Annotated in this window: 103 protein-coding genes, 1 tRNA gene and 1 pseudogene (1 of these 105 running past the window's edge); 72 read left to right on the top strand and 33 right to left on the bottom strand. The window is 59.3% G+C overall.

What is annotated here, in order from left to right; all coding sequences use genetic code 11:
• The first annotated feature begins 131 nt into the window (after window positions 1–131).
• Window positions 132–206: transfer RNA gene (locus ABLU73_RS06020), tRNA-Gln, on the top strand.
• 119 nt (window positions 207–325) lie between these two features.
• Here ABLU73_RS06020 and ubiF read toward each other — a convergent pair.
• The gene (gene ubiF / locus ABLU73_RS06025; protein ID WP_023319974.1) at window positions 326–1501 is read right to left on the bottom strand and encodes a 3-demethoxyubiquinol 3-hydroxylase; all 1176 of its coding nucleotides are present in this window, start codon (window positions 1499–1501) and stop codon (window positions 326–328) included.
• A gap of 179 nt (window positions 1502–1680) precedes the next feature.
• Here ubiF and miaB point away from each other — a divergent pair, with 179 nt between their 5' ends.
• From miaB to ABLU73_RS06080, 11 genes are all read left to right on the top strand, one after another.
• Entirely contained in the window at window positions 1681–3105 is a 1425-nt protein-coding gene (gene miaB, locus ABLU73_RS06030) for a tRNA (N6-isopentenyl adenosine(37)-C2)-methylthiotransferase MiaB (protein ID WP_004885906.1), read from the top strand.
• A gap of 153 nt (window positions 3106–3258) precedes the next feature.
• Complete coding sequence (locus tag ABLU73_RS06035) at window positions 3259–4305, top strand: PhoH family protein (RefSeq protein ID WP_004176871.1); 1047 nt, start codon at window positions 3259–3261, stop codon at window positions 4303–4305.
• Window positions 4302–4775 (top strand): rRNA maturation RNase YbeY, encoded by a 474-nt coding sequence (gene ybeY, locus ABLU73_RS06040; RefSeq protein ID WP_002894722.1) that lies wholly within the window; start codon window positions 4302–4304, stop codon window positions 4773–4775. Before ABLU73_RS06035 ends, ybeY begins: the two co-directional genes overlap by 4 nt.
• A gap of 146 nt (window positions 4776–4921) precedes the next feature.
• Window positions 4922–5800 carry a CNNM family magnesium/cobalt transport protein CorC gene (gene corC / locus ABLU73_RS06045; protein WP_004197606.1) on the top strand — a complete coding sequence of 293 codons (879 nt, stop codon included), beginning with the start codon at window positions 4922–4924 and terminating at the stop codon, window positions 5798–5800.
• Between the two features lie 126 nt (window positions 5801–5926).
• Window positions 5927–7465 (top strand): apolipoprotein N-acyltransferase, encoded by a 1539-nt coding sequence (gene lnt, locus ABLU73_RS06050; RefSeq protein ID WP_348850092.1) that lies wholly within the window; start codon window positions 5927–5929, stop codon window positions 7463–7465.
• A gap of 354 nt (window positions 7466–7819) precedes the next feature.
• The gene (locus tag ABLU73_RS06055) at window positions 7820–8731 is read left to right on the top strand and encodes an amino acid ABC transporter substrate-binding protein (RefSeq protein WP_023288842.1); all 912 of its coding nucleotides are present in this window, start codon (window positions 7820–7822) and stop codon (window positions 8729–8731) included.
• Window positions 8732–8895: 164 nt separating this feature from the next.
• Window positions 8896–9636 carry an amino acid ABC transporter permease gene (locus ABLU73_RS06060; protein WP_002894709.1) on the top strand — a complete coding sequence of 247 codons (741 nt, stop codon included), beginning with the start codon at window positions 8896–8898 and terminating at the stop codon, window positions 9634–9636.
• Window positions 9636–10310 (top strand): glutamate/aspartate ABC transporter permease GltK, encoded by a 675-nt coding sequence (gene gltK / locus ABLU73_RS06065; RefSeq protein ID WP_002894707.1) that lies wholly within the window; start codon window positions 9636–9638, stop codon window positions 10308–10310. The genes ABLU73_RS06060 and gltK overlap by 1 nt, the downstream gene beginning before the upstream one ends.
• On the top strand, window positions 10310–11035 hold the full coding sequence (locus ABLU73_RS06070) for an amino acid ABC transporter ATP-binding protein (protein ID WP_004885898.1): 726 nt from the start codon (window positions 10310–10312) through the stop codon (window positions 11033–11035). Before gltK ends, ABLU73_RS06070 begins: the two co-directional genes overlap by 1 nt.
• 300 nt (window positions 11036–11335) lie before the next feature.
• The gene (locus ABLU73_RS06075; protein WP_017901432.1) at window positions 11336–13006 is read left to right on the top strand and encodes a ShlB/FhaC/HecB family hemolysin secretion/activation protein; all 1671 of its coding nucleotides are present in this window, start codon (window positions 11336–11338) and stop codon (window positions 13004–13006) included.
• A gap of 63 nt (window positions 13007–13069) precedes the next feature.
• A complete protein-coding gene (locus tag ABLU73_RS06080; protein ID WP_064190107.1) occupies window positions 13070–14848 on the top strand; it encodes a filamentous hemagglutinin N-terminal domain-containing protein in 1779 nt (592 codons plus the stop codon).
• 307 nt (window positions 14849–15155) lie between these two features.
• Here ABLU73_RS06080 and ABLU73_RS06085 read toward each other — a convergent pair whose 3' ends face one another.
• Window positions 15156–15638 (bottom strand): zinc ribbon-containing protein, encoded by a 483-nt coding sequence (locus tag ABLU73_RS06085; protein ID WP_025999140.1) that lies wholly within the window; start codon window positions 15636–15638, stop codon window positions 15156–15158.
• Window positions 15639–15864: 226 nt separating this feature from the next.
• Here ABLU73_RS06085 and leuS point away from each other — a divergent pair, with 226 nt between their 5' ends.
• The 15 genes from leuS to lipA all read left to right on the top strand — a co-directional run bounded on the left by leuS (window position 15865) and on the right by lipA (window position 31335).
• Window positions 15865–18447 (top strand): leucine--tRNA ligase, encoded by a 2583-nt coding sequence (leuS, locus tag ABLU73_RS06090; protein ID WP_087771319.1) that lies wholly within the window; start codon window positions 15865–15867, stop codon window positions 18445–18447.
• A 14-nt stretch (window positions 18448–18461) separates the two neighbouring features.
• Complete coding sequence (gene lptE / locus ABLU73_RS06095; protein WP_043521626.1) at window positions 18462–19052, top strand: LPS assembly lipoprotein LptE; 591 nt, start codon at window positions 18462–18464, stop codon at window positions 19050–19052.
• Window positions 19052–20083, top strand: a complete 1032-nt coding sequence (holA, locus tag ABLU73_RS06100; RefSeq protein ID WP_004885888.1) for a DNA polymerase III subunit delta — start codon at window positions 19052–19054, stop codon at window positions 20081–20083. Before lptE ends, holA begins: the two co-directional genes overlap by 1 nt.
• Window positions 20076–20726, top strand: a complete 651-nt coding sequence (gene nadD / locus ABLU73_RS06105) for a nicotinate-nucleotide adenylyltransferase (RefSeq protein ID WP_023319968.1) — start codon at window positions 20076–20078, stop codon at window positions 20724–20726. Before holA ends, nadD begins: the two co-directional genes overlap by 8 nt.
• Before the next feature lie 72 nt (window positions 20727–20798).
• Window positions 20799–21428, top strand: coding sequence for an adenosylcobalamin/alpha-ribazole phosphatase (locus tag ABLU73_RS06110; protein WP_004885883.1), 630 nt, complete (start codon window positions 20799–20801; stop codon window positions 21426–21428).
• A 223-nt stretch (window positions 21429–21651) separates the two neighbouring features.
• Window positions 21652–21969 (top strand): ribosome silencing factor, encoded by a 318-nt coding sequence (gene rsfS, locus ABLU73_RS06115; RefSeq protein WP_002894623.1) that lies wholly within the window; start codon window positions 21652–21654, stop codon window positions 21967–21969.
• Between the two features lie 3 nt (window positions 21970–21972).
• The gene (gene rlmH, locus ABLU73_RS06120; RefSeq protein WP_002894620.1) at window positions 21973–22440 is read left to right on the top strand and encodes a 23S rRNA (pseudouridine(1915)-N(3))-methyltransferase RlmH; all 468 of its coding nucleotides are present in this window, start codon (window positions 21973–21975) and stop codon (window positions 22438–22440) included.
• A 27-nt stretch (window positions 22441–22467) separates the two neighbouring features.
• On the top strand, window positions 22468–24369 hold the full coding sequence (gene mrdA, locus ABLU73_RS06125) for a peptidoglycan DD-transpeptidase MrdA (RefSeq protein ID WP_004885880.1): 1902 nt from the start codon (window positions 22468–22470) through the stop codon (window positions 24367–24369).
• Window positions 24369–25481: a peptidoglycan glycosyltransferase MrdB gene (mrdB, locus tag ABLU73_RS06130; RefSeq protein ID WP_004885876.1), complete on the top strand. Its 1113-nt coding sequence runs from the start codon at window positions 24369–24371 to the stop codon at window positions 25479–25481. Before mrdA ends, mrdB begins: the two co-directional genes overlap by 1 nt.
• A gap of 11 nt (window positions 25482–25492) precedes the next feature.
• Window positions 25493–26635 (top strand): endolytic peptidoglycan transglycosylase RlpA, encoded by a 1143-nt coding sequence (gene rlpA / locus ABLU73_RS06135; RefSeq protein WP_243813523.1) that lies wholly within the window; start codon window positions 25493–25495, stop codon window positions 26633–26635.
• A 139-nt stretch (window positions 26636–26774) separates the two neighbouring features.
• On the top strand, window positions 26775–27974 hold the full coding sequence (gene dacA, locus ABLU73_RS06140) for a D-alanyl-D-alanine carboxypeptidase DacA (protein ID WP_002894539.1): 1200 nt from the start codon (window positions 26775–26777) through the stop codon (window positions 27972–27974).
• 112 nt (window positions 27975–28086) lie between these two features.
• Window positions 28087–28350 carry a DUF493 family protein YbeD gene (gene ybeD / locus ABLU73_RS06145; RefSeq protein ID WP_002894474.1) on the top strand — a complete coding sequence of 88 codons (264 nt, stop codon included), beginning with the start codon at window positions 28087–28089 and terminating at the stop codon, window positions 28348–28350.
• Window positions 28351–28454: 104 nt separating this feature from the next.
• A complete protein-coding gene (gene lipB / locus ABLU73_RS06150; protein WP_004885871.1) occupies window positions 28455–29099 on the top strand; it encodes a lipoyl(octanoyl) transferase LipB in 645 nt (214 codons plus the stop codon).
• 130 nt (window positions 29100–29229) lie between these two features.
• Complete coding sequence (locus ABLU73_RS06155) at window positions 29230–30189, top strand: YbeF family transcriptional regulator (RefSeq protein ID WP_017899088.1); 960 nt, start codon at window positions 29230–29232, stop codon at window positions 30187–30189.
• Window positions 30190–30369: 180 nt separating this feature from the next.
• Window positions 30370–31335: a lipoyl synthase gene (lipA, locus tag ABLU73_RS06160; protein WP_004885864.1), complete on the top strand. Its 966-nt coding sequence runs from the start codon at window positions 30370–30372 to the stop codon at window positions 31333–31335.
• 189 nt (window positions 31336–31524) lie between these two features.
• Here the strand turns inward: lipA and tatE are convergent, their stop codons facing one another.
• Both tatE and ABLU73_RS06170 read right to left on the bottom strand, forming a co-directional pair.
• Window positions 31525–31731, bottom strand: coding sequence for a twin-arginine translocase subunit TatE (tatE, locus tag ABLU73_RS06165; RefSeq protein ID WP_004885862.1), 207 nt, complete (start codon window positions 31729–31731; stop codon window positions 31525–31527).
• Window positions 31732–31973: 242 nt separating this feature from the next.
• Entirely contained in the window at window positions 31974–32762 is a 789-nt protein-coding gene (locus ABLU73_RS06170; RefSeq protein WP_264923474.1) for a deaminated glutathione amidase, read from the bottom strand.
• Window positions 32763–32851: 89 nt separating this feature from the next.
• On the opposite strand from ABLU73_RS06170, the gene crcB reads away from it, so the two are divergent.
• Window positions 32852–33235, top strand: a complete 384-nt coding sequence (gene crcB / locus ABLU73_RS06175; RefSeq protein WP_114264422.1) for a fluoride efflux transporter CrcB — start codon at window positions 32852–32854, stop codon at window positions 33233–33235.
• Window positions 33236–33302: 67 nt separating this feature from the next.
• Here crcB and cspE read toward each other — a convergent pair whose 3' ends face one another.
• The gene (cspE, locus tag ABLU73_RS06180) at window positions 33303–33512 is read right to left on the bottom strand and encodes a transcription antiterminator/RNA stability regulator CspE (RefSeq protein WP_002439184.1); all 210 of its coding nucleotides are present in this window, start codon (window positions 33510–33512) and stop codon (window positions 33303–33305) included.
• Window positions 33513–33706: 194 nt separating this feature from the next.
• Window positions 33707–34225 carry a lipid IV(A) palmitoyltransferase PagP gene (gene pagP / locus ABLU73_RS06185; RefSeq protein ID WP_004885852.1) on the bottom strand — a complete coding sequence of 173 codons (519 nt, stop codon included), beginning with the start codon at window positions 34223–34225 and terminating at the stop codon, window positions 33707–33709.
• Between the two features lie 337 nt (window positions 34226–34562).
• Between pagP and dcuC the strand changes: the two genes are divergently transcribed.
• From dcuC to uspG, 4 genes are all read left to right on the top strand, one after another.
• Window positions 34563–35936, top strand: a complete 1374-nt coding sequence (gene dcuC / locus ABLU73_RS06190) for an anaerobic C4-dicarboxylate transporter DcuC (RefSeq protein ID WP_023319964.1) — start codon at window positions 34563–34565, stop codon at window positions 35934–35936.
• Window positions 35937–36028: 92 nt separating this feature from the next.
• A complete protein-coding gene (gene rna, locus ABLU73_RS06195; RefSeq protein ID WP_004885850.1) occupies window positions 36029–36826 on the top strand; it encodes a ribonuclease I in 798 nt (265 codons plus the stop codon).
• A gap of 179 nt (window positions 36827–37005) precedes the next feature.
• Window positions 37006–37416, top strand: coding sequence for a nucleoside diphosphate kinase regulator (gene rnk / locus ABLU73_RS06200; protein ID WP_004885849.1), 411 nt, complete (start codon window positions 37006–37008; stop codon window positions 37414–37416).
• Window positions 37417–37604: 188 nt separating this feature from the next.
• Window positions 37605–38033, top strand: coding sequence for a universal stress protein UspG (uspG, locus tag ABLU73_RS06205; RefSeq protein ID WP_002894401.1), 429 nt, complete (start codon window positions 37605–37607; stop codon window positions 38031–38033).
• 77 nt (window positions 38034–38110) lie between these two features.
• Here uspG and ahpF read toward each other — a convergent pair whose 3' ends face one another.
• Together ahpF and ahpC are read right to left on the bottom strand one after the other, a co-directional pair.
• Complete coding sequence (gene ahpF / locus ABLU73_RS06210) at window positions 38111–39676, bottom strand: alkyl hydroperoxide reductase subunit F (protein ID WP_017899084.1); 1566 nt, start codon at window positions 39674–39676, stop codon at window positions 38111–38113.
• Between the two features lie 242 nt (window positions 39677–39918).
• Entirely contained in the window at window positions 39919–40482 is a 564-nt protein-coding gene (ahpC, locus tag ABLU73_RS06215; RefSeq protein WP_002894394.1) for an alkyl hydroperoxide reductase subunit C, read from the bottom strand.
• Window positions 40483–40892: 410 nt separating this feature from the next.
• On the opposite strand from ahpC, the gene dsbG reads away from it, so the two are divergent.
• The 4 genes from dsbG (at window position 40893) to ABLU73_RS06235 (ending at window position 44702) form a co-directional block, all read left to right on the top strand.
• Complete coding sequence (gene dsbG, locus ABLU73_RS06220) at window positions 40893–41642, top strand: thiol:disulfide interchange protein DsbG (protein ID WP_048294379.1); 750 nt, start codon at window positions 40893–40895, stop codon at window positions 41640–41642.
• Between the two features lie 179 nt (window positions 41643–41821).
• Window positions 41822–42754 (top strand): LysR family transcriptional regulator, encoded by a 933-nt coding sequence (locus ABLU73_RS06225; protein ID WP_130972159.1) that lies wholly within the window; start codon window positions 41822–41824, stop codon window positions 42752–42754.
• A gap of 113 nt (window positions 42755–42867) precedes the next feature.
• Window positions 42868–44091 carry a DUF3440 domain-containing protein gene (locus ABLU73_RS06230; RefSeq protein ID WP_004885837.1) on the top strand — a complete coding sequence of 408 codons (1224 nt, stop codon included), beginning with the start codon at window positions 42868–42870 and terminating at the stop codon, window positions 44089–44091.
• Window positions 44076–44702 carry a ParB/RepB/Spo0J family partition protein gene (locus ABLU73_RS06235; protein ID WP_004885834.1) on the top strand — a complete coding sequence of 209 codons (627 nt, stop codon included), beginning with the start codon at window positions 44076–44078 and terminating at the stop codon, window positions 44700–44702. Before ABLU73_RS06230 ends, ABLU73_RS06235 begins: the two co-directional genes overlap by 16 nt.
• On the opposite strand, the gene ABLU73_RS06240 is transcribed toward ABLU73_RS06235, so the two are convergent.
• Window positions 44703–45848 carry a pyridoxal phosphate-dependent aminotransferase gene (locus tag ABLU73_RS06240; protein WP_074384386.1) on the bottom strand — a complete coding sequence of 382 codons (1146 nt, stop codon included), beginning with the start codon at window positions 45846–45848 and terminating at the stop codon, window positions 44703–44705. It lies immediately after the preceding gene.
• A 141-nt stretch (window positions 45849–45989) separates the two neighbouring features.
• Between ABLU73_RS06240 and mtnC the strand changes: the two genes are divergently transcribed.
• Window positions 45990–46679, top strand: coding sequence for an acireductone synthase (gene mtnC, locus ABLU73_RS06245; RefSeq protein WP_004885828.1), 690 nt, complete (start codon window positions 45990–45992; stop codon window positions 46677–46679).
• Window positions 46676–47218: a 1,2-dihydroxy-3-keto-5-methylthiopentene dioxygenase gene (locus ABLU73_RS06250; RefSeq protein ID WP_004885825.1), complete on the top strand. Its 543-nt coding sequence runs from the start codon at window positions 46676–46678 to the stop codon at window positions 47216–47218. The genes mtnC and ABLU73_RS06250 overlap by 4 nt, the downstream gene beginning before the upstream one ends.
• A 126-nt stretch (window positions 47219–47344) precedes the next feature.
• Here the strand turns inward: ABLU73_RS06250 and ABLU73_RS06255 are convergent, their stop codons facing one another.
• On the bottom strand, window positions 47345–49654 hold the full coding sequence (locus ABLU73_RS06255) for a molybdopterin-dependent oxidoreductase (protein WP_264923475.1): 2310 nt from the start codon (window positions 49652–49654) through the stop codon (window positions 47345–47347).
• A 408-nt stretch (window positions 49655–50062) separates the two neighbouring features.
• Between ABLU73_RS06255 and ABLU73_RS06260 the strand changes: the two genes are divergently transcribed.
• The 5 genes from ABLU73_RS06260 to ABLU73_RS06280 are packed head-to-tail and all read left to right on the top strand — an operon-like array spanning window position 50063 to window position 55530.
• Window positions 50063–51043: a sugar ABC transporter substrate-binding protein gene (locus ABLU73_RS06260; RefSeq protein ID WP_008805613.1), complete on the top strand. Its 981-nt coding sequence runs from the start codon at window positions 50063–50065 to the stop codon at window positions 51041–51043.
• 44 nt (window positions 51044–51087) lie between these two features.
• Window positions 51088–52590, top strand: a complete 1503-nt coding sequence (locus ABLU73_RS06265) for a sugar ABC transporter ATP-binding protein (protein ID WP_170921477.1) — start codon at window positions 51088–51090, stop codon at window positions 52588–52590.
• Complete coding sequence (locus ABLU73_RS06270) at window positions 52587–53576, top strand: ABC transporter permease (protein WP_049115721.1); 990 nt, start codon at window positions 52587–52589, stop codon at window positions 53574–53576. Before ABLU73_RS06265 ends, ABLU73_RS06270 begins: the two co-directional genes overlap by 4 nt.
• Window positions 53573–54577: an ABC transporter permease gene (locus ABLU73_RS06275; protein WP_017899077.1), complete on the top strand. Its 1005-nt coding sequence runs from the start codon at window positions 53573–53575 to the stop codon at window positions 54575–54577. Before ABLU73_RS06270 ends, ABLU73_RS06275 begins: the two co-directional genes overlap by 4 nt.
• Before the next feature lie 11 nt (window positions 54578–54588).
• Window positions 54589–55530 (top strand): sugar kinase, encoded by a 942-nt coding sequence (locus ABLU73_RS06280; protein WP_017899076.1) that lies wholly within the window; start codon window positions 54589–54591, stop codon window positions 55528–55530.
• Between the two features lie 42 nt (window positions 55531–55572).
• Here the strand turns inward: ABLU73_RS06280 and ABLU73_RS06285 are convergent, their stop codons facing one another.
• The 3 genes from ABLU73_RS06285 to ABLU73_RS06295 are packed head-to-tail and all read right to left on the bottom strand — an operon-like array spanning window position 55573 to window position 58715.
• Window positions 55573–56601 carry a 2-hydroxyacid dehydrogenase gene (locus ABLU73_RS06285; RefSeq protein ID WP_017899075.1) on the bottom strand — a complete coding sequence of 343 codons (1029 nt, stop codon included), beginning with the start codon at window positions 56599–56601 and terminating at the stop codon, window positions 55573–55575.
• Window positions 56598–58094, bottom strand: a complete 1497-nt coding sequence (locus ABLU73_RS06290) for an FGGY-family carbohydrate kinase (protein ID WP_032455711.1) — start codon at window positions 58092–58094, stop codon at window positions 56598–56600. Before ABLU73_RS06290 ends, ABLU73_RS06285 begins: the two co-directional genes overlap by 4 nt.
• A gap of 12 nt (window positions 58095–58106) precedes the next feature.
• On the bottom strand, window positions 58107–58715 hold the full coding sequence (locus tag ABLU73_RS06295; protein ID WP_008805607.1) for a methylthioribulose 1-phosphate dehydratase: 609 nt from the start codon (window positions 58713–58715) through the stop codon (window positions 58107–58109).
• Between the two features lie 451 nt (window positions 58716–59166).
• Here ABLU73_RS06295 and codB point away from each other — a divergent pair, with 451 nt between their 5' ends.
• The 7 genes from codB (at window position 59167) to ABLU73_RS06330 (ending at window position 67687) form a co-directional block, all read left to right on the top strand.
• Entirely contained in the window at window positions 59167–60429 is a 1263-nt protein-coding gene (gene codB / locus ABLU73_RS06300) for a cytosine permease (protein WP_053810651.1), read from the top strand.
• On the top strand, window positions 60426–61661 hold the full coding sequence (locus tag ABLU73_RS06305) for a PucR family transcriptional regulator ligand-binding domain-containing protein (RefSeq protein WP_017899072.1): 1236 nt from the start codon (window positions 60426–60428) through the stop codon (window positions 61659–61661). The genes codB and ABLU73_RS06305 overlap by 4 nt, the downstream gene beginning before the upstream one ends.
• The gene (gene codA, locus ABLU73_RS06310; protein ID WP_049115729.1) at window positions 61658–62896 is read left to right on the top strand and encodes a cytosine deaminase; all 1239 of its coding nucleotides are present in this window, start codon (window positions 61658–61660) and stop codon (window positions 62894–62896) included. Before ABLU73_RS06305 ends, codA begins: the two co-directional genes overlap by 4 nt.
• A 145-nt stretch (window positions 62897–63041) precedes the next feature.
• Complete coding sequence (locus ABLU73_RS06315) at window positions 63042–63992, top strand: LacI family DNA-binding transcriptional regulator (protein WP_264923488.1); 951 nt, start codon at window positions 63042–63044, stop codon at window positions 63990–63992.
• A 121-nt stretch (window positions 63993–64113) separates the two neighbouring features.
• Complete coding sequence (locus ABLU73_RS06320; protein ID WP_023319950.1) at window positions 64114–64923, top strand: inositol monophosphatase; 810 nt, start codon at window positions 64114–64116, stop codon at window positions 64921–64923.
• Between the two features lie 110 nt (window positions 64924–65033).
• Window positions 65034–66392 (top strand): MFS transporter, encoded by a 1359-nt coding sequence (locus tag ABLU73_RS06325; RefSeq protein ID WP_023319949.1) that lies wholly within the window; start codon window positions 65034–65036, stop codon window positions 66390–66392.
• A 26-nt stretch (window positions 66393–66418) separates the two neighbouring features.
• The gene (locus ABLU73_RS06330; protein ID WP_004885793.1) at window positions 66419–67687 is read left to right on the top strand and encodes a histidine phosphatase family protein; all 1269 of its coding nucleotides are present in this window, start codon (window positions 66419–66421) and stop codon (window positions 67685–67687) included.
• 54 nt (window positions 67688–67741) lie between these two features.
• On the opposite strand, the gene mtnA is transcribed toward ABLU73_RS06330, so the two are convergent.
• Window positions 67742–68770, bottom strand: a complete 1029-nt coding sequence (mtnA, locus tag ABLU73_RS06335) for an S-methyl-5-thioribose-1-phosphate isomerase (protein WP_348850093.1) — start codon at window positions 68768–68770, stop codon at window positions 67742–67744.
• Window positions 68771–68871: 101 nt separating this feature from the next.
• Here mtnA and mtnK point away from each other — a divergent pair, with 101 nt between their 5' ends.
• Window positions 68872–70071 (top strand): S-methyl-5-thioribose kinase, encoded by a 1200-nt coding sequence (gene mtnK / locus ABLU73_RS06340; protein WP_264923477.1) that lies wholly within the window; start codon window positions 68872–68874, stop codon window positions 70069–70071.
• Window positions 70072–70287: 216 nt separating this feature from the next.
• Here mtnK and ABLU73_RS06345 read toward each other — a convergent pair whose 3' ends face one another.
• From ABLU73_RS06345 to ABLU73_RS06360, 4 genes are all read right to left on the bottom strand, one after another.
• Entirely contained in the window at window positions 70288–71529 is a 1242-nt protein-coding gene (locus ABLU73_RS06345; RefSeq protein ID WP_017899065.1) for an LVIVD repeat-containing protein, read from the bottom strand.
• 128 nt (window positions 71530–71657) lie between these two features.
• Window positions 71658–72722 (bottom strand): sugar ABC transporter substrate-binding protein, encoded by a 1065-nt coding sequence (locus ABLU73_RS06350; protein ID WP_004885784.1) that lies wholly within the window; start codon window positions 72720–72722, stop codon window positions 71658–71660.
• A gap of 20 nt (window positions 72723–72742) precedes the next feature.
• Complete coding sequence (locus ABLU73_RS06355) at window positions 72743–73741, bottom strand: ABC transporter permease (protein ID WP_062914492.1); 999 nt, start codon at window positions 73739–73741, stop codon at window positions 72743–72745.
• Window positions 73738–75240 (bottom strand): sugar ABC transporter ATP-binding protein, encoded by a 1503-nt coding sequence (locus ABLU73_RS06360; protein ID WP_135729766.1) that lies wholly within the window; start codon window positions 75238–75240, stop codon window positions 73738–73740. The genes ABLU73_RS06355 and ABLU73_RS06360 overlap by 4 nt, the downstream gene beginning before the upstream one ends.
• A 163-nt stretch (window positions 75241–75403) precedes the next feature.
• Here ABLU73_RS06360 and ABLU73_RS06365 point away from each other — a divergent pair, with 163 nt between their 5' ends.
• The 4 genes from ABLU73_RS06365 to ABLU73_RS06380 all read left to right on the top strand — a co-directional run bounded on the left by ABLU73_RS06365 (window position 75404) and on the right by ABLU73_RS06380 (window position 78158).
• Entirely contained in the window at window positions 75404–76492 is a 1089-nt protein-coding gene (locus ABLU73_RS06365) for an oxidoreductase (protein ID WP_264923478.1), read from the top strand.
• A 57-nt stretch (window positions 76493–76549) separates the two neighbouring features.
• On the top strand, window positions 76550–77293 hold the full coding sequence (locus ABLU73_RS06370) for a 3-oxoacyl-ACP reductase family protein (protein WP_004885764.1): 744 nt from the start codon (window positions 76550–76552) through the stop codon (window positions 77291–77293).
• A 183-nt stretch (window positions 77294–77476) separates the two neighbouring features.
• A complete protein-coding gene (locus ABLU73_RS06375) occupies window positions 77477–77779 on the top strand; it encodes a type II toxin-antitoxin system RelE/ParE family toxin (protein ID WP_017899060.1) in 303 nt (100 codons plus the stop codon).
• On the top strand, window positions 77754–78158 hold the full coding sequence (locus tag ABLU73_RS06380) for a helix-turn-helix transcriptional regulator (protein WP_004885761.1): 405 nt from the start codon (window positions 77754–77756) through the stop codon (window positions 78156–78158). The genes ABLU73_RS06375 and ABLU73_RS06380 overlap by 26 nt, the downstream gene beginning before the upstream one ends.
• On the opposite strand, the gene ABLU73_RS06385 is transcribed toward ABLU73_RS06380, so the two are convergent.
• The 7 genes from ABLU73_RS06385 to entC all read right to left on the bottom strand — a co-directional run bounded on the left by ABLU73_RS06385 (window position 78155) and on the right by entC (window position 85796).
• Window positions 78155–78352, bottom strand: coding sequence for a YbdD/YjiX family protein (locus ABLU73_RS06385; protein ID WP_004885759.1), 198 nt, complete (start codon window positions 78350–78352; stop codon window positions 78155–78157). The two genes, ABLU73_RS06380 and ABLU73_RS06385, sit on opposite strands and share 4 nt — an antisense overlap.
• Window positions 78353–78456: 104 nt before the next feature.
• On the bottom strand, window positions 78457–80562 hold the full coding sequence (cstA, locus tag ABLU73_RS06390; protein ID WP_004885757.1) for a pyruvate/proton symporter CstA: 2106 nt from the start codon (window positions 80560–80562) through the stop codon (window positions 78457–78459).
• Window positions 80563–80969: 407 nt separating this feature from the next.
• Complete coding sequence (entH, locus tag ABLU73_RS06395; protein ID WP_004885754.1) at window positions 80970–81383, bottom strand: proofreading thioesterase EntH; 414 nt, start codon at window positions 81381–81383, stop codon at window positions 80970–80972.
• The gene (gene entA, locus ABLU73_RS06400; RefSeq protein WP_087812694.1) at window positions 81384–82130 is read right to left on the bottom strand and encodes a 2,3-dihydro-2,3-dihydroxybenzoate dehydrogenase EntA; all 747 of its coding nucleotides are present in this window, start codon (window positions 82128–82130) and stop codon (window positions 81384–81386) included.
• Between the two features lie 8 nt (window positions 82131–82138).
• Window positions 82139–82990: an enterobactin biosynthesis bifunctional isochorismatase/aryl carrier protein EntB gene (gene entB, locus ABLU73_RS06405; RefSeq protein WP_017899057.1), complete on the bottom strand. Its 852-nt coding sequence runs from the start codon at window positions 82988–82990 to the stop codon at window positions 82139–82141.
• A gap of 13 nt (window positions 82991–83003) precedes the next feature.
• Window positions 83004–84611: a (2,3-dihydroxybenzoyl)adenylate synthase EntE gene (gene entE / locus ABLU73_RS06410; RefSeq protein ID WP_348850094.1), complete on the bottom strand. Its 1608-nt coding sequence runs from the start codon at window positions 84609–84611 to the stop codon at window positions 83004–83006.
• Between the two features lie 9 nt (window positions 84612–84620).
• A complete protein-coding gene (gene entC / locus ABLU73_RS06415) occupies window positions 84621–85796 on the bottom strand; it encodes an isochorismate synthase EntC (protein WP_160124582.1) in 1176 nt (391 codons plus the stop codon).
• Window positions 85797–86026: 230 nt separating this feature from the next.
• Here entC and fepB point away from each other — a divergent pair, with 230 nt between their 5' ends.
• Window positions 86027–86944, top strand: coding sequence for a Fe2+-enterobactin ABC transporter substrate-binding protein (gene fepB, locus ABLU73_RS06420; RefSeq protein ID WP_153650209.1), 918 nt, complete (start codon window positions 86027–86029; stop codon window positions 86942–86944).
• 131 nt (window positions 86945–87075) lie between these two features.
• Here the strand turns inward: fepB and entS are convergent, their stop codons facing one another.
• A complete protein-coding gene (gene entS, locus ABLU73_RS06425; RefSeq protein ID WP_023288782.1) occupies window positions 87076–88317 on the bottom strand; it encodes an enterobactin transporter EntS in 1242 nt (413 codons plus the stop codon).
• A 112-nt stretch (window positions 88318–88429) separates the two neighbouring features.
• Between entS and fepD the strand changes: the two genes are divergently transcribed.
• From fepD to fepC, 3 genes are read left to right on the top strand one after another with little or no spacing between them, the layout of a single operon-like run.
• Window positions 88430–89437 (top strand): Fe(3+)-siderophore ABC transporter permease, encoded by a 1008-nt coding sequence (fepD, locus tag ABLU73_RS06430; RefSeq protein ID WP_004885733.1) that lies wholly within the window; start codon window positions 88430–88432, stop codon window positions 89435–89437.
• A complete protein-coding gene (gene fepG, locus ABLU73_RS06435; RefSeq protein WP_348850095.1) occupies window positions 89434–90426 on the top strand; it encodes an iron-enterobactin ABC transporter permease in 993 nt (330 codons plus the stop codon). Before fepD ends, fepG begins: the two co-directional genes overlap by 4 nt.
• Entirely contained in the window at window positions 90423–91217 is a 795-nt protein-coding gene (gene fepC, locus ABLU73_RS06440; RefSeq protein ID WP_049093694.1) for an iron-enterobactin ABC transporter ATP-binding protein, read from the top strand. The genes fepG and fepC overlap by 4 nt, the downstream gene beginning before the upstream one ends.
• A gap of 64 nt (window positions 91218–91281) precedes the next feature.
• Here the strand turns inward: fepC and entF are convergent, their stop codons facing one another.
• From entF to fes, 3 genes are read right to left on the bottom strand one after another with little or no spacing between them, the layout of a single operon-like run.
• Window positions 91282–95163: an enterobactin non-ribosomal peptide synthetase EntF gene (gene entF / locus ABLU73_RS06445; RefSeq protein WP_192079183.1), complete on the bottom strand. Its 3882-nt coding sequence runs from the start codon at window positions 95161–95163 to the stop codon at window positions 91282–91284.
• Window positions 95164–95173: 10 nt separating this feature from the next.
• Entirely contained in the window at window positions 95174–95377 is a 204-nt protein-coding gene (locus ABLU73_RS06450) for an MbtH family NRPS accessory protein (RefSeq protein ID WP_065878910.1), read from the bottom strand.
• 27 nt (window positions 95378–95404) lie between these two features.
• Complete coding sequence (gene fes, locus ABLU73_RS06455; RefSeq protein ID WP_048294363.1) at window positions 95405–96613, bottom strand: enterochelin esterase; 1209 nt, start codon at window positions 96611–96613, stop codon at window positions 95405–95407.
• Between the two features lie 260 nt (window positions 96614–96873).
• On the opposite strand from fes, the gene fepA reads away from it, so the two are divergent.
• From fepA to ABLU73_RS06490, 7 genes are all read left to right on the top strand, one after another.
• On the top strand, window positions 96874–99102 hold the full coding sequence (gene fepA / locus ABLU73_RS06460) for a siderophore enterobactin receptor FepA (RefSeq protein ID WP_348850096.1): 2229 nt from the start codon (window positions 96874–96876) through the stop codon (window positions 99100–99102).
• Between the two features lie 66 nt (window positions 99103–99168).
• The gene (entD, locus tag ABLU73_RS06465) at window positions 99169–99828 is read left to right on the top strand and encodes an enterobactin synthase subunit EntD (RefSeq protein ID WP_062914498.1); all 660 of its coding nucleotides are present in this window, start codon (window positions 99169–99171) and stop codon (window positions 99826–99828) included.
• A gap of 117 nt (window positions 99829–99945) precedes the next feature.
• Complete coding sequence (locus tag ABLU73_RS06470) at window positions 99946–100887, top strand: D-ribose ABC transporter substrate-binding protein (protein ID WP_004178959.1); 942 nt, start codon at window positions 99946–99948, stop codon at window positions 100885–100887.
• 10 nt (window positions 100888–100897) lie between these two features.
• The gene (locus tag ABLU73_RS06475; protein ID WP_004885712.1) at window positions 100898–101506 is read left to right on the top strand and encodes a DUF2291 family protein; all 609 of its coding nucleotides are present in this window, start codon (window positions 100898–100900) and stop codon (window positions 101504–101506) included.
• Window positions 101506–103032 carry a sugar ABC transporter ATP-binding protein gene (locus ABLU73_RS06480; protein WP_044521535.1) on the top strand — a complete coding sequence of 509 codons (1527 nt, stop codon included), beginning with the start codon at window positions 101506–101508 and terminating at the stop codon, window positions 103030–103032. Before ABLU73_RS06475 ends, ABLU73_RS06480 begins: the two co-directional genes overlap by 1 nt.
• A gap of 1 nt (window position 103033) precedes the next feature.
• Window positions 103034–104122 (top strand): ABC transporter permease, encoded by a 1089-nt coding sequence (locus tag ABLU73_RS06485; RefSeq protein ID WP_264923479.1) that lies wholly within the window; start codon window positions 103034–103036, stop codon window positions 104120–104122.
• Window positions 104123–104275: 153 nt separating this feature from the next.
• Window positions 104276–105277, top strand: a complete 1002-nt coding sequence (locus ABLU73_RS06490; protein WP_080847262.1) for an Rpn family recombination-promoting nuclease/putative transposase — start codon at window positions 104276–104278, stop codon at window positions 105275–105277.
• On the opposite strand, the gene ABLU73_RS06495 is transcribed toward ABLU73_RS06490, so the two are convergent.
• Window positions 105267–106217 (bottom strand): sugar-binding transcriptional regulator, encoded by a 951-nt coding sequence (locus tag ABLU73_RS06495; protein WP_348850097.1) that lies wholly within the window; start codon window positions 106215–106217, stop codon window positions 105267–105269. The two genes, ABLU73_RS06490 and ABLU73_RS06495, sit on opposite strands and share 11 nt — an antisense overlap.
• A gap of 311 nt (window positions 106218–106528) precedes the next feature.
• On the opposite strand from ABLU73_RS06495, the gene ABLU73_RS06500 reads away from it, so the two are divergent.
• The 4 genes from ABLU73_RS06500 to ABLU73_RS06515 are packed head-to-tail and all read left to right on the top strand — an operon-like array spanning window position 106529 to window position 111269.
• A complete protein-coding gene (locus ABLU73_RS06500) occupies window positions 106529–107359 on the top strand; it encodes a transketolase (protein WP_004885699.1) in 831 nt (276 codons plus the stop codon).
• Window positions 107352–108302, top strand: coding sequence for a transketolase C-terminal domain-containing protein (locus ABLU73_RS06505; RefSeq protein ID WP_044521532.1), 951 nt, complete (start codon window positions 107352–107354; stop codon window positions 108300–108302). The genes ABLU73_RS06500 and ABLU73_RS06505 overlap by 8 nt, the downstream gene beginning before the upstream one ends.
• A gap of 34 nt (window positions 108303–108336) precedes the next feature.
• Window positions 108337–109755, top strand: a complete 1419-nt coding sequence (locus ABLU73_RS06510; protein ID WP_004885694.1) for an L-fucose/L-arabinose isomerase family protein — start codon at window positions 108337–108339, stop codon at window positions 109753–109755.
• Between the two features lie 14 nt (window positions 109756–109769).
• Window positions 109770–111269, top strand: a complete 1500-nt coding sequence (locus ABLU73_RS06515; RefSeq protein WP_004885691.1) for an FGGY-family carbohydrate kinase — start codon at window positions 109770–109772, stop codon at window positions 111267–111269.
• Window positions 111270–111331: 62 nt separating this feature from the next.
• Here the strand turns inward: ABLU73_RS06515 and ABLU73_RS06520 are convergent, their stop codons facing one another.
• On the bottom strand, window positions 111332–111937 hold the full coding sequence (locus tag ABLU73_RS06520; RefSeq protein WP_004885688.1) for a glutathione S-transferase: 606 nt from the start codon (window positions 111935–111937) through the stop codon (window positions 111332–111334).
• A gap of 254 nt (window positions 111938–112191) precedes the next feature.
• On the opposite strand from ABLU73_RS06520, the gene ABLU73_RS06525 reads away from it, so the two are divergent.
• The gene (locus ABLU73_RS06525) at window positions 112192–113085 is read left to right on the top strand and encodes a LysR substrate-binding domain-containing protein (protein ID WP_264923480.1); all 894 of its coding nucleotides are present in this window, start codon (window positions 112192–112194) and stop codon (window positions 113083–113085) included.
• On the opposite strand, the gene ABLU73_RS06530 is transcribed toward ABLU73_RS06525, so the two are convergent.
• Together ABLU73_RS06530 and ABLU73_RS06535 are read right to left on the bottom strand one after the other, a co-directional pair.
• Window positions 113082–114017, bottom strand: coding sequence for a mechanosensitive ion channel domain-containing protein (locus ABLU73_RS06530; RefSeq protein ID WP_276418254.1), 936 nt, complete (start codon window positions 114015–114017; stop codon window positions 113082–113084). The genes ABLU73_RS06525 and ABLU73_RS06530 overlap by 4 nt on opposite strands.
• Window positions 113918–114338, bottom strand: a pseudogene (locus ABLU73_RS06535) (hypothetical protein). Before ABLU73_RS06535 ends, ABLU73_RS06530 begins: the two are co-directional and overlap by 100 nt.
• 225 nt (window positions 114339–114563) lie before the next feature.
• Between ABLU73_RS06535 and ivy the strand changes: the two are divergent.
• On the top strand, window positions 114564–114569 hold the beginning of the coding sequence (ivy, locus tag ABLU73_RS06540) for an Ivy family C-type lysozyme inhibitor (protein ID WP_017899040.1). 441 nt of this gene lie beyond the right edge of the window; the window shows 6 of its 447 coding nt (coding positions 1–6); the start codon lies at window positions 114564–114566; its stop codon lies off the right edge, out of view.

Raw genomic sequence — 114569 nt, forward strand, 5'->3', positions numbered from 1 at the left:
AGGCACCGGATTCTGATTCCGGCATTCCGAGGTTCGAATCCTCGTACCCCAGCCAAATTAAAAAGTCGTTCAGCAATGAACGCACTGTTGCTCTTAAACCGTGATAATGACGGTCAGGCGCAACAGACAATTGGGGTATCGCCAAGCGGTAAGGCACCGGATTCTGATTCCGGCATTCCGAGGTTCGAATCCTCGTACCCCAGCCACTTAAATGCAAAAAAGCCCACCTCGGTGGGCTTTTTTGCTATTGGCGTATAGCCATCCTGGCGCGTCACTGACTGCCGGGCAGGCGCTTTCCACTACGCCCCTGCCCGGGAAGCCGGAGTTACAAGCCTAACGCATACTTCAGCGCCTGACGCTTCAGCACCCCGGCGCGTTCGGCCGCCATCAGGCCAATATTACGCAGCATCCGCACCGGCGCCAGGTCATTGCTGAATCCGGCGTAAAACAGATCCATCCCCGACTGCATAATAAAATTATCCGCCCGCCGCCGCGCCTGGTAGCGCTTGAGCACCGGCAGGCTGGCCCACTCTTCGCCTCGGCCGCGCGCTTGCGCCAGGATCTCCAGCAGGGCGTCGACATCGCGATAGCCAAGGTTAACCCCCTGCCCCGCCAGTGGATGAATGGTGTGCGCCGCATCGCCCACCAGCGCCAGACCGGGCTGAACATACTGCAGCGCATGACGCCGGGTGAGCGGGAAGGCGCCGGCCGCCTGCGGCGTCACCCGTCCGAGACGCGCCGGGAAATGGCGGGCGATCTCCTGCTGAAGCTGGGGCATGGACATGCCCTGTAGCTGACGGATCCGCGCCGGGGCGTCATACCACACCAGCGAGGCCCAGTTGTCGAACAGCGGCAGGAAGGCGCGCGGTCCGCTGGGGGTAAACTGCTGCCAGGTGCTGTCGCCGGGATCGTCGGCGCATTGGACGCTGATGAGCATACAGGACTGCTGATATTGCCAGGCATGCACGCCGATGCCGGCCATCTCCCGCACCTGAGAGCTGGCGCCGTCGGCGCCGATAACCAGCCGGGCGTGGATCGTCTCCCCCTCGCGTAAACGCAGCGCCGTCTGCGCCTCGCCGCGCTGCATCGCCTCCAGTTCGCCGCCAACGCGGAGGGTAACCCCTTCGTGCGCCGCCAGCGCTTGCCACAGGCCCCACTGCAGGACCTTGTTCTCAACCATATAGCCCAGCTCTGGCAGCTTGAGCTCTGCGGCGTCAAAGGCGACATGCGCGCTCTCCCACTCCCAGGTCTCCAGACGACGGTATGCGTGGACGCGCATCGCCCGCACGGCATCCCAGACGTCAAGGCTTTTCAGCAGGCCGACCGAGGCCGCGCTGATTGCCGAGATCCGCACATCCGGGGCGGATGCCGGATCGAAAGCCGGAGGCGCCGTTTTCTCAAGCACCGTCACGGTAAATCCCTGTTGCGCCAGCCCCAACGCCAGGGCGCCGCCGACCATGCCGCCGCCCACGATGGCGACATCTGTTGCGTGAATTGTCATGGCTATTATCCTTAAAGCAGAATCCGTTAAGTTTACCGGATTTTTCGCCCTCTTGCGGTGATAACGCTCGCACTGGTCAGGGGGCGACCAAAGCATTACAATACGCGCCCTGGAATGCGAAATTCACCCTGTATATATCCCCGCGTTTTGGATATCTATTACTGAGCATGAGCAAGTCAATGACAAAAAAACTCCATATTAAAACCTGGGGCTGTCAGATGAACGAGTATGATTCATCAAAGATGGCCGATCTGCTGGATGCGACACATGGGTATCAACTGACCGAAGTGGCGGAAGAAGCAGATGTGCTGTTGCTCAATACCTGCTCAATTCGTGAGAAGGCCCAGGAAAAAGTTTTCCATCAGCTTGGACGCTGGAAGCTGCTGAAAGAGAAGAACCCGGACCTGATTATTGGCGTTGGCGGCTGCGTGGCCTCCCAGGAAGGCGACCATATTCGTCAGCGCGCGCACTATGTCGATATTATTTTCGGGCCGCAAACCCTGCACCGCCTGCCGGAGATGATTAACTCTGTGCGCGGCAACCGCAGCCCGGTGGTTGATATCAGCTTCCCGGAAATTGAAAAATTCGATCGCCTGCCAGAACCGCGCGCCGAAGGCCCGACCGCCTTCGTCTCGATTATGGAAGGCTGCAACAAATACTGCACCTACTGCGTGGTGCCCTACACCCGCGGTGAAGAAGTCAGCCGCCCGTGCGACGATATCCTGTTTGAAATCGCCCAACTGGCGGCGCAGGGCGTGCGTGAAGTCAACCTGCTGGGCCAGAACGTGAACGCCTGGCGCGGTGAGAACTACGACGGCACCACCGGCAGCTTTGCCGATCTGCTGCGCCTGGTGGCCGCTATCGACGGCATCGACCGCATTCGCTTCACCACCAGCCATCCGATCGAATTTACCGACGACATCATCGACGTCTATCGCGATACGCCGGAGCTGGTGAGCTTCCTGCACTTGCCGGTGCAGAGCGGTTCCGACCGCGTGCTGAACCTGATGGGACGGACCCATACCGCGCTGGAGTATAAAGCGATTATTCGTAAGCTGCGTGAAGCGCGTCCGGATATTCAGATAAGCTCAGACTTTATCGTCGGCTTCCCCGGCGAAACCACGGAAGATTTCGAAAAGACGATGAAGCTTATCGCCGACGTCAATTTCGATATGAGCTACAGCTTTATCTTCTCCGCCCGTCCGGGCACCCCGGCGGCCGATATGGTCGACGACGTGCCGGATGCAGACAAGAAACAGCGTCTGTATATTCTGCAGGAGCGCATCAACCAGCAGGCGATGGCCTGGAGCCGTCGCATGCTCGGCACGGTACAGCGCATCCTGGTGGAAGGCACGTCGCGCAAGAACATCATGGAGCTCTCCGGGCGTACGGAGAACAACCGGGTGGTCAATTTCGAAGGCACCCCGGACCTCGTCGGCAAGTTTGTCGATGTCGAAATCGTCGATGTTTACACCAACTCGCTGCGCGGCAAAATCGTGCGCACCGAAGCGGAGATGGGTCTGCGTATCGCTGAATCACCCGAATCAGTGATTGCCCGCACCCGTAAAGAGAACGATCTTGGCGTGGGTATCTATCAGCCGTGATCCCTTCAGGCCTGTCGGTTCCGGCAGGCCTTGTAATTCCTCTCTCCGTCCCTATATCTACAGCAATGCTTGCGCCATTTTCCTGTGACGTAAATAATTTCCTGATTAGCCGGCCACGCGCCGCGTCCGGCCACCTGCGTAAAGAGGAACAGTTTGAACATAGACACTCGTGAAATTACCCTGGAGCCAGCGGATAACGCACGCCTGTTAGCCCTGTGCGGCCCGTTTGACGACAACATCAAACAGCTGGAGCGTCGGTTAGGCATTGAGATCAACCGCCGTGACAATCACTTTAAGCTGACCGGACGCGCCCTTTGCGTACACGCCGCCGCCGATATTCTGCGCAGCCTGTATGTCGACACGGCGCCGATGCGCGGTCAGATTCAGGATATTGAACCAGAGCAGATCCATCTGGCGATCAAAGAGGCGCGCGTGCTTGAGCAAAGCGCCGAGAGCGTGCCGGAGTACGGAAAAGCCGTCAATATCAAGACCAAGCGCGGGGTGATCAAACCGCGTACGCCGAACCAGGCGCAGTACATCGCCAATATCCTCGATCACGACATCACCTTCGGCGTGGGTCCGGCGGGTACCGGGAAAACCTATCTGGCGGTGGCGGCGGCGGTTGATGCGCTGGAGCGTCAGGAGATCCGCCGCATTCTGCTGACCCGTCCGGCCGTCGAAGCGGGTGAAAAGCTCGGCTTCCTGCCCGGCGATCTGAGCCAGAAGGTCGACCCGTATCTGCGCCCGCTGTACGACGCGCTGTTCGAGATGCTCGGCTTTGAGAAGGTGGAAAAGCTGATTGAGCGTAACGTCATCGAAGTGGCCCCGCTGGCCTATATGCGCGGACGGACGCTGAATGACGCCTTTATCATTCTTGATGAAAGCCAGAACACCACCATCGAGCAGATGAAAATGTTCCTGACCCGCATCGGCTTTAACTCCAAGGCGGTGATCACCGGCGATATCACGCAGATTGACCTGCCGCGCAGCACCAAATCCGGTCTGCGCCACGCCATCGAAGTGCTGGCGGAAGTCGATGAGATCAGCTTTAACTTCTTCCATAGCGAAGACGTGGTCCGCCATCCGGTGGTCGCCCGCATCGTGAACGCCTATGAGGCATGGGAAGCCGCAGACCAGAAACGTAAAGCAGAACTGGCCGCCGAGCGCAAACGCGAAGCCCAGGAACAGGAGCAAAAATGAGTCAGGTGATCCTCGATTTACAACTGGCCTGCGAAGAGACCAGCGGCCTGCCGGACGAAGCCCTTTTTCAACGCTGGGTCGACGCCGTCATTCCGCCGTTTCAGGAGGAGTCAGAGTTAACGATTCGTCTGGTCGACGTTGCAGAAAGCCATGAGCTGAACCTGACCTATCGCGGCAAGGATAAGCCGACCAACGTCCTCTCTTTCCCGTTTGAAGCGCCGCCGGGGATTGAAATGCCGCTGCTCGGCGATCTGATCATTTGCCGTCAGGTGGTGGAGCAGGAAGCCAGCGAGCAAGGTAAACCGCTGGAGGCGCACTGGGCGCATATGGTGGTGCACGGCAGCCTGCATCTGCTGGGCTACGATCACATCGAAGATGACGAAGCGGAAGAGATGGAAGGCCTCGAAACAGAGATAATGCTTGCTCTGGGCTATGAGGACCCGTACATTTCCGAGAAGATTGCTGAATAGCCCCCTGCCGGATCGTGGCGCTTGCGCCTCATCCGGCCGCTGTTCATGCATTTTACCCGCCTGAACGTCAGGCAACCCATGCCGTCCGGCGCTGAGTTTACGCGCGACGAGCGACATTAAATCAACATGAGAACCCAAACGACGCCATGAGCGACGACAATTCACACAGTAGTGACACAGTAAACAGCAAAAAGGGATTTTTCTCCCTGTTACTCAGCCAGCTCTTTCACGGGGAACCGAAAAACCGCGATGAACTGCTGGCGCTGATCCGTGATTCCGGGCAGAACGATCTTATCGATGAAGATACGCGTGACATGCTCGAAGGGGTAATGGATATCGCCGACCAGCGGGTCCGCGACATTATGATCCCCCGTTCACAAATGATTACCCTGAAACGCAATCAGACGCTGGACGAGTGCCTCGATGTCATCATCGAATCCGCTCACTCGCGCTTCCCGGTCATCAGTGAAGATAAAGATCACATCGAAGGGATTCTGATGGCCAAGGATCTGCTGCCGTTTATGCGCAGCGACGCCGAAGCCTTCAGCATGGAAAAAGTGTTACGGCCGGCGGTTGTCGTTCCGGAAAGCAAGCGGGTCGACCGCATGCTGAAAGAGTTTCGCTCACAGCGCTACCATATGGCGATCGTTATTGACGAATTCGGCGGCGTCTCCGGTCTGGTGACCATCGAGGATATCCTTGAGCTCATCGTCGGGGAAATTGAAGACGAGTACGACGAAGAAGAAGATATCGATTTCCGCCAGCTGAGCCGCCATACCTGGACGGTACGCGCCCTGGCCTCCATTGAAGACTTCAACGACGCCTTCGATACGCACTTCAGCGATGAAGAAGTGGATACCATTGGCGGGCTGGTAATGCAGGCCTTTGGCCACCTGCCGGCTCGCGGCGAATCTATCGACATTGATGGTTACCAATTCAAGGTAGCAATGGCAGATAGTCGTCGTATCATTCAGGTGCATGTTAAGCTGCCGGATGATGCTCCCCAGCCGAAGCTGGAAGAGTAAGCGGCGGCGCTGAAGGTCACGGCCAGCCGGGAGACAGACCGTGGCGATACTCGGTTGTCCCCTCCCCGGCTGGCAAACAGCATAGCCTGTGGCAACAGGCGTTAATTTACGGGACGATTAGCCTAAATGGTATTTGCCTCTCTTCTTGAACGCCAGCGCGTACGTCTGCTGCTGGCGCTGCTATTCGGAGCCAGCGGAACGCTGGCTTTTTCACCTTACGACTTCTGGCCCGCAGCGATTATTTCACTGGTCGGTCTGCAGGCGTTAACCCTCAACAGCCGCCCGCTGCAAAGCGCCGGCATCGGCTATTTCTGGGGACTCGGCCTGTTCGGCACGGGAATCAACTGGGTTTATGTCAGTATCGCGCAGTTTGGCGGTATGCCGGGTCCGGTTAACGTCTTCCTCGTCGTTTTGCTGGCGGCCTATCTGTCGCTCTACACCGGCCTGTTTGCCGGCCTGCTCGCCCGGCTGTGGCCCAAAACCAGCTGGCTACGGGTGGCGATCGCCGCCCCCGTCGTCTGGCAGATCACCGAGTTCCTGCGCGGCTGGGTGCTGACCGGCTTTCCGTGGCTGCAGTTCGGCTATAGCCAGATCGACGGCCCGCTGAAAGGCCTGGCGCCGGTGATGGGGGTTGAGTCGATCAACTTCCTGCTGATGATGGTTAGCGGCCTGCTGGCTCTGGCCCTCGTGCAGCGCAACGGGAAGGCGCTGGTGATCGCCGCGGTGCTGTTCGCCCTGCCGTTCCCGCTGCGCTATATCCAGTGGTATCAGCTGCTGCCGGAGCGCGCGACGCAGGTCTCGCTGGTGCAAGGCGATATCCCGCAGGCCATGAAGTGGGACGAGAAACAGCTGGTTAATACCCTGAAAACCTACCTGGCGCTGACCCAGCCGCATATCGGCCACTCGCAGCTGATTATCTGGCCTGAATCGGCGATCCCGGATCTGGAGATCAACCAGCAGCAGTTCCTCAGCATGATGGACGATCTGCTGCGCGCAAAAGACAGCTCGCTGATCACCGGCATCGTCGACGCGCGTCTTAATAAGCAGAATCGCTACGACACCTACAACACCATCATTACCCTCGGCAAAGATAACCCGTACCGCTACGACTCGACCAACCGCTACAACAAGAACCATCTGGTGCCGTTCGGCGAGTTTGTACCGCTGGAGTCGATTCTGCGTCCGCTGGCGCCATTCTTCGACCTGCCGATGTCCTCCTTCAGCCGCGGTCCCTACGTGCAGCCGCAGCTGATGGCGCATAACCTGAAGCTGACCGCGGCCATCTGCTACGAGATCATCCTCGGGGAACAGGTGCGGGATAACTTCCGTCCGGATACCGACTTCCTGCTGACCATCTCTAACGACGCCTGGTTCGGCAAGTCCATCGGCCCGTGGCAACACTTCCAGATGGCGCGGATGCGCGCCCTGGAGCTGGCCCGCCCCCTGCTGCGCAGTACCAACAACGGCATTACCGCCGTGATCGGCCCGCGCGGCGAGATCCAGAAGATGATCCCGCAGTTTACCCGTGAGGTGTTGACCACCACCGTGACGCCCACCAGCGGCATGACCCCTTACGCTCGCACTGGCAACTGGCCGCTGTGGGCGCTGACGGCGCTGCTCGGCTTCGGTGCGCTGCTGATGAGCCTGCGTCAGCGTCGCCGATAAGTTCTCTACCGGCGACGCCCGTCGCCGGCTTTTTTCTTCCCGTCATTTGCCACCCTGGCACAGTCATTGCTTTATTTAATCGGGTAGCGCCGTCCTCCGGCCCAGTGCAACCGGGTTGCACCATAAACGATCGGTGGTCGCGCTATTTTGGTGCAATGGAAGATATTTGCCTCCCATTGGTGCGGAGCGCTTCGCAAAAATAAACAATAAAGCAGCAAAATATTTACATTAAGCCAAACTAAATGCTAACAAACACATACAAATGCGGCACGTGGATGCGTGCCCCTAATAACAACACACACAATCACAATGGGTATCAATAGCGTCGGTGACGCTGCGGATAAGGAGTTGGATATGCAATTACGTAAACTGGCCACGGCAATGCTGGTAATGGGAATGACCGCTGGTCTGGCGCAGGCGGAAGATGCTGCCCCGGCGGCTGGCCAGAGCACTCTGGATAAGATCGCGAAAAATGGCGTTATCGTTGTCGGCCATCGCGAATCTTCCGTCCCTTTCTCTTACTACGATAACCAACAGAAGGTTGTGGGTTACTCTCAGGACTACTCCAACGCCATCGTCGATGCCATCAAGAAAAAACTGAACAAACCCGATCTGCAGGTCAAACTGATCCCGGTCACCTCGCAGAATCGTATTCCGCTGCTGCAGAATGGCACCTTTGATTTCGAGTGCGGCTCTACCACCAACAACCTCGAGCGCCAGAAACAGGCGGCCTTCTCCGATACTATCTTCGTCGTCGGCACCCGTCTGCTGGTGAAGAAAGGCGGCCCGATTAAAGATTTCCCGGACCTGAAGGATAAAGCGGTCGTCGTCACCTCCGGAACCACCTCAGAGATCCTGCTGCATAAGCTGAACGATGAGAAAAAAATGAATATGCGCATTATCAGCGCCAAAGATCATGGCGACTCTTTCCGCACCCTGGAGAGCGGACGCGCGGTGGCCTTTATGATGGATGATGCCCTGCTGGCTGGCGAACGTGCCAAGGCGAAGAAACCGGATAACTGGGAAATCGTCGGCACCGCGCAGTCGAAAGAAGCCTATGGCTGCATGCTGCGTAAGGACGATCCGGCCTTCAAGGCGCTGGTCGATGAAACCGTTGCCCAGGCCCAGACCTCTGGCGAAGCGGCGAAGTGGTTCGACAAATGGTTCAAAAACCCGATTCCGCCAAAAAATCTTAACCTGAACTTCGAGCTGTCGGACGACATGAAAGCGCTGTTCAAATCACCTAATGACAAAGCACTGAACTAATTATAACAACCAGGGGCGGGATATCCTGCCCTCCCGATGATTGTCACAGCACGGACAGACTATACGGCGGCTGGTCGTTCCCCAGCCGCCGCGAATACCGAAACAAGCTGGACAACCGTCTTCGAGGGTAGCAATGGCTACCCTTTTTTTTCCAGGAGTCATGTATGTCAATAGACTGGAACTGGGGGATATTCCTGCAACAGGCCCCCTTCGGCAACACTACCTACCTGGGCTGGCTGTGGAGCGGTTTTCAGATCACCGTCGCCCTCTCCATCTCGGCCTGGATCATCGCTTTTCTCGTCGGCTCGCTGTTCGGCATTTTACGCACGGTCCCCAATCGCTTCCTCTCGGGCATTGGCACCTGCTATGTCGAACTGTTTCGCAACGTGCCGCTGATCGTGCAGTTCTTTACCTGGTACCTGGTGGTGCCGGAATTCCTGCCGGAAAATATCGGCATGTGGTTTAAATCGGAGCTGGACCCAAACATTCAGTTCTTTGTCTCCTCCATGCTGTGCCTGGGGCTGTTTACCGCCGCTCGCGTCTGCGAGCAGGTACGCGCCGCTATCCAGTCGCTGCCGCGCGGGCAAAAGAACGCCGGTCTGGCGATGGGGTTGACCCTGCCGCAAACCTACCGCTACGTGCTGCTGCCGAACGCCTATCGCGTTATCGTGCCGCCGATGACCTCGGAGATGATGAACCTGGTGAAAAACTCGGCCATCGCCTCCACCATCGGTCTGGCCGATATGGCCGCGCAGGCGGGCAAACTGCTGGACTACTCCGCTCATGCCTGGGAGTCTTTTACCGCCATCACCCTGGCCTATGTTTTCATCAACGCGGTGATTATGCTGATTATGTATGTGGTCGAGCGTAAGGTTCGCCTGCCTGGCAATATGGGAGGCAAATAATGTACGATTTTGACTGGAGTTCGATCGTTCCCTCCATGCCCTACCTGCTGGCAGGGCTGGTGATCACCCTGAAGATTACGGTGATCGCCATCGTGGTCGGCATCGTCTGGGGCACCCTGCTGGCGGTCATGCGCCTGTCCAGCTTTCTGCCGCTGGCCTGGTTTGCTAAATCCTACGTTAACGTGTTCCGTTCTATCCCGCTGGTGATGGTTCTGCTGTGGTTCTACCTGATTGTCCCGGGCTTCCTGCAGAACGTGCTGGGACTGTCGCCGAAAACGGATATTCGCCTGATCTCGGCGATGGTGGCCTTTTCGATGTTCGAGGCCGCCTACTATTCAGAGATTATCCGCGCCGGTATCCAGAGCATCTCCCGCGGCCAGTCAAGCGCCGCGCTGGCGCTGGGAATGACCCACTGGCAGTCGATGCGGCTGGTGATCCTGCCGCAGGCCTTCCGCGCCATGGTGCCGCTGCTGTTAACCCAGGGGATCGTCCTGTTCCAGGATACCTCGCTGGTGTATGTATTGAGCCTCGCCGACTTCTTCCGTACCGCCTCCACGATTGGCGAGCGTGACGGGACCCAGGTCGAAATGATCCTGTTCGCGGGCGGCGTCTATTTTGTGATTAGCCTCAGCGCCTCGCTGTTGGTCAGCTGGTTGAAGAAAAGGACTGTGTAATGATTACCCTGAAAAACGTTTCAAAATGGTATGGTCACTTTCAGGTGCTGACCGATTGCTCCACGGAAGTGAAAAAAGGCGAAGTCGTGGTGGTCTGCGGGCCGTCAGGCTCCGGTAAATCCACGCTGATTAAAACCGTAAACGGCCTTGAGCCGGTGCAGCAGGGGCAGATTATCGTCGATGGCACCGTGGTTAACGATAAAAAGACCAATCTTGCCAAACTGCGCTCGCACGTCGGAATGGTGTTTCAGCATTTTGAACTGTTCCCGCACCTGTCGATTATCGACAACCTGACGCTGGCGCAGGTTAAGGTTCTCAATCGTGACAAAGCGTCGTCGCGCAAGAAGGGTCTCAAGCTGCTGGAGCGCGTTGGCCTGGCGGCGCACGCGGAAAAATATCCGGCGCAGCTCTCCGGTGGCCAGCAGCAGCGCGTGGCCATTGCCCGAGCCCTGTGTATGGACCCGATCGCTATGCTGTTTGATGAGCCCACCTCAGCGCTCGACCCGGAGATGATCAACGAGGTACTGGACGTCATGGTGGAACTGGCCAACGAAGGGATGACCATGATGGTAGTGACCCATGAAATGGGCTTCGCCCGTAAGGTGGCCAACCGGGTGATCTTTATGGATGAAGGAAAGATAGTCGAAGATGCCGATAAAGAGGCCTTCTTCGCCAATCCACAATCCGATCGCGCTAAAGATTTCCTCGCCAAAATTCTGCACTAACTTCTGCGGCGCGCACGATATCACCGTGCGCGCCTGTCAGCCCCTCCCCTTTTCAATTGCTTCATCTCAAAGCGACAGCTTCACAACGTGAAGTAAAAATTTCACAAAGAATTCAGGGGCCGTAGAATAGATTAACCGCCACGTCATCGTTAGCATACGGCATCTTGTAATAATCCCCGTGAGTTTAAATTTCTTGGAAATAATATTTCAATTGACTTGCTATACGCCGCGCAGGCTATTTCATGCCGTGCACAACCATTAATTATAATCTTACTCAATGAAACAAACGGATATTGCTTCATGCGGACTAACACTAACGGACTGGCCATTATTTTGTGTTTAAATTTGCTCACCTGCTTTACCGCGCGGGCGGGTATTGACTCCGCCACGGTAAACCAGGTAGAACAGGATAAAGCCCGTGAAAGCGCATTAATGCCCCATCAGCAGCAATACCAATCTTCTCGCACCTATGCGAAAACGCAAACCTTGATATTTCCCGAGGAAGCGACCTGTCGGTACATCACGAAAGTTGATATTGCCTCCGAGGACAACGCAAAAACCACCGCCCTCCTCGGGAAGATCGCTGCCCAGGCGCCCGGCCATTGCCTCGGAATAGAAGGGATTCGCCTGCTGACGAACGCCCTACAAAATGAACTGATAACACAAGGGTATATTACTTCCCTGATCGATATCCCTTCTCAGTCACTAGAAGGGGGCATTCTCAAAATAACGCTGACTTATGGCAAAACGGGGCATATTGATTTTGCGCCAAATAGTGCCGTGACGAACCTGTGGACCTCCATGCCCACCCATACCGGTAAAATCCTGCGCCTCAGCGATCTTGAACAAGGGATGGCTAACCTGCAGCGCCTGCCTGGCGCCAGCGCCCATATGAAGCTGCGGCCCGGGGAACACATTGGCGAAAGTGATATTGAAATCGCCCGGGTAATGGATAAACAGTGGCAGGTTGGCGCCTGGCTTGATGACGCAGGCAGCCGCGCCAGCGGTCGCTATCAGGGTGGCGGCGCGCTATACCTTTACGATTTATCTTCATTGAACGATATTCTTTCCATCTCGGCAGGCGGCGACGTTGAATTCAACCAGCACAACGACGGCAACCATAACGGCAACCTTTACTACTCCGTGCCTTTTGGTTACTGGTCATTGAGCCTGTACGGCTCCTACAGCCAGTACCGCCAGCTGTTTAAAGGAAGATGGTCAAGCATCGACTATAAAAGTAAAAACCGTTATTACAGCGCGACCCTTAGCCGCCTGCTTTCGCATACCCGACAACAAAAAACGACCGCCGATCTGCGCATAGCGAAGAGCAGTTCGCACTATTTCTTTGGCGGCGATGAGTTGTATGTGATGCGTAAACAAAATCCTGTCTGGGAATTTACCGTGCGCCATCAGCACTATTTCAACAGGAAAATTATCGACGCAAGCCTGGGCGTTCAGCGCAGCCTGCCGTGGCTGAGCTCCGTCCCCACCCCCGAGGAAAAAGGCGGTTTATATAGCCATCAATCGCGCATTGTTCACGCCGATATACAGGCCTTGATGCAGTTTGCCGCAACCGGCGATAAGTTTAGCTGGATGCCGCGTTTCCATGCCCAGTTCAGCCCGGATAGATTATCTTCGGACAACCAGTTTAATATCGGCAATCGCTGGACGGTTCGCGGCTTTGACGGTGAAAATACGCTTTCGGCCAATCAAGGCTGGTACTGGCGCAATGATTTTAGCTGGAATATTCCCACCCCCGACCAGCAGGTATATCTTGGCCTTGACTTCGGCAGGATCATTGGTACCGAGCGCGCCAGGCAGGGAAAAAGCCTTTCAGGCGCAGTCGGCGGCGTCCGCGGAGAAATAGCGTCTACGCAATATGATTTTTTTATCGGCACGCCCATCAGTAAACCTGATGACTTTCATAGCGATGCCATGAACCTGGGCTTTTCATTACAGTGGAGGTATTAGTTTTCATCGGCGCATTACTGCAATTTACTGATTCATTTTTTACTATTTAAAGGAATAAATTACATGTTTAAATTCAAGGTTTCATATGTTGCTCTGGCTGCAGCGCTAAGTTCATCCGTTGTTTATGCCGATCCGTCAAGCTATACGCATAGATCAGGGGCAAATGTTATTGATATCGAAGCTCCTAATGCCGCTGGCGTCTCGCATAACTTATATCGCGAATTCAACGTCGGCCCTAACGGCACTATTTTAAACAACAGCGCCAGCGACGTGAACCACAGCACTCACGGTAATATCGCTAAGAATAATAATCTGACCAACGGCAGCGCTTCCGTTATTTTAAATGAAGTCACCTCCAATAAAATGAGTAATCTGCAGGGCTTTATCGAAGTTAACGGACAAAAAGCCGATGTCGTTATCGCCAACCCTAACGGCATCACCTGCTCCGGGTGCAGTTTTATTAATACTAACAAAGCAGTGCTGACGACAGGCCAGGTCAATCTGAGCGATACCGGCGCGATTGATAGCTATACGGTCACGCAGGGTAAAATCACCATTGACGATAAAGGTATGAACGCGTCTAACAGCTATGCAGCCTTGCTGGCCGACGCCATCGCGATTAACGGCACAATGACGGCAGCCAACGCTATGGTGGGCGCGGGCAACTTAACGTTTGATAACAAAACCGGAAAGATGACCAGCCTTGGAAAAGCAGCCACAGCCAAACAAATATTATATCCGGAATACAGCATTGATATTAGCCAACTAGGCGGAATCAAGGCCAACAGTATCACCATGACTGGTAATAATCTGGGTTTCGGCGTCCGGAATAAAGGCACGATGGCTACAAACACCCTTCTCACCATGACCAGCAACGGTTCACTGATTAATGAAGGCGCTATCACTGGGAAAGGCATCGCGACGCAAATCGTCTCAGCAGGTGAGATGAAAAATAAGGGCAGCATTAACAGCAGCGCCCTCGCCACTCAGGTCACCACTCTGAACACATTGACCAATGAAGGCACGATTACCAGTGACAAAACGCTTAACGTGAGCGCCGCCGGCAACCTCGTCAATACCGGCAGAATTAATGGCACCAAGGCATTAACCTTAACCACCCTCGGCGATATCAATACCACCTATGGTTCAACGATTAACGCCGATGGCCAGTTAAATATTTCTGCCCACAATATCAACAACGGCGGTACAATGTGGGGCGAAATCACCAACGTCAAGTTTAGCGGGGATAATCTCACCGTCACCGGTAACCTTTGGGGCTACACTAATCTGGCTATCGTGTCGGCAAAGGATAGCAACGTCAGTTCAGGCAACATCCATAATACAGGGCGAATTTCTGGTATCGATATATCGCTTATCACTAATGGCGATATCATCCAGGACGGTAACCTTGTTAGCGGAAACTCTATGACGGTTAAAAGCGTCCAGTTCAAAAATAACAACTACGTTTACGGAAAATCCGTACAGATTGAGAGTAATAACGTTCACAATAAGGCAACTATTGATAGTGTCGATGCGAATATCATCGCTTATTATGGTATGAAAAATGAAGGCCAAATCATCGCAGCCAAAGATCTCACCTTGGATACGAAAAATTTTGCCGATATCACCAACTACGGCACTCTTCAGGCAGGAGAGAATCTGACGATTATCGCTAATAAAGTCTATAATGGCGGCTATCGCTGTGGTTTCCTGAAGCTTTCAACTTGTAATGTTGGTTCTATCTCCACTAACAAACTGGTGCTGAACTCCGCGCACAACTATGTTTCCGAGATGGGCGGTCATCAGCAGTTTAAACAAGCTGAAATCACGACCAAGCGGTAAGAGCAGGCGATGCGCTGATGTCAGCGCATCGCCGGTAGTCATTTTATTATGGCGCACCATGCTGGCACACGCTTTCCATTCGCGCGGAAAGATCTATCACGAGATAGTAATCATCAAGCCGCATTCATGCTGAGGACGAGTGCTCTGCTCGCTCATAATGATTATATGAAGCGCGAAGTGATCAGGGTAAAAGAGACAGCTGAGATATTTTACAATCACAGGGAAGACGTTTATCTATCTCGTTAATGCAATGATAGGTCGTTTTTAATCAGGCCCGATGCTATTAATACGCACCGGGCCGGATGCATCAGGGTTCAAATGGCCGGCGCTGGAACTGATCGTGGCCGCATTTCGGACAGCGCGGTAGCACATCCGGGGTATACACCGCCAGGTGATAGTGACACTTCTCACACACCAGGTTGCCTAAACCGACCACTTCGCCGCTGTGGTATACGCCGTGGTGATTCAGATCCTGAAAAACCTCCCGCCACTCAAGCTGGGTTTTGTCAGTGATATCGGCCAGCTCCTGCCACAGGCTCTCTTTGATCACCCGCATAAACACGCTGTCGCTCTCGTCTTCATGACTCTCTTCGTAGCTGCGGGCAAACTCCTCAAGATCGCGCTTGACCGCGGCTATCACCGACTCAATCTCGCTCTGCGTCAGATCGCCGGCGCGGACAATTTTATCGCGTGCCTGCGTCACCAGCGCGTCAATATCGCGTTCTCCATGGCGGAGCCGTTCGCTGAGCGAGGAGACCAGTTCACGGTAATATTGAGCAACCTTGTTCATCATTTCGCCTCCGGTGTGGTTAACGTCTTCTGATAATAGACCTTATTCCTCTCCCGCTGTGTCTGACAAGCCACAGACTCGCGAAATAATCTGCCCAGCTTTTGCCGATGTTGATGTGCGAAAAGCTGTTTTGACGTTGGCGTTTGGGCTATGCTATGCCGATCTGAAATAACACATCCATTGGCTACATTTTGTAGCTGTATTGAAAACAGGACCACTGGCTGCCATGCAAGAGCAATACCGCCCGGAAGAGATAGAATCGAAAGTCCAGCTTCACTGGGACGAAAATCGTACATTTGAAGTAACTGAAGACGAGAGCAAAGAGAAGTATTACTGCCTGTCGATGCTTCCTTATCCTTCTGGTCGACTACACATGGGTCACGTGCGTAACTACACCATCGGCGACGTGATTGCCCGCTATCAGCGCATGCTGGGTAAAAACGTCCTGCAGCCAATTGGCTGGGATGCGTTCGGTCTGCCGGCGGAAGGGGCGGCGGTAAAAAACAACACCGCGCCAGCGCCGTGGACCTACGACAACATCGCCTACATGAAAAACCAGCTCAAAATGCTGGGCTTCGGCTATGACTGGAGCCGCGAGCTGGCAACCTGCACCCCGGAATACTACCGCTGGGAGCAGAAGTTCTTCACTGAGCTGTATAAAAAAGGCCTGGTGTACAAAAAAACCTCCGCAGTGAACTGGTGCCCGAACGACCAGACCGTGCTGGCCAACGAGCAGGTTATCGACGGCTGCTGCTGGCGCTGCGACACCAAAGTCGAGCGTAAAGAGATCCCGCAATGGTTTATTAAAATCACCGCCTACGCCGATGAGCTGCTGAACGATCTGGATAAGCTGGACCACTGGCCGGACACCGTGAAGACCATGCAGCGCAACTGGATCGGCCGTTCTGAAGGGGTGGAAATCTCCTTTGACGTCAATAACTACGCCGACAAGCTGACCGTCTATACCACCCGCCCGGACACCTTTATGGGCTGTACCTACCTGGCGGTCGCTGCGGGTCACCCGCTGGCGCAGCAGGCTGCGGCGAACAATCCGGCGCTGGCCACCTTCATCGACGAATGCCGCAACACCAAAGTGGCGGAAGCCGACATGGCGACGATGGAGAAAAAAGGCGTCGATACCGGCTTTAAAGCTATCCACCCGCTGACCGGTGAAGAAATTCCGGTATGGGCGGCTAACTTTGTGCTGATGGAGTACGGCACCGGCGCGGTGATGGCCGTTCCGGGCCACGACCAGCGCGACTACGAGTTCGCCAGCAAATACGGGCTGAACATCAAGCCGGTGATCCTCGCCACCGACGGCTCCGAGCCGGATCTTTCCCAGCAGGCGCTGACCGAGAAAGGCGTCCTGTTTAACTCCGGCGAATTCAGCGGCCTCGATTATGAAGCGGGCTTCAACGCTATTGCTGACAAACTGGCTGCCATGGGCGTAGGTGAGCGTAAAATTAACTACCGCCTGCGTGACTGGGGCGTATCCCGTCAGCGCTACTGGGGCGCGCCGATCCCGATGGTTACCCTGGAAGACGGCACCGTGCTGCCGACCCCGGAAGATCAGCTGCCGGTGATCCTGCCAGAAGACGTAGTCATGGACGGTATCACCAGCCCGATCAAAGCCGATCCTGAATGGGCCAAAACCACGGTTAACGGCCAGCCGGCGCTGCGCGAAACCGACACCTTTGACACCTTTATGGAATCCTCCTGGTACTATGCGCGCTACACCTGCCCGCAGTATCAGGAAGGGATGCTGGATTCGCAAGCGGCCAACTACTGGCTGCCGGTCGATATCTACATCGGCGGCATCGAACACGCGATCATGCACCTGCTCTACTTCCGCTTCTTCCACAAGCTGATGCGCGACGCGGGGATGGTCAACTCCGATGAGCCGGCGAAACAGCTGCTGTGCCAGGGCATGGTGCTGGCTGACGCCTTCTACTACGTAGGCGAAAACGGCGAACGTAACTGGGTCTCCCCGGTTGACGCCATCGTCGAACGTGACGAAAAAGGCCGCATCGTGAAAGCGAAAGACGCGGCGGGTCACGAGCTGGTGTACACCGGCATGAGCAAGATGTCCAAGTCGAAAAACAACGGCATCGATCCGCAGGTCATGGTTGAGCGCTACGGCGCGGATACTGTCCGTCTGTTCATGATGTTCGCATCCCCGGCGGATATGACCCTCGAGTGGCAGGAATCTGGCGTCGAAGGGGCGAACCGCTTCCTGAAACGCGTCTGGAAGCTGGTCTACGAACACACCACCAAAGGGGACGTTGCGGCCCTGAACGTGGCGGCGCTGAGTGAAGATCAGAAAGCGCTGCGTCGCGATATCCACAAAACTATCGCCAAAGTGACCGATGACATCGGCCGTCGTCAGACCTTCAACACCGCCATCGCGGCGATCATGGAGCTGATGAACAAGCTGGCGAAAGCGCCGCAAGAAGATAAGCAGGATCGCGCCCTGATGCAGGAAGCCCTGCTGGCGGTAGTGCGTATGCTCAACCCGTTCACCCCGCACGTCAGCTTCACCCTGTGGCGTGAGCTGAACGGCGAAGGTGATATCGACAACGCGCCGTGGCCGGTGGCGGATGAAAGCGCGATGGTGGAAGACAGCACCCTCGTCGTCGTCCAGGTCAACGGCAAAGTTCGTGGTAAAATTACCGTTGCGGTAGACGCAACTGAAGAGCAGGTCCGCGAGCGCGCCGGCCAGGAGCATCTGGTGGCGAAGTATCTCGACGGCAAAACCGTGCGTAAAGTGATTTACGTCCCGGGTAAACTGCTCAATCTGGTCGTTGGCTAAGCGCGGGAGGAAGCGTGCGATATCTGGTAACAATGTTGTTATCTCTGGCGGTGCTTGCCACCGCCGGCTGTGGCTGGCATCTGCGTAGCACTACCAAGGTGCCCACCACCATGAAAACCATGATTTTCCAGTCGAGCGATCCGAATGGCCCATTAAGCCGCGCGGTGCGCAATCAGCTGCGTCTTAACGGCGTGGAACTGATCGACGCCAGCACGCTGCGTAAAGATGTCCCTTCTCTGCGCCTCGATGGTTCGTCGATTCAGAAAGATACGGCCTCGGTGTTCCAGGACGGTCGTACGGCGGAATATCAGATGGTCATGACCGTCCATGCCAGCGTTCTGATCCCGGGTCACGATATCTATCCGATAACCACTAAGGTCTATCGTTCGTTCTTTGATAACCCGCAGGCGGCGTTAGCCAAAGACGCCGAGCAGGATATGATTATCCAGGAAATGTACGATAAAGCGGCGGAACAGCTGATTCGTAAACTACCAAGCGTTCAGGTAGCGGATGTTGAAGCCACCCAGCAGGAAGAAAAACCGGTCGCGGGCAACACCGCGCCGGCGTCCTCGGGTAACCGCGTCTCCACCACGCTGGGTCAATGATGATTCGGTTGTACCCGGAACAGCTCCGCGCGCAGCTCACTGAAGGGCTGCGCGCGGCCTATCTGCTGCTTGGCAACGATCCTTTGTTATTGCAGGAAAGCCAGGACGCTATTCGCGAAGCCGCTGCCGCACAAGGCTTTACCGAACACCATACCTTTTCTATCGACAACAGCACCGACTGGCAGGCGCTTTTCGCCTTAAGCCAGGCGATGAGCCTGTTTGCCAGCCGGCAAACCCTGTTGCTAATCCTGCCAGAGAATGGCCCCAACGCGGCGATCAACGAACAGCTGGCGACGCTGGTCGGTCTGCTGCACGACGACCTGCTGCTGATAGTTCGCGGCAGTAAGTTGACCAAAGCCCAGGAGAATGCCGCGTGGCTCACCGCGCTGGCGCAGCGCGCCGTCCAGGTCAGCTGCCAGACGCCGGAATACGCGCAGCTGCCGCGCTGGCTTGCCGCCCGGGCCAAACAGCATCAGCTGCAGCTCGACGACGCGGCCAGCCAGCTGCTGTGCTACTGTTACGAAGGCAATCTGCTGGCGCTGGCGCAGGCGCTGGAGCGTCTGGCGCTACTCTGGCCGGACGGTAAGCTGACGCTGCCCCGCGTTGAGCAGGCGGTGAACGATGCCGCGCACTTTACCCCTTACCATTGGGTCGATGCCCTACTGGCAGGCAAAAGTAAGCGCGTGCTGCACGTCCTGCAGCAGCTCCGTCTTGAAGGCTGCGAGCCGGCGATCCTGCTGCGTACGCTACAGAGGGAGCTGCTGCTGCTGGTGACCCTCAAGCGCCAGTCGGCACAGACGCCGCTGCGTTCGCTGTTTGATAAACATCGGGTCTGGCAAAACCGCCGTCAGCTGCTCAGCGACGCCCTCGCCCGACTGAGCGGCGAACAGCTGCGCCAGGCGGTGACTCTTCTGACCCGCGCGGAACTGACCTTTAAACAGGATTACGGGTACGACGTCTGGCCCGAACTGGAAAGTCTTTCGTTGTTGCTCTGCCACAAAGCCCTGGCGGACGTTTTTATTGATGGTTGATATGACTCACTTACAGGCAATCTATGGCGGCACCTTCGATCCGGTGCATTATGGTCACCTCAAGCCGGTCGAGATCCTGGCGAATCAGATTGGCCTGAGCAAGGTCATCATCATGCCTAATAACGTCCCGCCGCACCGTCCACAACCGGAAGCCACAAGCGCCCAGCGCGTGCACATGCTGAAGCTGGCGATTGCCGATAAGCCGCTGTTCACGCTCGATGAACGCGAACTGCAGCGCGATACCCCCTCCTGGACGGCGCAAACGCTGCAGGAGTGGCGCCAGGAGCAGGGGCCGCACAAGCCGCTGGCGTTTATCATTGGCCAGGATTCGCTGCTCACCTTTCCCACCTGGCACCGCTATGAAACCATCCTCGACAATGTTCACCTGATTGTCTGCCGCCGGCCGGGTTACCCACTGACCATGGCCCATGAGGCCGATCAGCGCTGGCTGGATCGCCATTTAACCCACGATGTGGAATCTCTGCATCGCCGCCCTTCCGGCGTGATCTACCTGGCTGAGACACCGTGGTTCGATATTTCGGCGACGATCATTCGCCAGCGCCTCGAGCGCGGCGAGTCCTGCGCCGAGATGCTGCCGGCCGCGGTGCTGGACTACATCCGCGAGCAGGGTCTCTATTGCTGACCCCGCGCTGGGCCTGACGCGAAAAAAGCGCTATGGTAACGCCACCTCTCCATCGCCTGTCAGAGCCTGTTCATGAAATTATGGTTAGTTCGCCATGGCGAAACCGAAGCCAACGTTGCCGGATTATACAGCGGCCATGCCCCAACGCCCCTGACGCCGCGAGGCGTCGCTCAGGCGCGAGCGCTCGGCGAACGGCTGCGCGCGGTGCCTTTCGATAAAGTCTTCTGTAGCGAGCTGGCGCGGACCGGGACAACGGCCGATCTGCTGCTTGGCGATCGCGCTATCCCGCGCGAATGCCATGCCGCGCTCAATGAGATGTTTTTCGGCGACTGGGAGATGCGTCATCATCGCGACCTTCAACGAGAAGATGCGCAAAACTATGCCGCGTGGTGTGCTGACTGGCAGCACGCGGCCCCTACTAACGGCGAAAGCTTTCAGCGTTTTGCCCGCCGCGTCAGCGAGTTTATCCCCACGCTGACCGACTGCCGCCATCTTGACCATCTGCTGATCGTCGGCCATCAGGGCGTTCTGAGCCTGCTGACCGCCCTGCTGTTGCAGATGCCCGCCGCGGCGATGTGGCACTTTCCGATAGCCCATGGCGCCTGGAGCCTGCTCGAAATCCGCCACGATTTCACCACCCTGCGGGTATTAAATAGCCAGGCCGTCTGGCAGTCGGAAGAAGAATTCCCGCCGAACCATTGACAGGCCAGAGCAGGCTGCTATTCTCCGCTGCCAGGCAGCATCCGCCAAAGCCGCTTTGCAGAAAATTGTTTTACAAAAATGGCGATGCAATCCTCGGCGAGGGATGGGATGATACCCCGCCGCGAACGCCTGCCGACAGACATTTCACCCGACTTTTTCATCAGTTCAGGTATACTGTCAGGCTCTTTATGATTATCAATCTTCACGCACCCAGGGGGAACACTTGCAGGGTAAAGCACTCCAGGATTTTGTTATCGACAAAATTGATGACCTGAAAGGTCAGGACATCGTTGCCATTGATGTACATGGCAAATCCAGCATCACCGATTGCATGATTATCTGCACCGGCACCTCCACGCGTCATGTGATGTCCATCGCCGACCACGTGGTTCAGGAATCCCGCGCCGCCGGCATGCTGCCGCTGGGCGTTGAAGGGGAAGCCGCCGCCGACTGGATCGTCGTCGACCTCGGCGACGTGATGGTTCACGTCATGCAGGAAGAGAGCCGTCGTTTGTACGAGCTGGAAAAACTCTGGAGTTAATGCGTGAAGTTGCAGCTGGTGGCCGTTGGCACCAAAATGCCGGACTGGGTACAGACCGGCTTTAGCGAGTATCTGCGCCGTTTTCCCAAAGATATGCCGTTCGAACTGGTGGAGATCCCAGCCGGTAAGCGCGGCAAGAACGCTGATATCAAGCGCATCCTCGAAAAAGAGGGCGAGATGATGTTAGCCGCTGCCGGTAAAAACCGCATCGTGACCCTGGATATTCCGGGTAAACCATGGGATACGCCGCAGCTGGCGCGCGAACTGGAACGCTGGAAACAGGACGGGCGCGACGTCAGTTTGCTGGTCGGCGGCCCGGAAGGCCTCTCTCCAGCCTGTAAAGCAGCGGCGGAACAGAGTTGGTCGCTCTCCACCCTCACCTTACCTCACCCGCTGGTGCGCGTACTGGTGGCCGAGAGCCTGTATCGGGCGTGGAGCATTACCACCAACCATCCGTACCACCGTGAGTAATGATGATCAGGGTAGACTGAGCAGCGAATGAAATTACAGAATTCTTTCCGCGACTATACGGCTGAATCCTCGCTGTTCGTGCGCCGGGCGCTGGTCGCTTTTTTGGGGATTTTGCTGCTTACCGGCGTTCTGATCGCCAACCTGTACAATGTGCAAATCGTTCGCTTCGACGACTATCAGACGCGTTCGAACGAAAACCGCATCAAGCTGGTGCCGATCCCGCCGAGCCGCGGCATTATTTACGATCGTAACGGCACTCCGCTGGCGCTTAACCGCACCATTTATCAGCTGGAGATGATGCCGGAGAAAGTCGATAACGTGCAGCAAACGCTGGATGCGCTGCGCGACGTCGTCGATTTAACCGACGATGATATCGCCGGCTTCAAAAAGGAGCGCGCCCGCTCCCATCGCTTTACCTCGATTCCGGTAAAGGTCAACCTCAGCGAAGTGCAGGTGGCCCGCTTTGCCGTCAACCAGTACCGCTTTCCCGGCGTGGAAGTCAAAGGCTACAAGCGCCGTTACTATCCCTATAACTCGGCGCTGACGCACGTCATCGGCTACGTTTCGAAAATTAACGATAAAGACGTCGACCGCCTCGATAAAGAGGGCAAACTGGCCAACTACGCCTCGACCCACGACATCGGTAAGCTGGGTATTGAGCGTTATTACGAGGACGTCCTGCACGGTCAGACCGGCTACGAGGAGGTTGAAGTGAACAACCGCGGCCGCGTGATTCGTCAGCTCAAAGAGGTGCCGCCGCAGGCCGGACGCGACATCTACCTCACCCTTGACCTCAAGCTGCAGCAGTATATCGAAACGCTGCTGGCTGGTAGCCGCGCCGCAGTGGTGGTCACCGACCCGCGTACCGGCGCCATTCTGGCGCTGGTTTCGACGCCGAGCTACGACCCGAACCTGTTCGTCGACGGCATCTCCAGTAAAGATTACTCCGGCCTGCTCAACGATCCGAACACGCCGCTGGTCAACCGTGCGACGCAAGGGGTCTATCCGCCGGCATCGACGGTCAAACCGTACGTCGCCGTCTCGGCGCTGAGCGCCGGGGTGATCACCCGCAATACCAGCCTGTTTGACCCGGGCTGGTGGCAGCTGCCCGGCTCGGAAAAACGCTATCGTGACTGGAAAAAATGGGGCCACGGCCACCTGAACGTCACCAAAGCGCTTGAGGAGTCCGCGGATACCTATTTCTATCAGGTCGCCTATGACATGGGCATCGATCGCCTCGCGGAGTGGATGAGCAAGTTTGGCTACGGCCACTATACCGGTATCGACCTTGCCGAAGAGCGCTCGGGCAACATGCCGACCCGCGAATGGAAGCTCAAACGCTTTAAGAAACCCTGGTACCAGGGGGACACCATTCCGGTGGGCATCGGCCAGGGTTACTGGACTGCCACGCCGATCCAGATGAACAAAGCGCTGATGATCCTGATTAACGACGGGGTGGTGAAAGTGCCGCACCTGCTGCAAAGCACCGTGGAAGACGGCAAGCCCGTTCCGTGGGTCCAGCCTCATGAGCCGCCGGTAGGCGACATTCATTCCGGCTACTGGGAAATCGCCAAAGACGGCATGTTCGGCGTGGCCAACCGCGGCAACGGCACCGCGCACAAGTATTTCGCCAGCGCGCCGTATAAAATCGCGGCCAAGTCCGGTACCGCCCAGGTGTTTGGCCTGAAGGCCAACGAAACCTATAACGCGCACCGAATCTCTGAGCGTCTGCGTGACCATAAACTGATGACGGCGTTTGCGCCTTATAACAACCCGCAGGTTGCCGTGGCGATGATCCTGGAAAACGGCGGTGCCGGCCCGGCGGTCGGTACGATTATGCGCCAAATCCTCGATCACATCATGCTGGGCGATAACAACACCACGCTACCAAGCGAAAACCCGGCGGTGACCGCAGGGGAGGATCAATAATGACGGATAATCCGAACAAAAAATCGCTGTGGGATAAGATCCATCTTGACCCCACCATGGTGCTGATCCTGCTGGCGCTGCTGACCTACAGCGCACTGGTTATCTGGAGCGCCAGCGGTCAGGACGTCGGCATGATGGAGCGTAAAATCGGCCAGATCGCCATGGGCGTGGTGATCATGATCGTCATGGCGCAGATCCCGCCGCGGGTCTATGAAGGCTGGGCGCCCTATCTCTATATTTTCTGTATTATTCTGCTGGTGGCCGTCGACGCCTTCGGCGCCATCTCCAAAGGGGCGCAGCGCTGGCTGGATCTCGGTATCGTCCGCTTTCAGCCGTCGGAGATTGCAAAAATTGCCGTGCCGCTGATGGTGGCGCGCTTTATTAACCGCGACGTCTGCCCCCCTTCGCTGAAGAACACCGGTATTGCCCTGGTGCTGATCTTTCTGCCGACGCTGCTGGTAGCGGCGCAGCCTGACCTCGGGACCTCGATTCTGATCGCCCTCTCCGGTCTGTTTGTGCTGTTCCTCTCCGGCCTCAGCTGGCGACTGATCGGCATTGCGGTGGTGCTGGTCGCCGCCTTTATCCCGATTTTGTGGTTCTTCCTGATGCACGACTATCAGCGCCAGCGCGTGATGATGCTGCTCGATCCGGAAACCGACCCGCTGGGCGCGGGGTATCACATTATTCAGTCTAAAATTGCCATTGGCTCCGGCGGTCTGCGCGGCAAAGGCTGGCTGCACGGCACCCAGTCGCAGCTCGAGTTCCTGCCGGAACGCCATACCGACTTTATCTTCGCCGTTCTCGCCGAAGAGCTGGGCCTGATTGGCGTGCTGATCCTGCTGGCGCTCTATATTCTGCTGATCATGCGCGGACTGTGGATCGCCGCCCAGGCGCAGACCACCTTTGGCCGGGTCATGGCCGGTGGTTTAATGTTGATTTTATTCGTTTATGTCTTCGTAAATATTGGTATGGTGAGTGGTATTTTACCGGTGGTGGGCGTACCGTTGCCGCTGGTGAGCTACGGGGGCTCCGCCCTGATCGTATTGATGGCCGGGTTTGGTATCGTGATGTCGATCCATACCCACAGAAAAATGTTGTCGAAAAGCGTTTAAAGGGGTTCGCAATGCGTAAGCAATGGCTGGGGATCTGCATAGCAGCGGGGCTGCTGGCGGCATGTTCGAGTGATGACGTGCAACAAAAGACGGTCAGTACTCCACAGCCGGCCGTCTGTAATGGCCCGACGGTTGAGATCAGCGGCGCCGATCCGCAGTATGAAACGCCGAACGCGACGGCGAATCAGGATTATGAGCGCGACGGTAAGCGCTACAAAATCGTCCAGGATCCGGCAAACTTTACTCAGGCCGGTTTCGCGGCGATCTATGACGCGGAACCCAACAGCAACCTGACCGCCAGCGGTGAAACCTTCGACCCGACGCAGTTGACCGCGGCGCACCCGACGCTGCCGATCCCGAGCTATGCGCGGATCACCAACCTCGCCAACGGGCGCATGATCGTGGTGCGGATTAACGATCGCGGTCCCTACGGCAACGATCGGGTTATCTCGCTCTCCCGCGCGTCCGCCGACCGCCTGAACACCTCGAACAACACCAAAGTGCGTATCGACCCCATCATCGTCGCGCCTGACGGTTCGCTTTCCGGCCCGGGAATGGCTTGTACCACCGTCGCCAAACAGACTTACGCCCTGCCCGCCCGTCCGAATCTGGACGGCGGTGACGCCGCTGGCATGAGCCAGCCCGCGCCCACTGACGTTCGTCCGATCAGCAACAGCACGCTGAAGCCGGAAGACAGCGTTGGCGCGCCGGTGAACAGCGGCGGTTTCCTCGGCGCCCCGACGCCGCTGAACAGCGGCGTGCTGGAGAGCAGCGAACCCGCGGCCGCCACCGTGACCGCACCTGCCGCCGGCGCCACGCCAGCAGCGCCGGTGACCGCCCCCGGCTCCATCCAGGGTAGCGTCGCGCCCGCAGCGGCCGCAGCCGCCGGCGCCGTTGCCGCTTCCTCTTCCGCCACCTCCAGCGCCAGCGGTAACTTTGTCGTCCAGGTGGGCGCAGTGAGCGACCAGGCGCGGGCGCAGCAGTATCAGCAGCGTCTGAGCCAGCAGTTCTCTGTGCCAGGCCGGGTCATGCAAAACGGCGCGGTGTGGCGTATTCAGCTGGGACCATTTGCCGACAAGGCGCAGGCCAGCGCCGTTCAGCAGCGCCTGCAAAGCGAAGCGCAGCTGCAGTCCTTTATTACTCGCGCCAACTAAAGGCCGCGGGCAGCCCGTTCACCTTGCGCATGTAAAAGTCATTAACAAACTCATGCGCAATGTCGGATGCTGGCCCGCAGAGCATTTGCTATAGTAAGGCACTTTTTTTAACTCCATCACGGATGCCGTTGTTCTGACCATGAAGACCTCTTTCACCGCTCGTTTACTCATCACGGCGCTCTCCGTTGCAGCGCTCTCCTCCGCTGCCCGCGCCGATGACCTGAATATCAAAACGATGATCCCAGGCGCCCCGCAGATTGACGCCGAATCCTGGATCCTTATCGATTACAATTCTGGCAAGGTGCTGGCTGAAAACAACGCCGACTCCCGCCGCGACCCGGCCAGTCTGACCAAAATGATGACCAGCTATGTTATTGGTCAGGCGATGAAAGCGGGCAAATTCAAAGAGTCCGATCTGGTCACCGTCGGCAACGACGCCTGGGCCACCGGCAACCCGGTATTCAAAGGCTCTTCCCTGATGTTCCTCAAACCGGGGATGCAGGTGCCGGTTTCCCAGCTGATCCGCGGTATCAACCTGCAGTCCGGTAACGATGCCTGCGTGGCGATGGCCGACTATGTCGCCGGCAGCCAGGATGCCTTCGTCAGCCTGATGAACAACTACGTCAACGCCCTCGGCCTGAAAAACACCCATTTCCAGACCGTTCACGGCCTCGACGCTGACGGCCAGTACAGCTCGGCGCGCGACATGGCGCTGATTGGCCAGGCGCTGATCCGCGATGTGCCGAACGAATACTCGATCTATCGTGAGAAAGAGTTCACTTTCAACGGCATCCGCCAGCTGAACCGTAATGGCCTGCTGTGGGATAACAGCCTGAACGTCGACGGCATCAAAACCGGCCACACCGACAAAGCAGGCTACAACCTCGTCGCTTCCGCCACCGAAGGCCAGATGCGTCTGATCTCGGCGGTAATGGGCGGCCGGACGTTCAAAGGGCGTGAGTCGGAAAGCAAAAAACTACTGACCTGGGGCTTCCGCTTCTTCGAAACCGTCAACCCGATTAAAGCCGGCAAAGAGTTTGCATCCGAACCAGCCTGGTTCGGCGACAGCGATCGCGCTTCGCTGGGGGTGGATAAAGACGTCTACCTGACCATCCCGCGCGGCCGGATGAAAGATCTGAAAGCCAGCTACGTGCTGAATAACACTGAGCTGCATGCCCCGCTGCAGAAAAACCAGGTCGTCGGCACCATTAACTTCCAGCTGGATGGTAAAACCATTGACCAGCGCCCGCTGGTGGTGCTGCAGGAAATTCCGGAAGGTAATTTCTTCGGTAAAATTATTGATTACATTAAATTAATGTTCCACCACTGGTTTGGTTAAAAATCGAACGCTTGAAAGTGTGATTTCCATCCCCATATACTATTCATCCAAGTAACCTGATAACTCCCGCCCTTGGTGGGAGTTATTATTTTGTCGTAACACCGGAGCTGACATGAAAACCAAACTTAACGAACTGCTTGAATTCCCTACGCCATTTACTTACAAAGTAATGGGGCAGGCGTTGCCTGAGCTGGTTGATCAGGTGGTGGAAGTGGTACAGCGCCATGCGCCTGGTGATTACTCGCCGTCAGTAAAACCGAGCAGCAAAGGTAACTACCACTCGGTCTCCATCACCATCAACGCCACCCACATTGAACAAGTGGAAACGCTGTACGAAGAGTTAGGCAATATAGATATCGTTCGGATGGTGCTGTAACCCTTTCCCTGACCCGGCCGCCGTGCCGGGTCTTCTCATTCCCTTTCACACGGCTGTGATATACTCCCCGACCTGAATTCTCTCTTCCCGGCGGAGATGTTGTTTTGCAGCACAATAAAATTCTAATCCGGCAGCTTGGCCTGCAACCTTACGAACCCGTCTCGCAGGCGATGCATGAATTTACCGACGCCCGTGATGAAGATACCCTCGATGAGATCTGGCTGGTAGAACATCACCCGGTCTTTACCCAGGGTCAGGCCGGCAAAGCGGAACACCTGCTGGTGCCCGGTGATATTCCGGTGATCCAAAGCGATCGCGGCGGCCAGGTAACCTATCACGGCCCGGGACAGCAGGTAATGTACGTCCTGTTGAACCTCAAGCGCCGCAAGCTGGGGGTGCGTGAACTGGTGACGCTGCTGGAGCAAACGGTCGTCAATACCCTTACCGAATATGGGATTGAGTCGCACCCCCGCGCCGATGCCCCTGGCGTCTACGTCGGCGATCGCAAAATCTGCTCTCTGGGATTGCGGATCCGTAAAGGCTGCTCTTTCCACGGCCTGGCGCTCAATATCGCGATGGATCTGACGCCGTTTCTGCGTATCAACCCCTGCGGCTATGCCGGTATGGAGATGACGCAAATGCGCCAGTGGCTACCGGAAGCCACCCCGGAGACTGTCGCTCCGCGGCTGGTCGCCAATCTGCTGGCGCTGTTGAACCATCCCCCGCACGAATACCTGCCTCAGGGTTAAGCGGCAGATCAGCGCCCCGCTGACGGCGGGGGGCTGAACAAGTAACACATTATTTTTGCAATCAATTGTCACGCACGGCAACGCCGCGGGCCGCTATACTTGGCCTATCATTCCCAACCGGACTCATCGCGTGCCAGAGAATACGCCGCCGTCAGAATCTCCTGACAGACAGGACGAACGTTACGACCGTCAGATGTTTCGCATCCTGCGTAATATTGACCTCAATCTGTTGACCATCTTCGAAGCCGTGTATGTACACAAAGGTATCGTCAATGCCGCGAAGATACTCAATATCACGCCGTCGGCCATTAGCCAGTCAATTAACAAACTGCGGGCGCTGTTCCCCGATCCGCTGTTTATCCGCAAAGGCCAGGGCGTGACGCCCACCGCCTATGCCACCCACCTTCACCAGTACATCAGCCGCGGTATGGAGGCTTTCCTTAGCGCGCTGGATATCACCGGCAGCCCGGACCAGCAGCGGGTGATCACTATCGCCACTACGCCAGCCATGGGGGCGCTGCTGATGCCTTGCCTGGCCAGCGCGCTGAAGCCGGCCTTTCCGCAGATCCTGCTGCACAACATCGCCCTTACCGACGCCGCGCGGCAGCTCGACCAGCGCCAGGTGGATCTGTTAATCGACACCCATCTGCACAGCGGTCAGGCGCTAAGCCATCACGTGCTGTATCAGGATCGGGTGCAGATGTACTGCCGCGCTGGGCATCCTGCGCTGGACGGTCCACAAGATGAATCCGCCCTCGCGCAATACGAGTTTGCGCTGCTGCTGCCTGAAGGCCAGCGCTACCCTACGCTGCATCGTCGACTGCAGGAGGAGATGGGCGAGCGCCGCTGCGGTTTCAGCACCTTCAACCTGCTGACCCAGGCGGCAATGATCGCCGAGAGCGATATGCTGGGGCTAACCACCGAGCGCCTGTTCGCCATGGTATCCCGTCTCTGGCCGCTGCAAACCCTGGATGTTCCCTCCCTGCGGGAAGAACAGATTGATGTTGCGCTGCACTTCAATAAGCAGAGCGGGAAAGAGCCATTGCTGAAAGAGATCATTGAGACCGTGATCCAGGCGTTTAAGGCGTAGCGCACGGAAGGGAAAAGGATAAAACAACAACTATTTTACAATTTGCCGGGCAGGCAGGCTGCTTTCTGCCCCTTTTCAATGGTATACTGCCTGCTCTTGATTCAAAAATAGTTGATAATTGCAACATTTCATTGAATTAATTCGCTTTCCTTCGTGACTCGCAACTGGAACACGCACGCTATGAGTAAACCCATTGTGATGGAACGCGGTGTTAAGTACCGCGACGCCGATAAAATGGCCCTTATCCCGGTGAAGAACGTGGCAACTGAGCGTGAAGCTCTGCTCAGAAAACCGGAATGGATGAAAATCAAACTTCCGGCAGACTCGTCCCGTATCCAGGGAATCAAAGCAGCGATGCGTAAGAACGGCCTGCACTCCGTATGCGAAGAGGCCTCCTGCCCGAACCTTGCAGAATGCTTCAACCACGGTACCGCGACCTTTATGATCCTCGGCGCGATCTGTACCCGCCGTTGCCCATTCTGCGACGTCGCGCATGGCCGCCCGGTCGCGCCAGATGCGAACGAGCCACAGAAGCTGGCGCAAACTATCGCCGATATGGGGCTGCGCTACGTGGTGGTCACCTCGGTGGACCGTGACGACCTGCGCGATGGCGGCGCACAGCATTTTGCCGACTGCATCAGCGCCATTCGCGAGAAAAACCCGACGATTAAGATCGAAACGCTGGTCCCGGATTTCCGCGGCCGCATGGATCGCGCCCTGGAGATTCTGACGGTGACCCCGCCGGACGTCTTCAACCACAACCTCGAAAACGTACCGCGCCTCTATCGTCAGGTGCGTCCGGGCGCGGATTATAACTGGTCGCTGAAGCTGCTGGAGCGTTTTAAAGAAGCGCACCCGGAGATCCCAACAAAATCCGGTCTGATGGTGGGTCTGGGCGAAACCAACGACGAGATCATCGAAGTTATGCGCGACCTGCGCCGTCATGGCGTCACCATGCTGACGTTAGGCCAGTATCTGCAGCCGAGCCGTCACCACCTGCCAGTGCAGCGTTACGTTAGTCCGGAAGAGTTTGAAGAGATGAAAGCAGAAGCCATGGCGATGGGCTTCACCCACGCCGCCTGCGGCCCCTTCGTTCGCTCTTCCTATCATGCCGACCTGCAGGCTAAAGGGATGGAAGTTAAATAACCTGCCGCTTCTCCCGCTGCGTCACTTCCCGGCGCAGCGGCGCTCTTCGCTTCATCCGCTTCGCCTTCCCGTAACAATTAGTTGCATCTTTCCTGCGCGGCGTCGATAAAAACAACAAAGGCCGCAACGTAAACGTCGCGGCCTCTTCGCCGAACCTTCCGCATCCCGCCACGGGACGCAGCCGGAGAATTACTCTTTATGAGAGAGCTTCTGCGCCGGTACTTCGTCTTCAGCGGTGGTTTTCTTCGCGCTATCGTCATCTTCGTTCATGGCCTTTTTAAAGCCCTTGATAGCCGAACCCAGGTCGCCGCCCAGCGTACGTAATTTCTTGGTACCAAACACTAAGATAATCAGTGCTGCGACTACCAGCAGTTTGGTAATACTAATCTCACCCATAGCTAACCTTCTTCTCTATACAAGCTGCGAATACGCCATCATACACGTATTTATCCGTCATATTGTAATCCACCTGTGCGCGGGCCGCGTGATTCAGCCCGAGGCCTCCCCTCCGGGAGTGAGCGCTGGGGTGTCCGTCCTGACGTGCACAGCGAATTATTGGGATAAACAATACGGGTATTTGGCGCGCGGACACAATAGCAATCTGTAACAAGGTGAATCAAGCCTTGTTTAAAAAAACGTCACAATAATTGCGGTGGCGCAAACCGTCGGTTCTGCAGCACCGGCAAACGCTCGCGAACCCGCGCAAGGTAGTCTGCGGAAATATCGGCATAGATCAACTGCGGCTCGCTCCCCGCGCCCGCCACGGTGGTCCCCAGCGGATCGACGATGCGGCTCTGCCCGATGTTACGCGTCCCGCATTCGCCTGCCGCCACGACGTAGCAGGTCGTGTCCAGCGCGCGCGCTGCCAGCAGCGTCGCCCAGTGATGCTCTTTTTGCGGCCCTTTCACCCATGCGGTGGGCAGCACCAGCAGCTGCGCACCGTTCAGCGCCAGCGACAGCGCCAGTTCCGGAAAACGCAGATCGTAACAGGTCATCAGGCCAACGCGAAATCCCGCCACGTCAATCACCGGGGGAATTTGCCGGCCGGGATCCACCCGCCGGGACTCCTGCATTGCGAAGGCGTCGTATAAATGAAGTTTGTGATAATGGGCAATGATTTTCCCTTCACGCAATACCACCAGCGTGTTGGTTGCTCTTCCCTCCCCCGACGGCACATGCAGCGTCAGGATCGTCGTCAGGCCGTAATGCGCGCTCTCGGCCAGCAGCAGCTGCAAAAACGCCCCATCCAGCGTTTGGGCCGATTTCACCGACAGATCCGGGTCGTTGTCATCACGTGCCAGCAACGCCTCCGGCAGCACCAGCAGCGCCGCCCCTTCACGCGCCGCCTGCTGCATCATCGCCACACAAGTTTGCGCATTCGTCTGCCATACTGGCGTGACGATAAACTGCCCTGCCGCTACCCGCATGTTTTTCTCCCGTCAGGTTATGAATAGCCAATTGCGCCCGTTGCGCGCTACACTTGACACTCTCTTACATCAAATAGCAGGAAACGACCGTGTTTCAACTTCTTTGCGCCGTTTTTATTGGCGGCGGCACCGGCAGCGTTTTGCGCTGGTGGCTCGGCATGAAGCTCAATCCTATGCACCATGCTATCCCTATTGGAACGCTGACCGCCAACCTGTTAGGCGCCTTTGTGATCGGCGCCGGGCTGGCGTGGTTTAATCGACTGACCGGCATTGACCCGATGTGGAAGCTACTGATCACCACAGGTTTCTGCGGCGGGTTGACCACCTTTTCCACCTTCTCTGCGGAAGTGGTGTTTCTTCTGCAGCAGGGGCGAGTGAGCTGGGCGCTCCTCAACGTTGCGGTGAACTTGCTGGGTTCGTTTGCCATGACGGCTGTCGCCTTCTGGCTCTTCTCGCAAGCAGCCAGCCGCTAAAGGCGTAATCAACAGGCAAAAAAAAACCCGCTGTTTAGCGGGTTTTTATATTCTACTGACGCGTTGCTTACAGAGCGATTACGTTTGCAGCAGAAGGGCCTTTGGCACCGTTAGTGATTTCGAACTCTACGCGCTGACCTTCAGCCAGAGTTTTGAAACCGTTGGACTGGATTGCAGAGAAGTGTACGAATACATCTTTGCTGCCATCTTCCGGAGTAATGAAACCGAATCCTTTGGACTCATTAAACCACTTAACGTTACCTTTAATCTTAGACATCAAAATTACCTTTATATGAAAAATCGACACTAATGCTGTGTCGGGTATCAGTACACCAATTGTGGTACCTTTTGTCCAGTGCAACTTTGCTAAAAAGTGATAAAAGTCGCTATCTTTTTTAGTGGGTAACGCTTTAGTCCTTGTTTTTCCACAAGACGCGTCACTTATCTCATTTATTGCTAAGACTTAGCGAATTAAAACTGTATGCGAGCCCAGGCGAAGTAAACGTTACCGTTATTGTAGGTGCCGGGAATGTAGGTCATCTGGAACGTTGCCGGACCGTAACCTATTGACGCTAATGGCAAGATCACCGGAATCGGAATGTAGTTCCAGTTATCGCGCGCCGTCACCCCAAGGGTATAGCCGAGACCGAGGCGGAAGTTCTGATCCGTCAGCGGGCGCCAGGTTTTCTCCCAGCCGTAGCCGCCAATGGGCTCCCACTTATTGAAAGAGTCTTTAAACGCCATCAGGTACAGGCCGTGCCAGTTCCCTTTCTCATCCCAGCGGGAGACGCCGAAACCGGCCCCCCACGGACGTTCGTTATACTTATCCGTCTTTTCCTTATCGTAGGCAAAGCGCGCGTGCCAGGTGATGGCTGGAACGTACAGATCATAGTGCTCTGGCTCATTCCAGGTCTGCGCAACGTTATTACTTAAGGTATGGTAACCTTCGCTAAGGGTCGATGAAAACGACGCGCTGGCGTTTCCGGACACCAATAACCATCCTAAAAAACCAAGAGAAAACAATGAAAAACGACGTAACATCAACACTTTTCTATTACCACTTTCATTTAAAAGCCACCTAAAATAGCAAAGATAGTCTCAATACAGGTTGAACGAAATAAGGCAAACTCCTGATTTTCTCCCGCTGACCATCAGAACCACTTAACTATCCATCTGGTGATTATATCCAGGCGTAACGGGGACGCGTAGTTCTTGTCGCTTTATTGATTTGCATCAGCGAGTTTCGTCCGTTTTTTCGGCACATTCGCACATTAAAATTTGGTGTGACGCTTTTTCACTACATATTCTTTGGGCTTAGGGGTAATAAATGCTGACGTTTATTGAGATCCTGATCGGGATCGTGGTCATTGTGGGCGTCGCCCGCTATATCATCAAAGGCTACTCGGCCACCGGGGTGCTGTTCGTCGGGGGCTTAATCTTATTGATCGTCAGCGCCCTGCTGGGACATAAAGTCTTACCAGGCAATACCGCGGGCACCGGTTACTCCGCCACTGACATTATTGAATACATTAAGATTCTCCTCATGAGCCGTGGCGGCGATCTGGGTATGATGATCATGATGCTGTGCGGCTTCGCCACCTATATGACTCATATTGGCGCCAATGATATGGTGGTGAAATTAGCCTCAAAGCCATTGCGCTATATCAATTCGCCCTATCTGCTGATGATTGCCGCCTACTTTGTCGCCTGCCTGATGTCACTGGCCGTCTCCTCCGCGACCGGCCTCGGCGTGCTGCTGATGGCGACCCTGTTCCCGGTGATGGTAAACGTCGGTATCAGCCGCGGGGCGGCGGCGGCCATCTGCGCCTCGCCGGCGGCGATTATCCTTTCGCCCACCTCGGGCGACGTCGTGCTGGCGGCCAAAGCGGCCGAAATGCCGCTGATCGACTTTGCCTTTAAGACCACGCTGCCGATCTCCATCGCCGCTATCATCTGCATGGCGATCGCCCACTTCTTCTGGCAGCGCTACCTGGATAAAAAAGAGAACATTTCCCACGAAATGCTCGACGTCAACGAGATCACCACCAACGCTCCGGCGCTGTACGCCATCCTGCCGTTTACGCCGATTATTGGCGTGCTGATCTTCGATGGCAAATGGGGACCGGAACTGCACATTATTACCATCCTCGTCGGCTGCATGCTGCTGGCGGCGATCCTCGAATTCCTGCGCGGGTTCAACACCAAAAACGTCTTCAGCGGACTGGAAGTCGCCTACCGCGGAATGGCTGACGCCTTCGCCGGCGTGGTGATGCTGCTGGTCGCCGCCGGCGTTTTTGCTCAGGGATTAAGCACCATCGGCTTCATCAATGGTCTGATCTCCATCGCCACCTCCTTCGGCTCGGCCAGTATTATTCTGATGCTGGTGCTGGTGATCCTGACCATGCTGGCGGCGATGACCACCGGCTCCGGCAATGCCCCGTTCTACGCCTTTGTCGAGATGATCCCCAAGCTGGCGCACTCCTCCGGCATCAATCCGGCCTATCTGTCGATCCCGATGCTGCAGGCCTCGAACCTTGGCCGCACAATATCGCCAGTCTCTGGCGTGGTGGTGGCCGTCGCCGGGATGGCGAAGATTTCCCCGTTCGAAGTGGTCAAACGCACCTCGGTGCCGGTGATGGTTGGCCTGCTGGTGGTGATCGTCGCGACCGAGATCCTCGTCCCCGGCAGCGCGGTCCACTAATGGTCTAACCACGTGAAAAGGCGCCAGCAGGCGCCTTTTTTATGCTTTAATAACCCCCCGTTATCTTTTGCCATCCACAATCAGGAATAAACATGTTCAGGAAGGAATTCGCCGCGCTTGCCCTTGTGCTTACCGCCACTCAGGCCGGCGCTGAACCGCTCACCGCGACGCGATACGCTGATTTTGACCGCTATGTCCTGGCCCTCTCCTGGCAAACCGGATTCTGTCAGAGCATGTATGACCGTAACCGCAATGAACCGGAAGAGTGTCGCCTGCAGCAGGAAACCGCGAATAAAGCCGATTTTCTGACCGTGCATGGCCTGTGGCCCGGGCTGCCAAAGTCCATTGCCGCGCGCGGAGTGGATGAACGACGCTGGATGCGCTACGGCTGCGCCACGCGCCCGGTGCCCGACATGCCGGAGGTGAAAGCGAACCGCAAATGTCAGGCGGCGGAGACCGGGTTGTCGCTGGAGATGGCCAACAAACTGAATAGCGTGATGCCGGGCGCGGGCGGCACCTCCTGCCTCGAACGTTACGAATACGCCAAACATGGCGTCTGCTTCGGCTTCGATCCCGACAGCTATTTTGGCACCATGGTGCGCCTGAATGGAGAAATTAAGCGCAGCCCGGTGGGCGATTTCCTTGCCAAACACTATGGCCAAACCGTTAGCCGCGCCGACTTCGACGCCGCTGTGGCCCGCGCCTGGGGTCCGCAGAGCGTGAAGGCGTTTAAATTAACCTGTAACGGTAATCCGGCCTATTTGACCGAGATGCAAATCTCGCTCAACGCCGCGACCATCAATGCCCCGCTGGCCACTTCCGCCTTTTTGCCTCAGCCTCACCCAGGTAACTGCGGCGCGCAGTTTATCCTCGATAAGGTTGGCCACTAGCGCGACGCCGCGTGCTGACCAGAAAACGTCGTTCGCCGGGGGGGCGTTGCGCGCTGATTGTGCGTTTCATCACTTCAAACTGCCGGCAACTCTCAGTATGATGGGAGAACCTTAACCCTTGCCTTTTTCGGCGAGGGTTTTCTTTTACGGACAGGTTCCTGGATAACATGGAGTATGCAATGACCAGACCCGCAATCATCATTAACGAACTGGATGCCGAACGTATCGACAGGCTGCTGGAGCAGCCAGCTTTCGCCAGCTCGCCGGTTGCCGATGCCCTGAACGACGAGCTCGACCGCGCGCAAATGCTGGCGCCGGAAGCGATGCCGCACGATGTCGTCACCATGAACAGTACGGTTAAATTCCGCGATTTAACCAGCGGTGAAGAGCGCGTGCGGACGCTGGTGTTTCCGTCGCAGGTGACCGACAGCGCCAGCCAGCTCTCGGTCCTCGCGCCGGTGGGCGCCGCTCTGCTCGGCCTCAAGGTCGGCAGCACCATTCACTGGGAGCTGCCGGGCGGGGCGTCAACGCACCTGGAAGTGCTGGCGCTGCTGTACCAGCCGGAAGCCGCTGGCGAATTCCACCGCTAATCTCCGCTGCCTGAGGCGTATCGCGCTTTATTCAGAGGATGTCCACACATCCTCTTTCTGCTGTCTTACCCCCCGCTAACCTTTTTTTACGCTTTGCGCCTGCCTGACTGACAGTTTTGCGACCTGAATGACACAATATCCGCATATAATATGTTGATATAGACGCAAACGAACAAGGAGGATTGCATATGTATAAGACTATCATTATGCCGGTTGATGTCTTTGAGATGGCGCTGAGCGATAAAGCCGTCCGGCACGCGGAGTTTCTGGCCCAGCAGGACGGGGTAATCCATCTGCTCCACGTATTACCCGGTTCAGCGAGCTTCACCATGAGCCGGTTTACCGCCGACCTGCGGCGTTTTGAGGAGCATCTGCAGCATGAGGCGGAAACCCGCCTGCAGACCATGGTCAGCCATTTCAGCATTGACCCCTCACGTATCAAGCTGCATGTGCGTTTCGGCAGCGTGCGCGACATGGTCAACGAACTGGCCAGTGAAATAAACGCCGACGTGGTGGTGATTGGCTCACGCAATCCCTCCATCAGTACCCACCTGCTGGGATCCAACGCCTCGAGCGTCATCCGTCATGCCCATATCCCGGTGATGGTCGTCAGGTAAGGTTGAGGAAAAAGAGCATAAAAAAAGAGGCTACCCCAGGGTAGCCTCTTGGTTATGCAGGTCTATTGTCTGACTTGTTATGCGGTTTTCGTGCGGATCAGGTAGTCAAAGGCGCTCAGCGACGCTTTCGCCCCCTCCCCTGCCGCGATAATAATCTGCTTGTACGGCACAGTGGTGCAGTCACCGGCGGCGAATACGCCTTTGACGTTGGTTTCGCACTTCGCATCGATGATGATCTCACCCATACGGTTACGCTCAACCGCGCCTTCCAGCCAGGTGGTGTTAGGCAGCAGGCCGATCTGCACGAAAATCCCCGCCAGCGCGACATGATGCTCATCGCCGCTCACCCGGTCACGGTACTGCAGACCGGTGACCTTACTGCCGTCGCCTTTCACTTCCGTAGTCTGCGCATTGAGAATGATATCGACATTCTTCAGACTGCGGACTTTATCCTGCAGCACCTGGTCGGCCTTCATCTCCGGTGCGAATTCCAGCAGGGTCACGTGCTCCACGACGCCCGCCAGGTCGATAGCCGCTTCCACGCCGGAGTTACCGCCGCCAATTACCGCCACGCGTTTGCCCTTAAACAGCGGACCGTCGCAGTGTGGGCAGTAGGTTACGCCCTTGGTGCGATACTGATCTTCGCCAGGCACGTTCATATTGCGCCATTTCGCCCCGGTGGCAATGATGACGCTGCGCGCCTTCAGCACCGCGCCGGAGGCGGTTTCGATCTGGTGCAGGCCGCCCTCTGTCGCCGCCGGCGTCAGTTTGGTCGCGCTCTGGGAGTCGATCACATCGACGTTATAGTCGCTAACGTGCGCTTTCAGGGCCCCGGCCAGCTTCTGGCCTTCGGTTTTCGGCACCGAAATGTAGTTTTCGATATCCACGGTATCCAGCACCTGGCCGCCGAAGCGTTCGCCCATCAGGCCGGTACGAATCCCTTTACGCGCAGAGTAAACCGCGGCCGCCGCGCCGGACGGGCCGGAACCGACGATCAGCACATCGTAAGCGTCACGCTGATTCAGCTCTTCCGCTGCGCGTTTTTCCGCACCGGTGTCCACTTTGGCGACGATTTCCGTCAGCGTCATCCGTCCCTGACCAAACTCCTGGCCGTTCATGAACACCGCCGGCACGCCCATCACGTTGCGCTCGGTGATCTCATTCTGGAACGTCCCGCCGTCAATCGCCGTATGTTTGATACGCGGGTTGAGCACCGCCATCAGGTTCAGCGCCTGGACTACGTCCGGGCAGTTATGGCAGGAGAGCGAGTAGTAGGTTTCAAACTCAAAGTCGCCATCGATATCGCGGATCTGCTCCAGCAGAGACTGGGCCTCTTTCGACGGATGACCGCCGGTCCACAGCAGCGCCAGCACCAGCGAGGTAAACTCGTGGCCCAGCGGGGAGCCCGCAAAGCGTGGGCCCTGGTCGGAACCTGGGTTAGTAATCAGGAACGATGGCTTGCGTACCGCCAGCGTGTTGTCTTCTTTAAAGGTGACTTTGTCTGACAGTTCAGCAATTTCAGCCAGCAGTTCCCTGATTTCTGCCGATTTAGCGCTGTCATCCAGCGTGGCAATCAGCTCAACAGGCTTAGTCAGCTTCTCAAGATAGGCCTTGAGCTGGGTTTTCATGTTGGTGTCGAGCATTGTTATCTCCTGGGCTTAAAACATCATCATGCAAGCGGCCTTGTCAGGCTGCCTGAATGCGCTTGCATCATGGTGTTGGAATAAAATGGGCGCCAAAGCGCCCTGATAATCTACGCAATTTCCTGAGCATGTCGCGCCAGAGCAAGGCGGCTAGCCTGAGAATCCCCGGGAGCTTACACCTGTAAGTGACCGGGGTGAGCAGGCAACGCCAACGCCGCTATAGCGTGAAAGGCGACGGAAATTTAGATTTTACCGACCAGGTCCAGAGATGGAGCCAGCGTCGCTTCGCCTTCTTTCCATTTCGCCGGGCACACTTCGCCTGGGTGGGAAGCAACATACTGCGCCGCTTTGATTTTACGCAGCAGGTCAGACGCATCACGGCCGATACCTTCAGCGGTAACTTCGATTGCCTGGATGATACCCTGCGGGTCAACCACGAAGGTGGCGCGGTCAGCCAGACCTTCATCTTCACGCATGTTGTCGAAGTTACGGGTCAGGGCGCCAGTCGGGTCGCCAATCATCGCGTATTTGATTTTCGCGATGGTTTCAGAGCTGCTGTGCCACGCTTTGTGGGTGAAGTGGGTATCGGTAGAAACAGAGTAAACGTCTACGCCCAGCTTCTGCAGTTCTTCGTAATGGTCAGCCACGTCGCCCAGTTCGGTCGGGCAGACGAAGGTGAAGTCAGCCGGATAGAAGAAGAAGACGCTCCAGCGGCCTTCGGTGTCTTTCTCGGTGACTTCGATGAATTCACCATTTTTGAATGCCTGGTTTTTGAACGGTTTGATTTTGGTGTTAATTAAGGACATCTATACTTCCTCCGTGTTTTCGTTGAGGTCTAAGTTAACGAATTTTTCCTGACCCGACCAATGCGTTTACATTATCGAATCAATAAGCGTTATCTAACAACCGGAACAAGACAACTTTGTGAACCTGGCGACGCGTTCAGCGCTGTTCGCTGTTTTTCGCATCATTTGCCGCGACAAAAGTAAAAAGGCCACCTTTTCAGGCGGCCCCGTTACCTGAAATACCCGAAGGTAGGTTCAGCGCCAGTCAGACTGGCTATGTGTTGCGCTCTACATTACCTTAATGTAACAGCATCCAGGATTACATCACCCACGCCAGGAAAGGGCAATCCGTCGTTCTGCTGATCCTGCCTATAACTGTAATAGGTTTGGCAATCTTTCTTCCTTTCCTGCTGATTTTACAAGGAATACTCATGTTAAAACGTCTGCTGTTGCTCAGCCTTTTGCCTTTTTGCAGCTATGCGGAAGAACTACCCGCTCCGGTAAAAGCTATTGAAAAACAAGGCATTACTATCATCAAACCCTTTGACGCGCCGGGGGGAATGAAAGGCTGGCTGGGTAAATACCAGGATATGGGCGTCGCCATCTACCTCACGCCAGACGGCAAACATGCCATTTCCGGCTATATGTATGACGAGAACGGCAACAACCTCAGCGAGCAGTTGTTTCAAAAAGAACTCTACACGCCGGCGGGACAAGAGATGTGGAAGAAGATGGCCAGCGCCCACTGGCTGCAGGATGGCAACAAAGACGCCCCCATCGTGCTGTATGTCTTTGCCGATCCCTTCTGCCCTTACTGCAAACTGTTCTGGCAGCAGTCCCGTCCCTGGGTAGACGCCGGTAAAGTGCAGATCCGCACCCTGCTGGTGGGCGTGATCAAGCCGGAGAGCCCGGTCACTGCCGCAGCGATTCTCGCCAGTAAAGATCCGGCGAAAACCTGGCATGATTACGAGCAATCGAACGGCAAAATGGCCCTGACGATCCCAAAGGCTATCCCGCCCGAGAAAATGAAAATGCTCAACGTCAATCAGCAGCTGATGGACGATCTGGGGGCCAACGTCACGCCAGCCATTTATTATATGAATAAGGACAATATGCTGCAGCAGGTGGTCGGCCTGCCGGATAAAGAGAAGCTACAAATTATGATGGGTGAAAAGAAATAATCTTATTGTGGAGTGGCGCCAGACAACAACCACCGCTGGCGCCGCTATCGACAATAAGATATATTAAGCAAAGCTTAATATTACTGGCCAAAAATAAATTCACACCACGCATATTAAGCCATTCAACATTCTTATTATGAATATTTCAATTCGCACTGATAATACACAGGACTGCATTAATGGCAAATCTTTACGACCTGAAAAAGTTCGATTTAAACCTATTGGTTATTTTTGAGTGTATATATCAACATTTAAGCATCAGCAAAGCGGCGGCGACGTTATTTATCACCCCGTCGGCGGTGAGTCAGTCATTGCAGCGTCTGCGCCAACAATTAAATGATCCGCTATTTGTTCGGGTCGGGAAAGGCATGACGCCCACCACCGCCTCCGTCAATCTTCATTATCATCTGCAACAAAACCTTGAACAACTGGAAAAAACAATCAATCTCAATAAACGCACCGAACTGAGAAAGCGTATTGTGATATATGGCCCGCCGCTGTTCTGTTCAGTAAACAGCCATTTTATGATTAACCAGCTCTGTCATCAGGCTAATTTACAGATTGAGCACCATAACCTGACCACCACGGAATCGGCGGAGGAGTTGCTGGCGTATCGCCAGGCGGATCTGGTATTCACCCGAATGCCCATCAACAACCGCGCTACTATTTGTCAGCCCTATAAGACGGTGCAGACGCTGGCGTTGTGCCGGATGGACCATCCGCGGCGTGAGGAACTCACATCGGTTGAAGCGCTGGCGCAGGAGTTTTTTACCCACTACATCACCAACGATCCCGTGATTCAGCGCGTTCAGCAGAGCAGCATGCCGTGGCTGAACCCGAACAATATCGCCTTTCGCAGTGACTCGTTTATGACCATTCTTAATATGATCAGTAAAACCGACTTAATTGGCTTCGTTCCTTCCTATTTATTTGATTTTATTTCACCCACTATGCAGCTTCACGTCATCAATATAGACAATCTCTTCCCGGATATCACAATATATATTAACCACCATCATTCATCTTCGCAGAATCATTTCTTATCTGAATTAATCAGCATTCTAATGAATGATAGAGTAGCATCACAACCAAAAATTAATAACAATGGATAACATATCCACTATTTACCCCACATTGCCCGAATAAAAAAACGACCATTAAACTCCCGGCCCTCATCGTTTATACTGACCAAATGGGAATATCTCGTATTAAAGGATTAATGGTCATGTCGTTTATCAAATATCCCTTACCGGAGTCGGTGCTGCAGGCGACGGAGCAGCGGATCCAATGGGTTCTGGATAATTTTTCACGCGTTTGCGTCTCTTTCTCTGGCGGAAAAGACTCCACCGTTATGCTGCATTTAACCGCGCAGGCAGCTCGGTTACAGGGCAAGAAAATCAGCGTACTGTTTATTGACTGGGAAGCACAGTTCTCTTGCACCATCGCCCACTGTGAAAAACTGCGCGCCCTGTATCAGGATGTCATCGACACCTTTTACTGGGTCGCCCTGCCGCTCACGACCCAAAATGCCCTGACGCAGTATAAGCCGCAATGGCAATGCTGGGAGCCCGGAGCCCGCTGGGTCCGCCAGCCGCCGCCAGGGGCGATCGCCCACCCGGATTATTTCCCTTTCTACCAACCCGGAATGAGCTTTGAGGCCTTCGTCAGCCATTTTGCCGAGTGGTTTTCCCAGCGGCGGCCCGCCGCCGTGCTGGTGGGCATTCGGGCTGATGAGTCGCTGAATCGCTTTATGACCATCTCTTCCCAGCGCAAACAGCGCTTCGCTGACGATAAACCGTGGACCACCTCGGCGCCGGGAGGGCACGCCTGGTACATCTATCCGCTCTATGACTGGAAAACCGCCGATATCTGGACCTGGTTTGCCAGAAGCGGCCAGCCCTATAATCCGCTGTACGATCTGATGTATCAGGCCGGAGTGCCGCTGCGCTACATGCGCATCTGCGAACCCTTCGGTCCGGAGCAGCGCCAGGGGCTGTGGCTGTACCATGTGCTGGAGCCGGAACGCTGGGCCGCGATGTGTCAGCGGGTCAGCGGCGCGCACAGCGGCGGCGTCTATGCCGGGCATGACAATCAGTTCTACGGTCACCGAAAAATCGACAAACCCGACCATTTGACATGGAAAAGCTATGCTCTTTTCCTGCTCGACAGCATGCCGGAAACCACCGCCGAGCACTATCGCAATAAAATCGCCGTCTACCTGCGCTGGTATCAGAAAAAAGGGATGGAAGATATTCCCGACACCCAGCCCGGGGACATTGGCACAAAGGATATCCCCTCCTGGCGACGAGTCTGCAAAGTGCTGCTCAATAACGACTACTGGTGCCGTCAGCTCTCGTTCAGTCCGACCAAAAGCAGCCACTATCAGCGCTACCGAAAACGTATGGAAAAACATCGTCAACAATGGGGGATATTATGCAACAACAACTAACGCAGGCGCTGGACGCTTTCCTGCAAACGCTGGATGATGAAGCGCGCATCGAGGCTATCAACGCGTTTCGCCATGTGCTCCACCAGCGCAGTCCCTTCCGCTCCCAGCCGGTTGACTGCGTGCTGTGGGTCAAACAGGAGCAGGTCGCCCCCAATGACTACAATCCGAACAACGTGGCGCCGCCGGAAAAACGTCTGCTGCAGACCTCGCTGGAAGCCGATGGCTTTACCCAGCCGGTGGTGGTCATCCGCCAGGGTCCGCAGGCGTATACCATTGTCGATGGTTTTCACCGCCATGAGCTGGCCTGCAGCAAAGCGTCATTGAAAAATGCCCTGCATGGCTATCTGCCGGTGACCTGTCTGCCGAATGAAACCGCCTCCCGCGATGGGCTGATGGCGGCAACCATACGCCACAACCGGGCGCGGGGACGTCACCAAATCCACGCCATGTCGGAGATTGTGCGCGAGCTGACCCGGCTCGGCTGGACACCGCAAAAGATCGGCAAAGAGTTGGGGATGGATGCCGATGAGGTACTGCGTCTGAAGCAAATCAGCGGCCTGACGGAAATGTTCGCCGGCCGCCAGTTCTCTCAGGCATGGACCATTAAATAACTATAGCTGGCACAAACGCGCCGCCGCGGCCAGCAGGGTCTCCGGTTGTTTAGCGAAGCACAAACGGATCAGCTTGTGCGGGAACGGGTCGGCGCAGAAGACGGAGAGCGGGATCGCCGCCACCCCAACCTCTGTCGTCAGCCAGCGGCAGAAGCTCACGTCGTCAAGATCGGAGAGGGCGCTGTAGTCCGCCAGCAGGAAGTAGGTGCCCTCACATGGCAGGAGTTTCAGCCGGCTGGGGCGCAGCGCCTCAATAAACAGATCGCGGCGTTCACGATAAAACGCCGGCAGCTCGAGATAGTGCTCTGGCGCCTCGCGCAGCATATCGGCGATCGCCAGCTGCGCCGGGGTATTCACCGAGAAGGTCAGATACTGATGAACCTTACGCAACTCCGCGCTGATGGCCGCCGGGGCCACGCAGTAGCCAACCTTCCAGCCGGTCATATGAAACGTTTTGCCAAACGAAGAGACTGCCACCGCCCGCTCGCGCAGCTGCGGATGCGCCAGCACGCTGGCGTGGCCGTTTTCGGCAAAGTTGATATGCTCATAGACCTCGTCGCTGAGAACATAGATCTCACGTTCGGCTATCGCCTGCCACAGGGCGGCAAAATCCTCGCGTTGCCAGACCGTGGCCGAGGGGTTGTGCGGGGTGTTGAGGATCACCAGCCGGGTTTTGTCGCTCAGCGTCGCGGCAAACTGCTGCCAGTCGACGCGAAAATGCGGCGGCTGAAGGGCAATACGGCGTAATTCGCCGCCGGCCAGCGCCACCGCGGGAGCATAGCTGTCGTAGCTGGGATCGAAACAGACCACCTCGTCGCCACGGCGCACCAGGGCGGTGATCGCCGCGTACAGGGCCTCCGTCGCCCCGGCGGTGACCGTGATATCGCTGTTGACGTCGGGTCGATATCCATACAGCTCCGCCGTCTTGTCAGCGATCGCCTCGCGCAGCGCCGGCACGCCGGTCATCGGGGCATACTGATTCGCCCCCTGCGCCACGTGGTACGCCAGACGCTCCTGAAGATAGCGCGGGCCGTCAAAATCGGGAAAGCCCTGAGATAGGTTGATGGCCTGATGCTGCTGGGCCAGGGCGCTCATCTGGGTAAAAATGGTGGTACCGAGCGCCGGAAGTTTACTCTCTGGAATCAACGGGTTATTGCTCATTCTTGTTTTACCGATTGTAATGCTGTTGTTGAAGCCACTATAACACGATGTTAATATTTGGCAATCAAGACGCTTAGACGTCTAAATGCTAATGTTATTCCACGCTACGCCCACTCTGGAGAAACCATGATCCGCGCCATCGTGACCGACATCGAAGGCACTACCAGCGATATCCGCTTCGTGCATAACGTGCTGTTCCCCTACGCCCGCGAACGACTGGCCGGCTTTGTGACCGCTCAACAGCACGCTGAGCCGGTGAGAACGATTCTCGACAACTTGCGCCGAGAGACAGACTCCCCCGCCGCCAGCACCGCCGACCTGATTGCTACCCTCTTCGCCTTTATGGACGAAGACCGTAAATCCACTGCGCTGAAGGCACTCCAGGGGATCATCTGGCGCGATGGCTACCTCAACGGCGACTTTACCGGCCATCTCTACCCGGACGTGCTGCCGGCGCTGGAGAAGTGGAAAGCACAGGGCATTGATTTGTATGTATATTCTTCTGGCTCCGTGGCAGCGCAGAAATTGTTATTTGGCTACAGCGATGAAGGTGATATTACTCATCTGTTTACGGGCTATTTCGATACCCTGGTAGGCGCTAAACGCGAAGCGCAGTCCTACCGCAACATTGCTGAACACCTGGGCCACGCCCCCGGGGCCATCCTGTTCCTGTCGGATATCCATCAGGAACTCGACGCCGCCGAAGCCGCGGGGTTGCGCACTGTCCAGTTGGTACGCGGCGATCGCGACCCGGCAAGCCACCACCCTCAGGTTCAGCGTTTTGACGACATTCATCCGGAGCAGATCCCAGCATGAGCGCATTAACCCTATTTTCTGTGACCGATCCGCAAACGCCGGTCTGGCACAGCACCGACGCCAAAGCGATTCAGGAGCAGCTTAACGCCAAAGGCGTCCGTTTCGAACGCTGGCAGGCCGACCGCGACCTCGGCGCAGACCCCAGCGCAGAAACGGTGATTGCCGCCTATCAGCATGCGATTGACAAACTGGTCGCCGAAAAGGGCTATCAGAGCTGGGACGTCATCAGCCTGCGCGCCGATAACCCGCAGAAAGAGGCGCTGCGGGAAAAATTCCTGAATGAGCACACCCATGGCGAAGACGAGGTCAGGTTTTTTGTCGAGGGCGCCGGTCTGTTCTGCCTGCACATTGGTGACGAGGTGTTCCAGGTGCTGTGCGAAAAGAACGATCTGATTTCGGTTCCTGCCCACACTCCGCACTGGTTTGATATGGGATCAGAACCGAACTTCACCGCCATTCGCATTTTTGATAACCCGGAAGGCTGGATCGCCCAGTTTACCGGTGACGATATCGCCAGCGCCTACCCACGGCTGGCGTAACGTCGTCCTGTCATCCATTACCGCCTGGTCAGGAGCCTTAAACTGCCTGGCCCGCGCTTTCCCGGAGGCGGCGCATACTGCGCCTTCTCCGGGCTACCCGCCCCGCCGCCGGCGATCCTCCCACGCTTAAACCGCAATAAACTTCGGCGGGTCAAAGGCGGTGATCGGCGGCAGTTCCTCTCGCCACGGGGCGATTTCCACCCAACAACTCTGGGCGCTACAGCCCTGCCCCAGGCGCGAACTGCCGCGATCCTCGGTTAACACGTTGGGATTACCGTGCTTATCGAGGGTTCCTTTTTCATTCGGATCCAAAGGGTCATACCAGGCGCCGGTGGACATCTGTACCACCCCCGGCAAAATCTGTTCACTCAAATGCACGCCCGCCAGAATCGCCCCGCGGTCGTTATACACCTTCACCACGCTGCCTTCGCGGATGTCTCTTGCCTGCGCGTCCCGCGGATGCATCCACAGCGGTTCGCGTCCCTGAATTTTCGTCGCCCGACTGACGCTGCCGTGATCATACTGGCTGTGCAGGCGGGCGCGTGGCTGACTGGAGAGCAGATGAAGCGGCCAGCGCGCCGCCTCCAGTCGTTGCCGGGCAGCCTCTTCCTCATCCCACCAGGGATGGCCAGGGCATTCGCGATAGCCAAACCCGGCGACGGTAGAGGAAAAGAGTTCAATCTTGCCGGAGGGCGTGGAAAGCGGATAGCGCTGCGGATCGGCGCGAAAATCGGCGAGAAAGACCTGCGGCCGCTCCGGCGCACTGTATTCCAGCACCCCTTGCTGCCAGAAATCCTCGAACGAGGGCAGCGTAATGCCCTCCTCCTGCGCCCGCGGCCTTGACTCCTCATAGAGATGGCGCAGCCACTGCCCGGCGTCCCGCCCCTCGCTGAACAGTTCTCCGAAGCCCAGCCGCCCGGCAAGATCGCGGAAAATAGCGTAATCATCACGCGCCTCGCCCACCGGCGGGATCTGCGCGCTCATGGCAATCATAAATCCGTCATGACCGCCGCTGCCGATATCCTCTCGCTCCAGCGAGGTGGTAGCCGGCAGGACGATGTCAGAGAATTTGGCCTGCGCGGTCCAGTACTGCTCATGCACCACCACCGTCTCCGGACGGCGCCAGGCCTCGCACAGTCGGTTAATATCCTGGTGATGGTGAAACGCATTGCCTCCCGCCCAGTAGACCAGACGGATGTCGGGATAATGCAGCAGCTGACCGTCGAACTCATAGGCTTCTCCCGGGTGCAGCAGCATATCGGACAGCCGCGCCACCGGGATAACGCTGTCCACCGCATTTTCGCCGGCGGGCAAGCGCGGGCCGGAAAACGCTTTTCGCACCGCCCCCGCCAGGTTGGTACAGGCATAGCCAAACCCGAGGCCGCCGCCCGGCGTGCCGATCTGTCCCAGCAGCGCGGTCAGGGCCACCGTCGCCCAGTAGGCCTGCTCCCCCTGACGGGCGCGCTGGATGGACCAGGAGATATTCACCATCGTCCGGTGGCGGGCCATCTCCCGCGCCAGCTCGGCGATGCGCTGGGCGTCAAGGCCGGTAATTGCCGCCGCCCACGCCGGTGTTTTCGCTATGCCGTCATGCTCGCCCAACAGATACGCGCGGTAAGGGGCAAACCCGACGGTATGGCTGGCGATAAACGCCTGGTCGTAGAGGGACTCAGCGATCAGCACATAGCTCAGCGCCAGCAGCAGTGCGGTATCGGTGCCCGGCCGAATGGCCAGCCACTCGGCGTCGGGCACCGCGCTGAGGTCATTGCGCACCGGACTGATATTAATAAACCGCGTGCCGTTGGCCTGCATCTTATCCAGCCAGTACGGCAACATATGGTCATTGGCGCCGCCGCCGTTGACCTGGGCATTGCGCAGCGGCAGGCCGCCAATCGCGACAAACAGCTGACACTCCCGCGCCAGCTCGGAAAAATGGGTATGCTGACGATGCAGCGGGCTCAGCGGCCCAAGGATATGCGGCAGAATACGCTCGCCCGCGGCGCTGCTATAGGTATTGGTGCTGGCGGTATACCCGCCAAAGCCCTTAAGAAAGCGGTGCAGCTGGCTCTGCGCATGGTGAAAGCGCCCGGCGCTGGCCCAGCCGTAGGAGCCGCCGTAAATCGCCTCATTGCCGCAGCGCGCCTTGACCGAGCGCAGCTCGCGAGCCACCAGGTCCAGGGCCACCTCCCAGCTGACTTCGACAAAGGGCTCCTTGCCTCGCCCTTCTCGTGACGCCGGCCCGTGCTGCAGATAGCCGGCGCGTACCGCCGGGCGACGAATGCGCGTTTGGCTGGTCACCGCGTCGGGGAGCGACTGACCGATGCGTGAAGGGTTTTTATCCCAGGGCACCGGCTTAACCGCCACGATCTCGCCCTCGCGGCTCTCCACCTGCCAGGTTCCCCAGTGCATCACCGTATAATTATGCTGTTTCTTCATAGCGCCCGCGTTCTTCTCAGCCTCAGGTTCGTTAAAATAAAGCGGGGAAATGCGGTAATATTGCTTACCCGGCCAGACATTGCGCTGCTAAAAAAAGCTTTAGCCCGCGCAATCTTCTCTTTTTCTCTGTAGATGCCGTATTTCCCATACACTCATAATAAACAGAAAATTGTCTTTATCTGCTAAATAAACACGGAATAAGCCAAAAATAAAACCACAAAATAAAAAGGCCTATCCGCCATCATGAAATATTTTCAGGTTCTTCATGACAAAATAAACTTTTTCTCTGGCGTTTCCGCGATATAACATTGCCGGCATAACTTAGACTTATTTTGTATTTGAGGTGGCGAGGTGCTTCTTGTCATGCTACCGGTCCGCAACCACCTTCATCACAGGATCATAATAACAATGTCGCAGAAGAGAAAATTATTGCCTGCCGCGCTGGGACTGCTTTCCCTTGCCTCGCTGAGCGTCACTGCCGCGGACGCCCTCTCCTTACAGGGAAAAACCATTGGCGTTGCCGTAGTAGGCACCCAGCATTTCTGGGATCGCGAAGCTTTTAAAGGCGCGACAGAGGAAGTGGAGAAACTGGGAGGCAAAGTCATTGGCGTCGATGGCGGCCGGGATAATCAGGTTCATGCCAATAATCACGATATTTTACTGTCACGCAAGGTGGATGCGGTAATTAGTATTCTCGGCGACAGCGCCGTCGAACCCAAATTTAAAGCATTACGTGATGCTGGTATCCCGGTATTCACCGTGGATCATGTTTCACAATATTCGGTCAATAATACCACCTCCGATAACTACACTCTGGGCTCCACCATCGGTCGCTACATGGCGGACGAATTAGGTGGTAAAGGCAACGTCGCTGTATTTAATGCGTTCTCCAGCGCGCTGCGTATTTGCGGAATTCGTTACGATCAGTGGAAATATGTCCTTAAGGATTACCCGGATATTCATATTATCCAGCCCGAGCTCGCGGAACAGTTCGCCAACTCGCCGGAAGACGCGCGGAAGAAAACCCTCGAATTACTCAGCCAGTATCCGAAAGGCAAACTGGACGCCATCCATGTCGCCTGCTGGGATCAACCGGCCATCGGTATCGTCCAGGCGCTGGAAGAGACCGGCCGTGATAAGGACGTGAAAGTGACGGCCATCGACGCCGGTCCGGAAACGCTGGAGATCATGGCGGAGCCCGGCAGTCCCTTCGTGGCTAACGTCGCGCAGCAGCCGCATCTGATCGGCCAGACCTCCGCCGACAATGTGGCCCGCTACTTTGCCGGTCAGAAACTGCCGGTGCAAACCTTTATCCCGGTGATACCGGTGAAAGGTCCGCAGGAAGCGAAAGCGGTGTATAAACAGTTGGGATACGGCGAACTGCAGTGATAAATCAACACCCTGGCGGGGAGCGCCCCGCCGCGGGTCTGGTCATGGACCAGATCGGCAAACGTTTTGCCAGCGTAATGGCGCTTAATGCGGTTACCCTGCGCCTCAATCCGGGGGAGATTCATGGCCTGATTGGCGAGAACGGCGCCGGTAAATCGACGCTGATCAAGATCCTCGCCGGCGTTTATCAGGCCGACAGCGGCAGCGCGACCCTCGACGGTCGCCCGCTGCCCCTCGGCAACCCGGCAGCCATCGAAGCCGCCGGCATCCGCGTTATCCACCAGGAGCTCAACCTGATCCCGCACTTTACCGTCGCGGAATCGGTGTTTCTGGGCCAGGAGTATCGCACCCGCTGGGGGGCGCTGGATCGCCGACGGATGAAGGCCGCCACGGCGCAATTTTTCCAGCAAAACTGGCAGTTGGCGATCGACCCCGAACGTCTGGTGCGAGACCTGAGCCTGGCCGAGCGCAAGCTGGTGCAGATTGCCCGCGCGCTGATCGACGGCGCGGCGCGGCTGGTGGTGTTCGACGAGCCCACCGCCCCCCTCGAGGCCCAGGAGGCCAGTCTGGTCACCTCCGCCATCCTGCGCCTGCGCGACCAGGGCATTGCCATTCTGTATATTTCCCACTATCTCAATGAGATAGCCAGCCTCTGCGACCGTGGCACTGTGCTGCGCAACGGGGAAGTGGTCGGTTATCCCGACCGCGACCTGCTGCAGAATACCGAGGCGCTGATCGCCATGATGGTCGGCCGGGAAATCGACCAGCTGTATACTCCGCGCCAGCGCCCGGCGGCAGACAACGGGGAGGCTCCGCTGCTCTCGGTGCGCCAGCTGAGCGACGGACGGCAGCTGCAGGATCTCTCTTTTGATATTCACCCGGGGGAGATCGTCGGCGTCGCCGGCCTGCTCGGCGCCGGGCGCGATGTGCTGGTGGACTTACTCTACGGCTTGCGTCCGGCGGAGCGCGGCACTATCCATCTCGACGGCCTGCCGCGACGAATCCGTACGCCAAAGCAGGCGATCCGCGCCGGAATGGCGCTGGTCCCGCGCGACCGCCGCCATCAGGGGCTTATCCTCTCCTTCACTACCGCCGACAATATTAATCTCGCCTCGCTGCCGGAGACCGCCACCTTTGGCTGGGAGCGGCGGGGGATCGCCGAGAGGAAAGCGCGCGACTGGATAGAACAGCTGGCGATCCGCCCGGGTCGCCCGGCGCTGCCGGTACGCTACATGAGCGGCGGCAACCAGCAAAAAGCGATCCTCGCCCGCTGGCTCGGCACCGATGCCCGGCTGTTTATTCTCGATGAACCCACCCTCGGGGTTGATATCGGCGCCCGCCGCGATATTTATCAACGTACGCGCCAGCTGGCCGATAAAGGGCGGGCGGTGCTGGTCTCCTCCAGCGACGCCATCGAACTGCTCGGACTATGCGACCGGATCCTCGTCCTCTGGCGCGGTGCGCTGGCGGCGAATCTGCCCACCCGCGGGCTGACCCTCGACGCCCTGCTGGTGGCGATCAACGGCGGACAGGAGCCTTCACCATGAATACCGCTATCCAGCGTCGCGGCCGTCCGGGCCTGGCGACGCTTGTTGAAAAATTCCCCCTGATCCTGTTTCTGGCGCTGCTGGTGTGGCTGAGCGTGCAGTCGCCCTACTTCCTCAGCTGGCAAAATATCAGCCTGATGCTGGTCCAGAGCGTTCCGCTGGCGATCCTCTGTTTCGGCCTGGTCTGCGTCATCGCCGTTGGCGGAGATGACGTGGTCTCCGGCGGCATCGACCTCTCCCTGCCGGCGACGGCGGTGCTCGGCGTCGCGCTGCTGAGCCTCGGGCTGGCCGAATGGCAGACGCCGTATCTCCTGCTGCTGGCGCTGCTGGCGGCGGTTTGCCTGCTCTGCGGGGCGATCAACGGCTTCCTGGTGCTGGCGGCCGGCCTGCCGCCGCTGCTGGCTACCCTCTCGACCTCCGTGGCGTTTACCGGCCTGACGGACCTGCTGACCGGCCAGCGGCGCATCGCGGTCAGCGATCCGCTGATGGTCGCCTTTCGCGATAACAGCCTCCTCGGCCTGCCCTGGCCGCTGGTCTATCTGCTGGGGGTATTTATCCTGTTCCAGTTCCTGCTCCATCACTCCCGCTTCGGTCAGCATGTACAGGCGGTGGGCGGCAATCGCGATATGGCGCAGATGAGCGGCCTGAACGTGCGCCGCTTAACCCTGCAGGTCTGGCTGTTAGCCGGCATCGCCGCCGGGTTGGCTATTCTGCCGCTGCTCAGCCAGGGCTCCGGCAGCTCCAGCGGAACGGCCACGCCGCTGCTGCTGGAAACCGTGCTCGCGACCTTTATCGGCGCCGCCTTCTCCCGCCGTCGGGTGGTCACCATCTGGGGCGCGCTGCTGGGGGCGATTCTGGTTAACGCCCTCTCTAACGGGCTCGGCCTGCTGGGGGTCAATATCTTCTGGATGGGCGCCATTAAAGGCGGCCTGATCCTGGTGGTACTGGCGGCCTCGGCGGTCAGACACAAAGGAGGCGAGGCATGAGCCAAATCACCCTGAAAACTCCAGCTCCTGCAGAACAGACGGCCAGCAGCCCGCTGGCCTGGCTGTCGCGGGCCGGATTCGGCATCATCACCCTGCTGGCCATCGCCCTGTTCGGCTGGGCGAATCCAGTATTTTTAACCGTGGATAACTGGGCCAACCTGCTGCAGGGCAGCGCGATCCTGCTGATTGTGGCGATGGCGATGACCCTGATTGTCAGCGCCGGGGCGATTGACCTGTCGGTGGGCGTCGCGCTCGATTTCGGCGCCGCCTTCGCCCTCGTCGCCCTGAAAACCTGGCATCTGCCGTGGCAGGCGGCGGTGGGCTGCGCCCTGCTCGGCGGGGTGCTGATTGGCCTGCTCAATGCCTTTCTGATCCTCATCTGCCGGATCCGCCCCTTCCTCGCCACCCTCGGCACGTGGTTTATCGCCAGCAGCGCCGAACGTATCTATACCGATGGCGGCGGCGCGATAGCCTATCGGCGAATGGCTCCCGAGTATCACGACCTGGCGGTGGGTAACCTTGGCGGGATCCCCACGCCGGTAGCGATCGTGCTGGCGCTGTGGCTGGCGGCCTGGCTGGTCACCGAGCGCACCCTGTGGGGCAAATATATCCGCGCCATCGGTCAGAACAGCGAAGCGGCGCGCATCGCCGGGATCCGCGATCGCCTGACCATGCTCGGCGTGCTGGTGGCCGCCTCAGCCCTCTGCGCCGTCGGCGGGGTGATCCTCTCCGCCAACCTGCGGCAATTTACCCCGCTGGCCGGGCAGTCTTACCTGATGGACGCCATTGCGGCGGTGTTTATCGGTACCGCCTTTAACCGTCTGGGCCGGGTTAGCATCGCCGGCACCCTCGGCGGCGTGCTGTTCCTCGCCATTATTGATAATGGTCTGAACCTGATGGGCCTCAATTATCTGGTGAAGGACGCGCTGGTCGGCGTGATTCTGGTGGTGGCCCTCGCCCTATCCTTCTGGCAGGCGCGTCTGCGCCAAACGCATCGCTAAACGGGAGAACGATGGCAACCTTTGACGCCGTATTTGTCGGCCTGACTATTCTGGATATCGCCGGGCGCCCGGTGGTGGCGATCCCGCCGCGCGGTGGCGTCGCTTTTATTGAGCAAATTCGCCTCAACCCCGCCGGCACCGCTGCGGGGGCTAATATTAACGCCGCGAAGCTCGGGATCCGCACCGCGGCGGTGGCCTGCCTGGGCGAAGATGAAAAGGCCGACTTTATCCTCGCCAGCTATGCCCGGCTGGGCATTGACTGCTCGCTTATCCAGCGCACCGCGCTGAAGGAGACCTCGGCGACGATCCTGCCGATTCGCCCCAACGGCGAACGTCCGGCCCTGCACTGCCGGGGCGCGTCTGACGCCCTGTTCGTCAGTGAAGCGGAATTTGACGCCGTCCTTGACTGTCGCTTCCTGCATCACGGCGGGAGCGGACTGCTGGCGGCAATGGACCAGGGACAGAGCGCACGGCTGCTGCAGGCGGCCAAAGCGCGTGGAATCACCACCAGCTTTGACCTTATCGCGCCGAATGAACACACCCTGGAACTGCTGCGGCCCCTGCTGCCGTCGGTGGATTATTTTATGCCTTCGCTGGAGGAAGCCGCCTTTCTCTCCGGGGAGACGCAGCCGGAGGCCATCGCCCGCTTCTTCTTTGCGCTGGGCGTGGGCACCTGCATTCTGAAAGACGGCGAGAACGGCTCCTGGCTTATCGGCCGCGATGGCGCGCTGGAGCATATTGCGCCGTGGCCCGTCGAGGCGGTGGATACCACCGGCTGCGGCGACAGCTACTGCGGCGGGTTTATTGCCGCGATGGCGCGCGGGCTCAGCGTGAAAGCGGCGTGCGACGTCGCCTCGGCGGTGGCCGCGCTGGTGGCGACCGGGATGGGCTCGGATGCCGGGGTGGTAGACTGGGAACAGACCCAGGCTTTTATGGCGGCCCATCGCCCCTGACGTTGGACCCACGCCGCTGCAGGACGCGGCGGCGCAAGCGGCTTAACGCCACTGGTACAGCAGCGGCTCCCCGGCGACATAGCGCTGAAGATCGGCGGCAATCATCGCCGTGTGTTTGGCGATACTCTCCCGGGTGGCCCCGGCGATATGCGGCGTGATAATCACGTTATCGAACTCGGTGACAAAAGGGTGATCGCGCCACAGCGGTTCGCGATGATACACGTCCAGCGCCGCGCCGCCCAACGGGCCGTGACGCAGAGCCTCAATCAGAGCCGCTTCGTCGACCACCGCCGCGCGGGAGGTATTGATCAGCAGCGCGCCAGGCTTCATGCTGTTTAGCAGCGCCGCATTCACCAGCCCGTCGCTGTGCGGCCCGCTGCTCAGATGCAGGCTGACGATATCCGCCTCACGGAACAGCGCCTGCAGGGTGGTTTTCTGTAGCCCTGGCTCATTGATATCCTCTGCGGCGACGAACGGATCCACCACCCGCACCGCCATACCGAACGCCCGGGCGATACGCGCCACCCGGCGGCCAATGTTGCCATACCCCACCAGGCCCAGCGTTTTATTGCGCAGTTCACTGCCCTTAAACACTTCATAGGGGCTTTCCGGACTCACGTCCCAGACCACATCCCGGCGCAGCCCCTGCTGGGTGGCGGCGGCGGCATTGTCAGCCTGCGTGAATTCCCCCCGCTTCAGCGCCGCATGGGATTGCGGAATATGGCGCGCCAGGCTGAGCATCAGGCCAAGCGTCAGCTCCGCGGCGGCATCGGCATTGCGCCCCGGGGTGTAGAGTACCCGGATGCCGCGCGCCTGCGCGGCCTGGGTATCAATATTCACCGGATTCGCGCGGGTACAGGCGATAACCTGCAGGCGCGGACAGGCGGCCATCACCGCATCCGTCACCTCATCATAGCTGGTCACCAGCACCTCAGCGTCGTGGGCCAGCTCAATCAGCTGACCGGCGCTGAGTTTCGGTTTGCCCAGCGCCCACCCCTCCACCAGCAGCTCACCCAGCTGGTGGAAGGCGCTAAGGTCGCCAGCATGCTCGGCGGTAAAAACGATTTTCATGGTTGTACTTCCTGAGAAAGACGTTGAAGAGCGGCCTGCCTGGCCTGCCATACCGGCAGCATCTGCTCACGCAGCAGGCGATAAACGGGATACAGCGCCGCGTAGCGGGCATGCGCCTGAGGGCGCGGCTGATAGCGGGTCTGCGCCAGCGGAGGCGTCTCGGCCAGCGCCGCGACGCTGCGGGCCGCCAGAATCGCCGCACCGCGCGCGCTTAGTTCATTAAAGGCGCTGGAGACCACCGTGCGCCCGGTACAGTCGGCGATAATCTGCAGCCAGGTGGCCGAGGCTGCGCCGCCGCCGGTCAGATACAGCTCGCCGCCCTGGGGATAACCCTGCAGCGCATCGACAATGGCGAAGGCCAGGCCTTCAAACACCGCGCGCTGTAGTTCGGCGCGGGTGGTATGCGGGCTAATGCCGATAAAGCCGGCCCGCGCGTCAGGGCTGTAAAACGGCGCGCGTTCGCCATTGAGATACGGCTGCCAGAAGACGCCGCCGCTGCCTGGCTCCACCTCCGCGATCGCCTGCTCCAGCCGACCCAGATCGGCGTCCAGCGAAATATGCTGCTGCAGCCAGTCAATGTTTGGCGTACCGGCCTGCATCGGAAACAGCGAGATCACCTGCCCGGCTTCGGTGTGAGTGACGAAGCGCGTCGCCTCGTTCACCGTCTGCGGACCGCGGCAAACGATTCCGGTACAGCAGGTGGTGCCGAGGATCGTGTAGATATCCCCTTCGTTGACCGCGCCGCAGCCCAGCGCGGCGCTACAGACATCCAGCGCCCCGGCGGCCACTGGCGTCGCGGCGGGCAGTCCGGTCAGCGCCGCCACCGCGTCGCTCAGCGTACCGGCCGGAGCGTCCGGGGCCAGCAGAGGGGGAAACAGCGGCAGCAGTTCGTCCAGCCCCATCTCGTTCATCACCACCGAGGACCAGCTGCCGCTCTGCTGATTGAGTAATGAGCTGCTGGCGTCCGTCAGCTCCAGCGCCGCCACGCCGGTCAGGCGAAAGCGGATCCAGTCCTTGGCGAAAAACAGATAGCGCGCGGCCGCCAGCCGCTCCGGCTGATACTGTTTCAGCCAGTACAGCTGCAGGCTGGTATTGCAGGGCTGCAGGTGGGTGCCGGTATCGGCGAAATAGCGGCGGTCAAAACCGGGCCGGCGCAGCAGGTCGCTCATCAGCTCGTGGCTGCGGGTATCGCTCCACAGGATCCCCGGCCCCACCGGTTCGCCCTGCGCATCGCTGAGCCAGACCCCCTCCCCTTGCCCGGCGAGGCCGATGGCCCGCAGCCGCCCCTCCTGCAGCGCCGGGTGGCGGGCAATCTGGCGCAGAATAGCCAGCACCGAATGCCACAGCTGGGTCATATCCTGTTCCGCGTAGCCATTGGCCGACAGGCGGGGGGAGGTGTTTTCCGCAGCGCTGGCGCGCGCGGTGAAATGCTGATCAAACAGCACCGCTTTCACCCGGGAGGTGCCGATATCGATACCAAGATAAAAATCCATACCTGCTCCGGCTCAGGGCTCGTAGCGGCGGCGCATCAGCTCGCACTCGAACAGGAACTCCAGCCCCTCCAGTTGCCGGCGGGCCTCCTGAATATCTTTCCCCCAGCAGGTCAGGCCATGTCCGCGCAGCAGAAAGCCGTAACGCAGCGGGCGGGTTTGCGCATAATCGGCAATCCGCGCCGCCAGGGCGTCAATATCCTGATCGTTATCGAAGATGGCGACCGGAACGGTATCGAGATGGCTGTGCTGCCCGCTGAGGGTTTTCTGCATTTCATACCCCTGCAGCGCCAGCGTGTCGCTTTTTTCGATGCGCGACAGCACGGTGGCATTGACGGTATGCACATGCAGCACCACGTTGGCCTCCGGGAACAGGCGGTAGACCAGGGTGTGCAGGCCGGTCTCCGCCGACGGTTTCCGTCCGGAAGGGGCCTGATTGGTGGCGATCTCCACCTGCAGAAAATCCTCGGTCGTCAGGCTGCCTTTATCGCGGCCCGACTCGCTTAGCCAGCACCAGGTATCATCCTGACGCACCGACATATTGCCGCCGGTCGCCGGCGCCCAGCCTTTCGCGCCGATCCAATGACAGGTGGTGACCAGTTGCGCGAGTCTTTCTTGCCACATAGCAGTTCCTTAGGTTAGCGATGATTTGTTTAGCCGTCTAAATGGCTATTTATCCGATACTAACACCGCTAACCGGAGGGAACAATATTTCAGGAAACACACATAAGACAAATGGTTATATCATAAATGCATATTAAATAACCTTTATTCACAGCAATTTAACCAACCGCAGTGAATCCGCTACGATCCCCTGCTGCCTGGCGCCACAACGCTGGCGGATTGTGCTGGCTGAAATTCTCCTTCTGCGCCAGGCATGCCGTCGCCGCCCTCCTCTGCCCCGGACTGGTGCAAAACATGGCAGGATGCACACTAAAATGGCATTACTCCTCCTGAATCCCTCAATAACCGTGCACATTGCACACTATGCGCTATTCCTCATGCCCGGTTTTTCCTGGCACATCTCTTGCTACTTCCGGCAATCACCGCTCATCTACCAGCCAGAGGTTCCAGGATGTCAAACAGCAATGATTTTCCCCTCGTCGAAGCGCCCACCGCCGGACGTAAAGGCGTATTTTCCATCGCCATGGTGTTATTCAGTTTTACCTTTTTCACCGGCACGATGTTTGCCGGCGGCAAACTCGGCGTCTCCTTTTCCATCGTTAATCTGCTGTGGATAGCCGTCATCGGCAACGCCTTGCTGGCTCTCTATGCCGCATCGCTGGGCTGGATTGCCGCGCGCAGCGGCCTGAATACGGTGCTGATGGGCCGGTTCTGCTTCGGGGAGATCGGCAGCAAGCTGGCCGATTTTATCCTTGGCTTTGCCGAGCTGGGCTGGTACGCCTGGGGGACCGCCACGGTCGCTATCTCGCTGGTGAAGATCCTCGCCCTGCCCGAGGCGCTGACCCAGCCGCTGATGGTGCTGTTTGGCATTCTGTTCTGCGTCACCGCGCTGGTGGGCTACAAGGGGCTGGACGCGCTGTCGCGCCTGTCGGTGCCGCTGATGTTCGTGCTGCTGGTGGTCTCCATGTATCTGGCGCTGCACCACGCCGGCGGCTGGCAGGCGATGACCCGCATTGCGCCGAGCGACACCATGACCTGGTCGGCGGCCATCACCATGGTCTTTGGCACTTTCGCCAGCGGCGCCACCCAGGCGACAAACTGGACCCGGCTGGCCAACTCCAGCCGGACCGCCATTCTCGCCAGCATGGGCAGCTTCCTCATCGGCAACGGGCTGATGATCGTCGCCGGCGCCTGGTGCGCCATCGTTTATCAACAGGCCGATATCGTCGAAGTGCTGATCCTGCAGGGGCTGTCAGTCGCCGCGGTGATCATGCTGTGTCTCAACCTGCTGACCATCCAGGGCCCCACCATCTATAACGTCTCCGCCGCCGCCTGCCATCTGCTGCGCAGCGAACGCCGCCGCACGCTGACCCTCGCCGCCGCCGGGGTGGGCATTGTGCTGGCCATTGGCGGAATGTACGAAATGCTGATCCCGTTCCTTGTGCTGCTGGGCAGCATTATCCCGCCCATCGGCGGGGTGATTCTCGCCGACTACTGGTTCGCCCGCGGCGGGCGCTATCCCCTGCTGCAGAACGCCTGCCTGCCGCGTTTTAACTGGCTGGGACTCGGCGCCTACGCCGCCGGCGCGGTGGTGGCTTATCTGTCACCGTGGATCGCGCCGCTGGTGGGGATCACCGTCTCCGCGCTGGTCTATATCGCCCTGACCATGGTCAGCAAACGTCAGCCTGCCGCCGTCGCGGAGCAAGAGCCATGAGCCTGACGGTCAGCGAACTGCTGGCCCTTGAGGGACTCTCCGCCCTGCGTTTGCGGGCGGGAAAGCAAGGGCTGCAGCGGGCGGTACGCTGGTACTACGTGGCGGAAAATGAGCATATCGCCGAGTGGATCATGGGCGGCGAGCTGGTCTTTATCACCGGCATCAACCATCCCCGGGATGAAGCCAACCTGATCCAGCTGCTGATGGAGGGCAAACAGCGCGGCATCGCCGGGATGGTGATCCTCACCGGCGAGGCCTATATCCACGCCATTCCCGCCACGCTGATCGCCCTCGCCGACGAGCTGGGCATTCCGCTGATCGAGCAGCCCTACCTGCTGAAGATGGTGATTGTCACCGAGCGGGTCGGCACCGCGCTGGTCCGCAGCGAAAACGCCCTTCAGTCGCAGCGCGACATCCTGATGCAGCTGGTCACCGGCGACTATCCGGACCTGCAGATGCTTCACCAGCGCGCCCTCCACCAGCAGCTCGATTTTACCCGCCCGCTGCGGCTGGCGGCGCTGCGCCTGGAGGGACTGTCCCGCCTGTTTCGCCAGTACCCGCCCGAACAGGCCGAAGCCTGGCTGCAGCAGGCCCACCGCAGCGTGCGCCAGCAACTGCAGCAGCAGCTCAACCAGCAGGGCAACCCCTTCCCGCTTCTGGAACGCAGCAACATGTTCCTTTTCCTGCTGCCGGATGAGGAGGGGGAAGACTTTCAGCAGAAAAAGTGGCTGCAGCAGTGGCTGCAGACGCTGGCGGAGGGGGAAGAGCGTTTGTCACTGCTCTGCGGCCTCTCGGCACCGGTCAGGCAGCTGCAGGGCTACCCGCGGGCGTTGTCGCAGGCGCGCCAGGCGCTGGATCTGTGCGAAACCCTGCGGCCGACCCAGCGCATCAGCGACTATCAGCAGCTGGGGTTTATCAAACTGCTGTCCGCGGTCAGCGACCCGGCGCTGCTCAACGATTTTATGCACGACACCCTCGGCTGCCTGATCGAGCCGGGCCGTAAAGCGCCGTGGCTGCTGCTGGAGACCCTCGAGACGCTGCTGCAGGAGAACGGCAACGTTGTGCGAGCCGCCGACCGGCTGGGTCTCCATCGCAACACCCTGCATCAGCGCATCCAGCGTATTGAAAAACTGACCGGCTACCCGGTCAGCCACCCTCAGTTTCATCTCAACGCCTCGGTCGCGCTGGTGATCTGGCGTTTATCGCAAAACCATTTACAGGACCAACCATGAAAATTGTTAACGCCCGCCTGCGCCGCCAGGAGGCGCTGTTTACCCTTGAGCTGCAGGACGGCATCATTCGCCGCATGACCGCCCAAACCGCGATGCAGACCGCCGACACCGGGGATATCGACGCCCAGGGTCGGCTGGCGATCCCGCCCTTCGTCGAGCCGCATATCCATCTTGACGCCACCCTTACCGCGGGCGAGCCGGAGTGGAACCGCAGCGGCACCCTGTTTGAAGGCATCACCCGCTGGAGCCAGCGCAAAGCGAGCATTACCCCGGAGGACACCCGCCAGCGGGCGCTGAAAACCATCGGCATGCTGCGCGATTTCGGCGTCCAGCACGTCCGGACCCATGTGGATGTCACCGACCCGTCGCTGGCGGCCCTGCAGGCGCTGCTGGCGGTGAAACAAGAGGCCGCCGATCTCATCGATCTACAGATTGTCGCCTTTCCGCAGGAGGGGATCGAATCGTATCCCAACGGCCGGGAGCTGATGACGCGCGCCATCGAGATGGGCGCCGACGTGGTGGGCGGCATTCCGCACTATGAGAATACCCGCGACAAAGGGGTCAGCTCGGTGATGTTTTTGATGGACCTCGCCCAGCGCTACGGCCGCCTGGTGGATGTCCACTGCGATGAAATCGACGATCCGCAGTCGCGTTTCCTCGAAGTGCTGGCGGAAGAGGCCCGGGTGCGCGGTATGGGGGCGCAGGTCACCGCCAGCCACACCTGCGCGATGGGCTCTTATGATAACGCCTACTGTTCGAAGCTGTTTCGCCTGCTGAAAGCCTCGGGGATCAACTTTATCTCCTGCCCGACCGAAAGCATTCATCTGCAGGGCCGGTTTGACAGCTGGCCGAAACGGCGCGGCGTCACCCGGGTGGCGGAGCTGGATCGCGCCGGCATCAACGTCTGCTTTGCTCAGGACTCGATTCAGGATCCGTGGTATCCGCTGGGGAATGGCAATATCCTGCGCATTCTGGATGCCGGACTGCACATCTGCCATATGCTCGGCTATGACGATCTACAGCGCTGTCTCGACTTCGTCACCGACAACAGCGCCCGGGCGCTTTGTCTGGGCGATAACTACGGCCTCGCCGAAGGCCGCCCGGCTAACCTGTTGATCCTCGATGCGGAAAACGACTACGAGGCCGTCCGCCGCCAGGCGCGGGTGCTGACCTCCATTCGCCACGGCAAGGTGATTTTGCAGCGTGAGGTGGAGCACATCCGCTATCCGGCATAAGGCGCAAGGCGCTGCGCGTCGGCGCCTTTCTGTGATACCTTTTCAGGCAGTGTGCGTGACCGACGCCCGTCCGGGCGTTGGCTTCCTGGAAAACAGACGGCGCGAAACGACGATGAGCGATAAAAAATGGATTAAGGCCGAGGACGTGGCCAGACTGGCCGGGGTCTCGCGCTCGGCGGTCTCCCGCACCTTCACCCCCGGCGCCTCGGTGTCGGAGAAGACCCGGCAGAAGGTGCTGAACGCCGCGGAAGCTCTGGGCTATCAGGTGAATATCATCGCCCGGACGATGATCACCGGCAGCAGTAATTTTATCGGCATCGTCACCGCCGGTTTCGACAATCCGTTTCGCAGCAAACTGCTGGCGCCGCTGGTCCATCAGCTGGCGCTCAACGGCTTTATGCCGCTGCTGATGAACGCTGACGATCCGCAGCAGCTCGCCCCTTCGCTTAAGCAGCTGCTGAGCTACCACGTCGCCGGGGTGATCATCACCTCCGGCGCGCCGCCGCTGTCGCTGGCGGAGGAGTATCTGGCGCGCAAGATCCCCGTCACCCTGATCAACCGCCATGCGGACCTCGCCGGCTGCGACCGGGTGTGCAGCGATAACGCCCAGGGAGCGAAGCTGGTGGCGGACTTGTTCAGTCGTCGAGGCTGGCGGCAGGTTGGCTTTATAGGCGAAAATCGAGAGAACTTCAGCACCCGCCAGCGTTATGACGCTTTCATCGCGCAGACGTCGGGCATGACGGTGACCAGCCGCTTCTGCGACGGCGGCGGCTATCAGGCTGGCTACCAGGCTGCCAGAGAAATCGTTGCTGAAAACGCCGGGGTGCAAGCGCTGTTTTGCGCTACCGATATGCTGGCGCTGGGCGCCCAGGACGGCCTGCGGGACGCCGCTGCCCCGCTGCCGGCCATCGTCGGCTTTGACGATATCCCGCAGGCGGACTGGCAACCCTACCAGCTTACCACCGTTCAGCAGAATACCGCCCTGCTGGCCCACCACGCGGTGGATCTGTTAATGACGCGGATCGCCCGCTTCAGCCTGCCCTCGCGCCATCGCGAAGTGCCGGTGAAATTAATTATTCGTCAAAGTGCGAAATGAAAAAATCATTTTATGCTGGAGCGATCACAGAATCTTCTGCGAAACCCGGCCACACTCATTCGGCCCTTCGGGGCTGTTTTTTTCACGCAAAATGCACACGTGTGCAAAATAGGGAGTCAATATGCAATCTCAGGAATCAGAAGCGCTACAGGCCCGCTACCGCCTGGCCTGCGAGCTGGCGAAAGCAGGGGCTGAGCTGGCGTTTGAATACTATCAGCAACGCGAAGCGCTGACCGTCGACCATAAAGGCGACGACCTGCAGGACGTGGTCAGCGTGGCCGATAAGCGGGTGGAGGCCTTTGTGAAACAGCGCATTCAGAGCGCGTTTCCGGAGGATGGCTTTCTCGGCGAAGAGAGCGGCGCCCGCCTGCCCGACGCGCAAGTGCTGTGGGTAGTCGACCCCATCGATGGCACCAGCTGTTTCCTCAACGGCCTGCATACCTGGTGCCTGTCGCTGGCGATCGTCGCCGACGGCGAACCGGTCATCGGCGTGGTCTACGACCCCAACCATCGCGAGCTGTTTCACGCCCTGCGGGGTCATGGCGCCTGGCTCAATGACGCCCCGATCCGTCCGCACCCCGCGGCGACGGTCAGGGAGGGAGTGATGGGCGTCGGCACCTCGCATCGCGTCACCCCGGCGGACTTTCTTCCGTTTCTGCAGGCGCTGCTCAGCGACGGCGGCATGTTTATCCGCAACGGCTCCGGCGCGCTGATGAGCGCCTGGGCGGCGGCAGGCCGGTTGATTGGCTACTACGAGCCGCACATGAACCCGTGGGACGCCCTGCCGGGGCTGGTGCTGATGCGCGAAGCGGGCGGCGCCAGCAACGATTTTCTGGCGCAGGAGGGGATCCAGCGCGGCAACCCGCTGCTGCTGGCCAGCCCAACGCTCTACCCGCAGCTGAAAAAGATGATCCCACAACCATTACATTAACCCTTACGGGTCAGGCTATTTCTGATTATGTACTCTACACAGTAACGATAACTTCATTCACGGACGAACCACATCAATCAGTCAGGCCTCCGACCTGCGGAGAACCACCTATGTCTGGAATTATCGCTTTTTTCCGGGCGTCGCCGCCGAAAGCGGGCGCCGCGTTTGATGAACAGCGTTTTCGCCGGGTGCGCTGGCAAACTTTTATCGCCATGACCCTGGCCTACGTCACCTTTTACGTCTGCCGGTTATCCTTCACCGTCGCCAAAAGCGCGCTGGTGGAGTTGGGGATCACCCCGACGGAGCTCGGCATGATCGGCTCCACTCTGTTCTTCAGCTACGCCATCGGCAAGCTGGTCAATGGCTTTATCGCCGATCACGCCAACGTGGTGCGCTATATGAGCCTCGGTTTATTGCTCAGCGCCGGGATGAACCTGATGATGGGGATGACTACCAACGCCCTGCTGCTGGCCATCTTCTGGGGGATCAACGGCTGGGCGCAGTCGATGGGCGTCGGCCCCTGCGCGGTCTCGCTGGCGCGCTGGTACGGCGTTAAAGAGCGCGGCACCTTCTATGGCATCTGGTCGACGGCGCATAATATCGGCGAGGCCGTCACCTATATGGTGATCGCCGCGGTGATCGCCGGGTTTGGCTGGCAGATGGGCTACCTGTCCACCGCCGCGCTCGGCGCCGCCGGCGTGGTGCTGTTGGTGCTGTTCATGCACGATTCGCCGCAGAGCAGCGGCTTCCCGTCCATCAACGTCATCCGCGATGAACCGCAGGAGGAGGTCGAAGCCCGCGGCTCGGTGTTTAAAAACCAGTTGCTGGCGCTGCGCAACCCGGCGCTGTGGACCCTCGCCCTCGCCTCCGCCTTTATGTACATCGACCGCTACGCCGTCAACTCCTGGGGGATCTTCTTCCTCGAGCAGGATAAAGCCTATTCCACGCTGGAGGCGTCCGGGATTATTGGCGTCAACGCCATCGCCGGCATCGCCGGGACCATCATTGCCGGCATGCTCTCCGACCGCTTTTTCCCGCGCAACCGCAGCGTGATGGCCGGCTTTATCAGCCTGCTGAACACCGCCGGCTTCGCCCTGATGCTCTGGTCGCCGCACAATTATTACACTGATATTCTGGCGATGATTATCTTCGGGGCCACCATTGGCGCTCTGACCTGCTTCCTCGGCGGGCTGATCGCCGTCGATATCTCCTCGCGCAAAGCGGCGGGGGCCGCGCTCGGCACCATCGGCATCGCCAGCTACGCCGGCGCCGGCCTGGGCGAGTTTCTCACCGGGATCATTATTGATAAAACAGCTATCCTTGAGAACGGCAAAACGCTGTATGATTTCAGCACGTTGGCGCTGTTCTGGGTGGGTACCGGTCTGGGTTCAGCGCTACTCTGTTTTACCACTGCCGCCATCGTCGCCCGGCGCCATGCCGTCGAACGGCAGACCTCGTTCTCCTCATAACCGATTAACGAATTAAGGAAGAAGATATGATGCCTGCAAGACATCAGGGGCTGTTACGCCTGTTTATCGCCTGCGCGCTGCCGCTGCTGGCGCTGCAATCAGCCGCCGCCGCAGACTGGCAGCTGGAGAAAGTGGTGGAGCTTAGCCGCCACGGCATTCGTCCGCCGACGGCCGGCAACCGGGAAGCCATCGAGGCCGCCACCGGACGCCCATGGACCGAGTGGACCACCCATGACGGCGAGCTCACCGGTCATGGCTATGCCGCCGTGGTCAACAAAGGGCGTGAGGAAGGCCAGCACTATCGCCAGCTCGGCCTGCTGCAGGCGGGATGCCCGACGGCGGAGTCGATTTACGTGCGCGCCAGTCCGCTGCAGCGGACGCGGGCGACCGCCCAGGCGCTGGTGGATGGCGCCTTCCCCGGCTGTGGCGTCGCTATCCATTACGTCAGCGGGGATGCCGATCCGCTGTTTCAGACCGACAAGTTCGCCGCCACGCAAACCGACCCCGCCCGCCAGCTGGCGGCGGTGAAAGAGAAGGCCGGGGATCTGGCGCAGCGTCGGCAGGCGCTGGCGCCGACTATCCAGCTATTGAAACAGGCGGTTTGCCAGGCCGATAAGCCCTGCCCTATCTTCGATACCCCATGGCAGGTCGAGCAGAGCAAAAGCGGGAAGACCACTATTAGCGGACTGAGCGTGATGGCCAATATGGTGGAAACGCTGCGTCTCGGCTGGAGTGAAAACCTGCCTCTCAGCCAGCTGGCGTGGGGCAAGATCGCCCAGGCCAGTCAGATCACGGCCCTGCTGCCGCTGTTAACGGAAAACTACGATCTGAGTAACGACGTGCTGTATACCGCGCAAAAACGCGGGTCGGTGCTGCTCAACGCCATGCTCGACGGCGTCAAACCAGAGGCGAGTCCGAACGTACGCTGGCTGCTGCTGGTGGCGCATGACACCAACATCGCCATGGTGCGCACGCTGATGAACTTTAGCTGGCAGCTGCCGGGCTACAGCCGGGGGAATATCCCGCCGGGCAGTAGCCTGGTGCTGGAGCGCTGGCGCGACGCGAAGAGCGGGGAACGCTATCTGCGGGTCTATTTCCAGGCGCAAGGCCTCGACGACCTGCGTCGTCTGCAGACGCCGGACGCGCAGCACCCGATGCTGCGTCAGGAGTGGCGTCAGCCGGGCTGCCGTCAGACCGACGTCGGTACGCTGTGCCCCTTCCAGGCGGCCATCACCGCGCTGGGTCAGCGTATCGATCGGCCCTCCGCCCCGACGGTAGCGATGGTCCTGCCGTAGCGGCGTTTGCCGGGCCCGGGAAAGCCGTTTTTTCCAGGCCCGGCACGGCGTCCGTTATCCGTTATCCGGCGCAAACGCCCCGGCGGAGACCTGCGCCGGGGTGACCACCCCGCAGTCCAGCACCCAGCCGCTTATCAGCCCAGCAGGCGTGACATCGAACGCCGGATTGTACACGGCGGCCCCGGTCGGCGCCCACTGTACCGCGCCAAAGCTGCCCGCCACTCCGGTCACTTCGGCCGCGGCGCGCTGCTCAATGGGAATGGCCGCCCCGTTCGGGCAATGGCGGTCGAGGGTCGTCTGCGGCGCAGCGACGTAAAACGGGATCTGGTGGTAATGGGCCAATACCGCCAGGGAATAGGTGCCGATTTTATTCGCCACGTCGCCGTTGGCGGCGATGCGGTCGGCGCCGACCCACACCGCATCCACCTTCCCTTGCGCCATCAGGCTGGCGGCCATTGAATCGGCGATCAGCTGATAGGGCACGCCCAGCTCGCCCAGCTCCCAGGCGGTTAAACGACCGCCCTGCAGCAGCGGCCGGGTTTCATCGACCCACACGCTGGCCACTTTTCCCTGCTGATGCGCCAGCGCAATGACCCCCAGGGCGGTACCTACCCCGGCGGTCGCCAGGCCACCGGTATTGCAGTGGGTCAGCAGTCGACTGTCGGGCTTCACCAGCGCACTGCCCGCCTCAGCGATCCGGTCGCACAGCTGTTTATCTTCTTCGACCAGACGCAAGGCTTCCGCTTCCAGCGCCTGCGGGTAATCCTCCCGGGCCAGCGCCTGCTTCATGCGATCCAGATTATTCATCAGGTTGACCGCCGTCGGCCGCGCCGCGCGCAGCGTCTCCAGCGCCTGCTGGAGTGCATCCCGGTTCAGGCCGCGCTGGGCCAGCAGGGCCAGCAGCAGGCTGGCGGACAGGCCAATCAGCGGCGCGCCGCGCACCCGCAGGGTATGAATATGGTCCACCAGCAGCGCAACGTTATCCGCCGCCAGCCAGCGTTTTTCCTGCGGCAAGGCCTGCTGGTCGAGAATAAAAAGCTGATTTTCTTTCACCCGCAGGCTGGTGGTCTGTAATGTCTGCATGTCGTTAAATCCCTGTTGCGTTGTTGTATCACATTGTGTCAGGATGGAATCCAGAAGTATAGACGTCTGAACGGCTTAATCAGAATTCGAGGATCGAGGCAATGTCGCAATACCATACCTTCACCGCCCACGATGCCGTGGCTTACGCGCAACAGTTCGCCGGCATCGACAACCCATCTGAGCTGGTCAGCGCGCAGGAAGTGGGCGATGGCAACCTCAATCTGGTGTTTAAAGTGTTCGATCGTCAGGGCGTCAGCCGGGCGATCGTCAAACAGGCCCTGCCCTACGTGCGCTGCGTCGGCGAATCCTGGCCGCTGACCCTCGACCGCGCCCGTCTCGAAGCGCAGACCCTGGTCGCCCACTATCAGCACAGCCCGCAGCACACGGTAAAAATCCATCACTTTGATCCCGAGCTGGCGGTGATGGTGATGGAAGATCTTTCCGACCACCGCATCTGGCGCGGGGAGCTTATCGCTAACGTCTACTACCCTCAGGCGGCCCGCCAGCTTGGCGACTATCTGGCGCAGGTGCTGTTTCACACCAGCGATTTCTATCTTCATCCCCACGAGAAAAAAGCGCAGATAGCGCAGTTTATTAACCCGGCGATGTGCGAGATCACCGAGGATCTGTTCTTTAACGACCCGTATCAGATCCACGAGCGCAATAACTACCCGGCGGAGCTGGAGGCCGATGTCGCCGCCCTGCGCGACGACGCCCAGCTTAAGCTGGCGGTGGCGGCGCTGAAGCACCGTTTCTTTGCCCATGCGGAAGCGCTGCTGCACGGCGATATTCACAGCGGGTCGATCTTCGTTGCCGAAGGCAGCCTGAAGGCCATCGACGCCGAGTTCGGCTACTTCGGCCCCATCGGCTTCGATATCGGCACTGCCATCGGCAACCTGCTGCTGAACTACTGCGGCCTGCCGGGCCAGCTCGGCATTCGCGATGCCGCCGCCGCGCGCGAGCAGCGGCTGAACGACATCCACCAACTGTGGACCACCTTTGCCGAGCGCTTCCAGGCGCTGGCGGCGGAGAAAACCCGCGACGCGGCGCTGGCTTACCCCGGCTATGCCTCCGCCTTTCTGAAAAAGGTGTGGGCGGACGCGGTCGGCTTCTGCGGCAGCGAACTGATCCGCCGCAGCGTCGGACTGTCGCACGTCGCGGATATCGACACTATCCAGGACGACGCCATGCGTCATGAGTGCCTGCGCCACGCCATTACCCTGGGCAGAGAGCTGATCGTGCTGGCCGAGCGTATCGACAGCGTCGACGAGCTGCTGGCGCGAGTGCGCCAGTACAGCTGAGTGCGGCCTGTTTTCCCTCACCCCAACCCTCTCCCACAGGGAGAGGGAGCAAAGCCTAAAAAAGTGCAATCTTCAGGGATTGCCCGGCGGCGCTGCGCTTGCGCGGGCCTACAGATAACCACATAACGATTTGATGTTGCAGTCTTTCGTAGGCCGGGTAAGGCGAAAGCCGCCACCCGGCAGAAATGCAAGCACAATTTTGCTTTTACCTTGCCCTCACCCCAGATACTCAATCACCGACAGCCCGCCGTTGTAATCGGTGCTGTAGATAATTCCCTGGGCATCGACAAACACATCGCAGGACTGAATTACCCGCGGGCGGCCGGGACGGGTATCCATCATTCTCTCAGGAGCAGCCGGCACCAGCGCCCCGGTCTCCACTGGGCGATAAGGATTAGAAATGTCGTACGCCCGCACGCCGGCATTCTGATACGTGGCGAAGATAAGCGTTGAGCTGACAAAGCTCCCCGGCCGGTTCTCATGCAGATTGTGCGGGCCAAAATGCGCCCCTTTCGCCACATAGTCGATTTCATCCGGCTGTGGGAAAGTCGAGATACTCACCGGGTTCGCCGGCTCGCGGATATCAAACAGCCAGATCAGCTTCTCGCCGTCCTCCTGGTTGTCGAGCACCGCTTCATCCAGCACCACCAGCAGATCGCGATCCGGCAGCGGCAGCGCGGTATGCGTTCCGCCGCCGAACGGCGGGCTCCAGTTGCGATGGCTAATCAGCGTCGGCTGGGTTCTGTCTTTGACGTCCAGCAGCGTCAGGCCGCCGTCGCGCCAGCTGCCGTAGGCGGTATCCCCGGCAATAATGGCGTGGTGCAGCGCATAGCGTTTGCCCTGCGGCCAGTCCGGTGTTTCGCCGCCTGCCTGGTGCATCCCCGGCAGCCACCAGCGCCCGGCAACCTGCGGTTTACGCGGATCGGCCAGATCGATGGTCAGGAAGATGTAGTCGGTAAAACCGTCGATCAGCGCGGACACATACGCCCAGCGGCCGCCGACGTACCAAATGCGGTGAATACCGATGCCGTTAAGCGACAGAAAGCCAATTTCACGCGGCTTATCCGGCGTGGAGATATCAAACACGCGCAGCCCGGCGCTCCAGCCTTTGTCCTGCACATCGCTGACTGTGTCACCCACCGATCGGGTGTAGTACACCTTCTCATCGGCAAAACGGGCGTCGGCAAACAGGTCCCGGGCGTTGATCACCAGCAGCAGATCGTCATGCGCCTGGAGGTGCACGTTCCAGGTGCCCGACGGCGCGGCAATATAGTTGACCGTAGTGGGCCGGGTCGGATCGCGAACATCGACCACGGAAAAACCCTGCGACACCATATGGCCGATATAGGCGAATCCGCGGTGCACCATCAGTTGCACGCCGTCCGGACGACCGCCCTGGTCGCTATGGCCAATCAGCCGCATATTGCGGCTGTATTCGGGGGAAGGTAATGCTGACATAGTGAATTCCTTACGCCCGGTGGCGCTACGCTTACCGGGCCTACGGGTGCAGTTGGTGTTCCCCCTCTCCCTGCGGGAGAGGGCCGGGGTGAGGGCACCAGACCGCCCCACCGCCACCCGGCTTCGTTTTATTTGTTTTTCGCTTCCAGCGTCGCGAACCACGGGGCGATAAAGTCTTCCGTCTGGCCCCAGCCCGGAATGATTTTCCCCAGCGAGGCCACGTTCACCGCCCCCGGCTGGGCCGCCAGCAGCGCCTGCGGGATCGCCGCCGCCTTGAAGTCGTAGGTGGCTGGCGTCGGCTCGCCGGCAATCTTATTAGCGATCAGCCGCACGTTGGTCGCGCCGATAAGCTTCGGATCCACCGCCACGCTCACTTTCCACGGGCTGCCAGCTTCGCGCATCAGCTGCAGATCCTGGTTGGAAATATCAATGCTGTAGAGTTTGATCTCGGTGCGGCCGTTCTCTTTCAGCGCTTTATAGGCCCCCTGGCTAAAGGCATCCCAGGTGCCCCAGATAGCGTCGATTTTCCCTTTCGGATACTTGGCGAGGATCGCCCCCACCTTGTTAGCGGTGTCGCCCTGCACATCGGATGAAACGGCGCCGATCGACTCCAGCTCTTTAATTCCCGGATTTTGCTTCAGCAGTGTCTGGTAAGCCGCCTGACGGCGCTCCATCGGCGGGAAGCCCGCCACCCACAGCTTGACGATGTTGGCCTTGCCGTTGAAGTCTTTCACCAGCTGGCCAAAGGAGAGCTCGGTCAGTGAGGCGTCATCCTGCTGGCTGACCGTCACTCCCGGGATCTCACCGCTCACTGCAGTATCGAACACCGCCACTTTAATCCCGGCGTCCACCGCCTTCTTCACCAGGGCCGTCGAATAGGGGTCACGCCCCTGGGAGAGAATAATGCCGTCATATTTCTGGCTGATCGCCTGGTTGACGAAGTCCTGGAACTTGGCGTCATCGCCGTTGCTCAGGAAGGTGCTGATTTTGAAACCGAGCTTTTTGCCTTCCTGCAGCGCCCCGGCGACAAACTGGGTGGTGTTATCGTCAGACCCCAGGTTGCGGATCACGGCAATGCGGATCGGGCCGTTGTGTTCGGCAATGGCCGCCGGCACCGGCGTCGGGGCGGTGGCCAGCGCCGCCGTCGACTGCAGCAGACCCAGCGTAATGAGAGAGAGTGCGATCTTTTTCATGCGGTTTACCCTGTAAAATGTTAAGTACGGCGCTGAAAATAGGTCAGTGCCAGCGCGCCAGCCAGTACCAGCCCTTTAATAATGTCCATCGCGTAATACGGCACCGAGAGCATCACCAGGCCGTTGGAGAGCACGCCGAGGATCACCGCCCCCACCAGCGTCCCCAGGGCGTTCGGTTTCCCGGAACCGGCCAGCGAAAAGCCGATCCAGGCCGCCGCCACCGCGTCCATCAAATAGCCGCCGCCGGCATTAACCTGCGAGGATCCGATACGCGAGGCCAGCAGAATGCCGCCCAGCCCGGCCAGCAGCGAAGCAATCACATACGCCGCCACTTTATAACGCGTGATCCGCAGGCCGGAGAGCCGCGCCGCCTCCGGGTTGCCGCCGATGGCGTACATCCGCCGGCCGTGGGTGGTGAACGACAGCGCCAGCTGGGCGATCAGCGTTACCACCAGCATGATGATGACGATAGTCGGCACCTGGCCCAGCGCGCCAAACGCCGCCGGGATGGTGCCTTCCGCCATCTCGCCGCTCGGCAGCACCATGTTTTCGGTAATCGACCCGCCGTAGCTGTAGGTCATCGCCACCCCCTGAATCACAAACAGGCTGGCCAGGGTGGCGAGCATGTCGGGGATGCGCAGCACCACGATCAGAAAGGCGTTAAACAGTCCTACCAGAGTGCAGAGCACGAGGGTGATCAGGATTGCTTCGGTGGTCCCCAGGCCATGCCAGACGAACAGGGAGATCACCAGGGCGTTGGCCAGCGATGCCGTCGATCCGACGGACAGATCGAAGCCGCCGATGGTGAGGGAAATCGACACCCCAATGGCAATCACCGTCACGATGGCAATCGAGCGCAGAATGTTGATGATGTTGAACGGGTCAAGGAAATTGTCCGAGGCGAGGCCAAAGACCGCCACCAGCAGCACCACGGTCAGCAACATGCCCCACTTATAGAGAAAATCAAAAAATCGCTGACGGCCCGATACCGTCGCGTTCACTGCCAGGGCCTTGCTCACGCTGCCGCTCCTCCGGTTGAATAATAAAGCAGTGTCTCTTCCCGGGCTTCCGCGCCGGGGATCTCCGCCACGATCCGTCCGTCCCACAGTACGCAGATGCGGTCGCATAAACCGACCAGCTCGGCGAATTCACCCGAGGCATAAATCACCCCTTTGCCTTCCCGTGCCAGACCATCGATCAGCATGAACAGATCGGTTTTCGCTTTCACATCGACACCTTTGGTCGGTTCGTCAAAAATCAAAACATTGGCATGACTGCGCAGCCATTTGCCAATGGCCACTTTCTGCTGATTGCCGCCGGACAGACGGCGCAGCGTCTGACCGGGACCGGTGGCGCGCACGCCGAGGCGGGCAATCACCTCCTCCGCCCAGCGCCAGGCCTGCCGATGGCCGAACAGGCTCCAGCGCGAAAAGCTGTTATCGGCGCTGACCGCCAGGTTCATCGCGATCGGCTCTTCGATGAAAATGCCCTCTTTGCGCCGCTCCTCCGGGACCAGCGCCAGGCCGCGCCCTACCGAATCGGCCGGATCGCGCGGCCGCCACGGCTGGCCGTTCAGCTCGCCGCGCTGTACCCGGCTTTTGCTGGCGCCGAACAGCGCTTTGCACAGCTCAGTTTTGCCCGCGCCGGCCAGCCCAGCGATACCAAGAATTTCCCCCTTGCGCAGGCGCAGCGAGATATCCTGCAGCAGCGCCTCATCGTGCAGCCCTTCTACCTGCAGCAGCACTTCTTCACCGTGCGGCGGTCGCGGCGGCGGGAAGATATCGCTCAGCTCGTGGCCCAGCATCTTTTCGACAATCTGTTCCCCGCTCAGCGGCGCCATCGGGCCGCTCTCAATCAGCCGCCCGTCACGCAGCACCGTCAGGGTGTCGCAGATCGCCTTCAGCTCGTGAATACGGTGCGAAATAAACACCACCCCGATCCCCTGCTGCTGCAGACGGCGCACCACCGCAAACAGGCGTTCGCTTTCATGCTGATCCAGCGGCGCGGTGGGTTCATCCAGAATCAAAAAGCGGCAATGGTGCGACAGGGCGCGGGCCAGCAGGATCTGCTGTTTTTCGGCGAGCGTGCAGCTGTCAATAGAGCGCCTGACGTCCAGCGCCACGTCCAGCTGCGCCAGCGCCTCGCGCGCCAGCTGCCGAACCCGCGACCAGCGGAAGGTCGTCCCCGGCTCCGCCAGCCTGTCCAGCATGATGTTTTCGGCAATGCTCAGGCCCGGCACCAGCGCCACGTCCACCTCCTGCTGCACCAGGTGGATCCCCAGCTGTTTGGCATCCCGCGGCGAACGAATGGTGACCGGCTGGTTGTTGATCGTCACCTCGCCTTCATAGTGGGCGTGGGTGCCGCACAGCACGGCCATCAGCGTCGACTTACCCGCGCCGTTGGCGCCGGTCAGGGCATGCACCGACCCGCCATAAAGGGTGAAGGCCACCTTGTTCAGCGCCTGAAAGCCGGAGAAGGCCAGGCTAATGTTATGCATCTCAAGGCGATTCGCGCTCATCACTGCTCCCGTGCGGCAATTAATCTTCTGATTTAACGAATTTTTCATAGCCGCCGCTGGCTGACAACTGCGTAAAAAGCATAAGATACAACGAAATAATATTAGCCATCTGGATGTCCAGACATAACATCAGGTTAGCCCAACACCAATAAGGACAGCACCCATGAGCAACAGCGATATCCGCGTCGTGCCCGGCCCGGCCAACTATTACTCCCATTCTGGCAGCCTTGAGCGGCTGAGCGATTTTTTTAACGCCGACCAGTTGTCGCGGGCGGTGTGGGTCTATGGCGAGCGCGCCCTGGCCGGCGCCGAGCCTTTTCTGCCGGCGGCCTTCCACCTGCCGGAAGCGAAAAAGATCCGCTTTACCGGCCACTGCAGCGAACGCGACGTGGCGGGGCTGGTACAGGCCTCAGGTGACGATCGGGCGGTAGTGATTGGCGTCGGCGGCGGCGCGCTGCTCGACAGCGCGAAAGTGCTGGCCCGCCGCCTGGGGGTTCCGCTGGTGACCATCCCGACCATCGCCGCCACCTGCGCGGCGTGGACGCCGCTGTCGGTGTGGTACAGCGACGCCGGACAGGCGCTGAATTTTGAGATGTTCGATGACGCGAATTTCCTGGTGCTGGTCGAGCCGCGCATCATTCTCAACGCCCCGGCGGAGTACCTGCTGGCGGGCATTGGCGACACCTTAGCCAAATGGTATGAGGCCGTGGTACTCGCGCCGCAGCCGGAGGCTCTGCCGCTCACCGTGCGGCTGGGGATTAACGGCGCGCTGGCGATCCGCGACGTGCTGCTGGACAGCAGCGAAACGGCGCTGGCGGACCAGCGCCGCGGCGAGCTGACCCAGGCGTTTCGCGATGTGGTGGATGCAGTTATCGCCGGCGGCGGGATGGTTGGCGGGCTGGGGGAACGCTACACCCGGGTCGCCGCCGCCCATGCGGTGCACAACGGGCTGACGGTGCTGCCGCAGACGGATAAATTCCTCCATGGCACCAAGGTGGCCTACGGCATTCTGGTGCAAAGCGCCCTGCTCGGTCAGGATGAGGTATTGGCGCAGCTGGTGCAGGCCTGGCAGCGCTTTAACCTGCCGGCGACGCTGGCGGCGTTGGAGGTTGATATCAATAACCGCGCAGAGCTTGACCGGGTCATTGCTCATACCCTGCGCCCGGGCGAGTCGATTCATTATTTACCGGTGACCTTAACCCCTGGGGTTCTGCGCGCGGCGTTTGAGAAGGTGGAATACTTCAGCCGTTAATCACCCCGACCGTCTATACCTAATGATGATGCTCACCACTCTCGCAACGAGGTCATCATGCAGATCGATTTAACAGGTAAGAAGGCGCTGGTTACCGGCGCCAGCCGTGGATTGGGGCGCGCTATCGCGCTGTCGCTGGCGCGCGCCGGCGCCGATGTGGTTATAACGTATGAAAAATCGGCCGATAAAGCCCAGGCGGTCGCCGAGGAAATAAAGGCGCTGGGTAGGCACGGTGAAGCGGTGCAGGCCGACAGCGCCAGCGCGCAGGCGATACAGGATGCTGTGACCCATGCGGCGCGGTCCCTCGGCGGGCTGGATATTCTGGTCAACAACGCCGGGATCGCGCGCGGCGGCCCGCTGGAGTCCATGACGCTGGCGGACATTGACGCGCTTATTAACGTCAATATTCGTGGGGTGGTTATCGCTATCCAGGAGGCGCTGGTGCATATGTCCGACGGCGGCCGCATCATCAACATCGGCAGCTGTCTGGCTAACCGCGTGGCGCAGCCGGGCATCGCGGTTTACTCAATGACCAAGTCCGCTCTCAACTCCCTGACCCGCGGCCTGGCGCGCGATTTAGGCCCCCGCGGTATCACCGTTAACCTCGTCCATCCCGGCCCGACCAACAGCGATATGAACCCGGAAGACGGCGAGCAGGCCGATGCTCAGCGTCAACTTATTGCGTTAGGCCACTACGGCCAGCCGGAAGACATCGCCGCGGCGGTCACCTTCCTCGCCAGCCCGGCCGCCGGGCAGATCTCCGGCACCGGTCTCGATGTGGACGGTGGTTTGAACGCCTGATCGCACATTTCCTGCAAGCCTCTGTCGTCCGGCAGAGGCCTTCCCGAGCACCCTCGACGGTTCCCGTTTTGCCGCTTTCTCCCGGTTTTTCTCCGCTCTACAGTAACCCATTAGAAATTCGGAATTTATCTAATAGTCTTATTATTTCCTTATGTTCTGTGTGGGCGTACAGTGGAGGTACGGATGAAGATTGTCTGGTCAAAAACAGCAGAGAAGCAATTTTCTAAAATCGATACGCGATATCAGAACCGCATTAAATTCAGGCTGGAGAAGATGGATGATAAAACATCACCTGTCGCGGATATCAAGAAATTATCTTCTCCCGAAAACCACTACAGGTTGCGATTAGGTGATTACAGGGTCATTTACACCTTCGGAGACCCGCCGGGTGATACCTGTTACGTAGTGGCGGTAAAACGCCGGACAACCACCACCTACCTTCATGAGGAGCATACGGAATATGACTATTCAGTTCATCAAGGATGAAGAAGGAAAAAAACAGTATGTTGTCATTCCCTACGGTGAATATTTTCGCATGCGTTTAGCCATGCTTGAGTATGATGACGATGATGAAAACGACTGGGAAGACATCCCTTACGAATCAGATATCTACGATAACGTAGGTTTACCGGGTGAAGTGTGCGACATCATGCATAGCGAGAACGTCAGCCTGCAGGCCGCGTGGCGTATCCTGCGTGGGTTATCCCAGCAGGAGGTGGCCGACAAACTGGGCATCAGCCAGTCCGCCGTGTCACAGCTGGAAGCGCTGGACTCCCGGCCGCAGAAGCGCACCCGCGAAAAGCTGGCGGCGCTCTACGGCTGTAAGCAGGAGCAGATCAGCCTCTATCTGCCGAAAGAGGGTTAACAGCACTTCGCCCCGCCCTTGCCGCCGTAGCGAGCGTCCTGGCGTTCGCGGAAAAATTCTTCCCAGGTCATTGGCGTCTGATCCGGATGGTTGACGCGCATGTGCTCGACGTAGTTGTCGTAATCCGGCACGCCGATCATCATTTTGGCGGCCTGGCCCAGGTACTTACCTGCTTTGGAAAGGGTGTCAAACATAAGTCATTTCTCTTTTGTTTCCCTCACCCCGAGCCTCTGCCAAAGGGAGAGGGAGGATCAGAAAGACAGGCCGGGTAAGGCGAAGCCGCCACCCGGCACACAGGTTAATGCGCCCCTTTCGCCTGGGTCACCATCGCGTCCAGGTTTTCAGGCATTGGCTCATAGGGTGTCTCTTTCGCCGTCGGTTTATTCTCCTTCAGCGCCGCCAGCGCGGTTTTAATCGAGAACAGCGCCAGCACCACCACCACGATCATAAAGAAGATGGTCAGCCCGGCATCGAGACGGTTGTTAAACACCAGCTGCGACAGCTGCGACTCGGTGTACTGCGCCGGAATTTTGCCGCTGTCGATCATCGCCTGGAACTTGTTGGCAATCGCCAGGAAGCCCACTTTATTGTCCGGGCTGAAGGCTTTCTGCCAGCCGGCGGTGAGGGTACAGATCAGCAGCCAGGCCGTCGGCACCAGCGCCACCCACGCATAGCGCTGACGTTTCATCTTGAACAGCACCACTGCGCAGAGCATCAGCGCCATCCCCGCCAGCATCTGGTTGGCGATACCGAACAGCGGCCACAGGGTGTTAATACCGCCCAGCGGATCGACCACCCCCTGATGCAGGAAGTAGCCCCACGCCAGCACGCACAGCGCCGTCGCCAGCAGGTTAGCCGGTAACGAATCAGTACGCTTCAGGTTCGGGGAGATCACACCCAGCAGATCCTGCAGCATAAAGCGCGCCGCACGGGTGCCGGCATCCACCGCCGTCAGGATAAACAGCGCTTCAAACAGAATGGCAAAGTGGTACCAGAACGAGACGTCCATCAGCCCGCCCAGCGCGCCGTGGAGAATGTAGGCCATGCCCACCGCCAGCGTAGGCGCCCCGCCGGCGCGGGAGATGATGGACTGCTCGCCCACCTCATTAGCGATATGCGTCAACGTTTCCGGGGTAATCGCAAAGCCCCAACCGCTCACCACCTGCGCCGCCGACGCCACCACATCGGTGGTTCCCGCCGGCGCCAGCACCGCCATCGGGCTGTTCATCGCGAAGTAGACGCCCGGGTCAATGATACAGGCGGCGACCAGCGCCATAATCGCCACGAAGGATTCCATCAGCATGCCGCCATAGCCGATAAAGCAGGCCTGATTTTCATTCGCCAGCATCTTCGGCGTGGTACCGGAGGCAATCAGGGCGTGGAAGCCCGACACCGCGCCGCAAGCGATAGTGATAAACAGGAACGGGAACAGGTTGCCAGTCCATACCGGGCCAGTACCGTCGATAAATTTGGTCAGCGCCGGCATGGTCAGGGTCGGACGCATAATCAGAATGCCGATCGCCAGACCGACGATAGTGCCGATTTTGAGGAAGGTGGAGAGGTAGTCGCGCGGGGCCAGCAGCAGCCAGACCGGCAGCACCGCGGCGACAAAGCCATAACCCACCAGCATCCAGGTGAGCTGGACGCCGGTAAAGTCAAAGAACGGCGCCCAGGTCGGGCTTTCCGCTACCCAGCCGCCGGAGATAATGGCGAACACCAGGAATATCAGGCCAATCACCGACACTTCGCCAATGCGTCCCGGGCGCAGATAGCGAATATAGATCCCCATAAACAGCGCCAGCGGAATGGTAAAGGCCACGGTATAGGTTCCCCACGGGCTGTGGGTCAGCGCTTTCACCACGATCATCGCCAGCACCGCGAGGATGATCACCATGATCATAAAGGTCGCCACCAGGGCAATCACCCCGGCGGTCGCCCCCATCTCCTCTTTCACCAGTTCGCCCAGCGAACGGCCGTCGCGACGGGTGGAGACGAACAGCACCATAAAGTCCTGCACCGCCCCGGCCAGCACCACGCCGGCGAGGATCCAGATCATCCCCGGCAGATAGCCCATCTGCGCGGCAAGCACCGGGCCCACCAGCGGCCCCGCGCCGGCGATGGCGGCAAAATGGTGTCCGAACAGCACTTTTTTGTCAGTCGGGACATAGTCGAGGCCATCGTTATGCCGCACCGCGGGCGTCATGCGGGTCGAATCGACGCCGAGCACGGTTTTGGCGATATACAGGCCGTAAAAACGATACGCGATCAGATAAACGCAGACTGCCGCGACGACAATCCACAGCGCGTTGATCTGCTCACCCCGGTTTAAAGCAATGTAGCCGAGGGCAAAGGCTCCGATCACGGAGAGCAGTGCCCAGATAAGGTATTTCCCTGAATTATTCATTGTTGTGGTCCACCGGTAGGGTAATCAGGATGTTACATTTTGTTTCTAGATCACAACGCAGAATTTAACAACATCGAAACAGCGCAGATGCCGTCCACCCACAGAGATTTGTCTCACATTGCTAGCGAGATCACTTAAGGCAGGAAAATGAATGAAAGGATTATGCGGGTTGCCAGTCGATGACCGAATCGGTCCAGTTACGCCGTGATTTTGCCGGGTGGCGCTGCGCTGACCCGGCCTACAACGGCATCGATGCTGACTGAAACTGCCGGTGTTGGCGGTCTCAACATCGCTGAGACATTCCCGGAAGGCCGGGGCAGACCGTAGGCCCGCGCAAGCGCAGCGCCGCCGGGCGTCAAAACCGTAGCCCGGCTAAGCGTAGCGCGAGCCGGGGAAACAGCGGCTCCTTAGCCCAGCACCGCGGTGCCCAGACGACAGGTGCAGCAGCGCCGCCCCTTCTCGTCATACACCACAATCTCCCAGCTCTGGCTCTGCCGGCCAAGATGCAGCGGGCGGCACTCGCCGCGCACTTTCCCGCTGGAGACCGCCCGGTGATGGGTGGCGTTCAGCTCGGTGCCCACCACGCACTGCCCCTCTTCGGTCATCAGCCAGCCGGCCATCGACCCCAGCGTCTCCGCCAGCGCCGCTGAGGCCCCGCCGTGCAGCAGGCCAAACGGCTGATGGGTGCGGGCATCCACCGGCATCTCCGCCTCCAGCAACCCCGCCTCCAGCCGGGTGTAGACGATCCCCAGATGCGCCACCAGGGTGTTTTCGCTACTGGCGTTCAGCGCCGCCAGCGTGAGCGATCGTTTCCAGGCCATTTACGCCCCCAGCGTCGAGCCGCCGTCCACCACGATATCCTGCAGGGTGATATGGCTGGCGTGAGAAGAGGCGAGGAACAAAATGGTATTGGCAATCTCCTGCGGCCGGGCAATCTTCCCCAGCGGGATGCCGAGCTTAAACTGCTCGCCGAAACCGCGGATCCGCTGCTGCTCCGCATCGTCGCTGACCCACAGCGTGCGCTGCATATCGGTATCGGTAGAGCCCGGCGACACCAGATTACAGCGCACCCCGCTGCCCGCCAGCTCAAGGCCGACGGTCAGCGCCAGGCTTTTCAGCGCCGCTTTCGAGGCGCCATAGGCGCTCATGCCGATACGCGGCGTGTGCGCGGCATCGGAGGCGACGGTGACGATGGCCCCGCCCCGCTGGCGACGGAACTGGGCCATCGTCTGCTGAAACAGATTAAACGCCCCGCCGACGTTGACCGCGAAGGTCTGCCGCCAGTCTTCCGCGCTCAGCTGGTCGGTGGCGCCCATGCGCAGGATCCCGGCGGCGTTCACCAGCACGTCTAATCGCTCGGTGTTCGCCAACAGGCGGCTGCACACTTCGCGTACCCGGTCGGCATCGGCGATGTCCAGCGTTTCGGTGGCAAACGGGTAGCGTTCGCCGTCAAAGGCGAGGTCGAAACCGGTGACGTTGGCCCCGGCCTCCACAAAAGCCAGCGCGGTGGCATAGCCAATGCCTTTACCGGCGCCGGTCACCCACACGGTCTGGCCGCGAAAATCCAGCGCCGCCATTATTGCACCTCGCGGGAAAGCAGCGCCCACCAGGCGTCGATGGTCGGGTTTTTCGCCAGCATCACGAAGTCGATATCGCCGTGCACTTTGCGCCAGCGGGCGGCGAGGGCCATCATCCGCACCGAATCCAGACCGTAGTCGATCAGGTTTTCATCATCCAGCGGTTCGTCGGATTCGTCGAGCAGCGGCAGGATCAGCGCGCGCAGCGCCGCTTTGCTGGCCGGCAGCGGCAACAGCTCTTCGGTCATCACCACGCGGCCGGAACGGCCGGCGACGTATTTCAGCGCCATCAGGTGCTCTTCGCGGCTGAAGTCCGCCAGCGCGTCGGCGACAAAGAACGGTTTGATATCGCGCATAAAGGCGTCGGTGGCGGTGGTCATGCAGCCGATATGGGCGTAAACGCCGGTGATGATCAGCTGGTCGCGGCCGCTCTCTTTCAGCATCTCTTCAAGCGGCGAGCGATGAAACGCGCTGTAGCGCCATTTCACCAGCACGGTGTCGTCTTCGTCCGGCGCCAGGGCGGCAATCACCTGCTGCTGCTCCGGCGAACGGGTCAGCCCCGGCCCCCACATATCATTCAGCAGGGCGCGGTCTTCATCGCTCTGCTCTTTCGGCTGGGCGGTGTAGTACACCGGAATACCGTTCTGTTTGCAGAAGTCGCGCAGGGCGGCGATATTGGCCACCACTGTTTCCATCATCGCGCTGTTTTCGCCCCAGAAATTGAGAAAGTATTCCTGCATATCATGGATCAGCAGCGCGGCGCGGGAAGGTTCAAAGGCCCAGCTGACTTTGTTCGCCGGAATATCGCTGGCTTCCGGCAGCGCGTAAGCCTGTAATTTAGGGATTGCCATTTTCTGTTCTCCTTCAGCCCAGCTTGCCTTCGGCCAGCCACTGACGTAATTGTTTCTTATCGACTTTGCCCACCGGCGTCAGCGGCAGCGCGGCAACGCACTCCACGCGGTCCGGCAGTTTAAATTCAGCCACCCCCTGCTCGCGCAGGAAGCGGCGCACCGCGACGGCGCGCAGCGGCGAGGTCACCACGAGGTAAGCGCAGCTCTTCTCGCCCAGCAGATTGTCTTCAATGCTGACCAGCGCGGCGTGGATCACCGCCTCATGGCGCAGCAGCAGGTTTTCGATCTCTTCGGCGGCGATCTTCTCGCCGCCGCGGTTGATCTGATCTTTTTCCCGGCCCTGAACGGTGATATACCCGTCTTCATCGATCGAAATCAGATCGCCGGAGCAGTAGAAACCCTCGGCGTCGAAGGCCTCCTCGTTATGCTGCGGGCTGTTGTAGTAGCCGCGGAAGGTGTAGGGCCCGCGGGTCATCAGGCGGCCCACTTCGCCGCGTGGCAGCGGGTTGCCCTCGGCATCTGCCACCCACACTTCATCGTCCGGGCACATCGGGCAGCCCTGGGTATGGATGATCCGCTCAGGACTGTCGTTAAGGCGGGTGTAATTCACCAGCCCCTCCGCCATGCCGAACACCTGCTGCAGCTGGCAGCCGATTTCCGCCGGAATGCGCGCGGCAAGGGTCGCCGACAGGCGCGCGCCGCCGACCTGCAATAGCTGCAGCGATTGCAGTTGCGCGTTGCTGCCCCATTCGTGAATGGCCTGCAGCCACAGGCTGACCGCCGGCGGCACCAGCGAGGCGACGTTGACCTGATGTTTTTCAATCAGCGGGAAACAGAGGGTAGCGCTCGGGTCGGCGGCGAGGATCACCCGTCCGCCGGCGCGGAAAACGCCCAGCGCCCCCGGGGAGCTCATCGCGTAGTTATGCGCCGCCGGCAGCGCGTTGAGGTAGCGCGTCTTAGCGTTAATCCCGCAGATCTCGTTGCTGCGGCGGATACTGTAGTCGTAATCGTTATGGGTACGCGGGATCAGCTTCGGCGTCCCGGTGCTGCCGCCGGAGAGCTGGAAAAAGGCCACTTCGTCGGCAGGGGTTGGGTTGGCGATAAAGTTATCCGCCGGGCGGTTAATCTCCGTCGCCAGATCGCGCTCGCCGCCGTCGTTACGCAGCAGCGCCACGCGCAGGGAAGCATGTTCAGCAATAAACGCATGGAGGAAGCTATCGTCGGCAAACAGCGTGTGCTCGCGGTCGGCGATCAGCAGCGCCGGCTTAATCTGCGCGGCGTAGGCGTTAAGCTCGCTGCGCTGGTGGCTGAACAACGCGTTCACCGGCGCGACGCCGATGCGCAGCAGCGCGAAGAAGGTGATGTAAAACTCGGCGACGTTGCCCAGTTGCACCAGCGCGGTTTCTCCGCGCTTCAGTCCCTGACGCTGCAGAGAGCAGGCAAGGTTGTCCACCCGCTGGTTAAACTGGCGGTAGCTAATGTGTCGATCGCCATCGATAATCGCCACGGCGTCGTTTTCTGCGTGACGGGTGATCAGATTGGTTAACGGCAGATCCTGCCAGTAGCCTTTTTGACGATAGCGGGCCGCGAACTCATCCGGCCAACGGGTAAATGCAATCATCCTTGCCTCTTAATTCAAGCCAAATACGTTAAGCATGGTGGTCAGTTTGACGCCGGTTTCGCGCCATTCGCCCAGCGGCGAGGAGGCCGGAACAATGCCCGCGCCGGCAAACAGGCGCAGCGTACGCTGCTGCAGACGCGCGCAGCGGATGGTCACCACCCATTCGCCGTTGCCTTCATCGTCACACCAGCCGACGATGCCGCCGAACAGCTGACGGTCGAAGGGTTCCAGTTCGGCAATCAGGCGCTTCGCCGCCTGGTGCGGGAAGCCGCTCAGCGCCGGAGTCGGATGCAGCAGGCAGGCCAGCGACATGGCATTTTCTTCCGCCAGCGCCGTGCCTTCGATCGGCGTCGCCAGATGCCAGAGCGTCGGGGTGGTGATCAGCTGCGGCGATGACGGCAGCGACAGCTGGCTGCTGCGCGGGCCCAGCACGCTCTTCATCGCCTGGGTCACCAGCTCGTGCTCATGGCGATCTTTGCCGGACGCCAGCAGCCTGTTGCCCGCTTCGCGGTCCAGCACATCGTCAGGCTGGCGGCGGGCGGAGCCGGCCAGCGGCAGCGAGCTGAAGTGCGCCCCTTCTTTACGCAGCAGTAGCTCCGGGCTGGCGCCCAGCAGCACGCCGCCGTCGGCGAGCGGCACATGGAAGTTAAAGCTGGCGGGGTTCTGAGCGATCAGGCGCTCCATCAGGGCGCCGCTATCGACAGGATCGCGGGTAGTGATATCGATTAGTCGTGATAGCACCACTTTGTCGACTTCCGGGGTGGCGGTCAGCGCGGCGGTGCGTTCCACCATGGCTAGAAACGCGTCCTGCTCCGGGATCTCCCGGCGCTCCACCACCGCCATCGCCTCCAGCGGCGCGGCATAGCGGGCGGAACGCTGTTTTTCCGGTCGCGAGAACGCTTCCCAGCGCTCGGGGATATAAAGCTCGGAAGGCTGACAGGTGTCGAACGGGATGGCCCCGACCATCACCGGCTTGCGGATCCCCGCCGCCCGGGCCTCGGCAAAGGCGGCGGCCATCTGCTGCTGGAACTCGCCGTTCAGCGCATCGCCGCCGACAGCGGGCGCTGAGAGGCGGCGGAAGCAGCCTGAGGTGCTAAAACTGCGGTACGGCGACATAAAGAAGAAGCTGTCCGGCGACAAGGTCCGGGTAGGTTTCTGTACATCCTCAGCCAGTGACGTTTCCATATCATCCTCCAAAAACGATAAATATATTACGAATAATTATCATTTGTATTTTGGTTGGCTAACCTAAAAGGTATTGCCCGCCATGTCAACCGCGTTACGTCATCGCGCCGCCACTTTGGCTTGCATCCTGTCAACGCAAAGTTGAAAATGAGACGCATTTATTACCCTTCGAATCAGGATGCGTTGACGTGAACTTCTCTTCTTTTTGCCGCCGCGGTGCGCTGACCGGCATGCTGTTGTTTTTAGGAATTACCTCAGCCCAGGCGGCGGACTGGCCGCGTCAGGTCACCGACAGCTACGGGACACACACCCTGCCGAGCCAGCCGTTGCGCATTGTCTCCACCAGCGTGACCCTCACCGGCTCGCTGCTGGCGATCGACGCGCCGGTGGTCGCCAGCGGCGCCACCACCCCGAACAACCGCGTGGCCGATAGCCAGGGCTTTCTGCGCCAGTGGAGCGAGGTCGCCAAAGCCCGCAAGCTGGCGCGGTTGTATATCGGCGAACCGAGCGCGGAAGCGGTGGCCGCCCAGATGCCGGATCTGATCCTGGTGAGCGCCACCGGCGGCGACTCCGCCCTGCCGCTGTACGATCAGCTCAAAACGATCGCCCCGACGCTGGTCATCAACTATGACGATAAAAGCTGGCAAACGCTGCTCACCCAGCTGGGGCAGATCACCGGCCATGAGCAGCAGGCCAGCGCGCGCATCGCCGACTTCAATAAACAGCTCGTTTCGTTAAAAGAAAAAATGAAGCTACCGCCGCAGCCGGTCACCGCCCTCGTCTATACCGCGGCCGCGCACAGCGCCAATATCTGGACGCCGGAATCGGCCCAGGGGCAGATGCTCCAGCAGTTGGGCTTTAGTCTGGCGACGCTGCCAGGCGGCCTGCCCGCCAGCCACAGCCAGGGCAAACGCCACGATATCGTGCAGCTGGGCGGGGAGAACCTGGCGGCCGGGCTGAACGGCCAGAGCCTGTTCCTGTTCGCTGGCGACCAGAAAGATGTCGATGCCATCTACGCCAACCCGCTGCTGGCGCATCTCCCGGCGGTCGAAGGGAAACGCGTCTACCCGCTGGGCACCGAGACCTTCCGTCTTGACTACTACAGCGCCCTGCTGGTGCTCCAGCGTCTCTCCAGCCTGTTCGGCTAGCGCGGGCTGTGCCATCAGGACGGGAACCCAGCCTGAACGCTTTGCCGGGCGGCGCTGCGCTTGCCCGGCCTACAATGCCCGCCCCCCCAGGCCCGGTAAGGCGCAGCCGCCACCGGGCAATCGCCCCCTACTTAACTTTCGTTGACGATTTCCGGGCGCTGGAAGCGGCGCAGCTCGCGTAGCAGTCCCACCAGCAGCACGCCGACGAGGGCCAGCGCCCAGCCGCTGGCGCTGGCAGAAGCGACCGGCGTCATCACCGCCCCTAACCCGCCGAGCAGCGCCGCGCCGATGGCGTCGCCGGTGACGTTCTGGGCGGTCCACAGACCGTTAATCCGCCCGAGCATATGTTCCGGCGTCTGGGTCTGGATCAGGGTGTACTGCAGCAGCGAGCTAATAGCGCTCAGCCAGCCAAACAGCGCCAGGCACAGCGCACCCAACGCCCAGTGTGGCATCAGGCTGAACAGCGCAATGGCGACAAAGGAGCACACCGTCGTCGCCAGCATCAGCGCGCCCGGCCGCACGGTCTGGGCCAGCTGCCCGCTGGTCAACGCCCCCAGCGCCGCGCCGAGCGGAATCGCGGCGTACAGCAGGCCAATCTGTCCGGCCGACATCTGCCAGCTCCCGGCCAGCGCCGGATAGAGCACCCGCACCGCACTGGCCATGGTCAGCAGGCCGCCGAGCAGCGCAATCCCGCCGATAAGCGGGCTCTGACAGAGGAAGGTCAGCCCCGCCAGCAGGGCACGCAGCGGATGCTCGCGCGGCTGCGGAGGCGGCGGCAGCTGCGGCAGACGCAGCAGGGTTAAGGTGGTGATAAACGTCCCCGCCGCCGCCAGGCCGAAGTTCCACGCCACGCCGCCGGAGGCCAGCAGCAGGCCGCCGATCATGGGCGAAATCACCGAGCCCAGGCGCACCGTCAGCATAGTGATGGCCCCGGCCTGCATCAGGTTTTCCCGCCCCACCAGTGCCGGGGTCGCCGCCAGCAGCGCGGTCACGCCTAAAGAAGCGAAGAAACCGTCCCAGATCCCCAGCAGATAAATCGCCGCCAGCGACGGCTCCGGCAGCAGGGCGTTCAGACACAGGCCGACAAAGCCCACGCCGCAGGTGCCGCGCGCCAGCAGGATCAGGCGTTTGCGCTCATAGCGGTCAGCCAGTACGCCCCCCACCATCAGGCCAATAAACATCGACGCGCCGGTCAAGGTCACCGACAACCCGACCTGCCAGGTCGAATGGGTCATCATCTGGATCTGCACCGGGATGGCCACGCCCAGCAGACCAAGCGACAGAATAGAGATAAAGCGAGCGATAAAAACGGCGCGAAACGCCGGGTGAGTTTTCAGCAGGCTGAGGTTAAGCAGCCAGGATTGTCGGTTCATTACAGCGCCTTGTCGTTATTTTTAATACCCTTTTTCCTGTGGGTCATGCTACCATAGCTGAATAAAATCGATAACGATAATTACTATCATTATCATATCAGGGATGTCAGTTATGTCGTTTTCTACGACCGCGGTACGCTCTGTCGCCGTGCCCGGATTGTTGCTACTACTCGCCTTAGCCGCCGCGCTTAGCCTGACCATCGGCGCCAAATCGTTGCCGATCGGCACGGTATTCACCGCCTTTAGCGGAACCTGTCAAAGCGCCGACTGCACCATCGTGCTGGATGCGCGCCTGCCGCGCACCCTGGCCGGTCTGCTGGCGGGCATCGCACTCGGTCTCGCCGGCGCGCTGATGCAGACGCTCACCCGTAACCCGCTGGCCGACCCCGGCCTGCTGGGGGTCAACTCCGGCGCCAGCTTCGCCATCGTCCTCGGCGCGGCGCTGTTCGGGATCACCTCTCCACAGGAGCAGCTGCTGCTGGCGTTTTGCGGCGCGCTCTGCGCCTCGCTGCTGGTGGCCTTCACCGGCAGCCAGGGCGGCGGCCAGCTGAGCCCGGTGCGCCTCACCCTCGCCGGGGTCGCCCTTGCGGCGGTGCTGGAAGGGCTGTCCAACGGCATCGCCCTGCTCAACCCCGACGTCTACGATCAGCTGCGCTTCTGGCAGGCCGGTTCGCTGGATATCCGCACCCTGCAGACGCTGAAAATTGTCCTGCTGCCGGTGGTGGTGGCGGGGATCGCCGCCCTGCTGCTGAGCCGGGCGCTTAACAGCCTGAGCCTCGGCAACGATACCGCCACCGCCCTCGGCAGCCGCGTCGCCCGCACCCAGCTGATCGGCCTGATCGTTATCACCGTCCTGTGCGGCAGCGCCACCGCCGTCGTCGGCCCTATCGCCTTTATCGGTCTGATGATGCCGCATATGGCGCGCTGGCTGGTGGGGGCCGATCATCGCTGGTCGCTGCCGGTCACCCTGCTCGCCACCCCGGCGCTGCTGCTGTTTGCCGACGTGATTGGCCGCCTGCTGGTGCCCGGCGAACTGCGGGTATCGGTGGTGAGCGCCTTTCTCGGCGCGCCGGTGCTGATCTGGCTGGTGCGCCGCCAGCCGCGGGGAGGTGGCCTGTGATTGCTCCGTCCCGCCGCCTGATAGCCAGCTGTCTGCTGCTAATGGCCGCCAGCCTGCTGATTTCCCTGCTCGGGCTGGCGCAAGGCCCGGTGCCGCTAACGATTGACCAGGTGTTCTCGGCGCTGTTCGGCGACGCGCCGCGCAACGTCACGATGGTGGTAAACGAATGGCGGCTGCCGCGGGTGTTAATGGCGCTGCTCATCGGCGCCGCGCTCGGCGTCAGCGGCGCCATTTTCCAGTCGCTGACCCGTAACCCGCTCGGCAGCCCGGACGTGATGGGCTTTAACACCGGCGCCTGGAGCGGCGTGCTGGTGGCGATGGTGCTCTTCGGCCAGAACCTGACGGCGATCGCCCTGGCGGCGATGGCCGGCGGGGTGCTGACCTCGCTGGTGGTCTGGCTGCTGGCCTGGCGCAACGGGATCGAAACCTTCCGCCTGATCATTATCGGCATCGGCGTGCGCGCCATGCTGGTGGCATTCAACACCTGGCTGCTGCTGCGCGCCTCGCTGGAGACCGCCCTTTCTGCGGGCCTGTGGAACGCCGGATCGCTTAATGGCCTGACGTGGGGTAAAACCTGGCCGTCAGCGCCGCTGATCCTGTTGATGCTGGTGGGCAGCGCCCTGCTGGTTCGCCGGATGCGGCTGCTGGAGATGGGCGACGATACCGCCTGCGCGCTGGGGGTGCAGGTCGAACGCTCGCGCCTGCTGCTGATGCTGGTGGCAGTAGTGCTCACCGCCGCCTCGACGGCGCTGGCCGGGCCAATCTCATTTATCGCGCTGGTGGCGCCGCATATCGCCCGCCGCCTGAGCGGCACGGCCCGCTGGGGATTAACCCAGTCTGCCCTGTGCGGCGCGCTGCTGCTGGTGCTGGCCGATTACGGCGCCCAACGGCTGTTTATGCCGTGGCAGCTGCCGGTTGGCGTGTTAACCGTCAGCCTCGGCGGTATTTACCTTATTGCATTGTTGATTCAGGAGTCCCGCAAAAAATGAGTGCTGTCCCCTCCCGTTTGCGCGGCGAGCAGTTAACCCTGGCCTACGGGAACAAGACCATCGCCGAGTCGCTGAACGTGACCATCCCTGACGGTCACTTCACCGCCATTATCGGCCCCAACGGCTGCGGCAAGTCGACGCTATTGCGCACCCTCAGTCGCCTGATGACGCCCGCCAGCGGCCACGTCTGGCTCGACGGCGCGCAGATCCAGCAGTACGCCAGTAAAGAGGTTGCCCGCCGCATCGGGCTGCTGGCGCAGAATGCCACCACCCCTGGCGATATCACGGTGCAGGAGCTGGTGGCCCGCGGGCGCTATCCGCACCAGCCGCTGTTTACCCGCTGGCGCAAAGAAGATGAAGAGGCGGTGAACAAGGCGATGCGAGCGACCGGGATCAGCGATCTGGCGCTGCAGAGCGTCGATACGCTCTCCGGCGGCCAGCGGCAGCGGGCGTGGATTGCGATGGTGCTGGCCCAGGAAACGGCGATTATGCTGCTGGATGAGCCGACCACCTGGCTGGACATCAGCCATCAGATCGACCTGCTGGAACTGTTGAGCGAGCTGAATCGCGAGAAGGGCTATACCCTGGCGGCGGTGCTGCACGATCTTAACCAGGCCTGCCGCTACGCCACCCACCTGATCGCCCTGCGCGACGGCAGGATCGTCGCCGAGGGGGCGCCGAAGGCGATCGTCACGGCGGATCTGATTGAACGGATTTACGGCCTGCGCTGCACGATCATTGAGGATCCGGTGGCGCATACGCCGCTGGTGGTGCCGCTGGGCCGACGGTAATTCTCCCTTTCCCCGGCTTGCGCTACGCTGAGCCGGGCTACCTGCTGTAGCCCGAACTCAACCGTTATCCCAGAATCTCCCTGACCACCGGACCGATGGCTTCAAAGGCCTGCGGGGAGATAATGTCGACGTGGGCGCAGTTCTGGCTGAACACCTCCAGTTCCCCCACCCACGGGCCCCATACGACCTGCGGATCCATCCCCGCCTGCCGCGTCTTCTCCGCCACGAACAGCGTCGCCTTGCCGTCAAACTTCGCGCTGTGCGCGGTGGTTAACAGCCGCACCGCATCGGCATAGTTGCCTTCGATGGCGCTGAACAGCTCGCCGGAGGCTTGCCCCTGCTGGGCGGCAAGAAACGCTTCACGCTCGCGGGCAATCTCGGCCAGCACCGCCGGATCCAGCCCGTTCGCCTCTTTCTCCGCCCAGTTTTGCGTCTCCGGCGGCCAGGTATCCAGCAGGCCGAGGAAGGCCACCGCTTCGCCGCGCTGGCGCAAGCGGGCGGCAATCCCCTGGGCTAAGGTGCCGCCCAGCGAATACCCGAACAGGTAATAAGGGCCGTGCGGCTGCTGCGCCAACAGCGTTTGCAGATGATGCTCGCACACCTCGTCGAGGCTGGCGGCGCTGGCCATTGGCCCCTGCGGGCGCGGCGATTGAATACCGGTAATCGACCAGCGCGGGCTGAGATAGCGCGCCAGCACGCTGAACTGCCAGGCGAAGCCGGAGGCCGGATGGAAGCAGAACAGCGTCGGGCCCTCGCTCTCGCGCAGCGGCAGAAGCGTATCCAGCCCCAGGCGCTGAGCCTGCTCATCGCTGAGATCGGCCGCCAGCAGCGCGCTCAGTTTGCCCACCGTCGAGGCCACCATCACCTGCCCCGGGGTCAACTGCCGCGCCAGCTGGCGGCTAAGCTGTGCCGCCAGGCGCATCGCCAGCAGCGAATGGCCGCCGAGGGCAAAGAAATCAGCGTCGATATCATTCACCTCGCAGCCCAGCAGCTGACTGAAGGCGGCGGCGACAAGAGTTTCCATGCCGGGCTCCGGCGGCCGGCCGCTGCGCTCGCCGCCGAGGGTCGGCAGCGGCAGCGCTTTGCGATCCAGTTTGCCATTGGCGCTGAGCGGCAGCTCAGCGAGCTGCATCAGCACCACCGGCACCATATGCGGCGGCAGCTGTTCCGCCAGCCGCGCTTTCAGCGCCGCGGTATCCAGCGGCAGGCCGGAGTCAGAGACCAGATAGCCCACCAGCTGTCGGGCATCGCCGCCGGTCGCCGCCGCCTGGTTGAAGACGCAGGCGTGGCTCACCGCCTGCGCCACGTCCGGCAGGGCCGACATCGCCCGGTCAATCTCGCCAAGCTCGATGCGCTGCCCGCGGATCTTCAGCTGATCGTCGCTGCGGCCAAGATACTCCACCGCGCCGTTCGCCAGCCAGCGCGCCACGTCGCCGGTACGATACATCCGCTCGCCGGGGGCAAACGGGTCGGCGATAAAGCGGCTGGCGGTGAGGTCCGGACGCCCCAGATAGCCCTGCGCCAGCTGAATGCCGGTGAGATAAAGATCCCCCGCCACCCCCGGCGGCACCGGGCGCATTGCGGCATCGAGAATGCGCAGCCCGGTGTTCCATACCGGCCAGCCAATCGGCACGCTGCTGCCGGTCACCGCCGCCAGCTCAGGCCCGCAGGCCGGATACCAGCTGACGTCCACCGCCGCTTCCGTCGGGCCGTACAGGTTATGCAGCGGCGCGCCGGTTAAGCGCTCCCACTCGCGGCACAACTCCGTCGGCAGCGCTTCGCCGCTGCAGAATACCCGCCGCAGCGTGCGGCAGGCGGCGACGCTGTCGGCATCCAGCGAGGCGACAAACGCCGCCAGCATCGACGGCACAAAGTGGGTGGTGGTCACGCCGTAGCGGGCGAAGAACTGCTGCATCGCCTGCGGGTCGCGGTGCGCCTCCGGCTCGGCCATCACCAGCTGCGCGCCGGCGATAAACGGCCACCAGAACTCCCACACCGACACGTCGAAACTGCACGGCGTTTTCTGCGCCACCACGTCCTGGGCAGATAACGGATAGCGATCCTGCATCCACAGCAGGCGGTTGACGATGGCGGTCTGGCCGACCATCACCCCTTTCGGCCGCCCGGTGGAGCCCGAGGTAAAGATGATGTAGGCGGTATGGTCCGGTTTTGACAGCGCCAGCGGCGCGTCATCCACAACGGCCAGCGGCTGCTGGTAGCAGAGGCTCTCCAGCCCGGGGATATCGCTGAAGCGGGCCAGTTGATCCGCCGAGGCAATCAGCAGCGACGGCCGGGCGTCTTCCAGCATCATCCGCAGACGGTCGTCCGGGTAGCCGGTGTCCAGCGGCAGCCAGGCGGCCCCCGCTTCGACAATGCCGTGCAGCGCCAGGGTCAGGAACACCGAGCGCGGCAGGGCCACCGCCACGCTGTCGCCTGGCTTCACGCCGCGTTGACGCAGCAGCTGCGCGAGCGCCACCACCTGCTGACGCATCTCGCGATAGCTGAACTGCCAGTTAGCATCCGCCAGCGCCGGGGCATCCGGGGTCTTCCGCGCCTGGTCGGCCACCAGCGCGCTGAGGGTGGTGGCGGGCAGCGGCATAGCGGTATCGTTGACCGCCGCCAGCCGGGCCAGCTCGTCGGCGGAGAGCATCTCCGCGTCGCCGCAGCGCAGCGTCGGATCGGCGGCAAACTGCGCCAGCAGCGCGGTCAGTCGCGCCATGTGGCGACGCAGCTCGGCTTCATCATACCGGGCCTTGTTGGCGAGGATCTCCAGCGACAGGCCGCCGGTCTCATCGGGGAACAGCGCCAGCTCAAGATCGTTGACCGGGCCGGTGGCGAGAGTATGGGTCACCGCCTCGACGCCGTCGATATCCAGTTGGTAATCAAAGACTTTGACGTTCAGCACCGGGCCAAACAGCGGTTCGTCCCCTGCCGCTTTGCCGCTGTCGCGGACGATCTGCTCGGCGTCATAGCGCTGATGGCGGCGCATCTTTTTCAGCTGAGCGGCGAGGCGCATCGCCAGGTCCGCCAGCGTCTCCTGGGCGTCAATATGCACCGCCAGAGGCAGGACATTGAGCACCGGCCCCGTCGAGGTCAGCGCCGCTGAGCCCATCCGGCGCATAAAGATAAAGCCCGCCGCGTAGTCCATCCGGTTGCACAGGCGGCCCAGCCACAGCGTGGTGAGCGCCAGCGCCAGATCAGCGGGCTGACACTGCGGCACATGGCTGGCCAGGCGGCGGAAGGCGTCGGCGTTCATCTCCAGCTTCATCCGCCAGATATCGCTCCCGGCGGCGCGTCCGCCCAGCGGCGCGGCAGAGAGTGAGGCGGGAGCCGGTAACGCCTGACGCTGGGCCTGCCAGAAAGCTTTATCCCGCTGCCAGGCCTCGCTGCCGGCGTAGCGCTGGTACTCGTCCACCACCTCGGCGAAGGAGGTGAAAGGCGACTCAGGAGTGGCTTCCCCGCGCTGCCAGGCGCGGTAGATGGCGGCGATCTGCCGGGTTATCGCCGGGAAGCTAAAGCCATCCACCAGCAAATGGTGATAACGCTGATACCAGTACCAGCGGTCGTCGCCGACGCGCAGCAGCTGATGGCACACCAGCGGGTTACCGCCGTCGACGCGCAGATCCTGCGCCAGATCTGCCTGCATCCGCTCCGTGGCGGCACGATGCGGATCCGGCGTCGTACGCAGGTCAATGATGGGCGGTTCGGCAAAGGTGCGCTCCGCCGCTACCCACTGCCAGACTTCCCCCTCCTGTTCCTCAAAGCGCAGGCTGAGGGTGTCTGCCTGCTGCAGACCGGCGACAATCGCCTTACCCAGCAGCGCGGGGTCGAGCGCGCCGCGCAGTTCAACATAGTGGGCCACGCTCCAGGCGCCAGGCAGAGTGGAGAGGCGCTCGGCCATCCAGATCCCCGGCTGCGCGGCAACCAGCGGTAAACGAGTGGTCATGGTCAGCTCCTTATGCCGCATGATGAGCGGGGGTCAGTGTCGGCCAGTTAGCCGCCAGCCAGGCGTTGCACGCCTCAACCGACTGCGGAGGGCACACTGCCGTCCATCCGGCAGGCAGCGCGCAGTGCCCCGGCCACAGGCTGTACTGCTGCTGATCATTGCGCAGAATGTAAAACTGCCCTTGCGGATTGTCGAAGGGGTTACTGAATTGCATATCAAACTCCTGTCGTAAAGCGCTGTGCTAAGGGGGCGACAGCAGCGGCTGCCAGAGCTGGATAAGCCCTGCCGTCAGCCCGCCTCGCCAGCAGAGCGCATCATGCCCGCCGTCAACCTGACGCCAGAAAATTGTCTGCTGCGTGGTGGTGAGTTGCGCCAGCAGCGCCTGGTTGGCGCGAAAAATAATCGGTTCACGCTGGCCCGCCTCCAGCCAGATGCGCAGCCCGGCCGCGGACGCCTCGCCCTGGCGCAGACGTTCGCCGATAAAGCCCTCCCCGCGGCCATCGCGATGCGGCCACCAGTAGGAGCCTGACTGGCTGAGCACGCAGCCAAATCGCTGCGGCCAGTTGAGGGCGGCGAACATCGCCGCCAGGCCGCCGAAGCTTTGCCCGGCCACCACCGTCCGATCCGGGCGGTCGCTGAACGGGGCATGGCCGCGGACCAGGGGCAGGAGCTCCTCCTGCACCGCCAGCCAGAAATCGCGATGACAGGGCAGCTCAACCCCGCGGCGCTGGTTATCGATCGCGTCGATCAGCAGGTAGACCGCCGGCGGCAGTCTCCCCTCGCGGGTCAGCGCGGCCAGTGGCGACCACACCGGCATGCTTTCGGCCCAGAACTGGCCGTCAAGCAGGATCGCCAGCGGCCGTGTTTGCGGATCGACGGCCTCGCCGGGGGTGTAGATCCAGACCCGGCGATGGTTGCCCAGACGCGCGCTGCGCCACTCAAGGCAACGAGCGGGAGGATGCGCTGCATTAAGCTGGTCCCAGCCGGGCTGCGCCGGCGCCTGCGGCATCTCCAGAGCCGAGACCCCATGGCCGCGTCCGCCCCGCCAGCTGTGCGGGTTCAGCGGATCGGCTATCGCCCGCGGCAGCAGTTTGCGCCAGCCTTCGCGCAGCAGCGCGCGGTCCGGCTTATCGGCGCTGAACACCTCAGGGGAAAAATCATCGTCACGGTCGGAAGGAATAAAGCAGTAGCTGCCGCGCCAGGTCGGCGACAGCGTGGTTCGCCAGCACCAGGCGTCGGTCCCGGGCAGACGTTGCAGCGATTGCGGCCGCGCATTTTGATGGTGGTCGGTCACGCCGGTGATATAGAGCCATACCCGACGGCGTGGAGAACGCGTTTCATCCCCTGCCGGATCCCGCCACCAGAACGTCACCTCGATGGCGTCATCCACCGCCCGGGACTGCGGACCCTGCAGGGTTCGCCACCACTCCTCGCTTCCTGTCGTTAACATTCTGTCATTAACCCTATGTATCGCGTGACTTTTTTAATTAATTGTCATTCTTTATTGATAATATTATTGATAACTATTTGCATTTGCAATAGCGTATTAGCGCGCCGTGGGAAGCGCGTCTTTCACAACACATGTCGAAGAGAGCTTATTCAGCTAGCGACGGAGTGCCTTTGCCCTCTTCCGGCAACATTTATGCCGCCTCCCCTCCCGGTGGGAAGGGGCGTTTGGGGAACGTGGCGACAAAAAAAGCAGGAATAACAATGAATAACAGGATCAAATCCCTGGCCTTGCTGGTCAATCTGGGAATTTACGGGGTTGCTTTTCCGTTAAGCGCAGCGGAAACCGCCACCGACGATAAAAACAGCGCCGCGGAAGAGACCATGGTGGTCACCGCCGCCGAGCAGAACCTGCAGGCGCCGGGCGTCTCCACCATCACCGCCGATGAGATCCGCAAACGTCCGCCGGCACGCGACGTCTCGGAGATCATTCGCACCATGCCGGGGGTCAACCTGACCGGCAACTCCACCAGCGGCCAGCGCGGCAATAACCGCCAGATTGATATCCGCGGCATGGGCCCGGAAAACACCCTGATCCTGATCGACGGCAAGCCGGTCACCAGCCGCAACTCTGTGCGTCTCGGCTGGCGCGGCGAGCGCGACACCCGCGGCGACACCAGCTGGGTGCCGCCGGAGATGATCGAACGCGTCGAAGTGATCCGCGGCCCGGCCGCCGCCCGCTACGGTAACGGCGCCGCCGGCGGCGTGGTGAATATCATCACCAAAAAAACCGGCGATGAGTGGCACGGCTCCTGGAACACCTATATGAACGCCCCGGAGCACAAAGACGAAGGCTCCACCAAGCGCACCAACTTCAGCCTCAGCGGCCCGCTGGGCGGCGATTTCAGCTTCCGCCTGTTCGGTAACCTCGACAAAACGCAGGCCGACGCCTGGGACATCAACCAGGGTCATCAGTCCGAACGCACCGGGATCTATGCCGACACCCTGCCGGCCGGGCGCGAAGGGGTAAAAAATAAAAACATCGATGGTCTGGTGCGCTGGGAATTCGCCCCGATGCAGTCGCTGGAGTTTGAGGCCGGCTACAGCCGCCAGGGGAACCTCTATGCCGGCGACACTCAGAACACCAACTCCAACGACCTGGTGAAAGAGAACTACGGCAAAGAGACCAACCGTTTGTACCGCAACACCTACTCGGTCACCTGGAACGGCGCCTGGGACAACGGCGTGACCACCAGCAACTGGGCGCAGTACGAACGCACCCGCAACTCGCGCAAAGGCGAAGGTCTGGCCGGGGGTACCGAGGGGATCTTCAACAGCAACCAGTTCACCGATATCGATCTGGCGGATGTGATGCTGCACAGCGAAGTCAGCATCCCGTTCGACTATCTGGTTAATCAGAACCTGACGCTGGGCAGCGAGTGGAACCAGCAGCGGATGAAGGATAATGCCTCCAATACCCAGGCGCTGTCGGGAGGAGAAATTCCGGGCTACGACAGCACCGGCCGCAGCCCGTACTCGCAGGCGGAGATCTTCTCCCTGTTCGCTGAGAACAACATGGAGCTGACCGACACCACCATGCTGACCCCGGCGCTGCGTTTCGATCACCACAGCATCGTCGGCAACAACTGGAGTCCGTCCCTTAACCTGTCCCAAGGGCTGTGGGACGACTTCACGCTGAAGATGGGCATCGCCCGCGCCTATAAAGCGCCGAGCCTGTATCAGACCAACCCGAACTACATTCTCTACAGCAAAGGCCAGGGCTGCTACGCCAGCAAAGACGGCTGCTATCTGCAGGGGAATGAAGATTTAAAAGCCGAGACCAGCATCAACAAAGAGATTGGCCTTGAGTTTAAACGCGACGGCTGGCTGGCGGGCGTGACCTGGTTCCGCAACGATTACCGCAACAAGATTGAGGCAGGCTATGCTCCGGTCTATCAAAACGGTAAAGGTACCGATCTCTACCAGTGGGAAAACGTGCCGAAAGCGGTAGTGGAAGGCCTGGAAGGCACGCTCAACGTCCCGGTGAGCGAGACCGTCAACTGGACCAACAACATCACCTATATGCTGCAGAGTAAGAACAAAGAGACCGGCGATCGTCTGTCGATTATCCCGGAATACACGCTAAACTCCACGCTGAGCTGGCAGGTACGCGATGATGTTTCGCTGCAATCGACCTTTACCTGGTACGGCAAACAGGAGCCGAAGAAGTACAACTATAAGGGTCAACCGGTTACCGGCAGCGAGAAGAACGAGGTCAGCCCCTACAGCATCCTCGGCCTGAGCGCGACCTGGGACGTCACCAAATACGTTAGTCTGACCGGCGGCGTGGATAACGTCTTCGACAAGCGCCACTGGCGCGCGGGCAACGCCCAGACCACTGGGGGTGCCACTGGCACGATGTACGGCGCCGGCGCCGAGACCTACAACGAATCGGGCCGCACCTGGTACCTGAGCGTCAACACCCACTTCTGATAGCGGGTTCTCCCTGCCCCGCCCTTGCAGGATAAAGGGCGGGGACAACCACGGTATTCTTGCCCTATGCGCATCCATCACGCCACCCTGCCGCTGGCCGGCTATACGCTGCAGCAGATCGATTTCGACCCGGCGACTTTCCAGCCTGAAGATCTGTTGTGGCTGCCCTACCACGCCAGCCTGAGCGGCTGGGGCCGCAAGCGGCAGGCGGAGCACCTGGCCGGGCGCATCGCCGCGGTCTACGCCCTGCGCGAGGTCGGGGAAAAACAGCCTCCCGCCATCGGCGATCGGCGCCAGCCGCTGTGGCCCGCGCCCTGGTTCGGCAGCATCAGCCACTGCGGCCAGCGCGCGCTGGCGGTAGTGACTGACCGGCCGGTGGGGGTCGATATCGAGCGCCGGTTTACGCCACCGCTGGCGGCGGAGCTGGAGAGCAGCATTATCAACGAGGTGGAAAAAAAGGTGCTGTTACACAGCGGCCTGCCCTTCCCGCTGGCGCTGACGCTGGCGTTTTCGGCGAAAGAGAGTGGGTTTAAGGCCTGGTCCTCTCACGCTTTAGCCCTGCCCGGCTTCCACAGCGCCCGGATTGTGGCACTCACTGCGCAGCAGATCCATTTACGTTTTACCGCCAGCTTCTCCGTACAGCTTGCTCATTTCACCTTGCAAATCAACCATCTGATAAAAGACGATTTCGTTATTACCTGTACCTGCCCGCCTCGCGAAGCGTGATCCTTTTCGCTTTTTAAGAAATTACCTGTGCAAACCGTAGACAGTTCTGGCTGTCCGCTTTATGGTTACATTGAATAATAAATCATTATTGAATATATATTCAATGCGGAGATAATAATGAAAACTACCCTGATAAAGTCTGTTCTGTTTGCCTCCATGATGGCCGCATCTGGCTCACTTTTCGCCGCCGATAATGGCCTGATCGCAATCATTACCCCTTCACATGATAATCCGTTCTTTAAAGCCGAGGCTGACGGCGCAGCGGCGAAAGCGAAAGAGCTGGGTTACAGCACCCTGGTCGCCTCGCACGACGATGACGTCAACAAACAAAACCAATTGATTGAAACGGCTATTGCGCGGAAAGCCAAAGCCATCATCCTGGATAACGCTGGCGCGGATGCCACCGTCGGCCCGCTGGAAAAAGCAAAAGCGGCAGGTGTGCCGGCATTTTTAATCGACAGAGAGATCAATAAAACCGGCGTCGCCGTGGCGCAGATCGTCTCTAACAACTATCAGGGCGCCCAGCTTGGCGCAGAAAAATTCGCCAGCCTCCTCAACGGTAAAGGCAAGTATGTCGAACTGTTAGGTCGTCAGTCCGACACCAACGCCAGCGTCCGCTCGCAGGGTTATCACGATGTGCTGGACGACTATCCGGAAATGAAAATGGTCGCCCAGCAGACGGCGAACTGGAGCCAGACGGAAGCCTTTACCCGTATGGAAGCTATTCTGCAGACGAATCCGGATATCGTCGGTGTGATTTCCGGCAACGATACCATGGCGCTGGGGGCGGAAGCGGCGCTGAAAGCCGCAGGTAAAAACGACGTGATTGTCGTCGGCTTCGACGGCAGCGACTACACGCGCGACTCGATACTCAAGCAGGGCAACATTAAAGCCACGGTTCTCCAGCCTGGCTGGAAGCAGGCGCAAATGGCCGTGGAACAGGCGGACTTTTTCCTCAAGAACGGGAAAGCCCAGAAAGAAGAGAAGCAGTTGATGGACTGCATCCTCATCGATAGTGGCAATGCGAAAAAACTCAACATGTTCAACCTCAGCGAGTAAGGCGGAAATGATGCGGTTAAAACAATGGGGCGCCGTGCTGATGGGCTGCGCCGCCCTGTTGCTGACGGCCTGCACGGTGGTGGACTTAGATGAGAATGGCAAGCCAGTGCTGCCTGCCGACCCGAACGCGAAACCCAGCTTCGACCATCTCACCCCGCAGCAGATCGCGCAACAAACCTGGCAATCTCGTGTGATTGACGCAGCGAACCAACATGCGCTGGACGCGACTGCGCTGGAAAAAGTGCGCCAGGCGTCTGGCGCTACGCCACAGAGCGTCTTTGTCCACCTGAACAGCGAGGTGACCGGGATTGACGTCGGCAACCCACGCGAGCAAAAGCTCAAACTTACGCTACACGGCCAGCCGTTGGTCGTGCAATTAGGTCCTGTCATGCGAGGCAATGCCATCCGCGATGCCAGCGGTTTCAAATTTGAAGACTTTACCAACCAGGTGCAGTTTGCGCAGCTTTCACGCGCCTACAATCGAGAGGCTATTAAACAGTTGCCGAAAGTGGACGCGAGCTGGACAGGCAAGCCTGTCGATATTCTCTTTGCGGTCACGGTTATTAACGGCAGTCTGCAGGATGCGGCCGCTCTTCAGCTAAAACAGGAGGTGCGCTGATGGCCAGTTCACCCGCAGAGGATATCATTTTACGCACCCGTGGTATTTCGATGTTGTTCCCCGGCACGGTGGCGTTGGATAACGTCGACTACAACGTCTGGCGCGGCAAAGTTAACGTGATCATCGGCGAAAATGGCGCCGGTAAATCAACGCTCATGAAAATTCTCGCCGGTGTGCAACAGCCGAGCCTGGGTGAAATGGAGCTCAACGGCAACATAGTCCATTTCTCCAGCACCCGCGAGGCCGCCGCCCACGGCATTGGTATGGTCCACCAGGAGCTGAACCTGTTTGAAAATCTTAGCGTCGCGGAAAATATCTTTCTTGGTCGCGAGCTACAGCGCGGGCTGACGCCAATTAACGAAGCAGAGCAGGAACGACAAGCCGCGGAGCTGTTGCAGCGACTCGATCAGCCGATCTCGCCGCGGGAGCTGGTGGGTAACCTGAAGGTCGGTCAGCAGCAGTTGGTCGAAATAGCCAAAGCGCTGGCGGAAAATGCGGACATTCTGATCCTTGATGAGCCCACTTCAGCCTTAAGCAAAACCGAGGTGGATATCCTGTTTCGGGTCATCCGCGAACTGACGCGTCAGGGGGTGTCCATTATCTACATCTCACACCGTCTGGAGGAGCTGATGGCCATCGGCGACGTCATTACCATACTGCGTGACGGCAAATTCCAGGCGGAGGCCAGGGTGAGTGAAATTGATGTGCCATGGATCGTCCGTGAAATGCTGGGCAGCGATCCGGTAAGCCATTTTCTTCCCCCGGATCGCCGCTTCGGCGCCCCACTGCTGGAAGTGGAGAACCTGACCTGCGTGAATGCCGCGGGCAATACGGTGGTGGATAACGTCAGTTTTAAAGCACATGCCGGTGAAATTATTGGGATCTACGGTCTGATGGGCGCCGGGCGAACCGAGCTGTTTGAATGTCTGCTGGGGACAGCGCGCCACTACTTTGGCAAGATCTGGCTGGACAGCAAACCGGTTCCCCAGCGGTTAACCACGGCCGAACGTATCCGCATGGGCATGAGTCTGGTGCCGGAAGATCGTAAGCGGACCGGGATTTTTCCCATCTCGTCAGTCGCCAGCAATCTGACCATTGCCAGCCTGTGGCGTCGTCTTCAGCGCGGGTTAACCATTGCCACTAAAAAGGAAGAGGCCGTCGTCGCCAGCACGATTGGCAATCTCTCCATTAAGGTCTCATCACCAGAGGTCGAGATCCAGGCGCTCAGCGGCGGCAATCAGCAAAAGGTGGTTATTGGCCGTTCGCTGTTAACCAATCCGAAGGTGCTGTTTCTTGACGAGCCTACGCGCGGAATCGACATCGGCGCCAAGGGGGATGTGTTTCGCATGATGGTGCAATTGTCGCAGCAGGGAATGGCGGTGGTGTTCTCTACCTCCGATTTAAAAGAAATCATGGCGGTCTCTGACCGTATCCTGGTGATGTCAGGCGGCAAACTGACCGCCGATATCGTTCGTGACCAGGCCGAAGAGTCGGCGCTGGTTTCAGCAAGCGCTCAGGGGTTCTAAGATGAAAATGACACAATCGGTCGCACTGGCGCCGCGCGGCGGAGCCTCTCTCTCCCGTGAAAATATCCTGCTGTTGTTATTAAAACTGCGCACCTTTATCGCGCTGTTCCTGATTGTCGGCTTCTTCACGATGACCGTGCCCGGTTTTTTATCCGCTGGCAGCATAGTGATTATGATTAAACACATTGCGATTAACGCCTTTCTGGCGTTGGGGATCACCTTTGTCATTATCACTGCCGGTATCGACCTTTCGATTGGCGCTACGCTCGGTCTCTGCGGAATGATAGCCGGCTGGCTTATCACCAAAGGGATCGTCTTGCCGATGTTCGGCATCGCCATTTTTCCAAGCGTGTGGGTCATTGTGCCCCTGGTGCTGCTGATAGGCGCGCTGATTGGCGCCGTTAATGGCTGGATCATTACCCGCTACAATGTGGCGCCGTTTATCTGCACCCTCGGTACCATGTATGTGCTCCGCGGAGCCGCGATGCTGACCTCTGATGGCCAAACCTTCCCCGGGCTCGCGGGCAATCCGCAGCTGGGCAACACGGGTTTCGATGAAATTGGCGCAGGTGCGCTCTTTGGCATCCCGTGGGCCATCTGGCTGATGATCCTGCTGGCGCTGATCATCGCCTATATCGCGCGGCGTTTGCCCTTTGGCCGCCATATTTACGCGATCGGTGACAACGAGCGCGCCGCCGAGCTCTCCGGCGTGAAAGTGAAGCAAATTAAAGTGCTGGTCTACACGCTGTCCGGTTTTTGCGCCGCCATTGCCGGGATAGTGGTCTCCGCGCAGCTGCTGGCCAGCCATCCGGCTAACGGTACCGCTTTTGAGATGAATGCTATCGCCGCCGTCGTACTAGGCGGAACATCACTGGCCGGCGGCCGGGGAACCATCCTGGGTACGCTGATTGGTGCGTTTGTCATCGGTTTTCTCGCCGACGGGCTGGTGATGATGGGGGTGAGCGAGTTCTGGCAGATGGTCATCAAAGGGATCGTGATTATTGTGGCGGTCATTATCGATCAGATGCAAAACCGGATGCAGCAGAAGGCGGCGGTGGTCGCCCAGAAAGCGGTCATGGAGAATAAGTAACCGCAAGACCTCCTGTGGCTCAGACCACAGGAGGCGAGACTGACTCACGATGCGCCTTTCTCCGAGGCGCTTCGCAAAACCTCATCGAAAAATCCTGCCCGACAGCAAGCGGTGGTAGCATCCCGCCACTCTGCTCTGCCAGGCAAGGAAGCCATGAAAAAACGTCCTCACTCGACCCCGCACGACAGTCTGTTTAAGCGCTTTCTGCGCGACAGCGAAACCGCACGCGATTTTCTGGATATTCATCTGCCGCCCGCGCTGCGGCAACTGTGCGACTTAAGCACTCTGCACCTGGAATCCGGGAGCTTTGTTGAGGACAACCTGCGCGCCAGCTATTCCGATATTCTCTACTCTCTGCAGACCAGCAAGGGAGAGGGCTATATCTATGTGGTCATTGAGCATCAGAGCACCCCGGACAGCCATATGGCATTCAGACTCCTGCGCTATGCCCTCGCGGCCATGCAACAGCATCTTGATCGCGGCCATAAAGCGCTGCCGCTGGTAATTCCCATGCTGTTTTATCATGGCAGCATTTCTCCCTATCCCTTTTCACTGTGCTGGCTGGATGAGTTTCCACCTGACTCACCGGCAAAACAGCTTTATCTCGGGGCCTTTCCGCTCGTCGATGTGACCGATATTCCCGACGACGCCATATTACAGCATCGGCGGATCGCGCTTCTGGAACTGGTCCAGAAACACATCCGTCAACGCGATCTTAGCCATATCCTCCAGCAGTTGGTGGAGGTGGTGCTGATGGGATACACTGACCACCAGCAGTTCAAAACGTTATTTACCTATATGTCGCTGCATGGTAATAGCGCCGACCCGGATAACTTTATCGACCAGTTGGTCGAACGTCTGCCGCAATATGAGGATACCCTGATGACGATTGCCGAGTACCTGAAGCAGAAAGGTCGCGAAGAGGGAAAACAACGCTGGTTACAGCAAGGCCAGCAAGAGGGGCTTCAGGAAGGTTTACAGGCGGGTGAGCATCGCGAAGCCTGCCGCATCGCGCTGATGATGTTAGAGAACGGTATGGACACTGAAACCGTGTTGCGGATGACTCGCCTCAGCGCGGACGAACTGGCGACGCTGGCACGCCAAGCACGCCAAGCACGCCAAGCACGCCAGTCTCCACCCCCGCTTAGCCCTTAATTAACGCGCGCGCGGTCGTGAAGTCGGTGATCAGGACATCAATATAGTCGCCCTGCAACGCGCCGCGGATGGCGTTCTCTTTGTCCACGCCGCCGGCCAGCGCAATCACCTGCGGACAGCGACGAATTTGCTCAAGCTCCATCCCGATCACCGGATCCTCATCCTGGCTCAGTACCGGTTTGCCCGCCGCATCATAGTAATGCAGGCAGATATCCCCCACCGCGCCGCGCTCCGCCAGCAGCTGGAGCATGCTTTCATTATAATAGTTACCGGAGTTTTTCAGCAGCTGAGAAGGCTCCAGTTCACCAATACCGACGATGGCCACATCCACTTCGGCAAATTTCGCCACCACCGCCGCGACGTCCGGGCTGTTTACCAGACGGCTGCGCTCCTCCACGGAATGCTCAATACTCTGCGACGGCAACAGCCACGCCGGGCAGCCTAAATGCGCCGCCAGCTGCTGGGTTAAAATGGTAGCCTGCACGTTGCCGTTGGGACCGACGCCGCCCAACAGCTGAATCACCCCGGCGGCGCGAATGTTCTGCGGATGCATCTCATCCACCATGCAGCGGATCGTACTGCTCCAGGACGAGATACCCACGAGGTCTTCCGGCCGCAGCCGCGTTTCGACATAGTGCGCCGCCGCGCTGCCGATGGCATGCTTTACCTGGCTGTAACTGGCATTCTCGCCCACATCCACGACTATCGCTTGTCGAATGCCAAAACGCTCCTCAATCGCCTTTTCCAGATCGACAAAAATGTTTGTCGGCTGGACTACGGTAATTTTCACCAGCCCCTCTTTCTGGCAGCGGGTAAGCGCCCGTGAAACAAAAGACTGGGACAGATGCAGCAGCGAGGCGATCTCGGACTGCTTTTTATTCTCGCTGTAGTAAAGCGTGGCGATCTTCACCAGCAACCGCTGTTCATCCTGCTTCGACATGGCATTCCCCTCTGTTTTCTGCTCGTTATTTTTATGCATCATTGAATAGATAACAAGCGCAGCGCCCTTTTCCCGACGATCCAAATGTGATCGTTTTCTCCTTTTTTAGAAAATAGGCCGTACAAATCGTGGACAAACCCCGTCGCAGGGCATATCTTACCTATGTGAATAATAAATCAGTAGTGAATATATATTCAATCACTTATTAATACCTTGTTTTGTCGACGATAAAAGGTAGTCAGGATGGAAAGTGTTTTTTTACCCTGCTGGAATATTTATTCATACAAGAATTTACTTTCAAGAGGTGTTTTATGAATCCGTTTTCACTCTCCGTTAAGGAGTTAGAACAAAAAGCACGCGCCATCCGCCGCCGCATCATCGTCTTAAATGCGGAAAGCCCGGCAGGCGGCCACACCGGTGCAGATTTGTCACAAGTCGAACTTCTGACCGCCCTCTACTTTCGCATCCTTAACTGCTCTCCTGCGCTAGAAAAGAGCGACGAGCGCGATATTTATATTCAATCGAAGGGGCACGCTGTCGGCGGTTACTACTGCGTGTTGGCCGAGGCAGGCTTTATCCCCCTTGACTGGCTGGCAACCTATCAACACGCCGACTCGCATCTGCCTGGACATCCGGTGAAGCACAAGACGCCGGGTATTGAGCTCAATACCGGCGCATTGGGCCATGGTCTGCCCGTGGCGGTAGGCATTGCGCTGGCAGCGAAACGCGATAACAACCCGCGTCGGGTATTTGTCGTCACCGGCGATGGCGAACTGGCGGAGGGCAGCAACTGGGAGGCCGCGCTGGTCGCCGCCCACTACCAGCTGGATAACCTTATTATTATCAACGACAAAAATAATCTGCAGCTGGCCGGTGCGACCAAAGAGATCATGAATACCGACCCGCTGGATGAAAAATGGCGCGCTTTCGGCATGGAGGTCACACAGTGTAACGGCAACGATATGGCGGAGGTGGTCGCCACCCTTGAGCGCTTGCAGCCGAACGGGAAACCACACGTCGTGATTGCCAATACCACCAAAGGCGCAGGTATTTCATTTATTCAGGGAAGACCCGAGTGGCATCACCGGGTACCGAAAGGAGAAGAAATTGAACTGGCGCTGGAGGAACTGAAAGATGAGTAATAGCGAACATCTCGCCACGGTGATGGTGAATGCCTTTATTGATGCCGTAGACCGCGGCGTGGATCTGGTGCCAGTAGTGGCTGACTCCACCTCAACGGCGAAAATTGCCCCATTTATCAAAAGATTCCCTGGCCGGCTGGTCAACGTCGGCATCGCCGAGCAGACGCTGGTTGGCGCTGCCGCCGGCCTGGCGCTGGGGGGTAAAGTGGCCGTGACCTGCAACGCGGCGCCATTCCTTATCTCACGTGCCAATGAGCAGATTAAGGTCGACGTTTGCTACAACAACACCAACGTCAAACTGTTCGGGCTGAACGCGGGCGCCAGCTACGGTCCGCTGGCCAGCACTCACCATAGCATTGACGATATCGCCGTTCTGCGCGGTTTTGGCAATATTGAAATTTACGCGCCGTCCAGTCCCGGCGAGTGCCGACAGATTATCGATTATGCCCTTGCCCACATCGGGCCAGTGTATATCCGCCTCGATGGTAAAGCGCTACCGGAACTGCATGACGAACATTACCGGTTTATTCCGGGCAACATTGATGTGCTGCGTTCGGGGCGCGATGTTGCGTTGGTTGCTATGGGCTCAACGGTACATGAAATAGTGGAAGCCGCCGCACAACTCGCTGCAGAAGGTATTGACGCCACCGTTATCAGTGTCCCATCTATTCGTCCTTGTGATACCCAGGCGCTACTAAAGGCAATACAGTCCTGTCCGGTCGCGATCACGGTGGAAGAACACAACGTCAACGGCGGCGTCGGGAGTCTGGTGGCGGAAGTGCTGGCCGAGGCCGGGTGCGCTATCCCTTTGAAACGCTTAGGTATCCCTGACGGGCAATACGCCATTGCCGCCGATCGCGCCGCCACGCGCGCGCGCCATGAAATCGATGCCGCCGGGGTGGCGAAGCACGCCCGCAAGCTGCACACAAAAAAAGCATCCTGAAAAATAACAAGAACATCTTACTGGAGAGAACGCAATGTCCCGTATTCCTCAACAACTCACCATGGGCGTCATTATTGGCAATCGGGGATTTTTCCCCAGCTATCTGGTCGCCGAAGCGCGCGAACAGGCGGTAGCCCTGTTTAGCCGCCTTGGGATTAACACCATTATGCTTGATCCATCCCAGACGGAACTGGGTGGCGTGGAAACCCGGCAGGATGCCAAAATTTGCGCCGAGCTGTTCCGCACCCACCGCGACAACATTCACGGTGTCGTGGTGCTGTTACCCAACTTTGGTGATGAAAAAGCCATCGCCGAGACGCTGCGCCTCTCCGGTCTCAACGTCCCGGTGCTTATTCAGGCCGAAGAGGATAATCTGGATAAAATGGGGTTGTCGACGCGCCGCGATAGCTTCTGCGGCAAAATTTCCCTTTGCAACAACCTGCGCCAGTACGGTATCCCGTTTACGCTGACCACCCAGCACGTTTGCGCACTTAGCGGCGAGGTGTTTGAGCAGGATCTCCGGCGCTTCACGCAGATATGTCGCGTGGTAAACAGTATGCGCGGTGTACGCGTTGGCGCGATTGGCGCCCGTCCTGCGGGCTTTAACACCGTGCGCTACAGCGAAAAACTGCTCGAACGTTTGGGCATCGCAGTGGAAACGTTAGATCTATCCGAGGTATTTACCCGGATTAAGTGCCTGCGTGATGACGATATTCGTGTGGATGAGAAGCGCCGCCTGCTGATCGATAATGCCGACGCCAGCGGTATTCCGGCAGATAAACTGATCACTATGGCAAAACTGTTTGTGGTCCTGAGCGAGTGGATTGTTGCCAACGATATCGACACCACCGCGATTCAGTGCTGGACCTCGCTACAGGAAAATCTGGGGATTAACGTCTGCTCCATCATGAGCGTGATGTCCGGACAACTGATGCCAAGCGCCTGTGAAGTCGATGTCATGGGTGCGCTCTCCATGTATGCGCTCGCCAGCAGCAACCTGAGCCCCGCCTCGATCGCGGACTGGAATAATAACTTCGGCGACGATCGCGATAAATGTGTGCTGTTCCATTGCGGGAACTTTGCCTCGGCCAGTCTCGAGTCGCCGCACATGGGAACGGCCGATATTATCGGCACCACCGTCGGCAAAGAAAACACCTGCGGTGCCGTGCATGGTCGCATGAAAAGCGGCGCGCTGACCTATTTTCGCCTCAGCACTGACGACCTGACTGGCGAAATCAAGGCCTACGTCGGCGAAGGCCAATCGGTTGACGATCCCCTGGATACGGTAGGCTGTCGGGCGGTCATTCAGGTTCCCCACCTGGAAAATCTGCTGTCGTGGATCTGCCGTAACGGCTTTGAGCACCATGTCGCGATGAACCATTCTGCCAGTGCTTCAATTCTGCACGAGGCGTTTACGCGATACCTGGGCGTGTCGACCTATCTCCACCAGTAAGGCCGGAGGCCGCTATGTCGGTAAACAAGGATATTATTATTGCCCTCGATGAGGGCACGACCAATGCCAAAGCCGTTGCCTTCGATAGCCACGGGCGGGTGATCGCGCAATTTTCCCGCGCGCTTGAGATCGCTACGCCTCAGGAAGGATGGGTAGAACAGTCAGCGGAGCTTCTGCTTGCCGCGTCGCTGGAGGTGATTTCTCGCACAGTGGCCGCTGTTGGCGCGGAGCGTGTGGCGGCCCTGGCGATCAGCAACCAGCGCGAAACCGTCGTGGGCTGGTATCGGGAAACGGGCGAGGCCATAGCGCCCGCCCTGAGCTGGCAATGTTCACGTAGCGCCACATTTTGCCGCTCGCTGCGTGAACAAGGCCATGAGCCGCAGATCAAGGCGGTAACCGGTCTGCCAATCGCCCCGCTCTTTTCCGCCTCGAAAATGCGCTGGCTGTTGGACCACACGCCGGATGGCCTCAACCGGGCGAAAGATGGCGAGATTTGCCTCGGTACGGTGGATAGCTGGCTACTCTGGCACCTGACGCAAGGCCAGCAATTTTGTTGTGATTACGCGAACGCGTCTCGTACGCAGCTCATGAATCTGCAAACAGCGGACTGGGATACCGATATGCTCGCCCTGTTTGGCATTCCGCGTGCAGCACTCCCGGTGATAAAACCATCGAGCGGCCTTTTTGGTTACACCGCTGGTTTAGCCACCCTCCCTGATGGGATCCCGGTAATGGCGATGATTGGCGATTCACATGCCGCCCTTTTCGCCCACGGTCTGGGCGCCGCCGGTTGCGTTAAAGCTACTTACGGTACAGGAACCTCGGTGATGGCGCCCGTCGATTCGGTGGCGTGTCACGTCAGCAATCTCGCCACCACGGTGGCCTGGCACGACGGAGAAAAGCTGGTCTATGCACTGGAGGGGAATATTCCCCATACTGGCGATGCGGTGGCGTGGATGGCCGACAGTACGGGCTTGAGCGAACTCTCTCCCGTTGAGCTGGCCCAGGCGCTGAATGCTCTGCCTCGCTCGGTAGACTCCACCTTAGGCGTCTTTTTTGTACCTGCCCTCACCGGCATGGGGGCGCCCTGGTGGGACGAGAATGCCCGCGGACTGATCCATGGGTTAAGCCGGGGGGTGAAGCGTGCCCATCTCATTCGTGCCGCGCTCGAGTCTATTACCTACCAGATTGCCGATGTAATCACTGCGATGCGTGCCCATCATGGCTTTACGCTCAACACGCTGCTGGTGGATGGGGGCCCCACCAAAAACGACTGGTTAATGCAGTACCAGGCCGACCTGCTGGGTTGTCCGGTGATGCGCAGCGATGTGGCCGAGCTGTCAGCGACCGGTGCGGCACTGCTGGCGCGTAAAGCGTTGCACAAGCTGACGGTGGCAGAGCTTCAGCCCTTTTTGCCAGAACACATCACTTATGCGCCAGACCCGCTCCGGCATCATCGGCTTGTGCAGCGATGGCAGTCCTGGCAACACGCGGTGACGCTGGCAAGACGCTGAGCGCAACCCAGCCGGGCGATAACGTCTTCGTCCGGCTGCAATCCAACGCGCCATCCCCGCCGTTAACTCAGCGGATACTGTTGAAACGCCGGCAGCGCCTCCCCCTTCTGCGCCAGCGCGCGAATATGCGCAAACTCCGCTGCCGGCACCACCGCCGGGATCATCAACTGGATAAAGGACCAGACCACCGTGCTGGTGACCATCACCTGGTCCGGATGCGCGGCGACAGCGCGGTCTGCCAGCCGGGCGTCCCATTCCCGACAGGCGGCGAGCAGCTGGCCGGTCACCCGGGCTATCCACGGCTGATGCTGCTTCTCTTCCGGCCGCAGACGGTGCTCATAAACATGCTGGACCGCTTTTTCACTGGCGGCGAGGATCACCCCCAGCAGGTGCAGGTCGTGGGCCAGCGCCTCGGGATGAGCGGGAAGCAGCCGACGCCCGGCGGGGTTGGCCGTTTCGAAATAATGGAGGATCAGCGTGGAGTCCATCAGCTGCGTCCCGTTATCAAGAATCACCGTCGGCGCCTTGACCACCGGATTAATACGGGAGAATTCGTCAAAGCCGCTAAAGACCGATAGCGGCAGGCTCTCGAATTCCACGCCATAGAGCGCCAGAGAAACCGCCACGCGTCTTACATAAGGTGAATCCATCATACCAATGAGTTTCATCGTCACTCCTGCCTGCGATAAAGGGGTTGCTGGCTTACCTTACTGCAAAACCCGCCCCGCGAATATCAGGGGATGCTTACCGCAATGGTTAGGAAAACTAACAAACTGGCGCCACGGGGTAGTTCGCCGGTCTCCCCTGTGCTATACCGACTGAGACAGCCTGCATCCCCTCGACAGCCTGTTCGTAGCGGCTATAAAACCCGCTAACCCGGTAGTAACGTTAACGTATCGACTCCTTGACCAGAGAGATCACCATGGCAGATTTTCCCCCCGTCGCCAGCCTGCGCAGCTTTGAGGCGGTGGCGCGCCTCGGCAGCGTGACGCAGGCCGCCCACGAAATGAGCGTGACCCATTCGGCGGTCAGCCAGCACATCAAACAGCTGGAAGCCCTGGTCGGCGTCTCACTGTTTGTCCGCCACGGGCGCGGGGTGCGCATCACGGAAGAGGGGCGGCTCTATGCCCTGCAAATCCGCGAGGCGTTACAGCACATCGCCGACGCCACGCGGATGGTGCAGATCAAACCCCGCACCATGGAACTGACCCTGGCGACCCTCCCCTCCTTTGGCTGCCACTGGCTGCTGCCGCGGCTGGAGCGCTTTCAGGCGCGACATCCGCAGATCGCGGTGCGCCTGCTGACCAGCCTGGCGGTAGTCAACCTGCAGCAGGAGGGTATCGATCTGGCCATTCGCATGGGGCAAGGCGACTGGGAGGGGATGGAAAGCCGGCATCTGTTTGCCGATGAACAGCTGGTGGTGGCCGCGCCGCACTATCGCGGCGGCGACCTGCCGACCACCCCGCAGGCGATCGCCGCCAGCGATATCGTTTTTTCCATGGAGTCGTGGCACGCCTGGTGCAGCCAGGCGGGACTGGAAAAGACCATCGTCCCCGCGTGCCTGCGCCTGAACGACTCCAACCTGGTGCTGGAGGCGGTTCGCCTGGGGGCCGGCGTGGCGCTGGAGCGGCGCTCGCTGGTGGCGGGAGCCATAGCCCGCGGCGAGCTGGTGCAGCTCACCGCCGTCACCGTCCCCTACCCCTGGCACTACTGGCTGACCGTCTCCCCGCAGGCGGAGAACCGGCCGGAAATCGCCCGGTTCATCGCCTGGCTGGAAGAGGAGATCGCCCTCTGGCACCAGCAGATCAGCGCTTAGCCTTCGGCCGACGGCGGCAGGCCCGCCCGGGCGGCGTGCTCCTGGGAGAGACGCCAGAAATCGTGCCCGGCGGGATACTGATAAAGTCGCAGGGAGAACTGCCCGGCCACCGCGGTAATGTACTCAAATATCGCCGACTGGGTGTTTTCGTAGTCTTTCCACAGCGTCGAGGAGGTGAAGCAGTAAATCTCCAGTGGGATACCCGACGGCGACGGTTTCAGCGTTCTCGCCACAATGTACATCTCCTTAATAATATCCGGCCGCTCGGCGAGATAGTGCATCAGGTAGTGGCGAAACAGAGTCAGGTTGGTCAGGCCGTTATCGACAAACCAGCGGTCCGCCACGCCGCCGGGATCCCGGCCGTCAAGCAACGTGGTCAAAGGCTCATTCACCCCGCGGATGGCCAGCATCGAGGAGAGCATCTCCTGGTCGAGAAAACGCACCGAGTGCTGATCGATGGCGATACTGCGCATGATCCGCCGCGCCCCGGAGGAGAACATCGCCTGCCAGTTGGTATAGGTCTCGGTGAGGAAATTCTTGGTGGGAATACGGGAGATGGTATTGTCCCAGTTGCGGATGGTAATGGTGTGCAGCGCGATATCCGTCACCTCGCCGCTGAGGTTCTTGTCAGGCATTTCAATCCAGTCCCCCAGCTGGAGCACGTCGTTGGACGACAGCTGAACGTTCGCCACCAGCGACAGCAGGGTATGCTGGAACACGATCATCAGCACCGCCGCCACCGCCCCCAAACTGGAGATAATAATAATCGGCGATTTATTCGACATCACGGCGAGGATCATAATCGCCGCCAGGATGTGAACTAAGATTTTGCCTATCTGGATATAGCCCTTAATGGAATGATTTTTACGTTTGGTTTTTCGCAGATAAGAGCTGTTAACAATATCCAGCATCTCGTTGAAAAACACCGACATAAAAATAAAAAACAAGATCCCGCAGACGGTATTAATCGCCGTCACCAGCGATGCCGGCATCGCCGGCATAAACTGCAGAACGTAATAGACGATAATAACCGGAATGAAATTGGACAGCTTTTCGGCGATGCGTCGATCCTTCTCCAGCGGCACGTCCTGTTTATGGCTACCAAAGAAGACCTTACGCACCACTTTAATCAGCAAGAACTTGCATAAAAGGTGGGCAAATATGCCGGAGAGCAGCAGCAGAATAAGGTTAAATCCCACCGCCAGCGCCGGATTACTCTCAATAAACGTCAGTAGATGATTCACATACGCCATGCTTTATCGCCTGAATAACTATGCCATTTCGCTAACTGCTTTATCACAAGGGCATATATTGGAAAAAGTTAATCAATCCGCATCATGGCATATCGCTTAGCGTAACGTCCATGCGCGCACCGCCGCTAATCATTCATGGGATATATGTCAAAGTTTGCATTAATCATTATCTACGCTCACTATAAAGAGGCTTGTTATCAGGACGGAATAAGTCCAGGAGGAAACATGTTT

The organism is Klebsiella sp. GG_Kp175, assembly GCF_040062325.1.
GTDB classification, from domain to species: Bacteria; Pseudomonadota; Gammaproteobacteria; order Enterobacterales; family Enterobacteriaceae; genus Klebsiella; species Klebsiella quasipneumoniae.

What these genes read in the sequence shown, in the direction of transcription:
- ABLU73_RS06510 (WP_004885694.1), top strand. Translation starts at nt 108,337, where the DNA reads ATGTCCCGTATTCCTCAACAACTCACCATGGGCGTCATTATTGGCAAT.
- ABLU73_RS06530 (WP_276418254.1), bottom strand. Translation starts at nt 114,017, where the DNA reads ATGTCGGTGTTTTTCAACGAGATGCTGGATATTGTTAACAGCTCTTAT.
- ubiF (WP_023319974.1), bottom strand. Translation starts at nt 1,501, where the DNA reads ATGACAATTCACGCAACAGATGTCGCCATCGTGGGCGGCGGCATGGTC.
- ABLU73_RS06280 (WP_017899076.1), top strand. Translation starts at nt 54,589, where the DNA reads ATGGCAACCTTTGACGCCGTATTTGTCGGCCTGACTATTCTGGATATC.
- fes (WP_048294363.1), bottom strand. Translation starts at nt 96,613, where the DNA reads ATGTTAACGACAGGAAGCGAGGAGTGGTGGCGAACCCTGCAGGGTCCG.
- ABLU73_RS06485 (WP_264923479.1), top strand. Translation starts at nt 103,034, where the DNA reads ATGAAAATGACACAATCGGTCGCACTGGCGCCGCGCGGCGGAGCCTCT.
- ABLU73_RS06230 (WP_004885837.1), top strand. Translation starts at nt 42,868, where the DNA reads ATGTCGTTTATCAAATATCCCTTACCGGAGTCGGTGCTGCAGGCGACG.
- fepA (WP_348850096.1), top strand. Translation starts at nt 96,874, where the DNA reads ATGAATAACAGGATCAAATCCCTGGCCTTGCTGGTCAATCTGGGAATT.
- ABLU73_RS06350 (WP_004885784.1), bottom strand. Translation starts at nt 72,722, where the DNA reads ATGAAAAAGATCGCACTCTCTCTCATTACGCTGGGTCTGCTGCAGTCG.
- ABLU73_RS06380 (WP_004885761.1), top strand. Translation starts at nt 77,754, where the DNA reads ATGACTATTCAGTTCATCAAGGATGAAGAAGGAAAAAAACAGTATGTT.
- ABLU73_RS06365 (WP_264923478.1), top strand. Translation starts at nt 75,404, where the DNA reads ATGAGCAACAGCGATATCCGCGTCGTGCCCGGCCCGGCCAACTATTAC.
- ABLU73_RS06275 (WP_017899077.1), top strand. Translation starts at nt 53,573, where the DNA reads ATGAGCCAAATCACCCTGAAAACTCCAGCTCCTGCAGAACAGACGGCC.
- ABLU73_RS06505 (WP_044521532.1), top strand. Translation starts at nt 107,352, where the DNA reads ATGAGTAATAGCGAACATCTCGCCACGGTGATGGTGAATGCCTTTATT.
- ABLU73_RS06325 (WP_023319949.1), top strand. Translation starts at nt 65,034, where the DNA reads ATGTCTGGAATTATCGCTTTTTTCCGGGCGTCGCCGCCGAAAGCGGGC.
- ABLU73_RS06075 (WP_017901432.1), top strand. Translation starts at nt 11,336, where the DNA reads ATGCGGACTAACACTAACGGACTGGCCATTATTTTGTGTTTAAATTTG.
- fepB (WP_153650209.1), top strand. Translation starts at nt 86,027, where the DNA reads ATGCTGTTGTTTTTAGGAATTACCTCAGCCCAGGCGGCGGACTGGCCG.
- uspG (WP_002894401.1), top strand. Translation starts at nt 37,605, where the DNA reads ATGTATAAGACTATCATTATGCCGGTTGATGTCTTTGAGATGGCGCTG.
- nadD (WP_023319968.1), top strand. Translation starts at nt 20,076, where the DNA reads ATGGTTGATATGACTCACTTACAGGCAATCTATGGCGGCACCTTCGAT.
- corC (WP_004197606.1), top strand. Translation starts at nt 4,922, where the DNA reads ATGAGCGACGACAATTCACACAGTAGTGACACAGTAAACAGCAAAAAG.
- ABLU73_RS06055 (WP_023288842.1), top strand. Translation starts at nt 7,820, where the DNA reads ATGCAATTACGTAAACTGGCCACGGCAATGCTGGTAATGGGAATGACC.
- ABLU73_RS06525 (WP_264923480.1), top strand. Translation starts at nt 112,192, where the DNA reads ATGGCAGATTTTCCCCCCGTCGCCAGCCTGCGCAGCTTTGAGGCGGTG.
- mtnC (WP_004885828.1), top strand. Translation starts at nt 45,990, where the DNA reads ATGATCCGCGCCATCGTGACCGACATCGAAGGCACTACCAGCGATATC.
- mrdB (WP_004885876.1), top strand. Translation starts at nt 24,369, where the DNA reads ATGACGGATAATCCGAACAAAAAATCGCTGTGGGATAAGATCCATCTT.
- entC (WP_160124582.1), bottom strand. Translation starts at nt 85,796, where the DNA reads ATGGAAACGTCACTGGCTGAGGATGTACAGAAACCTACCCGGACCTTG.
- gltK (WP_002894707.1), top strand. Translation starts at nt 9,636, where the DNA reads ATGTACGATTTTGACTGGAGTTCGATCGTTCCCTCCATGCCCTACCTG.
- ABLU73_RS06060 (WP_002894709.1), top strand. Translation starts at nt 8,896, where the DNA reads ATGTCAATAGACTGGAACTGGGGGATATTCCTGCAACAGGCCCCCTTC.
- mrdA (WP_004885880.1), top strand. Translation starts at nt 22,468, where the DNA reads ATGAAATTACAGAATTCTTTCCGCGACTATACGGCTGAATCCTCGCTG.
- cstA (WP_004885757.1), bottom strand. Translation starts at nt 80,562, where the DNA reads ATGAATAATTCAGGGAAATACCTTATCTGGGCACTGCTCTCCGTGATC.
- fepD (WP_004885733.1), top strand. Translation starts at nt 88,430, where the DNA reads ATGTCGTTTTCTACGACCGCGGTACGCTCTGTCGCCGTGCCCGGATTG.
- entS (WP_023288782.1), bottom strand. Translation starts at nt 88,317, where the DNA reads ATGAACCGACAATCCTGGCTGCTTAACCTCAGCCTGCTGAAAACTCAC.
- ABLU73_RS06520 (WP_004885688.1), bottom strand. Translation starts at nt 111,937, where the DNA reads ATGAAACTCATTGGTATGATGGATTCACCTTATGTAAGACGCGTGGCG.
- dacA (WP_002894539.1), top strand. Translation starts at nt 26,775, where the DNA reads ATGAAGACCTCTTTCACCGCTCGTTTACTCATCACGGCGCTCTCCGTT.
- ABLU73_RS06515 (WP_004885691.1), top strand. Translation starts at nt 109,770, where the DNA reads ATGTCGGTAAACAAGGATATTATTATTGCCCTCGATGAGGGCACGACC.
- ABLU73_RS06265 (WP_170921477.1), top strand. Translation starts at nt 51,088, where the DNA reads ATGGACCAGATCGGCAAACGTTTTGCCAGCGTAATGGCGCTTAATGCG.
- ABLU73_RS06375 (WP_017899060.1), top strand. Translation starts at nt 77,477, where the DNA reads ATGAAGATTGTCTGGTCAAAAACAGCAGAGAAGCAATTTTCTAAAATC.
- ABLU73_RS06290 (WP_032455711.1), bottom strand. Translation starts at nt 58,094, where the DNA reads ATGGATTTTTATCTTGGTATCGATATCGGCACCTCCCGGGTGAAAGCG.
- codB (WP_053810651.1), top strand. Translation starts at nt 59,167, where the DNA reads ATGTCAAACAGCAATGATTTTCCCCTCGTCGAAGCGCCCACCGCCGGA.
- ABLU73_RS06500 (WP_004885699.1), top strand. Translation starts at nt 106,529, where the DNA reads ATGAATCCGTTTTCACTCTCCGTTAAGGAGTTAGAACAAAAAGCACGC.
- fepC (WP_049093694.1), top strand. Translation starts at nt 90,423, where the DNA reads ATGAGTGCTGTCCCCTCCCGTTTGCGCGGCGAGCAGTTAACCCTGGCC.
- ABLU73_RS06110 (WP_004885883.1), top strand. Translation starts at nt 20,799, where the DNA reads ATGAAATTATGGTTAGTTCGCCATGGCGAAACCGAAGCCAACGTTGCC.
- ABLU73_RS06450 (WP_065878910.1), bottom strand. Translation starts at nt 95,377, where the DNA reads ATGCAATTCAGTAACCCCTTCGACAATCCGCAAGGGCAGTTTTACATT.
- lipA (WP_004885864.1), top strand. Translation starts at nt 30,370, where the DNA reads ATGAGTAAACCCATTGTGATGGAACGCGGTGTTAAGTACCGCGACGCC.
- dsbG (WP_048294379.1), top strand. Translation starts at nt 40,893, where the DNA reads ATGTTAAAACGTCTGCTGTTGCTCAGCCTTTTGCCTTTTTGCAGCTAT.
- ABLU73_RS06295 (WP_008805607.1), bottom strand. Translation starts at nt 58,715, where the DNA reads ATGTGGCAAGAAAGACTCGCGCAACTGGTCACCACCTGTCATTGGATC.
- entF (WP_192079183.1), bottom strand. Translation starts at nt 95,163, where the DNA reads ATGACCACTCGTTTACCGCTGGTTGCCGCGCAGCCGGGGATCTGGATG.
- ABLU73_RS06285 (WP_017899075.1), bottom strand. Translation starts at nt 56,601, where the DNA reads ATGAAAATCGTTTTTACCGCCGAGCATGCTGGCGACCTTAGCGCCTTC.
- ahpC (WP_002894394.1), bottom strand. Translation starts at nt 40,482, where the DNA reads ATGTCCTTAATTAACACCAAAATCAAACCGTTCAAAAACCAGGCATTC.
- ABLU73_RS06480 (WP_044521535.1), top strand. Translation starts at nt 101,506, where the DNA reads ATGGCCAGTTCACCCGCAGAGGATATCATTTTACGCACCCGTGGTATT.
- ABLU73_RS06345 (WP_017899065.1), bottom strand. Translation starts at nt 71,529, where the DNA reads ATGTCAGCATTACCTTCCCCCGAATACAGCCGCAATATGCGGCTGATT.
- ABLU73_RS06255 (WP_264923475.1), bottom strand. Translation starts at nt 49,654, where the DNA reads ATGAAGAAACAGCATAATTATACGGTGATGCACTGGGGAACCTGGCAG.
- dcuC (WP_023319964.1), top strand. Translation starts at nt 34,563, where the DNA reads ATGCTGACGTTTATTGAGATCCTGATCGGGATCGTGGTCATTGTGGGC.
- ybeD (WP_002894474.1), top strand. Translation starts at nt 28,087, where the DNA reads ATGAAAACCAAACTTAACGAACTGCTTGAATTCCCTACGCCATTTACT.
- rnk (WP_004885849.1), top strand. Translation starts at nt 37,006, where the DNA reads ATGACCAGACCCGCAATCATCATTAACGAACTGGATGCCGAACGTATC.
- codA (WP_049115729.1), top strand. Translation starts at nt 61,658, where the DNA reads ATGAAAATTGTTAACGCCCGCCTGCGCCGCCAGGAGGCGCTGTTTACC.
- entB (WP_017899057.1), bottom strand. Translation starts at nt 82,990, where the DNA reads ATGGCAATCCCTAAATTACAGGCTTACGCGCTGCCGGAAGCCAGCGAT.
- rlpA (WP_243813523.1), top strand. Translation starts at nt 25,493, where the DNA reads ATGCGTAAGCAATGGCTGGGGATCTGCATAGCAGCGGGGCTGCTGGCG.
- ABLU73_RS06270 (WP_049115721.1), top strand. Translation starts at nt 52,587, where the DNA reads ATGAATACCGCTATCCAGCGTCGCGGCCGTCCGGGCCTGGCGACGCTT.
- ahpF (WP_017899084.1), bottom strand. Translation starts at nt 39,676, where the DNA reads ATGCTCGACACCAACATGAAAACCCAGCTCAAGGCCTATCTTGAGAAG.
- cspE (WP_002439184.1), bottom strand. Translation starts at nt 33,512, where the DNA reads ATGTCTAAGATTAAAGGTAACGTTAAGTGGTTTAATGAGTCCAAAGGA.
- ABLU73_RS06170 (WP_264923474.1), bottom strand. Translation starts at nt 32,762, where the DNA reads ATGCGGGTAGCGGCAGGGCAGTTTATCGTCACGCCAGTATGGCAGACG.
- rna (WP_004885850.1), top strand. Translation starts at nt 36,029, where the DNA reads ATGTTCAGGAAGGAATTCGCCGCGCTTGCCCTTGTGCTTACCGCCACT.
- ABLU73_RS06475 (WP_004885712.1), top strand. Translation starts at nt 100,898, where the DNA reads ATGCGGTTAAAACAATGGGGCGCCGTGCTGATGGGCTGCGCCGCCCTG.
- miaB (WP_004885906.1), top strand. Translation starts at nt 1,681, where the DNA reads ATGACAAAAAAACTCCATATTAAAACCTGGGGCTGTCAGATGAACGAG.
- ABLU73_RS06225 (WP_130972159.1), top strand. Translation starts at nt 41,822, where the DNA reads ATGGCAAATCTTTACGACCTGAAAAAGTTCGATTTAAACCTATTGGTT.
- ABLU73_RS06305 (WP_017899072.1), top strand. Translation starts at nt 60,426, where the DNA reads ATGAGCCTGACGGTCAGCGAACTGCTGGCCCTTGAGGGACTCTCCGCC.
- ABLU73_RS06260 (WP_008805613.1), top strand. Translation starts at nt 50,063, where the DNA reads ATGTCGCAGAAGAGAAAATTATTGCCTGCCGCGCTGGGACTGCTTTCC.
- ABLU73_RS06490 (WP_080847262.1), top strand. Translation starts at nt 104,276, where the DNA reads ATGAAAAAACGTCCTCACTCGACCCCGCACGACAGTCTGTTTAAGCGC.
- ABLU73_RS06070 (WP_004885898.1), top strand. Translation starts at nt 10,310, where the DNA reads ATGATTACCCTGAAAAACGTTTCAAAATGGTATGGTCACTTTCAGGTG.
- ABLU73_RS06235 (WP_004885834.1), top strand. Translation starts at nt 44,076, where the DNA reads ATGCAACAACAACTAACGCAGGCGCTGGACGCTTTCCTGCAAACGCTG.
- ybeY (WP_002894722.1), top strand. Translation starts at nt 4,302, where the DNA reads ATGAGTCAGGTGATCCTCGATTTACAACTGGCCTGCGAAGAGACCAGC.
- ABLU73_RS06320 (WP_023319950.1), top strand. Translation starts at nt 64,114, where the DNA reads ATGCAATCTCAGGAATCAGAAGCGCTACAGGCCCGCTACCGCCTGGCC.
- lnt (WP_348850092.1), top strand. Translation starts at nt 5,927, where the DNA reads ATGGTATTTGCCTCTCTTCTTGAACGCCAGCGCGTACGTCTGCTGCTG.
- ABLU73_RS06385 (WP_004885759.1), bottom strand. Translation starts at nt 78,352, where the DNA reads ATGTTTGACACCCTTTCCAAAGCAGGTAAGTACCTGGGCCAGGCCGCC.
- entD (WP_062914498.1), top strand. Translation starts at nt 99,169, where the DNA reads ATGCGCATCCATCACGCCACCCTGCCGCTGGCCGGCTATACGCTGCAG.
- leuS (WP_087771319.1), top strand. Translation starts at nt 15,865, where the DNA reads ATGCAAGAGCAATACCGCCCGGAAGAGATAGAATCGAAAGTCCAGCTT.
- mtnK (WP_264923477.1), top strand. Translation starts at nt 68,872, where the DNA reads ATGTCGCAATACCATACCTTCACCGCCCACGATGCCGTGGCTTACGCG.
- entH (WP_004885754.1), bottom strand. Translation starts at nt 81,383, where the DNA reads ATGGCCTGGAAACGATCGCTCACGCTGGCGGCGCTGAACGCCAGTAGC.
- ABLU73_RS06470 (WP_004178959.1), top strand. Translation starts at nt 99,946, where the DNA reads ATGAAAACTACCCTGATAAAGTCTGTTCTGTTTGCCTCCATGATGGCC.
- ABLU73_RS06370 (WP_004885764.1), top strand. Translation starts at nt 76,550, where the DNA reads ATGCAGATCGATTTAACAGGTAAGAAGGCGCTGGTTACCGGCGCCAGC.
- ABLU73_RS06085 (WP_025999140.1), bottom strand. Translation starts at nt 15,638, where the DNA reads ATGAACAAGGTTGCTCAATATTACCGTGAACTGGTCTCCTCGCTCAGC.
- ABLU73_RS06495 (WP_348850097.1), bottom strand. Translation starts at nt 106,217, where the DNA reads ATGTCGAAGCAGGATGAACAGCGGTTGCTGGTGAAGATCGCCACGCTT.
- ABLU73_RS06330 (WP_004885793.1), top strand. Translation starts at nt 66,419, where the DNA reads ATGATGCCTGCAAGACATCAGGGGCTGTTACGCCTGTTTATCGCCTGC.
- tatE (WP_004885862.1), bottom strand. Translation starts at nt 31,731, where the DNA reads ATGGGTGAGATTAGTATTACCAAACTGCTGGTAGTCGCAGCACTGATT.
- ABLU73_RS06080 (WP_064190107.1), top strand. Translation starts at nt 13,070, where the DNA reads ATGTTTAAATTCAAGGTTTCATATGTTGCTCTGGCTGCAGCGCTAAGT.
- ABLU73_RS06250 (WP_004885825.1), top strand. Translation starts at nt 46,676, where the DNA reads ATGAGCGCATTAACCCTATTTTCTGTGACCGATCCGCAAACGCCGGTC.
- ABLU73_RS06360 (WP_135729766.1), bottom strand. Translation starts at nt 75,240, where the DNA reads ATGAGCGCGAATCGCCTTGAGATGCATAACATTAGCCTGGCCTTCTCC.
- entE (WP_348850094.1), bottom strand. Translation starts at nt 84,611, where the DNA reads ATGATTGCATTTACCCGTTGGCCGGATGAGTTCGCGGCCCGCTATCGT.
- holA (WP_004885888.1), top strand. Translation starts at nt 19,052, where the DNA reads ATGATTCGGTTGTACCCGGAACAGCTCCGCGCGCAGCTCACTGAAGGG.
- mtnA (WP_348850093.1), bottom strand. Translation starts at nt 68,770, where the DNA reads ATGCAGACATTACAGACCACCAGCCTGCGGGTGAAAGAAAATCAGCTT.